Genomic DNA, 94,296 nt, shown 5'->3' on the forward strand with positions numbered 1-94,296 from the left:
GTGGAGAAGGGGGCACCGTCGGTCACCCTCGGCGTCGCGGTCGAGGCAGCCACCGTCCTCGGGATCGATCTGATCGGCGGCCCGGCCGCCACCGCCGCGCGGGCCGCGGACAACCGCCGCACCCTCGCCCTGCTCCCGCAGCGGATCCGGGCCGGAGCCGTCGATGACGACTTCTGACCGCCGCGCCGCCGGCCCGCCGGAGAGCGCGTTCGTCTGGGTGTGGCTGCCCGGCGCCGGCAGCTGACCGGTTCGGTGCAGGGGCGACTGCGGCACCGTCTCTTGTCGTAGCACGGTTGTTCTGGTGACGGCAGCTTCCGCGGCCATGGACTACCTGGTCGCCACCTGACTGTCGGTCTCCCTGCCAGGTGACGCTGCAGTAGCTACCCCGCGCCCCACTCGGGAGGGCACCTTGGCGGCGTGCCCCACCGCGCCCGCAGTCGCGTTCGCAGCCAGAGTTCGCGGTTCGCGGCACCGAAAGCCCAGCCCGCCCCGCCCCGGGTCGCTGGTGTCCGGCCGCTGCTGCACGCAGGCGGGCCCGGTGACGACCAGGTGGTCGGCGACCTCGCGCAGTTCCCGGTTGTGTCGGTGCCGCGAGGACTTCACTGCGGCTACGGCCGAGTACGACTGACCACGCCTCATCGGCAAGGGAACGAGCTCCGCGCAGCCGATCCCCAGGTGGCGCCGCCGCCGAACACGGCCGCAACACGACGTTCCGGTCCGACACAGGCTCGCTTTGAAGCGGGATTGTCCGCCCCTGCCTCTAGCCTGCGCCGAACACGACGGGCCGAGGAGCGCGGATGAACCACCAGGGGGCGATTGCGCGGTGGGGCCCGTCCAGCACCGTGTCGAACAACCACACACCGGTGCCCAGCCCTGCGGCAGCGCACGTCGGTGACCGCGACCGAGGGAGGCAGCCGTGAGCGACATCGCCGGAGAGCTCTCCCGCGTGCGCGGGGCCTTCGACCAGCCCACGCTCACTCTCCTGCACCGCGGGATGGCCCCGGTCGTGATCGCCATCTTCCGCAGCTCCTTCGGTCGCGACATCCGCAGCATCCCGGCGCCGCGGCTGCACGACCAGGTCGACGCCTACCTCGACGAGCTGCGCCTGGCCGGCGTCCCGGCGTCGGACTTGCCGACCGGCGCTGGCCGCGACCTGTGCCTGAAGTGGATGCGCGGCCAGTGGCTGGTCCGCAGCGCCGCCGAGGACGGCACCGAGGTGTACTCCCTGACCTCCCACGCCCAGGACGCGCTCGCGCTGGTCAAGAGCCTCACCCGGGAGCGGGCCAGCCTCTCCGAGCACCGGATCTCCACCATCCTCAGCGCGGTTCGCCGGTTCAACACCGAGGTCAACCCCGACCGCGCGGCCCGTGTGGGGATCCTGGACAGCGAGATCGAGCGCCTGACCGCCGAACGCGACCGGCTGCTCGACGGCGGCGAGCTGCCCCAGGTCTCGTCGGACTACATGCTGGAGGGCTACGGCGAGCTTCTGCAGCTCATCGCGGCGCTGCCCAGCGACTTTGCCCGCGTGGAGGAGGCGTTCACCGGGCTACGCAGCAGCATCCTCGCCTCCTTCCGGGCCGAGGAGCGCCCCGCCGGTGAGGTCATCGACGACTACCTGGCCCGCGCCGACTCGCTGATGACCGCGACCCCTGAAGGGCGCGCGTTCGAAGGCGCCTTCGCGCTGCTGCGCGACGAGGCGCTGCTGCTGCAGCTGCGCGAAGACCTCGGGGCGCTGCTGGGGCACCCGCTGGCTGAGGACATCCTTCTCGACGCCGACCGGCGCGAGCTGCGCGGCACCGTCGGGCTGATCCGCAACGGCATCGTCAGCGTCCTGGCCCGGCGCAGCCGGGTGACCGCGGCGCTGCGGGAGTACATCGTCACCCACGACATCACCCGTGACCGGGAGCTGGACGCGACGCTGCGCCAGGTCGACGCCGAGCTGGCCACCTGGATGAAGACCGCCGGCCCCCGCGCCGCTGTGCCGCTGGAACTCCTCCCGCCGCGCATCGAGGTCAGCCACCTGCGGGAGCGGTTCTACAACGCTGAGACCGAGGTCGGGCCGCCACCGCTGTCCGACGTCAGCGAGCACCGGCCCGACGCGGTGTCGCTGACCGAGCTGCTCGCCCAGGGCGGCCCGTCGCTGGACTCCCTGCGGCGAGAACTGGCCAAGGCGCTGACCGACCCGGAGCCGATGGTCTCCCTCGGCGCGCTGTTCGACGGGCTGGACCCGGCGCTGCGGCGGCCGGTGGAGATCTTCGGGCTGCTGCACCTGGCGACGAACTCGTCCGGTCTGGACCGGCACGCCGACACCGAGACCTACCGGGCGGTGCGGCCCAACGGCAGCGAGCGGGCGTTGGCCGTGCCCCGGGTCGCGCCAGCGCCGGCGGGGGCCCCGGACACGCCTGCCCCTCACACCGACCCCACGGCCATCGCGGCAGCCGCCTCCGAGGAGAACCGATGAGCGAGTTCGACCGAGCCGACCACGACACCCTGACCGGCGACCCCGTCGACGGTGACACCGACCCTGTCGACCTCCGTGACGCCAGCTGGGCCGGGGATGCCATCGACGCCGACGACACCGAACGTGAGCTGACGTCCACCGTCGCGCTGTTCGAGGGCGATGAGGGAGGTCTGGAGATCGATCAGCGCAAGGCGCTGGTGGTGCTGCTCAAGCAGCGGTTCATCAGCGCCCGGACGCATCCGAAGGAGTGGCGTGCGCTGACCCGCAACCCGCGCCCGATCCGCGCCCGGCTCAACGACCTGTTCCTCGAGCTGTATCTGGACGCCGACCGCGAGGTCGCCTACAAGCGGCAGGTCGCTCCCGAAGGCGGCGGCCGACCGTTCCCCACGCTGCTCTACGACGCACCCTGGGGCCGGGAGGACACGATCCTGCTGGTCTACCTGCGCAGCCGGTTCCGCAGCGAGCAGGCCGCCGGCGCCGACCGAGTCTTCGTCGACCGCGACGACATGCTGGAGTTCGTCGACCAGCACCGGCCCGCGCACGCCACCGACCAGTCCGGCGACAGGAAGCGCGCGGAGCGGGCGATCGAGGCGCTGTACAAGGCCGGCCTGCTCATCGGCCCGAGCACCGCCGAGCGCTTCGAGGTCAGCAACGCCATCGAGGTGCTGCTGCCCATGGAGAAGCTGGCCGAGCTGCTGACCTGGCTGCGCGAGCAGAACAGCACTCCCGGCGGCCAGCCCGAGGCCCCCACTGACCCCGATGGCGTCCTGGACGTCGCCGACGACGAGAGCTGAGCGATGACCACCAACGACCACCGCGAGCTGCTCGCCCCTGCCGACGACGAGGAGCCGGCCGGCGACGCCAGGCTGGTGCATGACGCCGGGCTGGTCCATGACGCCGGGCTGCTGTTCCACGTCGACGGCGCCACCGAGGGCACCACACAGTGGAAGGCCGAGACCTTCCAGCTGGTGAACTGGGGCGGGTTCGAAGGCCGTGTCCGGTTCGACTTCCACTCCGGCTCGACGCTGATCTCCGGCGCCTCGGGCACCGGCAAGAGCACCCTGCTCGACGCCTACATCGCACTGATGATGCCGTCGGACACCCCGTTCAACGGCGCGTCCAACGACGCGGTCGGCGGCCGCGCCCGCAGCGCCGAGCAGCGGAACCTGCTCAGCTACCTGCGCGGCCAGACCGACACCACCGCCGGCGCAGACGGGCAGGAGAAGGCCAAGGTGCTGCGCGGTGAGGGCATCGCCGCCTGGGGTGCGGTCGGCATGACGTTCGTCGACGACCACGGCCGACGATTCACCGCCTTCCGCGTGTACTACGTGCCCGCACGTGCCCGTCGCGCCGGTGACATCACCATGCGGATGGCCACCTACGACGGCGTACTCGACCTGGCTGCCCTCGCCGACCACATCGGCGCCGGCGACCAGCACTTCGTTCCCAAGGCGCTCAAGGCCGCCTTCCCGGGCCTGAAGACTCACGACAGCTACGCCTCCTTCGCCAACACCCTGCACACCCGGCTGGGCATCGGGGCCAACGGCGACGGCACCAAGGCCCTGCGGCTGCTGGTGCGCATCCAGTCCGGCCACCAGATCCGCACCGTCGACGAGCTGTACAAGGAGATGGTCCTGGAGCGGCCGGGCACCTACGCCGCCGCCGACCGCGCCATCGAGCACTTCGACGACCTGGAGGCCTCCTACCTGGCGATGCAGACCGAGCAGCAGAAGGCCCAGCTGCTCGACCCCATCACCGAACGGCACACCACCCTGCTCACCGCCCGTGCCGAGGTCGAGACCATCGACACCTTCGGCCTCACCCTGCCCGGCGACACCCCGGTCAGCCTGTGGAGCCTGCGCACCGAGGCGGCCCTGCTCTCCGACGCGGTGGACACCAACCGGACCGCGCGCATCGACAACACCGACCGGCTGCGCCGCGCCCGCGGCGACGAGGATGAGCTCACCCGCGACCTGAAGGCCCGGCAGGAGGAGCACCGCCGCAGCGGAGGTGCCGACCTCGAGCGTCTCGCCGCCGAGATCGACACCGCCCAGCTGCTCCGTGACGACCGGCGGGCCCGCCGCGGCGCGCTGGCGCAGCGGACGACCGTCCTGGCCGCACCGCTGGGCAGCCGGGAGGACTTCGACGCCATCCGCGCAGCCGGCGCGGCGTTTCTGGCCGGCTACGCCGAAGCCGACGAGAAGCTGGGCCGCCGCCACGACGAGGTGCTGCGCCAGCAGTTCCCGCTGTCCGAGCGCAAGCAGAAGCTCACCGAAGAGCGCCGGTCGTTCACCGGCCGCGCCGGGCGGGTGCCGAAGTTCCTCGACGACATGCGCCAGCAGGTCGCCGCCGCGGCCGGGATGTCCCCGGCCGAGCTGCCGTTCCTCGCCGAGCTGATCGACGTCGCGCCCGAGCACGCCCGCTGGCGCATCGCCATCGAGACCGTCCTCGGTGGCAGCGCCCGCCTGCTGCTGGTACCCGCCGAGCGCCTGGAGGAGTTCTCCCGTGCGATCGACCCGCTGCGGTTGCGCGGCCGCATCGACTTCGAGGGCATCCCTGCGGCTGCGCACCGGGACCGGCCGCTGGACCCCTCCCGCGTCGCCGGGAAGCTGCTGTTCAAGGACCACCCGTTCAGCGACTGGGTGACCCGGTACGTCTCCGCTGAGGCCCGCAACGCGCTGTGCGTGGAGACCGCCGCAGAGCTGGCCGGCCCCGGCTACCGGGTCACCTTGGCCGGGCAGACCCGACGTGGTTCTCGCGGCAGTCACGGCCGCAACGACACCGCGAACATCATCGGGTTCAGCAGCGCTGAGGCGATCGCCGACATCGACGCCGAGCTGGCCATCCTCGAGACCCGGCTGCGGGAGCTCGACGATGAGCGGGCGCGGGCGAAGCAGGAGCGGGCGGAGCTGAGCCGGGTCCAGCTGGCCTACGAGGCTGTGCAGGCCGCGTTGTGGGAGGACATCGACGTCGCCGGCGTCGAGGACCGCATCCGCGAGCTGGAGAGCAGCCGCCGGTCCATCCTGGAGGCCGACGACCAGCTCCGGGCCCTCGAGGTGCTCATCGAGGCACTCGGCAGGCGCCTGGACGCCGCCGCCGAGCGCCGGTACGACCTGCAGCGCCGCGGCAAGGACCTCGACGCCGAGCACCTCGCGCTGGCCGAACGGCAGGACGAGGTGAGCATCGAGCTGAACCGGATCGAGGATGAGCAGCGAGTCGTCCTCGACGACGAGCAGATCACCCGGCTGGACAAGGAGTTCGCTGCGGCCGCCTCCCCGGGCGACCCGGCCAACCTGGCCGAGTTCGGCAAGAACCTGGCCCGGCTGCACCGCCGGCTGTCCGACGCCATCGCCGCCGCCCGCTCCGAGGTCGATCGCGCCGAAGCCGACCTCGGGCGGATCTTCGAGGCCTACCAGCTCAAGTGGGAGGACCCCAACCTCGGCGTCACCGCGGCGTCCTACCCGGACTACGCCCGGATCCTGGACAACATCGTGACCACCGGGCTGCACGCCCGCCGCCTCGAATGGCGCAACCGCCTCACCGAGTGGAGCGGGCAGGACCTGGTGCCGCTGGCCGGGGCGATGGAGGCCTCCATCGCCGACATCGAGGACCGGCTGGACCCGATCAACGCCATCCTGGGCACGCTGCCCTTCGGTGCCGGCCGCGACCGCCTGCGGATCAAGCTGCGCCGGCTCACCCCCGACCACGTCACCTCCTTCCGCCGGGAGCTGCGCACGCTGTCGTCGGCGGCGACCAAGGGGCTGCCGGAGAACCAGATGGAACGCCGGTTCGCCGAGCTGCAGCAGTTCATGGCCCAGATTCGGCGCCGCGACGACCCGCGCGCCATCGCCGACCTCTCCGACCGGGACCGGCTGCTCGACGTCCGCCGGCACGTGGAGATCACCGCCGAGCGGTACAGCGCCGACGGGCAGCTGCTGAGCGTGCACTCCACGCTCGGCGGGAAGAGCGGCGGGGAGAGCCAGGAGCTGGTCGCGTTCATCGTGGGTGCCGCGCTGCGCTTCCGGCTCGGCGACGAGCTGCGCACCCGCCCGAGGTTCGCGCCGGTGTTCCTCGACGAGGGCTTCGTCAAGGCCGACGCCGAGTTCGCCGGCCGCGCGGTGCAGGCATGGAAGGGCCTGGGGTTCCAGCTGATCGTCGGCGCGCCGCTGGACAAGGTGACCGCGCTGGAGCCGCACATGAACGAGCTGCTGGCAATCACCAAGAACACCACCACCGGCTTCTCCTTCGTCGCGCGCATCACCGACGCCGTCGCCGCCGGCGGGCCCGCGTGAAGTCCCCCGAGCAGGTCACCGCCGACATCGGCCGACGGGTGAAGGGATCCTGGGCGGCGGACCTGACCGGCACCGCTGAGGCTCCGGTGTGGCCGCACGCCTTCCCGATCGGCGCCCCCACCTCCGCTGCCCTGGCCGCCGACTTCGCCGCCGCCGCGCGGCTGGTCGGGACCTGGCGGACGTGGGCTGCCGCGCGGGACCTGCAGCTGCGGTGGACGAACCGCCGAGTCGCCAGCACCGACCAGGAGCTGCCGACCCACGTCCTCGTGCCCGATCTGAACACCGCCGTCCGAATCGTCGCCGGCGAGTGGACCGCCCGGATCCCCCGCGGTCGACACCGGGCCGCGGTCCTGACCGATCGCTACCCGCACCTGACCCAGCCCGCGCGCACGCTCACCGCCGTCGACAAGCTCTCCGACGTCGACTTCGACCTGCTGTGCCGGGCCGCGGACTGGTTCGCCGCCCACAACGCAACCGGGCTGACCCCACGGCAGGTGCCGATCCCCGGCCTGCACGCCAAGTGGCTCAACACTCGACGGGCGCTGGTCCGCGAGCTCGCCGGCGTCGAGAACCTGGGCCTGCTGCCCGACCACCCGGCCCGCATCCACTTCACCTACCTCGACCCCGATCACCGCGCCAGCGGCGGACGGGCGCACGACTCGGCCACCGTCGACGACCGCGTCGCCCTGCCGTACCGGCCCGAGGTCGTGATCATCTCGGAGAACAAGGACACCGCCATCCACTTCCCGCCAGTCCCCGGCGGGGTGTCCGTCGAAGGCGCCGGCACCGGCGGCAGCACGATCGCCGCGTTCGACTGGATCACCAGCGCTCCACGGGTCATCTACTGGGGCGACATGGACGCCGACGGCCTGGAGATCCTCGACGGCTTCCGCGACGCCGGCGTGCCGGCCGCATCGATCCTGATGGACCCGGCCACCTACGACGCCTGGGAAGGCTTCGGCACCAACGTCGACAAGAACGGCAAGCCGCTCGGCCCCCGCCCGCCGCGACCGGTGCTGCACCTGACCGCCGCCGAGCGCACTCTGTACCACCAGCTCATCGCGCCGGACTGGACCCGGCACCGCCGCGTGGAGCAGGAGCGCATCCCGCTGAGCGTGGCGCTCGGGCAGGTGCACGCAGTCCCCGCCGGCCGCTGACGTCGGTACGCCCGGCGTGCGCGGCCTAACCAGGCCGTGCAGCGGCAGCACGCTGACCGCCGTTCAGGTCCGCGCGTTCGTCCGGTTCCGCAGCCGCAGCTCGAGCGGAAGCGGCACGGCGCTGACCGCTACTACGGCACTGACCGCATCGCAGGCCCACCACCCGAGTCGCAACTCACCCGTTGGGATAGTTGCGACCACCCGGGTGGTCCAGGACGATGGCAGCTAACCGTGCTACATGGAGGATGACGATGAGCGAGACGCTGACCGGGCTGGAGGCGCTGGGCCCGCTGAGCCCGGCGCCGGCCCCAGTCGACACCGACCGGGACGCGGCTGCCGTGGGCGCCCGCGTCCGGCTGGCCCGCACCCGCCGGCAGCTGACCGGCGAGCAGCTGGGGGCGGCGCTCGGGCTGGGCAAGGACCAGATCTCGAAGATCGAGCGCGGCAAGCGCCGCATCAGTGTCCGTGAGCTGCCCAAGCTCGCTCACGCCCTGGGCGTGGCCGCCGGCGAGCTGCTCGGAGAGGCGTCTGGACCGCGGCGGCTGGCGCTGGCCCACCGGCTGACGGCCGGCGCTGGAGACGACGTCGCCGCCACGCACCGGCGCGCGCTGCAACTGCTGGAGGTCGAGGACGTGCTCGCGCTGCGGGCGGCGCCGTCCATCGCCGCTGCAAGCCTCGCCGGGGGACAGCTGATCGACTACGCCCGCCAGTCGTTCACCGAGCGGCCGCGCACCCGCGCGGAGGCGCAACGTCAGGGCCGGCGGCTGGCCGAGCGTGTCCGGGAGGGACTGAGCCTCGGCGCACACGAGATCGGCGACCTGGCCGGCCTCATCGAGCGGAACTTCGGTGTCGATGTCGCGATCTCTCCCCTGGGCGAGGACGCCGACGGGCTGTGCGTGCACGGCGAGCAGGTCGCGATGATCGTGGCCAGCAGCGACTTCCCCGACGGGCACGTGCGGTTCACCCTCGCTCATGAGCTCGGCCATCACCTGCTGGCCGATCCGCGGCGCGACATCATCGACGACACCGCCCACGACCTGTATGACACCGCCGACCTGCTCGAGCGGCGGGTGAACGCCTTCGCCGCGCACCTGCTGATGCCGGCCTCCGGTGTTCGGGAGACGCTGGCATGGAGCAGCGACGGGCAGGTCAGCGACCGGGCGCTGGTGGCGCTGATGCAGCGGTTCGGCGTGTCCCTGCCGGCGCTGGTCCACCAGCTGGTCGAGCTGAGCCTGCTGACCGCCGACATCGGGACCAAGGTGCGGCGCGACTGCGACGAAGACCAACTCGTCGCCCGGCACCGCGACGTCAGCGGCGGCATGACCCCGACCGTCGTGCGACGCACGGTGCGCGCTCCCGAGCGGCTGCTGACCGCCGCCATCCGGGGCGTGCAGGCCGAAGCAATCGGGCTGGCGCCGGTGGCGGTGCTGCTCGAACGGGACGACGACGACGCTCTGTGGCGGGAGTTCATGGAACCCGCTGGCGGGGCGCTCGTCGCCGGCGGCACGCCCGGCCGGTGACCAGCGTTCGCGACCGGCCGCCACGGTCGGGCCCATGAGTCAGCCCGTCCTTTGGATCCCCGACACGTCCTCCCTCATCACCCTCGCCGTCGACGGCGGGCTGGCCGCAGCCGTCCAGGCCGAATGCCGACGAGAGCGTGTCGTTCTGCTCGACATCGTCGTAGACGAGCTGACGCACCTTGCCGACGGCCGCGAACAGGTCAGCGGCTTGGCAGCGGCCGCGCTGACGCAGCTGGCCTGGCTGGGCAGCCCTCTGTACACCAGCGACAAGGTCGACTCGAGGGGAGTCCAGGCGATCCAGGACGTCATCCGCGCAGGCCGGCCGCTGCGGGACCCATGGCAGCACCTGGGTGAGGCGGTGGCGCTCGCGCTCGCCGAGCGCCTGCAGGTCGTCACCCCCAAGCTGCTCACCGAAGACCACGACGCCCGGGTCGAGGCGAAGAACCGGGGCCTCACCGCGCTCAGCGTCCACAAGCTGCTGTCGGCCATGGTCGGGAGCGGGCGGCTGAACGCCGAGACCGCCGAGGGCTTCGCTGACCACATTCATGCCGCCGGACGAGCCGCCAGCCAGTACTCCGCCGATGAGTTCCGCACCGGGGACCTCGGGCGCGTCGGGAAGCCGTAGAAGGGACGGCGTCGGCCGCCCCACTGCGGAACGGGCAGCAAGCGCACCGGGGCAACGCCCGGTCGCGACCGGGCGCCGGCGGTGTCAGTCGTCGCCGGGTGGCGCCAGCAGAGCGCTGCTCAACTCCTGGGCCAGCACCCGGCCGAGACTGTCCCGGTAGACGGCGGGTCGGCCCTCGTCCGTGTCGTCGCTGAGGAAGTCGATCTCCTCGGTCTGCGCGGCCGCGGTGGCGTAGGCGGCCAGCGCCGCGGTCCGGGGATCGGCGATGTCGGTCATCGCGTCGAGGACCGCCGTGGCGTTCGCCCAAGCCGTGCGCAGCGCGGCCGCGGCCGTGTCGCTGGCGCAGTGGTCGGTGATCCACTCCTCCGGCCCGGCGAGCAGGCGGGTGCGGAGCCCGTCGACGTGCAGGTCGGGTTGGGCCGCGAGCCAGCTGAGCGTGGCGCGGAGGGCGGCGGCGTCCTCCTGGGTGGCCGACGACAGGGCCGGGTCGACCGTTGCGTGGTCGGACGTGGACGCGCCGGTGGCCAGCGTCTCGGCGGCCGTCACCGGCAGCGCGGCGGTGACGGTGAACAGCGACGCGGTCATCGGGTCGAGGTTGAGCAGCCCGAAGAAGACGGTGCGGGTCAGCGCTGCCAGCGGCACCCGGGTGTCCTCGCGGAACGGCTTGATCGCCCAGGTGGGGTCGGTGGTGGCCTGCTGAGCCTTCTGCTCGAACAGGTTGACCGCGTGGGTGGTCATCTTGGCCAGGGGCGCGCGGGGGTTGGCTTGCGCGGCCGCGGCGGCCGACCGGGCGGCCTGCCAGGCGAGGCAGTAGGTCTCGGCGAGCGGGCGGACGCGGGCCACCCGGAGCAGCGCCTCGCCCAGCCGGGCCTGGTGGTTCTCCGGCACCTCGGGCAGGTAGTGCTCGGCGAGCTGGAACTCCAGGTACCGGCGGGTCTCCGCGGCGATGAGCTCGGCGGCCAGGTCCCGCAGGTCGTCCTGGCCGACGCGGGTGGTCAGCCAGGCCCGGGTGCGGGCGCTCAGGTGCGCGTCGAGGGCTTCGGCGGCGGTTCCGAGGCTGCCGCCCTGCCATGCGTACCAGGCGACCGACCGCGGGTAGAACCCACTCGTGGCCGGTTCGGGCAGCGCCGCGGGGTCCTCGCCGGCGGCCGCCCAGGCGTCATCGAAGGTGACGTCCCAGGCGAAAGCGTCCAGTGGGCTGGCGGCCGGGTGGACGCGCAGCAGTCCGGAACGGTAGGCGCTGGAGAGTGCCGCGCTGGTCAGGTCGGTGTCCGGGGTGAGGCGGGCCGTCCACTGGGGCAGTGGCGCGATGGGGGTGCTGTCGGGTGCGTACCGCAGCATGGCCAGCACGCCGACGTCGGTGCGCAGGTCGGCGCCGACGCGGTTCCACTCCATCGGCGTCTCGCCGGCCAGCTGCAGCGGGTACTCACGGGCCACCGCCGTGCGGCGGCGTTCGTCGAAGGCCCGCTTCGCCGCGGCGATCCGCTGCCGGGCGCCGGCCTGCGCCTCCTGCTCGGCGCGCCTCGCGGCGGCGGCCTGTCGGGTCTTGTCGCGGCGGGCGCGGGCGGCCGGGTCGGTCAACTTGGCGACCGCTGCGGCGAGGTCGGCGTCGTGGCCGGCGCAGTGCGCGTCCGTGCTCGCGCCGTTGGCGAGTGCGTCCAGGCTGGCCCGTGAGCGCAGGGTGACCGGCGCTTGGCAGGTCGGGCAGGTCAGGGCTGGAAGTGCCGCACGAACACCGGCTGCTGCAGCCAGGTACAGCCGCGAGGGAGGCATCCCAGCGTCGTCGCCGATCGCGGTGGTCGTCTCAGCCCACACCGATCGTCGGGTGCGGGTGGAGACGGCGGAGTCGTCGGCGAAGCCACTCCAGGCCCAGTACCGGTGCCCGACGTTCACCCACTCCGGGTCGGCGTCGGGCAGCGGCGTCAGCTGCGGGACGAACTCCGCCGGCCGGGGCAGCCCGCTGCCTGCCGCGCTGGTGCTGTCCTCCTCGCCGGGGCCATGGCTGTCCATGCCTTCCAGTGTGCCCAGCGCCACCGACACAGGCAGTCGCCGCCACCACGCCAGCCCATCGGGTCCACGCCCAGGGGCCGCCATCGTGATGATCGGCAGCTCCGCAGGACGCGGCATCCAGTCAGCGCGCTGCCCATCGCACTCCCGCGCAAGGGCCGCCGCGTTGGTCGCGTGCTCCCGCCCGATCCCGCAGCCGTTGTGCGGCGGTGTCCAGGTCCTCGGCGGTGATCGGGCCCCACCCCGCCAACGTCAGCGCGCATTGGAGACGCGGGGCTCAGTCCCGGCGCAAGTCGCTGCCGGGCACCAGCCCGGTGTCGGCGAGCTCACCGGCGACGTCGACCAGCTTCCGGTTCAGCTCCTGGGACACCCGGGTGAGCACACCGAAGGCCTGGTCGGCTGTCAGCCGGTGCCGCTCCATGAGGATGCCCTTGGCCTGCCCGATGATGTCCCGGCTGGCCATCCCGGCGCGCAGGTTCTGCTCGTTCTCGGCGCCGGCCAGCGCGAGGGCGGCGTGCGCGGCCAGCAGCTGACCGATCTCCTGGCTCTCGTCGTCGAAGACCCGAGGTGTGTGGGAGTACACGTTGAGTGCCCCCAGCTGGTCGCCGGTGACGAACAGCTGGAAGCACATCATGCTGCCCACGCCCAGCTCCGCCGCCTGCCGCGCGAACTCCGGCCAGCGGCCCTCAGCAGCGACGTCGACGACCCGGACCACTTCGGTCTCCCAGACCGCGTCCAGGCACGGCCCTTGCCCGATGCGCCCCTGCAGGGCGTCGACCTCCCGGGGCAGGTCGCTGGTCGATGCGCGCGGCTCGACTTTCGACCGGCCGGTCACGGTGCTGACGCTGCACTCCTCAGCGGCGGGCACCACCCCGACCGCGGTGGCGACGATGACCTGCAGCGTGGCCTCCACGTCGCCGCGCTCCTGCTGCAGCTGCCGGGACACCCGGCTCATCACGTGCCCCAGGTGCTGCGTGGAGCCGGCCGCGTCCGTCGAGGCGCTCCGCGGAGTGCCCTCGCAACCGGCCATGACCGGAACGTACTCGGAGCGGAGTGCTCCAGGCTGCGCGCACAGCCGCAGACGTCGACGGCAGAGCAGGGGTGCCCCCTGCGTGGTCCCACCACCGACTGCCGAGACCCCGTCGACCGTGCGCACGGGTTCCGGTGCCGGAGGTGCCCCGGGCATCGGGCGGTGGAGCCACCGACCTGAAAGCGCTGGTAAAGGGGCACGGTGAAGCCGCTGCTCGAGTCCGGGGCGGGAGTGGGCAGCTCGGTATCCTCGGCGTGCCCGCTCAACGAGACGGCGGCGGTCAGTCCTCGTTGTGAGGGTTCTGGAGGGATTGCGTGACTGGCTCGTTGCCACCGGACACCGCGCTGCCGGCGCGCTCGGATCCTGCGTTCGAGCGGTTCGCCCGCCTGGTCCGCCGGCAGCTGGACGTCCCGGTCGCGCTGGTCACGCTCGTGTCGGCGGAGCAGCAGGTGTTCCCCGGCGCGGTGGGGCTGCCCGAGCCGTGGCAGTCCACGCGCTGCACGCCGCTGAGCCACTCCTTCTGCCAGCACGTGGTGCGTTCGGCGGACCCGCTGGTCATCGCCGACGCCCGCACCGACCCGCTGGTCGCCGACAACCTCGCGGTCCCGGACCTGCACGTCATCGCCTACGCCGGCGTGCCGATCACGGATGCCGGCGGGCTGGTGGTCGGTTCGCTGTGCGCGATCGACAGCCAGCCGCGCACCTGGTCGGCCGACGAGCTCGCGGTGTTGACCGACCTGGCGGGTGCCTGCAGCTCGGAGTTGCACCTCCGCGCAGCCCAGCAGCGTGCCGCCGAGGCCACAGCGCGCGCTGAGGCGTCCGCGGCGCAGGCGCAGGAGTTGTTGGCGCAGCAGGAGGTCGACCGGTCCCGTTGGTCGCTGGCGCTGGACGCCGGGCAGGTGGGCACCTTCGACCTGGACCTGGCCACCGGCGAGCTGATCGTCGATGACCGGCTGCTGGAGCTGTCGGGGATGGACCGGGCCACCTTCAGCGGCCGTCCCGACGACGTCTACGCCCACATCCACCCCGACGACCTCGCCGACGTCCTGGCCCGCGTCAGGCATGCCGTCGACACCGGCGGGACGTACGACGCGGAGTACCGCATCGTGCTCGCCGACGGCTTCCACCGGTGGATCGCCGCCCGCGGGCAGACGCTGACCGACGGCGAGGGCAGGTCGGTCCGGCTGCTGGGCACGGTGTGGGACGTGTCCGGCCGCCGGCGGGCGCAGGACCGGCTGGCGCAGCTGGTCGAGTCGATGGCGGTCGGGTTCATCGCGATGGACACCGACTGGGTGATGACCCACGTCAACGCCGAGGCCGAGCGGGTCCTCGGCACACCGGCCGGCCAGCTGCTGGGGCGCGCCCTGTGGGAGGCGTTCCCGGCCGCGGTAGGCACGGAGTTCGAGGACCGCTACCGCCGTGCAGCCGACACCGGTCAGCCGGTGACCTTTGAGGCCTACTACCCCGAGCCGCTCGACATCCGGGTCGAGGTCCGCGCAGTGCCCAGCGCCGAGGGGATGGTCCTGTACTTCCTCGACATCACCGCCCGCCACCGCGCCCAAGAGCTGTCGGAGCGGGCCGTGGAGCGCGAGCGGCTGCTGTCCCGGATCACCGAGGAGCTCTCGGCGACGTTGGACGCCGCCGAGGCCGCCCGGCGGCTGACCCGGCTGGTCGTGCCTGACATCGCCGACTGGTGCGTCGTCACCCTCATCGACGACGAAGAGGCCGGTGGTGACCGCCGGGCGCTGCGCAACGTCACCTCCTGGCACCACGACCCGCAGTTGCGGGACACCGTGGACGCCTACGCCCACGCCCGGCTGGGTGCCCTACGTGATGACGCGCTGATCGTCCGGGCGATGCGGACCGGGCAGCTGCAGCTGCTGGCCGAGGGCGCCGCCGCTCGCGGGGCGGCGATGATGCAGCCCGGGCCGGTGCGCGAGCTGGTGTTGCAGCTGGCACCGGAGTCGGTCGCCGTGCTCCCGCTGCCCGGCCGGGACGGGCCGGTCGGGCTGCTCACCCTGTGCACCGGCAGCGACCGGGGCCCCTTCGCCCCGGCTGACCTGGCCACTGCCCGCCACGTCGCCGCCCGCGCCGGTCTGGTGCTGGACAACGCCCGCCTGTTCCGGCAGCAGCGCGACCTCGCCGAGGGCTTCCAACGGTCCCTGCTGACCCCACCGCCGGAGCCTGATCACCTGCAGATCGTGGTCCGCTACGTGCCCGCCGCGCAGGCCGCTGAAGTCGGCGGCGACTGGTACGACGCGTTCATGCAGCCCGGCGGCGCGACACTGCTCGTCGTCGGCGATGTCGTCGGCCACGACGTCGAAGCCGCCGCGGCGATGGGCCAGATCCGCGGCATCGTGCGCACCGTCGGAGCCCTGGACCACGACGGCCCGGCGTCGGTCCTGCGCCAGGTGGAGCAGGTGATGCAGACGCTGCAGTCACCGATCCTGGCGACCACGGTGGTGGCGCGGCTGGAGCAGAACGACAACGACCGCGCGGCGGGGCTGACCCGGCTGTGCTGGTCCAACGCCGGGCACCCACCGCCGATGGTGGTCGCCGCTGACGGCACGGTCACCGCGCTCACCACCGACCGCGCCGACCTGCTGCTCGGGGTGGACGCCGAGGCACCGCGGCGGGAGTCGCAGGTGATGCTGGACCGAGACGTGGTCGTGGTGTTCTACACCGACGGGCTCATCGAGCGCCGCGACTCCGACCTCGACGCCGGCACCGCCCGGCTTCAGACCGCGTTGGCCGACCTCGCCTGCTCCGACCTGGATGAGCTGTGCGACGAGCTGCTGACCCGAATGCTGCCCGATGCACCCAGCGACGACGTCGCCCTGATCGCGGTGCGGCTGCATCCGCAGGACCAGCCACGCCCGGCTGAGGCCGGCCCGCACCGGGTGCCGCCAGGCTTCCCGGTCGACTGACCCCGGGCCCCGGGCCCCGGTGCGCGAGGCCCGGTACTCGGCGCTCAGGTCCAATGGCTGGTGAGCCGGATGCTGGACCCGTGGTCGTCGCGTCGGAGCGCGACGTGGTCGCACAGCTGCCGGGCCAGCCACAGGCCCATGCCGCCGGCGGACAGGTCCTCGCCGTGGGCTGGCCCGTACCCGGCGAACGGGTCGGCCGGTCCGGGACCTGCGTCGGCGATGGTGCACACCAGCGTCCCGGGTGCGCTCCACAGCCGCAGGCTGACCGGCGGGTGGCCGTGCCGGACGGCGTTGGAGGTCATCTCGTCGACGGCCAGCTGGAAGTCCTCGAGCAAGTCGTCCGGTCCAGCGACCGTGCTCAAGTGTCGGCGGATGGTTCGCCGCAGCCCGATGAAGTCGTGCACGTCATCGGCGGCCAGTGCCGGCGGGGTGCGCTCCAGCGGCTCGTCAGGCACCGGCAGCCCGGCCAGGTAGTCCACCGGGTCGACGTAGCCGGGATTGGTCATCCGGCCGGCGCCGGTGACCAGGTGCGGGTGGGTGCGACGGGCAGTGGTCAGCAGCGGCTCGGGCAGCGCAGTGCTCATCACGCACAGCCCCCACAGCGGGGAGGATGCGAACGCGGAGTTGATCACCGCTTCGTACCGCTGCCACTCGTGCCAGTCAGCCGTGGTCGTGCCGAAGTCGACCTCGCCGACGACCCGGACCCGCCGACCGGGGCTGGCCTGCTCGGCCAGCCCGCGGAAGGTGGTGATGGCGGTCGGCGTGCGGGAGCGGTAGAGCGCAGGCCGTTCCAGCACCAGGACCAGCGGGTCGTTCCCGACCGCCTCACAGAGGGCGGCGGTGGCGTGCGGGCCGGCGGCGATCACCGCGCCGTCGCCGTTGGCCAGCCCCTCGAGCAGGAACGGGGCGGCGACGTCGGCCAGGTCCTGCGCCGAGTCGTAGAACAGCGCGTCATGCCGGAACCCCGGCCTCGCGCAGCCGCCCGGCACGGTGCCGGTCGTGCTGCCGCGGCGTTCGGTGCTCCCCGTGGCCTCGAGGCCCAACGCGTCCAACCCCCCGTCGTGCCACTCACGCTCCGTACGGGCGGCCGGCGCCCACGGTAGACGCCGCCGCGTGCCCGACCACTCGATGAGTGTGTCGCGGCGCGCACAGCGGGCACTGGCGTCAGGGCCGGAGCTGCTCCGGGTCGCCGGTGAGCCACTCTAGGACGACGATGCTGGCGTCGTCCTGCAGCTGGTCGCCCTGGTGGGCGAGCACGCTGCGCACCAGCCGCCGCACCGTCTCCGGTGCCGGGTCGCCGGCGGCCAGGGCGGAGCTGATGAAGTCCGCCAGCCGCTGCTCGCCGAAGAACTCCCCGTCCGGGGAGCGGGCCTCGGTGATGCCGTCGGTGTACAGCAGCAACCGGTCCCCGGGCTCCAGGCGGGTGGTGCACACCTCCGGTTTCCTGTCCTGCAGGCCCAGAGGGCGCGAAGGGGGGCAGCGCGGCGGGGACACCAGGGAGGCGCCGCGCAGGATGAGCGGCTCGGGGTGGCCGGCGTTGATCCACCGCAGCATGCCGGTGCTCAGGTCCAGGCGGGCGAGGACGGCGGTCGCGAACTGGCTGGCCGGGAACTGGTCGGCGATCGCGGTGTTGACCTCCGCGGCAAGGTCGGGCAGTTCCAGGGAGTTGCGCCGGCCGTGCCGGTAGGCGCTGATCGCGACGCTGGCCAGCACCGCCGCCGGCAGTCCGTGCCCGACCGCGTCGAGGACGAGCAGGTCGGCGGTGTCCCCGGTGACCTGGTAGTCGAAGCTGTCCCCGCCGACGTCGTAGGCGGGCTCGAGGCCCCCGGTGATGACGACCCGGCGGGTGCCGAACGTCATCGGCGGAAGCAGCTCCCACTGCATCTCCGCCGCCAGCGACAGGGTCTTGCGCCGGCGGAGCTTGGCGAACAGATCACTGTAGGCGTCGTTGGTCACCACCAGCTCGGCGACCAACGCCACGAACGCGCGGACCTCCTCCAGCAGCTCCTCACCCGGCGGGTCGGTGAACACGAACTCGGCTACCCCGAGCCGCTCCAAGCCGTCGAGCACCGGCACCCACAGGTGGGTCCCTCCGGTCGCCGGGCGGGTCAGCAGCTCGACCCGGCGGAACGCCCGCCCGGCCAGCGTGCCCTCCACAGGCAGCGACTGACGCTCGGGCACGCCGTTGCCCGGCAGCGGCAGCAGCGTGACCTGCTCGTAGTCGACGAGGTAGATCACTGTCTCGCGCGCCCCCAGCAGCTGGGCGTGCCGGGCGACGGTGGCCGCCAGCTCGTCGGGTGCCATCAGGTGCGAAGCACGCAGCAGTGAGCTCAGGGCGTCGGGCACTGCGGCTCACCTGTCGCTCGGGGACGGAACCCGAACCCTGTAGCCGCCGCCCCGGGGCCCTAACCGTGACCGCCGGCCAAGGGCACCGTGGCTCGCTGAGCGAGCCTCGCTCAGCGGCCATGCGTGGACCGCCGGGGCTGCAGGCCGCCGGCGGGCAGCAGCCACCCTCGGCGTGACCTGCGCGCCCGGCGCCGAGGCGCATCGGCTACTTGTAGGGCTGGCGACCAGTTCGCTGACTGCGACCTCGGCGACACCGCCCACGCCGTCCTGCGCCCGCTGAAGGTGTCACGGCCCGCCGGGGTGCGCCCAGCGGGAGCGCTGCCAGCGCTGAGCGCCCTACCGGGGGCGATCGGCGCTCCGGGCGCCCAGCGGTTGCACGTGCCAAGAGTTGCTTGTGCCAATCGCTGCTTCTGCCAATCGGCCGGCGATTGGCAACGTGCAACCCGAGATTGGCAAGCGCAACTCTTGGCAGCTCAGGCAACTTCACGCATGCCAATCTCGTGCAACTGCTCAGCGGATCAGCCTGCTGCCCTGGGGGTGAGCCGAGGCGGGGGTCAGGCGATGTCGGCGAGCTTGGTGCGCAGCTGGAGGACCGCCTTGGTGTGCAGCTGGCAGATCCGGCTCTCGGTCACCCCGAGGACCCGGCCGATGTCGGCCAGGGTGAGGCCCTCGAAGTAGTAGAGGCTCACCACGACCTTCTCCCGGTCGGGCAGCTGCTCGACCGCGCGGGCCAGCAGCTGGCGGGCCTCACCGTGCTCGGCCATCGCCTGCGGGTCCAGGGCGCTGGTGTCCTTGAGGGTGTCGACCAGGCGCGGGGCGGAGCCGTCGTCGTCGACGAGCAGCTCGTCGAGGGCGACCACGTTGACCAGGGACAGCTGGCCGAGGAACTTGCGGATGTCCTCGACGTCCATCTCCATCTCCGCGGCGATCTCCTCCTCGGTCGGGCTCCGCTGGAGCCGGCTCTCGAGGTCGGTGATCGTGCGCTCGAACTGACGCGCCTTCATCCGCACCGACCGCGGGATCCAGTCGGTGGAGCGCAGCTCGTCGATGATCGCGCCGCGGATGCGTGCCATCGCGTAGCTCTCGAACTTGATCTCCCGCGAGGGCTCGAAGCGGGTGATCGCGTCGATCAGGCCGAAGGTGCCGTAGGAGACCAGGTCGGCCTGCTCGACGTGCGCGGGCAGACCGCTGCCGACCCGGCCGGCGACGTACTTCACCAGCGGGGCGTAGTGCAGGATCAGCCGGTCGCGGAGACCGGTGTCCCGGTCGCGGACGTAGCGGGCCCAGAGGTCAGCGACCGCCGCGTCCGGGTCGTCGCTCGCCCCGAGCTGGTGGACCGTCGCCTCAGACACCTGCATCCCCCTGATCGCCTGGTGCTGTGCGCACCGTTGCCGTCCCCACTCTCTCAGGCCCGCGGATGGGCCTGCGCGTGGACCGCGCGCAGTCGCTCGACCGTCACGTGCGTGTAGACCTGCGTGGTCGCGAGGCTAGCGTGGCCCAGCAGCTCCTGGACCGAGCGCAGGTCGGCACCGCCCTCCAGGACGTGCGTGGCGGCGGAGTGCCGCAACCCGTGCGGGCCGATGTCCGGGGTGCCCGGGGCGGCCTGGACCGCCGCGTGCACGACCCGCCGGGCCTCCCGTGCGTCCAGCCGGCCGCCGCGGACGCCCAGCAGCAACGCCGGTCCGCTGGCCGGGGTGGCCAGGACCGGGCGCCCCTGGGTCAGCCACGTCTCCAGCGCCTGCGCGGCCGGCGCGCCGAACGGCACGCTCCGCTCCTTGCGTCCCTTGCCCAGCACCCGGAGCAGCCGCCGGGCACGGTCGACGTCGTCGACGTCGAGGCCGACCAGCTCCCCCACCCGGATGCCGCTGGCGTACAGCAGCTCGAGCACCAGCACGTTGCGCAGCCGGAGCGCGGTGGCCGCCGCGTCCTCGCCCTCGTCGGCGGGCTGGGTGGCCTGCTCCAGGACGGCGCGCGCCTGGTCGACGCCGAGCACCCCGGGCAGCGTGCGGTGCGCCCGGGGGCTGGCCAACCGGAGGCCGACGTCCTCGAGCACCTGGCCGCTGCGGCGCAGGTGGGCGGTGAACGAGCGGGCCGAGGCCGCCCGGCGGGCGGTGGTGGACCGGCTGTCGCCGCGGGTGCGGCCGGCGGCGAGCCAGCTGCGCAGCGTGCCGAGGTCGAGGTCGGCCGGGGTGGTCCCCTGCCGGCGGGCCAGGTGGTCCAGCAGCGAGACGACGTCGCCGACGTACCCGCGCACGGTGTGGGTGGAGAGGTCGCGCTGCAGCCGCAGGTGCTCCTCCCAGCCGTCCAGCGACTCGGCGAGGGCAGCCGGCAGCCCCGCCCGCAGCTCGGCCGTCCCCGCCATGGGGGCAGCGTCCGTGCCGGAACGGGACCGGTCAACCGGGCGCGCCGGTCCCGGTCCGCGGTGGCGGGTGCAGCCGCCAGCCGGTGCCGGTCCACTGGACCAGGTCGGCGAGCTCCAGCGAGGGGAGCACCCGCAGCACGTCGAGGACGTCGCAGCCGGCCACCGCGGCGAGCCGTTCGGGGCTGACGCCGGTGCGGACCGGGCAGGCGTCGAGCACCCGGCGGGCCACGTCGGACAGCTCGTCGCGGGCGTCGCCCGGCCGCTCCGGCGGCGCGGCGAGGTCGGCGCCCAGCGACCCGACCCGCTCGATGACCTGCGCCGCGGTGGTGACCAGCCGAGCGTTGCGCAGCTCGTCGCGGAGCAGCTCGTGGCAGCCGACCGACATCGCGGAGGTGACCGGTCCGGGCACGACCATCAGCGCGCGGCCCAGGTCGTCGGCCCGGTGGGCCGTGGCCAGTGCGCCGGACCGCGCGGCCGCCTCGACCACCACCGTGCCCTGGGTCAGCGCGGCGATCAGCCGGTTGCGGACCAGGAACCGGTGCCGCAGCGGCGCACAGCCCGGCGGCCACTCGCTGACCAGCAGGCCGCCGTCCAACAGCCGGGAGAACAGCGCGGAGTGCGCCGCCGGGTAGGCGCGGTCGACGCCGCAGGCGAGCACGGCCACGGTGGGGGCACCGGCGGCCAGCGCCCCGCGGTGGGCGGCGGCGTCGATCCCGTAGGCGCCGCCGGAGACGGTGGTCCAGCCGCGCTCCCCCAGCCCGTGGGCCAGCTCCCCGGCGACGTGCTCGCCGTAGGCGCTCGCCGCACGCGAGCCGACCAGCGCGACCGAGCGGTCGACCACGTCGACCAGCGCCCCGCTGCCACGCACCCAGAGCCCCAGGGGCGGCACGGGCGCGAGTGTCCGGTCCAGCCGGTGGTCCTCCGGCAGCGCGGAACTGGCCAGGGTCAGGCAGTGCAGGGCGAAGGTGGGCCACTCGTCGTCCTCGGGCACCACCAGGCGCGCGTTGCAGCGTTCGGCCCGCCGCAGGTCGGCGAGGCTGGCGTCCTCGGTGACCCGCGCACCGGCGACGGCCTGCACCCGCGGTGGGGCGGTCCCGGCCCGCACGGCGGCCACCGCCTCGACCGGCCCCACCCGTTCGACGAACCGCCAGGCCTCCACCGACCCGGGTTCGAGCGCACGACTGAGCCAGGCCCGCGCCCGGCGGACCGCCGGCCCGGCGACACCCCCGTGCGTCTCCGCCGGTGCGCTGCGCAGGTCGGCGACCAGCGCGTCGTGCCCCGCCCCTCCCCCGGCGGTCATGCCGCGGCCCGCTGCACGCGCATGCCGAGGGCCTCGGCGACCTCGTCGGCACCGGGCGCGGTGTGGCCCGCCAGGTCGGCGAGCGTCCACGCGACCCGCAGCACCCGGTCGAACCCGCGGACCGACAACGACCCCCGCTCCAGGGCCCGCTCGGCCAGCGACAGCGCCCGGCGCGGCACCGGCCACCGCTCGCGCAGCAGCCGGCCGGGCACCGCGCTGTTGAGCGTGAGCCCGGTCCCGGCCAGCCGGGCCGCGGCCGCCGCCCGGGCGGCACCCACCCGCCGGGCCACCACCTGCGTCGACTCCGGCGGCGCGACGCCGTCCAGCCAGGCGGCGCGGCTCACCGCCGGGAGGGTCACGTTGAGGTCGATCCGGTCCAGCAGCGGGCCGGAGAGCCGGGACTGGTAGCGCCGGCGCTCCAGCGGGCTGCACGTGCAGGCGGTGTCACCGGCCGCGCTCGCGCAGGGGCACGGGTTGGCGGCCAGCACCAGCTGCGCCCGGCAGGGGAACGTCGCCGAGCCGTTCGCCCGGTGGATGGTGACCTCGCCGCGCTCCAGCGGCTGCCGCAGCGTGTCGAGCACGGCTCGCGGGAACTCCGGTGCCTCGTCCAGGAACAGCACACCCAGGTGGGCCCGGCACAGCGCGCCCGGGCGGATCTGGCCCGACCCACCGCCGACCAGCGCGGCCATCGTCGCCGAGTGGTGCGGTGACTCGAAGGTGGGCCGCCGGACCAGCGGCGCCCCCGGGGGCAGGGTGCCGGCGACCGAGGCGATCGCGGTGACCTCCATCGCGGCCCGCTCGTCCAGTGGCGGCAGCAGGCCCGGCAGCCGCTCGGCGAGCATGGTCTTGCCCGCGCCGGGCGGGCCGCTGAGGAACAGGTGGTGCCCCCCGGCGGCGGCGACCTCCACCGCCCGGCGCCCGGCGGCCTGCCCGACGACGTCGGCCAGATCCGGGCCCGGGGGCTCGGGAGCCGCGGGCCCCCGGACGTGGGCCGGGACCGCGGCGGCACCGGCCAGGTGGCCGACGACCTGCCGCAGGCTCCCGGCAGCCAGCACCTCGATCCCCTCGACGAGCGCGGCCTCGTCGGCGTTGTCGGCCGGCACCACGACCTGCCGGTGCCCGGCGCGGGCGGCGGCGAGCACGGCGGGGAGCACCCCGCGGACCGTCCGCAGCGAGCCGTCCAGGCCGAGCTCGCCGAGCAGGACCAGCTGGCGCACCCGATCGGCGGGCACCACGCCGGCGCCGGCGAGCACCGCCACGGCGAGGGCGAGGTCGAAGCCGCTGCCCTGCTTCGGCATCGCCGCCGGGGACAGGCCGATGGTCACCCGGCGGAGCGGGAAGTCGTGCCCGCTGTTGACGACCGCCGCGCGCACCCGGTCGACCGACTGGCGCACGACGGCGTCGGGCAGGCCGACGAGCACCACCGTGGGCACCCCGGCGGCGAGGTCGACCTCGACCTCGACCATGGCGCCCCGCACGCCGACCAACCCCACCGACCACGTCCGGGCCAGCGCCATCAGAACGCGTTCCGCAGGTGCGCCACGCGGGCCGGCCCGTCGACCGGGACGTGCACCCCCACGACGTCGAAGCGCAGGTCGGGTGCGTGGTGCTCGTGCGCGGCGAGCCAGGCGCGGGCCAGCTGGCGCAGCCGCCGCCGCTTGCCGGCGGTGACCGCTTCCGCGGGGTGCCCGAAGCCGGTGCCCCGGCGGGTCTTCACCTCGCAGAAGACGATCGCGTCGCCGTCGCGGGCGACGACGTCGAGCTCACCGTGGCGGCAGCGCCAGTTCCGGTCGAGCACCTGCATGCCGGCGTCGGTGAGCAGCCGGACGGCCACCCGCTCGCCGTAGGCGCCGAGAGCGGCTCGTGGGGTGGGGGTCGTGGACACCCCTCGACCCTGATCCCGGCCCGGGGCGGCGGGCCAGTGCCGCACCGGGTCTGTGGACAGCGGGTGCGGCTGTGGACGACGCCCCGCCGGTCAGCGCCGCGCCGGTGCAGCCTGGCCGGGTGCGGAGGACGGGGTCAGGGCAGGCGCGGGTTGTCCGGCAGCTCGAGGTCCGGCTTGTCCAGCTCCTCGACGTTGACGTCCTTGAACGTCACCACCCGCACGTTCTTCACGAACCGCGCCGGGCGGTACATGTCCCAGACCCAGGCGTCGGTGAGGGTGAGCTCGAAGAACACCTCACCGCCGGCGTCACGGACCTGCAGGTCGACGCTGTTGGCCAGGTAGAACCGCCGCTCGGTCTCCACCACGTAGGAGAACTGGCGGACGATGTCCTTGTACTCGCGATAGAGCTGCAGCTCCATCTCGGTCTCGTACTTCTCGAGGTCCTCGGTGCTCATCGCGTGTGCTCCACGAGTGCCGGCGTGGGCAGGCCGGCACGGTGGTCGGCAGCCCGCGGGATGGATCCGGAGACGAGCTCCGGGAGGTCGTTCGACTGGGCGGGCACGGGTCCATCATCGGGCATGGCCCCCCTCTGCGGCAGCGCCGGTGTCCGCGCGGCGTGCGCGTCCCGCGCCCGGGCCACGTTCACGAACCGCATCCGGTGCTCCGGGCAGGGGCCGTGCTCGTCGAGGGCCGCGCTGTGCGTCTCGGTGATGTAGCCCTTGTGCACGTCGAACCCGTAGTCGGGGAACCGCGCGTGCAGGTCGAGCATCATCCGGTCCCGGGTCACCTTCGCCAGCACGGAGGCGGCGGCGACGCAGGCGGCGACCCGGTCGCCCTTCCAGACCGCCAGCGAGGGCTGGGCCAGGCCGCTGACCGGGAACCCGTCGGAGAGCACGTACTCCGGGCCCGGGTCGAGCGTGTGCACGGCCCGCCGCAGGGCCTCGATGTTCGTCACGTGCATGCCCCGGGCATCGAGCTCGGGCACCGGGATGACGACGACCGACCAGGCGACCGCCCGGTCCACGACCTCGGCGTAGACCTGCTCCCGGGTGGCCGGGGTGAGCAGCTTGGAGTCGGCCAGTCCGGGCACGCGGCCGCGCCGGCCGGCCGGCAGCACGCAGGCGGCCGCGACCAGGGGCCCGGCGCAGGCTCCGCGACCGGCCTCGTCGGCGCCGGCGATCGCGCCGAAACCGCGGCGGCGCAGCGAGCGCTCCATCTCCCAGAGGGCGTCCGGCGCCTCCACGGCAGCGCCGCCGCGGGAGCGCGGGACGGCCCCGGAGCCGGGGACGGTGGATCGGGCAGGCATCGACTGCCGACCCTACGACGCCGGGGTCCGTGGTGGCCCCGGGACCGGCCGACGGCGCACGCACCCGGGCGGCGCACGCACCGGGCGGCGAACGCACACGAGCCGGTCCGCGGGGGAACGGGGACCGGCTCGTGGCGGGCGGGCGTGATCGGCAGCTGCCGACCAGCCCGGCCTGCCGGGACGTGGGGGGGACGTCCCGGCCGTGGGGGTCGGGTCGGGAGGCGGCGGGCGCGATGCCCGGTCCGCTCCCGGCCCGCCGGCTCAGACGCCGGTGGCGGTGAAGGAGTGCGCGCCGCAGGTGCAGGTGGGGTTGCGGGCGGAGAGCACCAGCGAGACGGCGTGGGCCCGGTCGCGGGCGCCGAGCTTGCGCAGGATCGCCTTGACGTGGGACTTGACGGTGTCCTCGCTGATGAACAGGTTCCGGCCGATCTGCCGGTTGGACTGCCCCTGGAGGAGCTCGTCGAGGACGTCGGACTCCCGGCGGGTCAGCGGCACCTCGGGGGTGAGCGGCTTGGCGACCGACTCGACCCCGCCCTCGGTGCGGCGGATCTGCGGGTCGACGACGGTGCGCCCGGCACGAGCCGCGAGCACCGCCCAGCCCAGCAGCGTGGGCGAGGTGTTCATCAGCAGGTAGCCGCGGACGCCGGCGGCCAGCGCCTCGTTGACCACGGCCGGGTCCTCGGAGCTGGCGATCGCGACGATCGCGATCTGCGGGTAGCGGCGGCGCAGGTCACGGCAGGCGTTCAGGGTCGCGGCCCGGCCGGCGCCCAGCTCGACCACGACGGCGTCGGGGCGGGCGGAGTCGGCCAGGGTCAGTGCCCGCCGGGGCTCCCCGGGGGTGCCCACCGCCTGCATGCCGGCGGTCTCGTTGATCATGCCGATCAGGCCGCGGCGCAGAACCGGGGCGTCCGCGAGGATCATGACGCGGGTGACGCCGCGCGTGGTGCTCGCCATGGGTGCAGACACTGTCTGACTCTCCGTTCGGGTCTGATGACTCTCTGCGATGTACATCGACCGGGTGAACGGAGTACTTGAACAACTTCCGCGAACTTCTTTGCACGACGCGCGCAGATCATGCCGAAAGACGGGTCCGGGCGGTCGCCGGGTGTGCTCGACCGACGGCGCGCCTGCTCGACAGTGGGCCAGGAGGACCCTTTCGAGCAGGCGGTGGTCAGCCGGCCGAGGAGCCCCGCGCCGGCCGGGTCTGCGCCGGGCGCCGCACGCGCCGCCAACCGGTGCGCGGCGGGCGCCGGGACGGGCCCGACGCACGGGCACGATGCAGCCTGCGCCGCCGCCAGGCGGTCAGCGGCACGGCGCCGGCCAACCCCAGCACGTAGGGGACCGCGACTGCCGCGCCGCCCTGGACCGGCACCCCGACCGGGGCGGCTGCCGCGTCGGCCTGCTGGATCTCCGGGTCGTCGATGAGCCCGAACCGGTCCAACGGCCACACGATGAGCGCCGCCTTGCCGATGACGTCGTCCACCGCGATGGTGCCGGCGTACTTGTCGTTGCTGTGCTCGACGGAGTCCGCCGACGCCGAGCGGTGGTCGCCCATCACCCACAGCCGCCCCTCGGGGACGACGACCGGGGAGAACGTCCGCGACTCGATCGGGTTGTCCTGGTAGATGTACGGCTCGTCCAGCGGCTCGCCGTCGACGGTCACCCGGCCCTCCGGGTCGCAGCAGGCGACCTCCTGCCCGCCCGTGGCGATGACCCGCTTGACGTAGTCGTCCTCGCTGGGCGGGGCCACCCCGATCGTCCGGCCCAGGGTCAGCAGCCCCCCGGTGAACCAGTTGCTCGGCTCCTCGACGGCGATCTCCGGGGACCAGGTGTCCGGCCCGCGGAAGACCACGACGTCACCGGGCTCTGGCTCGCCGAACCAGTAGGGCACCTTGTTGACCAGCACCCGGTCCCCGGTGCAGCCGGGGCAGCCGTGCAGCGTCTGCTCCATCGAGCCCGACGGGATGAAGAACGCCTGCACCAGGAAGGTCTTCACCAGCAGGGCCAGCACGAAGGCGATGACCAGCAGCACCGGCAGCTCACGCACCAGCGAGCCCTTCTTCGCCGGTGCGCGTCTCCCCGTCGACGTGCCGCCCGGGTCGGGCCCACCGGCGCGGCGGTCGCCCGCCTCCGGCGTGGACGGGGAGTCCGGGGTGTCGTCCCGCTCGGGACTGCCGGCGGACGAGTCGGTGGGGCCGTGCGTGCTCATCGCCGATCAGCCTACGGTCCGCGCGCCACCCCGCCCGGCGGACGCGGGGCAGCGTCGCGACCTCACCGGCGCGCGAGCCCCCCGGAGAACGCGAACGGGCCGGCTGCCCGTGGCAGCCGGCCCGTTCGACGCGGAGACGCTGGGATCAGCGCGCGACGACCTCGCGCTTCTCCTTGATCTTGGCGGCCTTGCCGCGCAGCTCGCGGAGGTAGTACAGCTTCGCCCGGCGGACGTCACCGCGGGTGAGCACCTCGATCTTCTCGACGACGGGGGTGTGCACCGGGAAGGTGCGCTCCACGCCGACGCCGAAGCTGACCTTGCGCACGGTGAAGGTCTCGCGGATCCCGCCACCCTGGCGCCGGATGATCACGCCCTGGAAGACCTGGACGCGCGAGCGGGTGCCCTCGATGACCCGCACGTGCACCTTCACGGTGTCCCCGGGGCGGAAGTCGGGGATGTCGTTGCGCAACGACGCGGCGTCGAGGGCGTCCAGGGTGTTCATCGCAGCAGTCCTCAGGATCTAGGGAACTCGTCGTGGAACGGGCAGCGGGGTCCCGGTGAGTCCGTACCGGGGGGCCGCGCTCCACCACCCGCGACATCGTCCATGACGTGGTCAGGGAACGTCGTCGTCAGGCGGGGAGCCACCATCGACAGGAGCCGACGGCGTGCAGCAGCTCTCTACTGTGCCACATCTTCAGCTGACGATGCGCGGGGGCCCCGTCCACGGGCCCGCGAGCAGCTGCGGCAGCACCTCGGCGAGCTGCTGGGGGGCGAACGCCACCCCGCCGGCGGCCACCTCGGCCGCGCTCCACCAGCGGTGCGGCTCGTCGGCGAGCAGCTCGAGTTCGGTGCGCCCGGCGACGTCGACCTCGTGCCGGACGTCGCGCAGCACGAAGAACGTCTCCCGGGAGTCGATCGCCTGCCCGCCCCACCGGCCCAGGTGCCGGCGCAGCCAGACCGGCCCCTCCAGGTCGGCGGGGTCGGCACGCAGGCCGGTCTCCTCGGCGAGCTCCCGGACGGCGGCGGTGCGCAGGTCCTCGCCGTCCTCCACTCCCCCACCGGGCGTGTACCAGAACAGCACGTCGCCGGGGACGGCGTCCGGGCCGGTGAGCCGGGCGCCGAGGAGCAGCACCCGCTGCGCCGGGTCGAGCACCAGGACGCGCGCGGTCGGCCGGACCCAGGGCTGGGTGGTCACGACTGGCTGGTCACGACTGGGTGGTCACGGCTGGGGGTCGGCGTCCAGCGCCGCCCGGTCGGCCGCCGACAGCCCCTCGGCCGGCAGCGCGGCGAGCAGGTCGGGTCGGCGGTCGGCGGTGCGCCGCAAGGACTCCGCGCGGCGCCAGCGGGCGATGGCCGCGTGGTCACCGGACAGCAGCACCGGCGGCACGTCCTGGCCGCGCCAGGTGGCCGGGCGCGTGTAGGAGGGGCCCTCGAGCAGCCCGTCGGCGTGGGAGTCGAACTCCACCGACTCGGCGTTGCCGACGACCCCCGGGATCAGCCGGGTCACCGCCTCGACCATCACCAGCACCGCGGACTCGCCACCGGCGAGGACGTAGTCGCCGATGGAGACCTCCGAGACCGGGCCGGCCGAGGCCGCCCAGTCCGCGACCCGCTGGTCGATCCCCTCGTAGCGGCCGCAGGCGAAGACCAGCCCGGGCTCGGCGGCCCACTCGGCGGCGACCGCCTGGGTGAACGGCCGACCGGCCGGGGTCGGCACCACCAGCCGGGTGCCCGGCGGCCGGACCGCCTCGAGCGCCCGGGCCCAGGGCTCGGGGCGCATGACCATGCCGGGGCCGCCGCCGTAGGGGGCGTCGTCGACCGTGCGGTGGACGTCGTCGGTCCACTGCCGCAGGTCGTGCACCCCGACGGAGACCAGGCCCCGCGCGGCGGCCTTGCCCAGCAGCGACTGGCCGAGCGGGGCGAGGTACTCCGGGAAGATCGTGACCACGTCGATCCGGAAGCCGCTCACAGGTCGAGCAGCCCCTCGGGCGGGTCGACGACGAGCCGCCCACCGGCGACGTCCACGGTCGGCACCATGGCCGTGACGAACGGGACGAGCAGCTCGCGGCCGTCGGTGCGCCGCACGACCAGCAGCTCGGCGCCCTCGTGCCGCACGGCGGTCACCTCGCCCAGCGGCGTCCCGTCGGTCAGCTCGGCGGCCAGACCGACCAGCTGGTGGTCGTAGAACGAGTCCGGGTCGTCGAGCTCGGGGAGCGCGTCGACCGGGACGAGCAGCCGCGTGTTGCGCAGCGCGTCGGCGGCCTCCCGGTCGGTGGCCACGACGCCGTCCGGACCGGCCAGCTGCAGCAGCAGGACACCGCTGTGCCAGCGGGCGGCGTGCACGGTCAGCGGGCCGCGGGAGGCGGGATCGGTGAGCAGCACCGACCCCGGGGCGAACCGCAGGTCGGGGTCGTCGGTGCGGACCTCGACGGTCACCTGACCACGGACACCGTGGGGCCGGCCGATGCGGCCGACCACCACGGTGTCGGGGTGTGCGGGGGTGGCGCCGGTGGCGCCGGGAGTGCTCAGCGCCCGTCGGTGTCGACGACGTCGACCCGAAGGCCGCGGCCGCCGACACCGGTCATGACCTGCCGCAGCGCCTTGGCGGTGCGGCCGCCGCGGCCGATGACCTTGCCGAGGTCGTCGGGGTGGACCCGGACCTCCAGGGTCTTGCCGCGCCGGCCGTTGACCATGTCGACCACGACGTCGTCGGGGTTGTCGACGATGCCCTTGACCAGGTGCTCGAGCGCTTCTTCGAGCACGTCTTACTCGGCAGCAGGCGTCTCGGCGGCGGGAGCCGCCTCGGCAGCCGGGGCGTCAGCAGCCGGAGCGGCGTCGGCCTTGGGAGCGGCCTTCTTCTTGGGGGTGGTCGCCTCGGTCGTCGGCTCGTCCATGGCGGCGCGGGCGGCCTCCTCGTACAGGGCCTTCCGGTCCGGCTTGGGGGCCGCGACCTTCATCGGGGCCGGAGCCGGCTCACCCTTGAACTTCTGCCAGTCACCGGTGACCCGGAGGATGGCGCGGACGGCCTCGGTCGGCTGGGCGCCGACACCGAGCCAGTAGGCGGCACGCTCGCCGTCGACCTCGATGAAGGACGGGTCCTCCTTCGGGTGGTACTTGCCGATCGTCTCGATCGAACGACCGTCCCGCTTGGTGCGGGCGTCGGCGACGACGATGCGGTAGTACGGCGCGCGCATCTTGCCCAGGCGCATGAGCTTGATCTTGGTGGCCACGGTGTGTGGTGTGCTCCTCGAACGTGTGTGGTTGCCCGCCGGACGGACGCGTGGGGGTACGCCGGGGCGAGGCGATGGACACGGGCGTGGATGGTGAGAGGGCCACCCGCCGCCGTGTTCGACAGACCATGATGCCAGACGCCGGGGAAGAGCTCATGACCGCGGCCGGGCGAGGTCAGTCCCCGGTGCCCTCCGGCGGCACGAGAAAGCCACCCCAGCCGTCGTAGCGACCGCCGTGCCGCCCGACGATCGCCACGATCTCCCGGGTGAACGCCGCCGCGGAGTCGTGGTCCACCGCGGTCATCGCGCTGAACTCGACCCAGACGGTGAGCAGCCGCCGGTAGGTGCCGTCGATCCGGTAGCCGGCCTGCACCAGCTCCGCGGACGCGGCTGCCGCCGCCCGGCGGGACCGGAAACCGGCCAGGTGGTCGATCGGCCGCGGGGCGTGCACCTGGTCGCCGTGCCCCAGGTTCGCCTCGACGGTCTCGGCGGTGAGCCGGAGCTGCTCCCGGAGGGCCGGCTCGTCAGCCACGGACGGCGGCGAGGACGGCGCCGGCGGCCTCGGCGACCGGCACCTCGGCCCGCTCCCCGGTGGCCCGGTCGCGCACCTCGACGACGCCCTCGGCCAGGCCCCGCCCGACGGTGACGATCGTCGGCATGCCCAGCAGCTCGGCGTCCTTGAACTTCACCCCGGGCGAGACCTTCGGGCGGTCGTCGTAGAGCACGGTCAACCCGGCGGCGACCAGCTCCTCGGCCAGCGCCTGCGCGGCCTCGAAGACGGCGGCGTCCTTGCCGGTGGCGACCAGGTGGACGTCGGCCGGAGCGACCGACCGCGGCCAGCGCAGGCCCAGCTCGTCGTGCGTGGACTCGGCGATGGCGGCCACGGCCCGGGAGACGCCGACGCCGTAGGAGCCCATGGTGACGGTGACCAGCTTGCCGTTCTCGTCGAGCACCTTCAGGTCCAGCGCCTCGGCGTACTTGCGGCCCAGCTGGAAGATGTGACCCATCTCCACGCCCCGGGCCAGCTCCAGCGGGCCGGAACCGTCCGGGGCGGGGTCGCCGGCCCGCACCTCGGCGGCCTCGATGACGCCGTCCCAGCCGAAGTCGCGGCCGGCGACCAGGTCGAAGACGTGCTTGCCGGGCTCGTTGGCGCCGGTGATCCACCGGCTGCCGGGCACGACCCGCGGGTCGACCAGGTAACGGATGCCGGTCTTGCTCTCGCTGCCCAGCACCTGCGGGCCGATGTAGCCCTTCACCAGGTCGGGGTGGGCGGCGAAGTCGGTGAACGGCTCCACCTCGGCGGGCGAGACCTGCGCCTCCAGCCGCTTGGCGTCGACCTCCCGGTCACCGGGCAGCCCGATGACCAGCGGCTCCCGGGTGCCGTCGGGGTGGACCAGGGTGACGACGACGTTCTTCAGCGTCGACGCGCCGGTGTACCCGGCCTGCGGGAACAGCTCGTTCGCCGCGGCGACCAGCGTCTCGATGGTCGGGGTGTCCGGGGTGTCCTCGACGTGCGCCTCGGGCAGCCCGTCGAACGGGATCGACTCGGGGACGACGGTCGAGACGGCCTCGACGTTGGCCGCGTACCCGCCGGGTGAGCGGACGAAGGTGTCCTCGCCGATCGACGTCGGGTGCAGGAACTCCTCGCTCTTGGACCCGCCCATCGCGCCGGACATCGCCGAGACGATGACGTACTCCAGGCCGAGCCGGTCGAAGATCCGGATGTAGGCCTCGCGGTGCGCGGCGTAGGAGCGGTCCAGTCCGGCGTCGTCGACGTCGAAGGAGTAGCTGTCCTTCATGGTGAACTCACGGCCGCGGAACAGCCCGGCCCGGGGACGCGCCTCGTCCCGGTACTTGGTCTGGATCTGGTACAGCGAGACCGGCAGGTCCTTGTAGGAGCCGTAGAGGTCCTTCACCAGGAGCGTGAACATCTCCTCGTGGGTGGGGCCGAGCAGGAAGTCGTTGCCCCGCCGGTCCTGGAGCCGGAACAGGTTGGGGCCGTACTCGGTCCAGCGGCCGGTCGCCTCGTAGGGCTCGCGCGGCAGCAGCGCGGGGAAGTGCACCTCCTGCGCGCCCATCGCGTCCATCTCCTCGCGGACGATGCGCTCGACGTTGCGGAACACCCGCCAGCCCAGCGGCAGCCAGGTGAAGCCACCCGGCGCAGCCCGCCGGATGTAGCCGCCCCGGGCGAGCAAGCGATGGCTGGGGACCTCCGCGTCGGCCGGGTCGTCGCGCAGGGTGCGCAGGAACAGGGAGGACATCCGAAAGAGCACGGTGCACATTGTCGGCCTACCGGCCGACACCGCGTCCAGCGGGTTCCCGCGCTGCGCTGAGCCGTTCCCGGTTCCTCCTCGTGGAGGGCTCCGCCCTCCCTCGTCACAACCGACCGACTGCGTCGGGAGATCCGTACCCGTAGGTGGTCCGGTTCGCTGATCCCCGCGCCCAGCTGCTCAGGCGACGACGCGGCCGCGGAGGACCAGTCGTTGCGGTCGCTGCAACGTGTCCAGCTCGGTGCGGGGGTCGGCCTCGTACACGACGAGATCGGCCGGCGCCCCCTCGGCGATGCCGGGCAGGCCCAGCCACCCGCGCGCCGCCCAGGACGCCGCGCCGACCGCCGCCTCCGCGGGCAACCCGGCGGCGTGCAGCGCCCGCACCTCGTCGGCGATGACCCCGTGGTCGATGCCGCCGCCGGCGTCGGTGCCGGCGAACACCGGCACACCGGCCTCGTGGGCCGCCCGCACCACGGCGCCGGCCTGCGCGTACAGCCGCCGCATCGTCGAGGCGTAGGCGGGGAACCTCGCCTCCCCCGCCGCCGCGAAGCCGGGGAAGTTCGCCACGTTCACCAGGGTCGGGACGACCGCGGTGCCCCGGGCCGCCATCTCGCCGACCAGCTCCTCGGTCAGCCCGCTGCCGTGCTCGATGCAGTCGATGCCGGCCCCGATGAGGTCGGGCAGCGCATCGGTGCCGAAGGTGTGCGCGGTGACCCGGGCGCCCTCCTCGTGCGCGGCGGCGATCGCCGCGGCGACGACGTCGGCCGGCCACTCCGGCGCCAGGTCGCCCACCCCGCGGTCGATCCAGTCGCCGACGAGCTTCACCCAGCCGTCGCCCCGCCGGGCCTGCACCCGGACCTGCTCGACGAGGTCGGCCGGCTCCAGCTCGATGGCCAGCCCGGGGATGTACCGCCGGGTCGCGGCCAGGTGCCGGCCGGCCCGGATCACCCGCGGCAGGTCCGCGTGGTCGTCGAGCACCCGGGTGTCGACCGGTGAACCGCAGTCGCGCAGCAGCAGCACGCCGGCGTCCCGCTCGGCGAGCGCCTGGGCGCGGAGCCCCTCGAGGTCACCGACGTGCTCACCACCGTGCCCGAGGCCGACGTGGCAGTGCGCGTCGACCAGGCCGGGCAGCACGAACCCGCCCCGGTCGACCGTCTCGGCGCCCGGGACGGGTTCGAAGGTGATCCGCCCGTCCCGCACCCACAGGTCGCGGTGCTCCCCCTCGGGGAGGACGACGCCGGACAGGTGCAGGGCGGGGGTGGTCACCGGTTCAGCGGCCCTGGTCCCGGGACGGGCCGTCCTTGAACTGGCTGAAGTCGAGCTTGGAGAGGTCGGGCAGCGCCTGGCCGGGCGGGAGGCCGGGCAGGCCACCGGGCGGCTGGCCGGGCATGCCGCCGGGGAAGCCACCCATCGCGCCGGGCGCACCGATCGGCCGGCGCGCCGGGCCACCCTTGGCCTTGCCCTTCCCCTTCTTGCCCTTGCCGCGGGCCTGCACCTGGTTCTGCCGGCCGCGCTGCTTCTTCGACATCGGCCCCATGCCGGGCATGCCCATGCTGCCGGCCATCTGGCCCATCATCTTCTGCGCCTGGGCGAACCGCTCCAGCAGCTGGTTGACGTCGGTGACGCTCATGCCGGAGCCGTTGGCGATGCGCACCCGCCGCGAGGCGTTGATGATCTTCGGCTCGACCCGCTCGGCCGGCGTCATCGACCGGATGATCGCCGCCGTGCGGTCCAGGTCACGCTCGTCGACCTGCTTGAGCTGGTCCTTCATCTGGCCCGCACCGGGCAGCATCCCCAGCAGGTTGGCGATCGGCCCCATCTTGCGGATCGCCATCATCTGCTCGAGGAAGTCCTCGAGGGTGAAGCCCTCGCGGGCGGCCAGCTTGCCGGCCATCCGCTCGGCCTGGTCGGCGTCGAAGGCCTGCTCGGCCTGCTCGATGAGGGTGAGCACGTCGCCCATGCCGAGGATGCGCGAGGCCATCCGCTCGGGGTGGAAGACGTCGAAGTCGGCCAGCTTCTCGCCGGTGGAGGCGAACATGATCGGCTGGCCGGTGATGTACCGGACCGACAGCGCCGCACCACCGCGGGCGTCGCCGTCGAGCTTGGTGAGCACCACGCCGGAGAAGCCGACGCCCTCGGCGAAGGCCTGCGCGGTGGTGACCGCGTCCTGCCCGATCATCGCGTCGACGACGAAGAGCGTCTCGTCGGGCTGCACGGCGTCGCGGATGCCGGCGGCCTGGGCCATCAGCTCCGCGTCGATGCCCAGCCGGCCGGCGGTGTCGACGACGACGACGTCGTGCATCGTGCGCCGCGCGTGGTCGATCGACTCGCGGGCCACCGCGATCGGGTCGCCGACGCCGTTGCCGGGGGCGGGGGCGAAGACGTCCACGCCGGCCTGCCCGGCGACCACGGACAGCTGCTGCACCGCGTTGGGGCGCTGGAGGTCACAGGCGACCAGCAGCGGGGTGTGCCCCTGGCTCTTCAGCCAGCGGCCGAGCTTCCCGGCCAGCGTGGTCTTCCCGGCGCCCTGCAGACCGGCCAGCATGATCACCGTCGGGGACTGCTTGGCGTAGCGGATCCGCCGGGTCTCCCCGCCGAGGATGCCGACGAGCTCCTCGTTGACGATCTTGATGATCTGCTGCGCCGGGTTCAGCGCCTGGGAGACCTCGGCGCCGCGCGCCCGCTCCTTGACCGAGGTGATGAAGGAGCGGACGACCGGCAGGGCGACGTCGGCCTCGAGCAGGGCGATCCGGATCTCGCGCGCGGTGGCGTCGATGTCCTCGTCGGAGAGCCGGCCCTTGCCGCGCAGACCGGTGAAGACCTTGTCCAGGCGGTCGGAGAGGGTCTCGAACACAACACGTCCTCAAAGCAGTCGGGCGCGCAGCCGCCGCCGGAGTCCGGACGGTTCGACTCGGGCGCCCGGGGCCACCCCGGGGCCGTCACGCCACCTCTGCCCAGCCTAACGACCTCCGGGCCGACGCGGACCCCGCGGCGGTGCACCTGGTCAGGCGGCGGCCCGCCGGTGCCGCTCCCCCGCCGACACCTCGCGGTTCACGATGGCCGCGCCGCAGTCGACGCAGAGCCACTCCGGGCACTCGCCACCGTCCTCGGTGTGGCCGTCGATGCACGGTGGCTGCTCGAAGCGGGTGTCGTGCCCACAGCTCACGCAGGGCCAGGTCGGCAGCTCGCTCACGGGGTGCCCCTTCCGTTCGTCGTCTCGGCGCCGGTCGTCGTCCGACACCTGCAACGTCCCACGAGGGTCCGACAGAACCGGGGCAGCCGCCGGGCCGGGCGCCGCTCAGCCGTCGCGGCCGGGCAGTCCGGCGGCGTCGCGGACCTCCCCGCGGGCGGCCGCGACCAGCGCCCGCTCGGCGCGTTCGCGCTGGCCGGCGTCGATCGGGGTACCGCTGGGGTCGGCGACGTAGAAGGCGTCGACGGCGTCCGCCCCCAGCGTCTCGATGGTGGCCGAGCTCACGTCCAGCCCCGCGTCGGCCAGCGCCGCGGTGAGCCGGTGCAGCAGGCCCGCGCGGTCGGTGGCGCGCACCTCCACCAGGCCGGTGACCCCGGTGGCCTCGGCGTCGAACCAGGAGACCCGCGGCGCGCGCCCCGGCGCCCGGTCCTGGCTGTAGTCGTGCTCCCGCTGCCGCAGCCGCTCGGCCAGCGGCAGGGTGCCCTCCAGCGCGGCGCGGACGCCGTCGGCGAGGATCTCCGGCACCGGTGCGCGCCCGAACCGGGGCCGGACGGCGAACACCTGCGTGGCGTGCCCGCCCTGCACGCTGACCCGCGCCGCGCGCACGTCGAGCTGGTTGAGCGCCAGCACCCCCGCGCACAGACTGAACAGCCCGGGCCGGTCGGGCGCGCCGATGGTGATCTGCTGACCGTCCAGCACGTCCTCCATGCCGACCGTGACCGGTTCGGTCGGCCCGGGGATCGCCGGCGCCGGTGCGGTGACCTGCGGCTCGGTGGGCTCCAGCACCGGCTCCGGGGTCGCGGTGCTGCCCAGCCGGGCGGCCACCCGGGCCACCAGGGCGGCGACCAGGTGGGCCTTCCACGGCGACCAGGCGGAGGTGCTGGTGGCCGCGCCGTCGGCCTGGGCGAGCGCGTGCAGCAGCTGCAGCAGGGCGGCGTCGGCGTCGATCGCCTCGACCACCCGGTCGACGGTCAGCGGGTCGTCCAGGTCGCGACGGGTGGCCACGTCGGGCAGCAGCAGGTGGTGGCGCACCATCGCGACCAGCGTGGCGACGTCCGGCGGGCTGAACCCCATCCGGGCGGCCACCTCCCCCACGACGACCACCCCGACGTCGGTGTGGTCGCCGGGCCAGCCCTTGCCGATGTCGTGCAGCAGGGCGCCCACCAGCAGCAGGTCCGGCCGGTCGACGTCCCGGGTGAGCTCCGCGGCCGCGGCCGCCGCCTCGACCAGGTGCCGGTCGACGGTGAACCGGTGCCAGGGGTGGCGCTGCGGCAGCGACCGCACCCGGTCCCACTCCGGCAGCATCCGGGACAGCAGCCCCTCCTGGTCCAGCTGCTCCAGCACCGGGACGGCGCTGCGCCCGCTGGCCAGCAGACGCAGGAACGACCAGCGGACCTCCGGCGGCCACGGCTCGGGCAGCGGCGGGGCGTGCACGGCGAGGACCTTGAGCGTGTACGGCGACAGCAGCAGGTCGGCCCGCGCGGCCGCCGCGGCGCCGCGCAGCACCAGGCCGGGGTCGGCGGCCGGCCGGGCGTCGCGGGCCAGCACCACCTCGTCGCCCTGGCGCACCAGCCCCTCGGCCAGCGGCTCCCGGCGCACCCGGCGGTAGCGGGCCCGGGGCCGGCGGACCAGCGAGGCGTCCACCCGGCGCCAGGTCTCGTCGGCGACGAACGCCAGCCGCCGGCCCGCCAGGCTCACCTGGCGCAGCAGCGCGTCGTCGTCGGCCAGCCCGAGCGCCTCGGCGACCGGCCGTTGCTCCTGCCGGACCAGCACGTCGATCGCCCGGCCGCTGCGCGCGCGCAGGGCGTCCCGGGCGTCGAGCAGCAGCGTGTAGGCCTCCCCCACGTCGGCCGGGGGCTCGTCGGCCAGCTGCGCGGCGGCCAGCGCGCGCAACACCTGCCCCTCCCGCAGGCCGCCGTAGGCCTCCTTGAGGTCGGGCTCGAGCAGGAACCCCAGCTCGCCGACCAGGCGGCCGCGGGTGCGCCGCAGCTCTCGCAGCTCGGGCAGCAGCCGCCCGGCGTGCTGGCGCCAGGAGGCCAGGGTGGCGGTGCGCAGTGCGGTGCTTGCCTCCCGGTCACCGGCCACGTGGCGCACGTCGAGCAGACCGAACCCGGCCTTGACGTCGTCGCCCGCGACCGCGACCGCCTCCGCCACGGTGCGCACCGAGTGGTCCAGCCGCAGCCCGGCGTCCCAGATCGGGTACCAGAGCGCATCGGCGAGCGCGGCGATCTCCGGCCGGCCGTCGTGCACGAGCACGAGGTCAAGGTCACCGTGCGGGGGCAGCTCGCGCCGGCCCAGGCTGCCGACGGCGACCAGCGCGACCCCCTGCTCCGCCGGTGTCGCCGGCGGGGCCCCGCGCCGGCCGGTCGGGCGCGGAGTGCCGGCGAGCGCCTCGGCCAGCAGGCCGGCCAGCCAGGTGTCCACCGCCTGGACCCGCTCGGCGCGGGGCAGGCGGGGCAGGGCCTCGAGGTCGAGCACGCAGCACCTCTCGCGGTGGTGGGGACGGAGTCGGCGTCGTGAGACGCGTCGGCCGGGGCGGCGGGTCTCCCCACCACCCCGGCCGACGTACCGAGGTCGTGCCGGCCCCGTCCCGAGGCTCACCCGAGCGTGCGAGGGATGAGGAGGACGGGGTCCTTCGTCAGAGCGCGTCGGCCCCGCGCTCTCCCGTGCGGACCCGGACGACCTCGTCGATCGTGGTGACCCACACCTTGCCGTCACCGATCTGCCCGGTCGACGCGGCCTCGACGATCGCGTCGACCACCCGGGCCGCTTCGACCTCGCCGACCACGACCTCGATGCGGACCTTCGGCACGAAGTCCACCTGGTACTCCGCCCCGCGGTAGACCTCGGTGTGGCCCCGCTGACGACCGAAGCCCTGGACCTCGCTCACGGTCAGACCGGCGATGCCGATCAGCTCGAGTGCGTTCTTGACGTCGTCGAGCTTGAACGGCTTGACGATGGCGGTGACGAGCTTCATGCCCGGCTCCCTTCCGTGTTGCGCGCCTCGGCGCGTGCCTGGCCACCCAGGGGCGCGGTGCTGCCACCGCCACCCAGGGAGGCGAAGTCGTACCCCGACTCAGCGTGCACCACGGTGTCGATGCCGCTCACCTCGTCCTCCTCGGTGAGCCGGAAGCCGATCGTCTTCTGGATGAGGAAGCCGATGACCAGGGTGAGGATGAACGAGTACGCGAGCACCGCCAGTGCGCCGACGACCTGCCGCCACAGCTGGTCGACGCCGCCACCGTAGAAGAGGCCGTCCACACCCGCCGGCGCGGCCGCGGTGCCGACGAAGCCGACCAGGATGGTGCCGACCAGGCCACCGACCAGGTGGACGCCGACGACGTCGAGCGAGTCGTCGTAGCCGAGCTTGAACTTCAGGCCCACGGCCAGGGCGCACAGCGCACCGGCGACCGCGCCGACGATGATCGCGCCGATCGGCGAGACCGCGGAGCAGGCCGGGGTGATCGCGACCAGCCCGGCCACCACGCCGGAGGCGCCGCCCAGCGAGGTCGAGTGACCGTCGCGGATCTTCTCCACCAGCAGCCAGGCCAGCGTCGCGGCACCGGTGGCGACCAGGGTGTTCACCCAGGCGACGGCGGCGGTGTTGTCCGCGGCGAGCGCGGAGCCGGCGTTGAAGCCGAACCAGCCGAACCACAGCAGCCCGGCGCCGATCATCACCAGCGGCAGGTTGTGCGGCCGCATCGCGTCCCGGCCGAAGCCGCGGCGCTTGCCCAGCACCAGGGCCAGGGCCAGCCCCGCCGCACCGGCGTTGATGTGCACCGCGGTGCCGCCGGCGAAGTCGATCGCCGCCAGGTCGTTGGCGATCCAGCCACCCACCACGTCGTCGCCGTCGAAGGCGAAGACCCAGTGCGCGACCGGGAAGTACACGACCGTCGCCCAGATGCCGGCGAAGACCATCCAGGAGCCGAACTTGGCCCGGTCGGCGATGGCGCCGGAGATCAGCGCCACGGTGATGATGGCGAAGACGGACTGGAAGCCGACGAAGGCCATGGTCGGGAGCGCGGCGTCGGTGTCCTCCATCAGGCCGTTGAGCCCGAAGAACTCGAAGGGGCTGCCGAGCAGGCCCAGCCCGATGTCGTCGCCGAACGCGATGGAGTACCCCCAGAGCACCCACAGCACGCTGATCAGCGCGAGCGCACCGAAGCTCATCATCATCATGTTGAGCACGCTCTTGGCGCGGACCATGCCGCCGTAGAAGAGTGCGAGGCCTGGGGTCATCAGCAGCACGAGAGCGGCGCTGGTGAGGATCCAGGCGGTATTGCCGGTGTCGAGCACGGCAACCTCCTGAGGGTGTCGTCGGCCTTCGGCCGCAAGCGGGGGCCCGGGGGCCTCGGGGTCGACCGCCGCCCTGGGAGGGCGGCGGGTTGAGCCGGCGCCTCCACCGGGGGGCGACGCGGTGAGAACGGTGCCGACCTCGTGTTTCCAGCGGCGGCGCGGACGTGTTTCGCGGCCGTGAACTCCGCAGCGCGTGTCGACCGGTTCTGTTCCAGCTGTGTTGCGCACGTCCCGCCGGCCCCCCTCGGTGACCCTCGAGGTGCGGTGCGTCACCTGCCCGCCGGCTCCCGGCCGCCTTGTTGCAAGCGGGATGCAACTGCGATCGATGTGCAATAAGGTCGGTCAGTCGCAGCGCCGCGGCCGGCCGTGCCCAGGCCGCCCGGCCGGCGCACCACCCGACGTCCCGGAGGTCCGCGTGCACGTCCCCGATGGCTATCTCGACGCGGCCACCACCGCCGGCACCGCGGCGGTCGCCGCCGCCGGCGTCGCCCTGGCCCTGCGCGGTTCCCGCCGGGAGCTCGACGAGCGGACCGCACCGATGGCCGGCCTCACCGCCGCCTTCGTCTTCGCGGTCCAGATGATGAACTTCCCGATCGCCTACGGCACCAGCGGCCACCTGGTCGGCGGCGCGCTCACCGCCGTCCTGGTCGGCCCCTGGACGGCGGTGCTGTGCATGACCGTCGTCCTGCTGGTCCAGGCCCTGGTCTTCGCCGACGGCGGGCTCACCGCCCTGGGCACCAACGTCACGCTGATGGCGCTGGTCGCCGTGGCGGTCGGCTACGGCGTCTTCGCCGGGCTGCGCCGGGTGCTGCCGGCCGGCCGCACCGGGGTGCTCGCCGCGGCCGGGGTGGGCGCGTTCCTCTCGGTGCCGGTGGCGGCGCTGGTCTTCGCCGGCCTCTTCGGGCTCGGTGGGGTCGCCGACGTGTCGCTCGTGGCGGTCGCCGGCGCGATGGGCGGCGTGCACCTGCTGATCGGGCTGGGCGAGGCGGCCATCACCGTCGCGGTGCTCGGTGCGGTCCTCGCGGTCCGGCCGGACCTGGTCCGCGGTGCCCGGCACCTGGCCCGCCCGGCGACGACGCTGGCCCCGCGCCCGGAGACCGCCGGGCGGCCCCGCACCCCGAACACCACCGCACCCCAGCCCGCGGCGGACGCCGACCAGCGGCCGGTGCTGACCCCCACGGACGCCCGGTGAGCGCCCCGGAGCGCGGTCGCACCCGGGCCTTCCTGCTGGCCGGCGTCGTCGTCGCCCTGCTGATCGCCGGGGTCGGCAGCTTCTACGCGAGCGCCTCCCCCGACGGCCTGGAGGCCACCGCCGCCGAGCAGGGCTTCGACCACACCGCGCAGGACAGCGCGGTCGCCGGCTCCCCGCTGGCCGACTACGGCACCGCGGGGATCGACGACGCCCGGCTCTCCGGTGGCCTGGCCGGCGTGGTCGGCGTGCTGCTGGTCCTGGTGCTCGCCGGCGGGCTGACGCTGGTGCTGCGCCGCCGGGGCCAGAGCCGGGACGACGAGCCCACCGACGACGCCGTCCCCGCCTCCCGCGACTGAGGTGGGCGCCGGACACACGCACGGCGGCCTGGGGGCGACCTACGTCCCCGGCGACAGCCCGGTGCACCGCCTGGAGCCGCACACCAAGCTGGTCGCCGTCCTGACCTTCGCCCTGGTCGTGGTGCTCACCCCGGTGCACGCCGGCTGGGCGCCGCTGGCCTACGCCGCCTTCCTCGTGCTGCTGCTCGTCGTCGCGGCCGTCGCCGGGGTGCGCCCCGGGCGGTTGCTCCGCGGCCTGGTGGTCGAGGTGCCCTTCGTCCTGTTCGCGGTGCTCCTGCCGTTCGTCTCCCGCGGGCCCCGCACCGAGGTGCTCGGCCTCTCGCTGTCCGAGAGCGGGCTGGCGGCCGGCGGGAGCATCCTGGCCAAGGCGACGCTGTCGGTGCTGGCCGCCACCCTGCTGGCCGCGACCACCGAGCCGCGGGCCCTGCTACGCGGCCTCGAGCGGCTGCGGATGCCCTCGGTGCTCGTGCAGATCCTCGGCTTCATGATCCGCTACGCCGACGTGGTCGGCGGCGAGCTGCGCCGGATGCGGGTCGCCCGGGAGTCCCGGGGCTTCCGCGCCCGGCACCTGGGCGCGCTGAAGGTGCTGGGCCCGGCCGCCGGGTCGCTGTTCATCCGCTCCTACGAGCGCGGTGAGCGGGTGCACCTGGCGATGCTGTCCCGCGGGTACACCGGCCGGATCCCCACCGGGCCGGTCGCCGTGGTGGGCCCCCGTTCCTGGGCCCTCGCACTCACCCTGCCCCTGGCCGCGGCGGCCGTGCTGACGGCGGGTTCACTGCTCGGGTGAGCACTCCCCCGCCGTCCCTGGTCGTGGACGACCTGGCGTTCGCCTACCCCGACGGGCACCAGGCGCTGTTCGGGGTCGACCTGCGGATCGAGCCGGGCGAGCGGGTGGCGCTGCTGGGCCCCAACGGGGCGGGCAAGACCACTCTGGTGCTGCACCTGAACGGCATCCTGCGCGGGGGTCGGGGTCGGGTGGAGGTCGGGGGCCTGCCGGTCACCGAGCGCTCGCTGCAGGAGGTGCGCCGCCGGGTCGGGATCGTCTTCCAGGACCCCGACGACCAGCTCTTCATGCCCACGGTCGGTGAGGACGTCGCCTTCGGCCCCCGCAACCTGGGTCTCCCCGAGCCCGAGGTCGCGCGCCGGGTGGCCGACGCCCTGGGCGCCGTCCGGATGGCCGACGCCGTCGACCGGCCCCCGCACCACCTCTCCTTCGGGCAGCGACGCCGGGTCGCCGTCGCCACCGTGCTGTCGATGCAGCCCGAGGTGCTCGTCCTCGACGAGCCCAGCAGCAACCTCGACCCCGCCGGCCGCCGGGAGCTCGCCGAGGTGCTCCAGGCGCTGCCGGTGACCATGCTGATGGTCACCCACGACCTGCCCTACGCCCTGCAGCTGTGCTCGCGGTCGGTGGTGCTGGACGGCGGGGTGATCGTGGCCGACGGCCCGACCCGGGAGCTGCTCGCCGACACGGCCCTGCTGGCCGCCCACCGGCTCGAGCTGCCCTTCGGCTTCGACCCCCGCGCCGTCGGCTGAGGCCGTTGCCCGGTGGTCCACGGTTGCAGCCGGGGTGACCGGGGGTAGCCCGCACCATCGGGCCGATGGCAGGAGCCGGGCAGGAGGCACCAGCGACGTGGCAGAGGGACGTCCGCCGCACCGGGTGGAGCCGGACACGCTCCCGATGCCCGACTACGCCCGCGTCTTCGAGGTGGCGCCCGCGCCGCTGCTGCTGATGACCCCCGACCTGGTGATCGTGCGCGCCAACCAGGCCCGCCGGGAGGTGACGGCGACGACGGTGGCGGACAACGTCGGACGGCACGTGTTCGACCTGTTCCCAGCCAACCCGGACGACCCGGCCGCCGACGGCATCGCCAACTTCGCCGCCTCCTTGGCCGAGGCCCGGAGCACCCGCCGCCCGGTCACCATGGCGATCCAGAAGTACGACATCCGGATGCCCGACGGCACCTACCAGGAGCGCTTCTGGAGCCCGCGCAACGTGCCGGTGCTGGACGACGACGGCGAGGTCGCCTTCCTGCTGCACCGCTCGGACGACATCACCGACTACGTCCGGGACCGCGACGAGGCCCGCCGGGAGGCCGCCCGCGGGCAGCACCGGGTGGCCCAGGTGGAGTCCGACCTGTTCAGCCGCGCCCGCGAGCTGGAGCAGCTGAACACCCGGCTGCGGGAGGTCGGCGAGCGTGAACGGCACACCGCCCGGACGCTCACCGAGCTCGCGACCACCGTCTCCGCCCTCGCCCAGGCCGAGACCACGCAGGAGCTGTTGGAACTGCTGTTCGACCGCGGCCGTGCGGCGCTCGCCGTCGACACGGCGGCGGTGGCCCTGGCCCGGCCCGGCAGGCGCACGCTGGTCCTGACCGAGTTCCGCGACGGTCGGCTCTCCACCGCCGAGCTGGCCCCCGACTCACCCCTGCCGATGGCCGCGGCCGCAGCCGGGTCACCCCGGATCGTGCGCGACGCGACGCTGAGCGGCTGGTCCGACGTGGAGACCACCCGGGTGGCCGAGGGCTGGGGGGTGCGGTCCTGGGCCGCGCTCCCGCTGCGCGCCGGCGGCCGGCTGCTCGGCTCGTGGACGGTCGGCTGGGCCGGACCGCGCACGTTCGGGGACGAGGAGCTCCGGGTCCTGGAGGCCTACGCGGCGCAGTGCGCGCAGGCGGTCGAGCGGGTCGCCCGGCTGGAGGAGGAGCGGCGGCAGGCCCGCGCCACCCGCAGCCTGGCGGAGGCGCTGCAGCGCTCGCTGCTCACCGCACCGCCCCAGCCGGACGGCCTGCGGATCGGGGTGCGCTACCGGCCGGCCGCCCGTGAGGCCCAGGTGGGCGGCGACTGGTACGACGCCTTCCCCTCCGCCGACGGCGCGACCACCCTGGTCATCGGCGACGTCACCGGGCACGACCGGGACGCCGCGGCCGCCATGGGCCAGCTGCGGAACCTGCTGCGCGGCATCGCGCACGCCCTGGACGCCGCGCCCGCTCCGGTGCTGACCGCGCTGGACCACGCCGTCCACGACCTGGGGGTGACCACGCTGGTGACCACCGTGCTGGCCCGGGTCGAGCAAACCCCGGAGCAGGCCGCCGCCGGCATGCGCACGCTGCGCTGGGCCAACGCCGGCCACCTGCCGCCGGTGCTGGTCCGGGCCGACGGCGCCGCGCAGCTGCTGGAGCGTCCCCGGAACCTGCTGCTGGGCGTGGACCCGGGCACGCCCCGGTCCGACCACGCGGTGGACCTGTGCCCCGGGGACACCGTCATCCTCTACACCGACGGCCTCGTCGAGCGCCGGGACGCGACGCTCGACGAGGGCCTGGACCGGCTGGTCACGGCAGCCGCCCAGCTCGTCGGCACCCCCGTGGACGAACTCTGCGACGCCCTGCTGGCGCGGATGGCGCCGGACTTCGCCGACGACGTGGCCCTGCTCGCGCTGCGCATCGGCCCGGACTGACCGGGCGGCGTCAGCCGACGATCGCCTCGGCGAAGGCCTCCGGCTCGAAGGGCGCCAGGTCGTCCGGCCCCTCCCCCAGCCCGATCAGCTTCACCGGGATGCCCAGCTCCCGCTGCACCGAGACGACGATGCCGCCCTTCGCGGTGCCGTCGAGCTTGGTCAGCACGACCCCGGTCACGTGCACCGCCTCGGTGAAGACCCGGGCCTGGACCACGCCGTTCTGGCCGGTGGTGGCGTCCAGCACCAGCAGCACCTCGTCGACCGGGCCGTGCTTCTCCACGACCCGCTTCACCTTGCCCAGCTCGTCCATCAGTCCGGACTTGGTGTGCAGCCGGCCCGCGGTGTCGACCAGCACGGTGTCGACCTCGCCCTCGATGCCGGTGCGCACCGCCTCGAACGCCACCGCCGCCGGGTCGCCGCCCTCCTTGCCGCGCACGGTGAGCACGCCCACCCGCTCGCCCCAGGTCTCCAGCTGGTCGGCGGCGGCGGCGCGGAAGGTGTCGGCCGCGCCCAGCAGCACGCTCTTGCCGTCGCCCACCAGCGCCCGGGCGATCTTGCCGACCGTCGTCGTCTTCCCGGCGCCGTTCACCCCGACGACGAGGACGACGGCGGGGCGGCCGTCGTGCCGGTCGGTGTGCAGGGTGCGGTCCAGGTCGGGGCCGAGGACGGCGGTCAGCTCACGGACCAGCAGCTGCCGCAGCTCCTCCCCGGACGCGGTGGCCAGCACCAGGCTCTGGGTGCGCAGCCGGGACACGATCTGGGTGGTCGCGGCCACGCCGACGTCGGCGGCCAGCAGGGTCTCCTCGATCTCCTCCCAGTCGTCCTCGGTCAGCTTCTCCCGGCCCAGCACGGTGAGCAGCCCGCGGCCCAGCGAGGACTGCGACCGGGCCAGCCGGGACCGCATCCGGACCAGCCGGCCGGCCGAGGGCGGCGGGGTCTCGAAGACCAGGCCCGGCTCCGGCTCGGCCGGGGGCAGCTCGACCGGCGGGGCGACCGGGAGGTCGGCCGGGTCGACGGCGGTCGACCCGGAGCGCTCCGGCGGGACGGTGGGCGGGGCGGTGGGCTGGGGTGGGCGGGGCCGGGTCAGCGTGGTGCCGGACGCGGCGTCGTCGTCCAGCCGGGTGGTGCGCTTTCCCCGGCCGACGAGCAGACCGACGGCGGTCACCAGCCCGACGACGAGGATCGCGACCGCGATCAGCACGAACTCCACGAACTCCATGCAGGCAGTCTCCCAGCCTGCTCCGCGCCGCGGCACAGCCTCATGGGGCAGGCTGTCTCCCATGCCCGACACGCCCGGCCCCCGACCTCTGCTGCTGCTCGGGCCGCTGCTCCGGCACGTCGACCCGGTCTCGGCGACCGTGTGGGTGGAGACCGACCGGGCCTGCGAGGTGTCCGTGCTCGGCCGCACGGCCCGCACCTTCTGCGTGAACGGGCACCACTACGCCCTGGTCGTCGTCGAGGACCTGGAGCCGGGCTCGAGCACCCCCTACGAGGTGCACCTGGACGACGTCCGGGTGTGGCCGCCGGCGCAGTCGGCGTTCCCGGCCAGCCGGATCCGCACCGCCGGCCGCCCCGGCCCGTTCCGCCTGGCCTTCGGCTCCTGCCGGTACGCGACCCCGACGTCGGTCGACGTCCGGGAGAACATCCCGCCGGACGCCCTGGACGCCTACGCCCGCCGGCTGCTGGCCATGCCCGACGAGGAGTGGCCCGACGCGCTGGTCCTGCTCGGCGACCAGGTCTACGCCGACGAGGTGACCCCGGCGACCCGCAGCTGGATGGCGGCGCGGCGCGACCTGTCCCAGCCGCCGGGCGCGCAGGCGGCGGACTTCGAGGAGTACGGCCGGCTCTACGCGGAGTCCTGGAGCGACGCGCAGGTGCGCTGGCTGCTGTCGACGATCCCCTCGTCGATGGTCTTCGACGACCACGAGATGATCGACGACTGGAACACCTCCGCCGCCTGGCGGGCCGAGGTGACGCCCAGCGACTGGTGGCAGCGCCGGATCTGCGGTGGGCTGGTCAGCTACTGGGTCTACCAGCACCTGGGCAACCTCTCCCCGCGCGAGCTCACCGGGAACGAGACCTGGCAGGCGATCCTGGCGTCCCCGGGCGAGGACGCCGGGCCGATGCTCGACGAGATGGCCCGCGCCGCCGACCAGGAGCCGCTGACCGTGCGGTGGAGCTACGTCCGGCACTGGGGGCCGGCCCGGCTGGTCATGGTCGACACCCGGGCCGGCCGCGCGCTGGAGGAGGCGGACCGGAAGATCGTCGACGACGAGGAGTTCGCCTGGGTCGACGCCGCGGTGTCCCAGGCGGTGGCCGACGGCGTCGACCACCTGCTCATCGGCACCTCGCTGCCCTGGCTGCTGCCGCACGCGGTGCACGACATCGAGCGGTGGAACGAGACGCTGTCGGTGCGGCACGCCGGCCGTCCGTTGGGCCGGCTGATGGAGAAGCTGCGCCAGGCCGCGGACCTGGAGCACTGGGCGGCGTTCGAGCAGTCCTTCGAGCGGCTGGGCCGCACGCTGCTCGAGGTCGGGCGGGGCGAGCGCGGCCGGCCGCCGGCGACCGCGCTGGTGCTCTCCGGCGACGTCCACCACGCGTACGCCGCCGAGCTGGTGTGCCCCGGGGGGACGGAGAGCCGGATCCACCAGCTGACCGTCTCCCCGCTGCACAACGCCGCCCCGCACGTCATCGAGATCGGCTTCCGGCTCGGCTGGAGCCGCTGGGCCCGGGCGTTCACCGGTGCGCTGACCCGGCTGGCCCGGGTCGCCCCCAGCTCCCTGCGGTGGCGCAAGCAGGCCGGCCCGTTCTTCGGCAACGAGCTCGGCGAGCTGGTGCTCGACGGCCGGGACGCCCGGTTCATGCTGTGGGCCACCTCCCGCGACGCCGACGGCACCGAGCACTTCACCCAGGTGCTGGACACGCGGCTGTCCGGGAGATCGGCCACCCTGGGGGCATGACCGAACGCGCGCCCGGCCCGGCGGGGCCGTCGATCCCGGTCCGGCTGGTCACCTTCAACGTGCACCACGGCGTCGGGGACGACGGCCGGCACGACCTCCCCCGGCTGGCCCGGCTGCTGGCCGACGCCGAGGCCGACCTCATCTGCCTGCAGGAGGTCGACCGGCACTTCGGGCCGCGCAGCGAGGGGGTCGACCAGGCCGAGCTGCTGTCCCGGGCGCTGGACATGGCGCTGGCCTGGGGTCCGGCGATCGACGAGCCGGGTGGTGGGGGCAGCGACGGGGACGGCGAGCGGCGGCAGTACGGCAACGCGCTGCTGTCGCGGCTGCCGCTTCTGACCACCGACGTCCACCCGCTGCCCGGTGGCGGCGAGCCGCGCAGCGCGCTGCGGAGCCGGGTCGGGCTGCCGGGCGGGGCGCTGTGGGTGACCACCACGCACCTGTCCAGCCGGTCGCCGGCCGATCGCGCCGCCCAGGCCGCCGCGGTGGCGGAGCTGCACGCGGGGGCGGCGGAGCCCGGGGTGCTGGTCGGTGACCTCAACGCCGACGCCGGCGCCCCGGAGCTGGCGTCGCTGCGCGCGCGGCTCTCCGACGCCTGGGAGCAGGCGGCCGCGCGCAGCGACCAGACCTCCCGGTTCTCCCGGGGGCGCGACGCGGGCCTCACGCACCCGGCCCGCCGTCCGCGGGTGCGGATCGACCAGGTGTGGGTGACCCCCGGGGTGGCGGTCGCCGACGCCCGGGTGCTCGACGGGGCGGGCACCTCCGACCACCACCCGCTGCTGGTCGACCTCGCGGTGGCTCCGGCTACGACGCCTGGAGCTCCCGGAGACGCTGGCTGATCACCCCGGTGATCCCGTCGCCGCGCATGCTGACCCCGTAGAGGGCGTCGGCGATCTCCATCGTGCGCTTCTGGTGGGTGATCACGATCAGCTGCGAGGTGCCCCGCAGCTGCTCGATGAGCGTGATCAGCCGGCCCAGGTTGACGTCGTCCAGGGCCGCCTCGACCTCGTCGAGCACGTAGAAGGGCGACGGCCGGGCGCGGAAGATCGCCACCAGCAGGGCCACCGCGGTCAGCGACCGCTCCCCACCGGACAGCAGAGACAGCCGCTTCACCTTCTTGCCCGGCGGGCGGGCCTCGACCTCGACGCCGGTGGTGAGCAGGTCGTCGGGGTCGGTGAGGAAGATCCGCCCCTCCCCGCCCGGGAACAGCGTGCCGAAGACCTGCTCGAACTCGCGCTGGGTGTCGGCGAACGCCTGGGCGAACACCTCGTGGATGCGCGCGTCGACCTCGCGGACGACGGTGAGCAGGTCCCGGCGGGTGCTCTTGAGGTCCTCCAGCTGGGTGGCGAGGAAGGTGTGCCGCTCCTCCAGCGCCGCGAACTCCTCCAGCGCCAGCGGGTTGACCTTGCCCAGCGCTGCCAGGTCGCGCTCGGCCCGGGCGGCCCGGCGCTCCTGGGTGGCCCGGTCGTAGGGCACCGGCTCCGGTTCGGGCTCACCGGCCGTCTCGGCCGCGGCCACCTCCGCCTGGGTCGGCGGGACGGCGGCGGCCGGGCCGTACTCGGCGACCAGGGTGGGCAGGTCGACGCCGTACTCCTCGGCCGCCCGGGCCTCCAGCGCCTCGATCCGCAGCCGCTGCTCGGCGCGGGCCACCTCGTCGCGGTGCACCTCGTCGGTGAGCCGGTCCTGCTCGGCGGTGTGCTCCCGCACCCGCGCCCGGACGGCCAGCAGCTCGGCCTCCCGGCCGGTGCGGGCCTCGGCGAGGGCGTCGCGCTCGGTGGCGGCCCGGGCCAGCGACGTCGTCAGGGCGGCCAGCGTCTCCTCCGCGCCGGCGCGCACCCCCGCGGCCACGCGGGCACCGCGTTCCCGGGCCGCGCGGGCGGCGGCGGCGCGTTCCCGGGCGGCGCGCTCGGCCCGGGCCTGCCGGCGCAGCGACTCGGCCCGACCGGCCAGCGAGCGCACCCGCTCCTCGGCGGTGCGGACCGCCAGCCGGGCCTCGGTCTCGGCCTGGCGGGCCGCGGTGGCCTCGCCGCGCAGCCGGTCCCGCTCCTCGGTGGAGGGCTCCTCCGCCACCGGCGCGGCCTCCGCGTCGGCCAGCCGGTCCTCCAGCTCGACCAGTCCGGCGACCGCCTGCTCGTGGGCCTGCTCGGCCCGCACCCGAGCGGCGTCGAGGCGGTCGGCCTCGGCGACGGCGGAGCGGGCGGCGGCGCCGAGCTCGGCGAGCTCCGCCGCGGCGGCCGAGCGCGCCCGGTCGCCGGCCTGGCGGGCGGTCAGGGTGGTGTCGACGTCGGCGGAGCGCTCGGTGGCGACCTGCCGGGCCACGGCGAGCTGCTCGGCGAGGTCGGCGGCGTGCGCGGTCGCCTGCTCCAGCGCGGCGGCGGCCTCCTCGACCCGGGCGCGCACCTCCAGGCCGGAGGGGGCGTTGGCCTGGCCACCGGTGGCCCAGTCGGCGCCGAGCAGGTCACCGGCCCCGGTGACCGCCCGGAGCCGGGGGTGGGTGCGCACCAGCGTCACGGCGGCCGGGAGGTCGGCGACGACGGCCACCCGCTCCAGCGCCCGGGCCAGGGCGGGCGCCAGCTCGGCGGGGGCCTGCACCAGGTCCAGGGCCCAGCGGGCGCCGTCGGGCAGCTCGGGCCAGCCGTCGCGGGCCACCGGCGGGAGACCCCCGGTGACCAGCAGGCCGACCCGGCCACCGACACCGCCGGACAGGTGGGTGAGCACGTCGGCGGCCTCGGCGACCCCGGCGACGACGACGGCGTCGGCCAGGCCACCGAGCGCGGCGGCGAGCGCGACCTCGGCGCCGGGGGTGACGGTGAGCCGGTCGGCGACCGGGCCCAGCACGCCGGGGAGCCCGGCGGCGAGCACGGCGGCCGCCCCGTCGGCGGGGGCCAGCCCGAGGGCCAGCGCGTCGCGGCGGGCCTGGGCGCCGGCCCGGTCGCGCTCGGCGGCGCGCTCGGCGGCGGTGAGCTCGGTGACGGTGCGCACGGCGTCGGCGTGCGCGGTGACCGCCGCCGCGTGCGCCGCGGCGAGGTCGGTGTCGTCGCCGGCGTCCTCGGTGAGCTCGTCGCGGCGCTGGGCCAGCCGTTCGGCGGCGGCCTCGGCCCGCTCGGTCGCCTCCGCCGCGGCGGCGGCGAGGCGCTCGATCTCCGCCTCCCCGGCGGCGGCCCGGGACCGGCCGGCGGCCACCTGCCCGGAGAGCCGGGCCAGCTGCTCGCGCCGGTCGGCCAGTGCACGGGCGGCGGCGACCAGCGCCCGCTCGGCCTCGGCGAGGGCGGCCTCCCCGTCGGTGTGCAGCGCGACCGCCGTGGCGAGCCGGGCCCGTTCGGCGTCCAGCGAGGCGGCGAGCTCGCGCTCGGTGGTCTCCACCCGGTCGGCCTCGGCGTCGAGCTGATCGGGGTCGCGGCCGGCCGGGCCGGCCGGGGGCGCCGCGGAGAGGTGCCGGTGCCGCTCGGCCGCCAGCTGCGCGACGCCGCGGAAGCGCTCCCCCAGGGTGGAGAGCCGGTACCAGGCCTCCTGCGCGGCGGCCAGCTGCGGGGCGTCGGCGGCCAGCTGCCGCTCCAGGGCAGCCTCGGCGCGGGATGCCTCGGCGAGGGCCTGCTCGACGACCGCCCGCCGCGCGCGGGCGGCGGTCTCGTCGGCGACGTCCTTGTCCAGCGCGTCACGCAGGCCGACCAGGTCGTCGGCGAGCAGCCGCAGCCGGGCGTCGCGCAGGTCGGCCTGCACGCCGGCGGCGCGGCGCGCCATCTCGGCCTGCCGACCCAGCGGCTTGAGCTGACGGCGCAGCTCGGCGGTGAGGTCGGCCAGCCGGTCGAGGTTGGCCTGCATCGCGTCGAGCTTGCGGAGCGCCTTCTCCTTGCGCTTGCGGTGCTTGAGGACGCCGGCGGCCTCCTCGATGAACGCGCGGCGGTCCTCCGGCCGGCCGGACAGCACGGCATCGAGCTGCCCCTGACCGACGATGACGTGCATCTCCCGGCCGATCCCGGAGTCGCTGAGCAGCTCCTGGACGTCGAGCAGGCGGACCTTGTCGCCGTTGATCTCGTACTCGCTCTCCCCGGAGCGGTACATGCGGCGGGTGATCGACACCTCCGTGTAGTCGATCGGGAGGGCGCCGTCGGCGTTGTCGATGGTGAGGGTGACCTCGGCGCGGCCCAGGGCCGGGCGGCCGGCGGTGCCGGCGAAGATGACGTCCTCCATCTTGCCGCCGCGCAGGCTCTTGGCCCCCTGCTCGCCGAGCACCCAGGCGATCGCGTCGACGACGTTGGACTTGCCCGAGCCGTTCGGGCCGACGACGGCGGTGATGCCCGGCTCCAGACGGAGCGTCGTCGGCGACGCGAAGGACTTGAAGCCCTTGAGCGTCAGGCTGGACAGGTGCACGGTGAGCAGACTCCGGTGGCCGGCGGGACGGGTGCCGACCCGACGTTAACCGAGCACACCGACAGGACCCCGGCTCGCGGGGCGCCCGGGGCTGGTGGTGCCGAGGCGGCCGATCAGGCCAGCGCGGGGGCGGTCTGCTCGTCGGCCAGGGAGAGCAGCTCGCGGGCGATCACGTTGTCGCGCTCCTCGCGGAGGACGGTGAGCTCCTCCTCCAGGCGGCGTACCCGCGCCCGCAGCGCGGCGTTCTCCTGGGCCATCCGGAGCTCGTGCGGAGCGACGACGGAACCGAACAGGGCCTTGGCCATGACTGAGCGGCCTCTCGCAGACATGAGGTGGTTCCCGCGCACCGCCGAAGGCGGTCTGCACGGGCTGGTCGTCTCAGGGTGACACCCACCTCGACCTGGGTCAACGCCTCGACCACCGCGTCCCCGTGTCGGGTGGATGTCGTCTTGGTCACCCCGTGGTGAAGCCGTGGACCCCCTGCACCACGTCGTCCCGGGCCTCTACGCCGCGCACCGTGCCGGGGGCGTCGGGTCCGTCGAGCGCGGCGAGCACCGCGGCGACGTCGTCGGCCGGGCCCTCCAGCACGACCTCCACCCGGCCGTCGGGCAGGTTCGTCGCCGACCCGGCCAGGCCGCGCGCGGTGGCCGCCCGGCGCACGAAGAACCGGTAGCCGACGCCCTGGACCAGCCCGTCGACGAGCGTGACCACCCGTCGCCGCCCGTCGGTCGCCCCCGCGGTCACGACCGCCGCCGGGGACGGGGCTGACACTGCGGGCAGCTGTAGCTCGACCGGTTCATGAACTGCTCCCGGACGACGGCGGTGCCGCACCGCGGGCAGGGCCGCTCTTCCTGCCCGTAGACGGCCAGGTGCCGGGAGAAGTAGCCACTCTGCCCGTTGACGTCGACGTACAGGGAGTCGAACGACGTCCCGCCCTGGGCCAGCGACTCACCGAGGACGTCGCGGACGCCCTCCAGCAGCGCGGTGACCTGCGGCCGGGTCAGCTTGTCGGTGGGCCGGGTGCCGTGCAGCCGGGCGCGCCACAGCGACTCGTCGGCGTAGATGTTGCCCACTCCGCCGATCAGCGTCTGGTCCAGCAGCGCCCGCTTGACCTCGGTGCGGCGCCGGCGCAGGGCGGCGGTGAACGCGCCCTCGTCGAAGCCGGGGTCCAGCGGGTCGATGGCGATGTGCGCGAGCCGGGGCGGCAGCGCCTCGCCGGTGGTCTCCTCGACGGCCAGGCCGCCGAAGGTGCGCTGGTCGACGAAGCGCAGCTCGCGGCCGCCGTCGGTGAAGCGGAAGCGCGCCCGCAGGTGCACCTCGTCGGGCTCGCTGCGCTTCTCCACCAGCAGCTGGCCGCTCATCCCCAGGTGGGCGACGAGCGCGCGGTCCGCGGGGGCACCGTCGGCCCCGGCCAGCGGCAGCCACAGGTACTTGCCGCGCCGGTGGGCGGCGCTGAACGTGGCGCCGGTCAGCGCCGCGACGAAGTGGTCGGCGCCCTCGAGGTGCCGCCGGACGGCGCGCGGGTGGCGCACCTCGACCGCGGCGACGGTGCGGCCGGCGACCCAGCGCTCCAGCCCGCGCCGGACGACCTCGACCTCGGGGAGCTCGGGCACTCAGGCCGCCGGGTCCGAGCCGGACTCGGCCGCCAGGGCCCGCCAGGCCGCCTCCGCGGCCTCCTGCTCGGCGGCCTTCTTGGTCCGGCCCGAGCCGCGGCCGCGGGCCGTGCCAGCCAGCAGCACCGAGGCGGTGAAGGTCTTGGCGTGGTCGGGGCCCTCGTCCTCCACCTCGTAGACCGGCGCGCCCAGGCCCTGGGCGGCGCCCAGCTCCTGGAGGCTGGTCTTCCAGTCCAGGCCGGCGCCGCGGGTGGCCGACTCGGCCAGCAGCGGGTCGAAGAGCCGGTGCACCAGGGAGCTGGCGACGTCCAGGCCGCGGCCCAGGTGGATCGCGCCGATCAGCGCCTCGAGGGCGTCGGCGAGGATCGAGTCCTTCTCCCGGCCGCCGGTGGTCTGCTCACCGCGGCCCAGCAGCAGGTGCGGGCCGATGCCGCCGTCGCCGAGGGACCGGGCGACCCTGGCCAGGGAGGTCATGTTCACCACGGAGGCCCGCAGCTTGGCGAGCTGCCCCTCGGGCAGGTCGGGGTGGCTGCGGTAGAGCTCGTCGGTGACGACCAGCCCGAGCACCGAGTCGCCGAGGAACTCCAGGCGCTCGTTGGTGGGCAGGCCACCGTGCTCGTAGGCGTAGGACCGGTGGGTGAGCGCCAGGGTGAGCAGGTCACCGGGGAGGGAGACGTCCAGGGCGTCGGCCAGCCAGCGGGCGGCCTGGACGGCGTGCGCACCGTCGGCCGGTGTCGCGGTCGAGCTACCCACGCCGGGAACGGGGGCGGAGCGGGTCAGACCGCGAGGGTCTGACGGCCGTCGTACTGACCGCAGGTGGGGCAGGCCTGGTGCGGCGGCTTGAGCTCGCGGCAGGCGGGGTTCTGGCAGGCGGCCAGGGTGGGGGCGGTCGTCTTCCACTGCGAACGGCGGGACCGGGTGTTCGCGCGCGACATCTTCCGCTTCGGGACGGCCACGTCAGTTCTCCTCTGGGTCGGTGCGGGCGGACCCGGACTGGGACCCCTCCGCGGTGTCGGTCAGGTGCGCGAAGCGGCCGGCCAGCCCGGCGAACCGGGGGTCGATCACCTCGTGCGAGTGGTCGGCGGGCAGGTCGTCGAGCCGCTCACCGCAGTCGACGCACAGGCCGGAGCAGTCCGGCGTGCAGGTGGGCGACAGCGGCAGGGTGAGCACGACGGTGTCGCGGACGAGCGGTGCCAGGTCGACCGTCTCGTGCTCGATCCGGCGGATCTCGTCCTCACCGCTGGTGGCCTCGGTGGTGCTGCCCTCGTAGGCGTACAGCTCCTGGACGTCCAGGGTGAGGGTGTCGGTGAACGGTTCGAGGCAGCGGGCGCACTGGCCGGCCACGGGGACGTCGACCTCGCCGGAGACGAGGACGCCCTCCATGACCGACTCCAGGCGCAGCCGCAGGTGGACCGGCTCGCCCGCGGGCACGCCGATCATCTCCACGCCCCAGCCCTCCGGGGCGGGCAGCGTCTTGTCCCACTCGCGCATGGAGCCGGCCCGACGGCCCAGCTCGCGCAGTTCGACCTTCCAGACCCGGGCGGCGGCCCGCTCCGCGGCGGTCGCGGCGGGGTCGCCGGCGGGACGCCGGGCGTCGGTGGACGCGGCGTCGGAGTGGCGGGCAGAGGCAGCAGGCATGTCAGTACTCGTCGTCGTCGATGTGGGGTGCCGGCGCGGCCCCGCGCGGACGGCGCGGGACGGCACGGAGCCGGACAGACGTCCAGCCTACCCGACCCCGGCGGGCACCCGCCGGGCGCCGGGGCCGCGCAGGGGTCAGGGAGCCCTGAGGTTGCTGCGTGCCTGCTCGACCGAACGCGCCATGTGGGCGAGGGTGTTCCCGAAGTCGGCCAGCCGGGTGTCGACGTACTTGTCGACCTCCGCGCGCATCCGGGCCACCTCGGCCACGGTCTGGGCGCCGAGCTCGTCGGCCCGGGCCACGGCGGTGCGGTACACCTCGGTCTCGGTGAGCAGCCGCTCGTTCTCGGCCGCCCCCTCGGCGACCAGCTGCTCGGCCTGCGCCCGCCCCTCGGCGACCAGCTGGTCGCGCAGCCGCTCGGCCTCGGCGACGATCGCCTCCGCCTCCGCCTCGGCCCGGGCCAGCAGGTCGTCGGCCTGTTCCTGCGCCTGGGTGAGCAGCTCGTCGCGCTGCCGCCGGGCGGTGCCGACCATCTCCTCGCGCTGCCGGCGGGCGGCGGCGACGACCTGGTCGCTCTCGCTGCGGGTGCGCCCGGTGAGCCGCTCGGCCTCGGCCTGCGCCTGCTGGAGGATCTCGGTGCGCTGCTCGACGATCGCGCCGGCGGCGTGCACCTCCTCCGGCAACGTCTCGCGCAGCTCGTCGAGCAGGTCGAGCAGGTGGTCGCGCGGGACCATGCAGGAACCGGACATCGGCACGCTGCGGGCGTTCTCGATCACCGTGGTCAGCTCGTCCACGGTCTCGTAGAGCCGGTACACGACCTCGGTCATGCGGATGCCTCCCGGGCCCGGGCCACCAACCGGTCGTTGACGGCCGCGGGCACCAGTGACGAGACGTCGCCGCCGAACCGGGCGATCTGCTTCACCAGGCTGGAGGAGAGGTGGCCGACCTGGGGTGCGGTGGGCACGAACAGCGTCTCGACGCCGGCCAGCTCGCGGTTCAGCTGCGCCATCTGCAGCTCGTACTCGAAGTCGCCGACGGCGCGCAGCCCCTTGACCACCACCGGCGCGTCGCGCGCCTTGCAGTAGTCGACGAGCAGGCCGGAGAAGCTGTCGACGACCACGTTCGGCAGGTCGACGGTGGCCTCGCGCAGCAGCGCCATCCGCTCCTCGACGTCGAACAGGCCCGCCTTGCCGGGGTTCACCAGCACCGCGACGACCAGCTCGTCGTACAGCGCGGCGGCGCGGCGGATCACGTCGACGTGGCCGTTGGTGACCGGGTCGAACGAGCCAGGGCAGACCGCGCGCCTCACAACGAGCGACCGTACCGGAGCACGGCCTCCCCGTAGCGCCGATCGCGCAGCCCGGTCAGCGGTGTCGGCCATGCGAAGGGCTGGTCCCGGCTGGACCGCTCCACCACCACCACCGCCTCCGGGGCCAGCCAGCCGCCCGCGGTGAGCGAGCCCAGCACCCCGAGCACCTCCTCGTCACCGACGGCGTACGGCGGGTCGGCCAGCACCAGGTCGAACGCCGCCGGCGCCGGCCCGGCGACCACGGTGGTCACGTGGCCCTGCACGACGCGTGCCCCGGGCAGGCCCACGGCCTGGATGTTCGCGCGGAGCACCGGCAGCACGCCGGCCCCGGACTCCACGAACACCGCCTCCGCCGCCCCGCGGCTCAACGCCTCCAACCCCAGGGCCCCGGAGCCGGCGTAGAGGTCGAGCACCCGGGCACCGTCCAGGTCGAGCAGGGAGTTCAGGGAGTTGAACAACCCCTCGCGGGCGCGGTCGCCGGTGGGCCGCACCCCGGCCCGCGGCACCTTCAGCCGCCGCCCGCCGGCAGTTCCGGCGATGATCCGGGTCACGTTCTCGGCCCCCTGCAGGGTCCCACCGCGAGTGGAAGGACCCCGTCCTCCTCACCCCTCGCAGGCTCGGGGCGAGCCTCGGGACGGGGCCAGGGGGGCAGGGGCTCCTTCCGGGGGTCCTTCAAGCCTTCTCCAGGTAGTCGGCGCGGTCGTCCAGCGCCAGGGCGGCGACGGCGGCGGCGAGCTCCGGGTGGTCGGCCAGCCCGCGGCCGTCCTCGACCAGCCGGGTGGCCTCCACCCGGGCCTCGGCGATCAGCTGCTCGTCGTCGAGCAGCGACAGCAGCCGCACCCCCGACCGCCGCCCGGACTGCGCGGCACCGAGCACGTCGCCCTCGCGGCGGGTCTCCAGGTCCAGCCGGGCCAGCTCGAAGCCGTCGGTGGTGGCCGCGACGGCGGCCAGCCGCTGGCCGGTGGCCGAGGTGGCCGGCGCCTCGCTGACCAGCAGGCACAGGCCCGGGTGCTTGCCGCGGGCCACCCGGCCGCGCAGCTGGTGCAGCTGGCTGACGCCGAAGCGGTCGGCGTCCATCACCACCATCACCGTGGCGTTGGGCACGTCGACACCGACCTCGACGACGGTGGTGGCCACCAGCACGTCGACCTCGGCGGCCGCGAAGGCCCGCATCCGGGCCTCCTTGTCCTCCGGGGTCATCCGCCCGTGCAGCACCTCGACCCGCAGCGCCGACAGCGGGCCGGCGCGCAGCTCCTCGGCGACGTCGAGCACCGCCAGCGGGGGCCGCCGGTCGCCGCCGCCCTTGTCCTCCTCGGGCGGGGCGCCGTCGGCGTCGTCCGGGCCGTCGTCGTCGCGCGCGGCGCCCTTCTCGTCCGGGAGGTCGCCGATGCGCGGGCAGACGACGTAGGCCTGCCGCCCGGCGGCGACCTCCTCCCGCACCCGGGCCCAGGCGCGGTCGAGCCAGGACGGCTTCTCCCGGACCGGCACCACCGAGCTGGACACCCCGCCGCGGCCGGCGGGCAGCTGGCGCAGCGTGGAGGTCTCCAGGTCGCCGTAGACCGTCATCGCGACGGTGCGCGGGATCGGGGTGGCGGTCATCACCAGCACGTGCGGCGGGCGGTTGCCCTTGGCCCGGAGCGCGTCGCGCTGCTCGACCCCGAACCGGTGCTGCTCGTCGACGACGACCAGCCCGAGGTCGGCGAACTCGACCCCCTCCTGCAGCAGGGCGTGGGTGCCGACGACGATCCCGGCGCTGCCGTCGGCGACCGCGGCGCGGGCCTCCCGGCGGACGGCGGCCTTCTGCGAGCCGGTGAGCAGCACCACCCGGGTGCCGGCCGGGTCGCCGTCGAGCTCCCCGGCCCGGCCGAGCGGCCCGAGGACCGCGGCGAGGCTGCGGGCGTGCTGGGCGGCGAGCACCTCGGTGGGCGCCAGCAGCGCGGCCTGCCCCCCGGCGTCGACGACCTGGGCCATCGCGCGCAGCGCGACGACGGTCTTGCCCGAGCCGACCTCGCCCTGCAGCAGCCGGTTCATCGGCTGCTCGCGGGCCAGCTCCGCGGCGAGCTCCTCCCCCACCTCGCGCTGCCCGTCGGTGAGCGCGAACGGCAGGGCGGCGTCGACGGCGTCCAGCAGCCCGCCGGTGGTCCGCGGGCGGGCGATGCCGGGCTCCAGCGCGGCGGCGCGGCGCCGGCCGGCGAGCGTGGCCTGCAGGACCAGCGCCTCGTCCCACTTGAGCCGCTCGTCGGCCGCGTCGACCTCCTCCTGGGACTCCGGCCGGTGCTTGCAGCGCAGCGCGGTGGCCAGCGGGACCAGCCCGTGCCGTTCGCGCACCGGCGCGGGCAGCGGGTCGTCGAGCGCCGCCTCCAGCGAGCGCACGTCGTCCAGCAGCATCTTCACCGACTTCTGGATCACCCAGCTGGAGACGTCCTTGCTCGCCGGGTAGATCGGCACCAGCGCGCGGGCCCAGTCGTCGTCGTCCCCGGTGATGACGTGGCAGTCCGGGTGGGTGAACTGCAGGTCGCCCTGCCACTTCCCGACGGAGCCGGCGAACAGCCCCCACGCGCCGACCTCGAGGTGGGCGTGCCGGTGGTTGAAGAAGACCAGCCGCATGCTGCCCGCGCCGTCGCCCACGGTGACCTCGGTGATGAAGCCGCGGCGCTGGCGCATCGGCCGCGTGCTGACCTTCTTCACCTGGGCCAGCACGGTGACCCGGTCACCGACCTGGAGGTCCTCCAGCCGGCTCATCTCACCGCGGCGGGCGTACCGGCGCGGGTAGTGCCGCAGCAGGTCGCGGACGGTGTGCAGCGACAGCTGCTCGGCCATCGCCTTCGCCGTCTTGGGGCCCACCACCTTGCCCAGCGGGGTGTCCATCGCCAGCGGCATCTCACTCCACCCCGACCAGCAGCGGGAGCGCGCCCTCGCCGCCGGGGTAGCGCACCACCTCGACCGTGGGGTGCACCGCGGCCAGGTGCGCGCAGACGGTGTCCCCCAGCGCCTCCTCGCCGACCACCACGGTGGCCAGCTCGCCACCGGCCGACAGCAGCCGGTCCAGCAGGTCGGCGGCGACCGCGGCGGGCTCGGCGCCGATGACGACGACGTCGCCGTCCGCGCTGCCCAGCACATCGCCGGCGCGGCAGCGGCCGGCCGAGGTGAGCGCCTCGTGCTCGGCGACGGTGACCTCGGCCCAGCGGGTCGCGGCCGCGGCCTCGGCCATCGCGATCACGTCGTCACCGAACCGGCGCGCCGGGTCGGCGACGGCCAGCGCGGCGACGCCCTGCACCGCCGAGCGGGTGGGCACGACGGCGACGTCGCGGCCCTCCTCGCGGGCCCGCTCGGCCGCCCGCGCCGCCACCACCGTGACCTCGGGGTGGTTGGGCAGCACCACGACCTGCTCGGCGCCGGTGCCCAGCACCGCGGCCAGGACGGCGTCCTCGGCGACGGCGTCGACCGGGGCGGTGAGCACGGTGACCCCCTCGCCGGCGAAGAGGTCGGCCAGGCCCGGCGAGCAGGCCAGCGCCACGACCGCGCGGACGCCGGGCGCGGCCGCCGGCGGTCGCACCGGCGCCAGCGGGGTGACGGTGATGCGGTGCGGCCGGCCGGCCTCGATGCCCGCCTCGATGGCGGCGCCGACGTCGGCGACGTGCACGTGCACGTTCCACTCCCGCCCGCCGGGGGTGTCGACCCCGACGACGACCAGCGAGTCGCCGAGCCCGGCCAGCCGCTGCCGGAGCAGGGTGACCGCGGCCTCGTCGGAGTCGGCGAGCAGGTACTGCACCTCGCTGCCCGCGCCGGGCGCCGGCGGGCCGACCAGCGGCGCGGTGGCCGACCGGTGCCGGTCGGGCCGGCCGGCCAGTGGCGGGCGCACCGGGGTGTCACCGGTGACCGTGCCGACCAGCGCGTCCAGCACCAGGCACCAGCCGGCCCCGCCGGCGTCGACCACCCCGGCGTCGCGGAGCACGGCGAGCTGGCCGGGGGTGGCCAGCAGCGCGGTGCGCGCGCCCTCGGCGGCGGCCCGGACGACGTCGGGGAGCCCGCCCCGGCCCGCCTCGACCGCGGCCACGGCGGCGTCGGCCCCGGCGCGGGCCACGGTGAGGAAGGTGCCCTCCGCGGGGTCGGCCACGGCCGCGTAGGCGGTGCGGGCCGCGGTGGCCAGCGCGCCGGCGAACACCGGGCCGTCGACCCGCTCGGCACCGGCCAGCCCGTCGGCCAGGCCGCGCAGCAGCTGGGCGAGGATCGCGCCGGAGTTGCCCCGGGCGCCGAGCACCGCACTGCGGGCGAGCACCGTCCAGGCCGATTCGCCGCCGGCGGACTCCGCCGCGGCCGACTGCAGCGCGGTGGCCGCCGCCTCGGCGGTGAGCAGGAGGTTGGTGCCGGTGTCGCCGTCGGGCACCGGGAAGACGTTGAGCTCGTCCAGCTGGCCGCGGGACCGCGACAGCGTGTCGACCACGGCGCGGCTCCACCGGCCGACCGCTGCCTCGTCGAGGGCCTGGAGCACGGACGGGAGGCTACCTGCGCCCACCGACGGGCCCTGCTCCCGGCGCGGATGCACCGGCCGGACCCGGCCGGTCCGACAGCCGCCGCGGGGACCGGCTACAGTGGTCTCCAGTCTGCGTGTGGGCACTCGTGTGCCCGTGTCCGAACGACCACGCTGCAACAACGACTTCATTGAACGACTTCTGGGAGTGATCCACCGTGGCTGCCGTGTGCGATGTGTGTGGCAAGGGGCCCGGTTTCGGTATGTCGGTGTCTCACTCGCACCGCCGCACGCCGCGCCGTTGGAACCCGAACATCCAGTCCGTGCGGGCTGCGCTCACCGGCGGTGGCCGGCAGCGCATGAACGTCTGCACCTCCTGCATCCGCGCGGGCAAGGTCGTCCGGGGCTGACGCCCCGGCACTGATCGTCCCCGGCTCCAGCCGGGACACCAGACCCCGGAGGTCCTCGTGACCTCCGGGGTCTTTCGTGTGCCCGCAGTCCTCCGTGTGCCCGCGGTCCTCGCCTGCGGGTCAGCCGCCGATGCCGCGCGCCCGCGCGGCGGTGACCACCAGGTCGACGACGGCGTCGTGCGGGAGCTCGGTGCTGTCCACCACCAGGTGGTAGTGCCGGGCCTCGGCCGGGTCGCAGCGGTAGAAGTGCCGGACGTAGGCGCTCCGGGCGGCGTCGGCGGCGTCCCGCTCCCGGCGCACCTCCTCCTCGGGCAGGCCCAGGTGCGCCACCGCCGCGGCCAGCCGGCGGTCCGGGTGCCCGTCCAGCCGCACGTGCAGCACGTCGGGGCGGTCGCGCAGCACCATCGCCGCCGCGCGGCCCAGCACCACGCCCCCGGCCCCGTCGGCGATCTCGCCGAGCACCCGCTCGGTCTGCGCCCGGTAGGCCCGCTCGTCGGGCAGCGTGGAGGTGGGCAGCACCCCGCCGACCGGGTCGGGCATGGTGCCCAGCGAGGTGACCAGCCGCCACAGGCCCCGGGTGACCGTCTCGTCGTTGGCCTCCGCCTCGGCGACCGGCACGCCCAGCCGGCCGGCGACCTGGGCCGGGATCATCCGGTCGTGGAAGGCCATCCCGAGCCGCGCGGCGACGGCCGGGGCGATCTCCGCCCCGCCCGCGCCGAACGACGCCGACACCGTCACGACGCCCATGCGTCCTCCCCACCGTCCCCCGCCGGCCGGGCCCCGTCCGCCAGCGACTTGCCGAGGAACACCGCCTCCGGCGAGTCCGCGTACCTGCCGTAGCCGGCGGCCGGGGTGTAGCCGTGCCGCGCGTACAGCGCGAGCGCCTCGGGCTGCCGGTCGCCGGAGTTCAGCACCAGGTGCCGGTGCCCGGCGTCGGCCGCGCTGCGCTCCAGCGCGGCGAGCACCAGGGCCGCGAGCCCCCGCCGCCGGAACGCCGGCGCCACGTACATCCGCTTGAGCTCGACGGTGCCCGACGCCGGGTCGTGCACCCGCCAGCCGCCGCACGCCGCGGGCACCCCGTCGACCTCGGCGACCAGGAACAGCCCCCGCGGCGGGGTGAACTCCGCCGGGTCGACCACGGCCTCGTCGCGGCCGCCGTAGCGCACCACGTACTCCTGCTGCACCTGCTCGATCAGCTGCTGGGCCACCGGGTCGGCGTACCCGACCGGCCGCAGCCGTGCCTGCCCCCGCACCGGCTGCTCAGCCGAAGTGGACATGCCCGGTCCCCTCCCCCAGGTCGGCGGCCACCTGCGCGGCCGGCAGGCCGTCCACCTCGACGCCGGAGGCGTCGTCGTGCACCCGGCCGACGACGACCCAGCCCGCCGGCAGCACCGCGCTGGGCGGGAAGGTGGCCACCAACGCATGGTCCTCACCGCCGGTGAGCACCCAGCCCAGCGGGTCGCCGCCCAGCGCCGCCGCCACCTGCGGCAGCGGCCCGGTGACGAAGGCGGTCAGCGCCTCACGGTCCAGGTCGATGCCCACACCGCTGTCGGCGGCCAGGTGGCCGGCGTCGGCGAGCAGCCCGTCGCTGGTGTCGCACATCGACGTGGCACCGGCGTCGGCGGCGGCCGGGCCCGCGGCGTAGGGCGGGGTGGGGCGGCGGTGCGCGGCGATGGCCGCGGCCGGGGCGCGGAAGCCGCGGCGCAACACCGCCAGCCCGCACGCCGACCAGCCCAGCCGGCCGGCGACGGCGACCACGTCACCGGGGCGGGCGCCGTCGCGGCGGACCGGTGCCCGCCCGCCCAGGTCACCCAGCGCGGTGACCGAGAGGACGACGGAGACGGAGTCCGGGGCGCAGGCGGTGGTGTCCCCGCCGACGACGGCGGCGCCGAAGGGCGCGCACTCCGCCGCCATCCCGTCGGCCACGCCCTCCAGCCAGACCGCCGGGGTGTCCGCCGGGCAGGCCAGCCCGACGAGCAGTGCCGTGGGCACCGCGCCCATCGCCGCGACGTCGGCCAGGTTGACCGCCGCGGCCTTGTGCCCGACGTCCTCGGCCGAGGACCAGTCGCGGCGGAAGTGCCGGCCCTCCACCAGCACGTCGGTGCAGGCCACGACCCGCCCGTCGGGGACGCGCAGCACCGCGGCGTCGTCGCCGGGGCCGACCTCGGCCACCCGCGCCGAGCCGGACCGGGCGAGCACCCGGGCGATCACGCCGAACTCCCCGACCACCCCGACGTTGTCGGCCGGATCGGGGCGGGGCAGCAGCGGACGGGGCCGAGTCACCGGGCACCTCCCGCCGCTGGGGTACGTTGCCGATCGGCCTGCTGATCGGCAGGCCGGAATCGCCCCCAGCCGTTGCCGACGTGGTGACGCCCGAGGAAGGTCAACCCGTGGTCCACGCCTACATCCTGATCCAGACCGAAGTCGGCAAGGCAGCCGCGGTCGCCGCGAGCATCAGCGAGATCGCCGGCGTGACCAAGGCGGAGGACGTCACGGGCCCCTACGACGTGATCGTGCGGGCCGAGGCGAACTCCGTCGACGAGCTCGGCCGGCTGGTCGTGGCCCGGGTCCAGTCGGTCGACGGCATCACCCGCACGCTGACCTGCCCCGTCGTCAACATCTGAGCCGCTTGAGCACCGCCCCGCACTCCCCCGACGCCCCCGCGCCGTCCCCGGCGCCGGGGCCCGACCCGCTGCGCCGGGCCGCGCTCATCGCGCTGGCCGTCGCCGTGCCGCTGCTGGTCGTGCTGCTCGTGCTGGTCAACGTGCTCGGCGACGACGACCCGGACGACGGCGCGGTGGCCGAGGTCACCGGCACGACGTCGGCGCCGCGCGGTGACCTGCCGCCGGTGGAGGTGGTCACCCCGGAGGTGACGCCGGAGGCCGAGCTCGCCTGCCCGGTGCTGATGGACCAGCTGCCGCTGGAGCTGGCCGGGGAGACCGCGCGGATGGTCGACTCCGACTCGCTGTTCGCCGCCGCCTGGGGCGACCCCGCGCAGGTGCTGGTCTGCGGCGTCGACCCGGTCGCCCCCGGGCAGGAGGACACGACGGCGTTCCAGCTCAGCGGCGTCCAGTGGCTGGTCGACACCGCCGACCCCGAGGCCAACGTGTGGACGACGGTCGATCGCCTGGTGCCGGTGCAGGTGCGGGTGCCGGCGAGCGCCGACAGCTCGCTGCCGCAGGCGCTGAGCCCGATCATCGCCACCACGCTGCCCTACACCGACCCGGTCCCCGCCGACTGACCGACGGGGTCAGTTCTCCGGGAGCTGGGCGAGCTGGTCGGCGACGACGGCGGACAGCTCGGCGCGCGCCTCCTCCGGCGTGGTCTGCACCGAGGCCACCGCCACGGTGAAGGCCCCGCGGGTGCACCAGGCGAACGCCGGCGGACCCTCCATCCCGTGCTCGGGCAGCGCCTCGGGCACCGCCATCAGCACGCAGTCCTCCGGCAGGCCCGCCGGCGAGCGGTCCAGGGTGCCGCCGTAGTACTCGGCGTCGTTGCGGGCCAGGTCCTCGGCGTAGGCCGCGGCGCCGTCCGGACCGTCGAACTGGTCGAGGAAGACGCTGGTGATCCGCGGCCCGTCGCGCCAGAACCGCTCCCAGCCGCGCAGGTACCCGTACTCGCTGAGCACCTGCTGCTGCCGCTCGGCGTCCTCGCCGTAGCCGGCGACGTCGTCGACGGTCTTCTCCCCCGCCGGCGGGTCGAGGTCGTCGTCGGGCACCCGGGGCAGCCCGGAGGGCACCTCGTCGACCAGCAGCCGCTCCAGGCCGCGCGCGTCGGTGGGCAGCGCCTCGGCCGTGCTCACGGCCGGGCCGGTCGACGCCTCCGGAGGGGCGGCGGTGTCGGCGCAGCCGGCGCACGCCGGGGCGACCGCCAGCAGGACCGCCGCCAGCGCGGAGCGTGGCAGCAGCCGGGAGGTCATCCGGCGTCCAGGGCGCTGCGCACCAGCCGGTCGACCAGCTCCGGGTAGCTGACGCCGCTGGCCGCCCACATCCGGGGGAACATCGAGATCGGCGTGAACCCGGGCATGGTGTTGACCTCGTTGACCACCAGCCGGTCGTCGCCGGTGTCCGGGTCGGTGGCGAGGAAGAAGTCGACCCGGGCCAGCCCGCGGCAATCCATCGCCAGGTAGGCCCGCCGGGACACCTCCTGCACGGCCGCGGTCTGCGCCGGGGTGAGGTCGGCCGGGACGTCGAACTCCACGGCGTCGGCGAGGTACTTGGCGTCGAAGTCGTACCAGTCGGTGCCCGGCCGCAACCGGATCTCCGCCGGCAGGCTGGTGTCGGGCACCGGGGAGCCCGGCCGGGCGAGCACGCCGCACTCGACCTCCCGGCCGGGGACGGCGGCCTCCACGACCACCTTCGGGTCGACCGCGGCCGCCGTCGCCACCGCCTCGGGGAACTGCGCCCAGTCGGTGACCTTGGTGATGCCGATGCTGGAGCCGGCCCGCGAGGGTTTGACGAAGACCGGCAGCCCCAGCCGCTCCCGCGCCGCGGCGTCGAGCAGCTCCGGGTCGGCGCGCAGCGCACCGGCGGCGTCGCGCAGCACCACGTGGTCGCCCTGCGGGATGCCGGCGGCCGCGAGGAGCTTCTTGGTGAACTCCTTGTCCATCGACGCCGCGCTGGCGAACACGCCGGAGCCCACGTAGGGCAGCCCGGACATCTCCAGCAGGCCCTGGATGGTGCCGTCCTCGCCGTAGGCGCCGTGCAGCACCGGGAAGACGACGTCGACCTCGGTCAGCCGGCCGATGGCCTGACCGGCGTCCAGCACCGCCAGGCCCCGCCCGGCCGGGTCGCCCACGAGCGACACCGGGGTGCCCTCGGCGACCTCGGGGAGCCGGCCGTCCTCGATGGCCAGCGCCTTGCCGTCGTGCAGCACCCAGCCGCCGTCCCGGGTGATGCCCACCGGCACCACGTCGTACCGCTCCGGGTCGAGCGCGGCCAGCACGCTGCCGGCCGAGACGCAGGAGATCGCGTGCTCCGCGCTCCGCCCGCCGAACACGACCGCGACCCTCGTCTTGCCCGGCTTCCCCGTCATCGCCGCCGACCCTAGCCGAGCGCTCAGCCGGCCACGGCGGGCAGCGCGGCGAGGCCGGCCTCGAGGTCGGCGACCAGGTCGGCGGTGTCCTCGATGCCGCAGGAGAACCGCACGAAGCCCGCCGGCACGGCGTCCCCGCCCCACTGGGCCCGCCGGTCGACGGTGGTGTGGATGCCGCCGAAGCTGGTGGCGGCCGCGATCAGCCGGCTGCTGCGGACGAGGTGCGCCACCGCGGCCTCGTCGGCGAGCTCGGCGGAGACCACGCCGTTGGGGCGGAGCATCTGCCGGGTCGCCAGCGCGTACGACGGGTCCTGCGGTCGCCAGGGCCACCGGACGCCACGGACCGCCGGGTGCCCGGCCAGCAGCTCCGACAGCGCGGCGGCGTTGGCCGCCTGCCGGGCCAGCCGCAGGTCCAGGGTGCCCATCGACCGGTGCGCCAGCCAGGCCTCGAACGCCCCGGGGGTGTTGCCGGTGGTCTTGCGCCAGGCGGCGATCCGGGTGTGCAGCTCCCGGCCCCGCTCGGTGCGGGCCGTGCTCACGTGGCCGAGCAGCACGTCGCTGTGCCCGGTCAGCGCCTTGGTGTCCGAGCCCACGGTGACGTCGGCGCCCAGCGCCAGGGGGCGCTGCCCGATCGGCGAGGCCGTGGTGTTGTCGACCACCAGCACCGCGCCCGACGCCTGGGTGGCCCGGGCGACGGCGGCGATGTCGCAGACGTCCAGCTGCGGGTTGCTGGGGGTCTCCAGCAGCACCAGCCGGGCGCCGTCGAGGTCCCCGCGGGCGGCGACGTCGGCGATCTCCAGGGTGGGCACGAGCTCCACCCGCACGCCGAACCGGGCCAGCTCGTCCCGGGCGAGCACCCGGGTGGCGTAGTAGCCGTCCGAGGGCAGCACGACCCGGTCACCGGGGCCGACCAGCGCCAGGACGGCGGAGCTGATCGCCGCCATCCCCGTGGCGAAGGACAGGCAGTCGCCGCCGTCCAGCTCGCCGACCGCGCGCTCGAACACCCGCAGCGTCGGGTTGTCCGGGCGGGCGTAGCCGTCGGCGCCCTGCCAGCCGGGGGCCTCGTCACCGAGGTGGTACGGCGCGGCGAACACCGGGGACGGGCGGAGCGGGGTGCCCGGCACCGCCGGGTCGTCGCCGGCGTGCACCAGCCGGGTGCCGTCACCGAGCCCGGCGGGCAGGTCAGGGGTGGTCACGGGGAGTCCTCCACGGGTGTGCGGCAGCGACCCGGAGGTCTACTCGGGCAGCGTCATTCGGGCAGCGTCATTCGGGTTTGGCCTCGCGGGACATCATCTCCCGCACCATCCGGCCCGCCGCCTCGCCCTCGTGGCACACCCGGACGACGGCCTCGGTGATCGGCACGTCGACCCCGTGCGCCCGCGCCAGGTCCAGCACCGACCGGCAGCTCTTGACCCCCTCGGCGGTCTGCCGGGTGATCTGCTCGACCTCGCTGACCGACATGCCCTGGCCCAGGTGCTCGCCGAAGGTGCGGTTGCGCGACAGCGGGGAGGAGCAGGTGGCGACCAGGTCACCGAGCCCGGCCAGCCCGGCGAAGGTGGCGGCGTCGGCGCCGAGCGCCAGCCCGAGACGGGTGGTCTCGGCCAGGCCCCGGGTGATCAGCGAGGCCCGGGTGTTGTCCCCGTAGCCCAGCCCCTCGGCGATGCCGCAGGCCAGCGCGATGACGTTCTTCACCGCGCCCCCGAGCTCGCAGCCGACCAGGTCGGGGTTGGTGTAGGGCCGGAAGTAGCGGGTGTGGCAGGCCACCTGCAGCGCCTCGGCCCGCCCGGTGTCGGTGCAGCCGATGACGGTGGCGGCCGGCTGCTCCTCGGCGATCTCCCGGGCCAGGTTGGGCCCGGACAGCGCGGCGACCCGGTCGGCGCCGGCGCCGGTCACCTCGCAGATCACCTCGCTCATCCGCTTGGTGGTGCCGAGCTCCACGCCCTTCATCAGCGACAGCAGCGTGGCGTCCGGCGGGAGCAGGGGCACCCAGCCGGTCAGGTTCCGCCGCAGCGTCTGGCTGGGCACGGCCAGCACGACGACGTCGGCGTCGGCCAGCGCCTCGGCGGCGTCACTGGTGGCCCGCACGGCGTCGGGCAGACGCACCCCCGGCAGGTACTCGGCGTTCTCCCGGGTGCCGTCGATCGCCGCGGCCAGCTCGGGACGGCGGGCGTGCAGCGTCACCGCGCTGCCGGCGTCGGCCAGCACCTTGGCGAAGGTGGTGCCCCACGAGCCGGCGCCGAGCACCGCGGCCCGGGTCACGCCGCGTTCCCGGGCAGCGCACGGCGGGCCGGGCGGGGGTGGAAGGCGGTCGGCGGGGTCTGCCCGCGCACCTCGCCGAGCTGGTCGCGGACCCGGGTCATCACCAGGTCGGTCACCTCGCGCAGCAGCTCGGGGCTCAGCGCCCGCCCGGCCTGCACGTCGGCCCGCTGCGCGGAGAGGTCGACCGGCGCCCCCACCTGGTAGTCGACCGGGGTGCGCAGCCGCAGGTGCAGCTTCCGGGCGTGGTAGTCGTGCACCCGCTGCGGCCCCCACTGGGCCACCGGCAGGACGACCGCGTCGGTGGTCAGCGCCAGCCGGGCGACCCCCGTCCGCGCCTGCATCGGCCACCAGTCGGGGTCGCGGGTGACCGAGCCCTCCGGGTAGATCACCACCACGGCACCGGCGTCCAGGGCCTCCTTCGCCGCCTGCACCGAAGAGCCGGCGGCGCTGGACCCGCGGGAGACCGGGATCTGCCCGGCGGCGCGCAGGATGGCGCCGGCCAGCCCGCGGAACAGCGCGTCCTTGGCCAGGAAGTGCGGCGTCCGCCCGGCGTCCCAGACCAGCCGGGCACAGCCCAGCGGGTCGAGCACCGAGACGTGGTTGGCCACCACCAGCACCCCGCCGGTCAGCGGGATCCGGTCGCCGTGCCGGTACCGCAGCCGGAACGCCAGCGAGGCCGCCGGGTACACGACGAGCACGCACAGCCACAGCGCGAACGGCACCGGCCGGCGGGTCACCCGCCGGGGTGGGCGGGCACGGGCCGGCCCGCGGTCCGGGGACCCCTCGTCCTGCGACACGTGCACCCTCCTGTCCCGGGGCCGGCGCGTGCCGCGCTGGTGACCCAGCTCATGATCGTGCCTCCCGGCCCCCGGCGGTGCGCACGCGGCCCTGGGCCAGCGCGCCGTCGCGGTGGGTGAACCGGCCCCCGACCAGGGTGGCGAGCACCTCGGTCCGGCGCAGCCCGGACGCGCCGTCGCGGGCCAGCACCGCGGCCGGGGGCTCGGCGACCACCACCAGGTCGGCGACGTCGCCCACCCGCACCGCGGTCCGGCCGCCGCTGGCGGCGCGCAGCGCGACCGCCAGGTCGAGGTGCTGCTCGGGGTGCCAGGCGGCCCGCTCGTCCAGCGAGCGGTGCACGGCGGCGGCGATCCCGTCCCAGGGGTCCAGCGGGGCGACCGGTGCGTCGGAGCCCAGCACCAGCTCCGCGCCGGCGGTGACCAGCGCGGCGTAGGGGAAGGCCGAGCCGGTGGTGCCGGCCCAGTGCAGGTCGGCGGCGTCCCGGTCGTCCACCGCGTGCCGCGGCTGCACGCTGGCCACCACCTCGAGCTCGGCGAAGCGTGGCAGGTCGGCCTCGACCACCTGCTGGGCGTGCTCGATCCGGCCGCGGACGCCCGCGGCGGCGAACCCGTCCAGCGCCACGGCGGTGGCGCGGTCGCCGATGGCGTGCACCGCCAGGTCCAGCCCTGCCGAGCTCGCCCGGCGCAGCAGCCGCTCCAGGTCGGCCAGCGGCGTGCGCAGCACGCCGTGCGCCTCGGGCCCGGTCATCCCCGGGTAGGCGTGCGAGCAGTACGCGGTCCGGGTGCCCAGCGACCCGTCGACGAAGACCTTGAGCGGGCCCAGCCGCAGCCGGTCGGCGGCGACCGGGTCGGCCACCCCCGGCAGCGGGTCACCGCTGCGCAGCCCCGCGGCCAGCACCCCGGCCAGCCGGCCGACGTAGACGCCGGCGGCCACCCGGACCGCGGGACCACCCGGGCGCAGGGCCGCCCGCCGCGCCCAGGCGGTGACCAGGTCGTCGAACTCCAGGTCGACCACCGCGGTCACCCCGCGGGCGGCCGCGGCGTCGGTGGCCGCCAGCACCCACTCGTCCCGCTCGGCGGGGGCGGCGGACTCCGCGGCGGCGACGACCTCCATCGCCTCGTGCTCCCGGACCACCCCGTCGGCGGTACGTACCCCCAGCCGCTGCGCGGCCACGGTGCTGCACCACGCCGTGTGCATGTCCCCGCTGGCCACCACCACCGGCAGCCCGGGCAGGACGGCGTCCAGCGTCGCGGCGTCCGGCGGCGTGCTCCACAGCGCGTCGCGGAAGCCCTGGGCGACCACGACCGCGCCCTCGGCCGGCGGGGCGGCGGCCAGCACCGCGGCGATCTGGGCGGCCACCTGCTCCGGGGAGCCGGCGGTGGAGACGTCGATCCGCCGGCGGGCCGCGGCCCACTGCCCGAGGTGCACGTGCGCGTCCTGCAGCCCGGGCAGCAGCACGGCGCCGTCGAGGTCGACGACCTCCGGCGGGGCGCCGTCGCCGGGCCACCCGTCCAGTCCCGGGGTGGCGGCGTGCAGCTCGTCGGCGATCGCCACCACCCGGCCGTCGTGGACGAGCACGTCCCGGACGGCCGGGGAACGGCGACCGCCCAGCCGGGCGCGGCGCAGCAGCAGCCCGCTCACGCCGGCTCCCCGGCCACCTGCGCGGCGCGCCGGGCGCGGAACTCCGCCACCGGCCAGGAGGTGATGCCGCCGATCCGGACCGCGGCGGCGGCGCCGTCGTCCGCCCACTCGTACTCGACGGGCTCCCCCGCCGACCCGAAGCCGGCCACCGGCTCCTGGCGCAGGGTGGCGCCGTCGACGGCGGTGAGCTCCAGGTGCTCCTCGGCGGGGGTGGGCGAGCCGGGGTGCAGCAGCACCAGGCGGCCGCCGAGCAGGGCCACGTCGGTGACCCCCCACAGGTTGGCGAAGCGGCCGGCGAACCGGCTGAGGTCGGTGGGGGCGCCGGCGGAGCCCGCACCGGCGGCGTCCACCGGCGCGGCCAGGGCCAGGTCGATCAGCCCGAACAGGCCCCGGGCGAGCACGTCGGCCGGGCCCTCGAGGCAGTTGGTGAGCACGCTGACCACCACCTGGGCCTCCGGGTCGACCCAGGTGCGGGTGATGTGTCCCGGGTAGCCGCCGCTGTGGCCGACCAGCCGGCGCTCGCCCACGGTGGCCAGGTCCATCCCCAGCCCGTACCAGCGGGCCTCCTGCCCGTGGGCGCGGATCTCCGACTCCGGCCGGCGCATCAGCCGCTTGGCCGCCTCGGGCAGCAGCCGCTCGTCGCCGGTCGCGTGGGTGGCGAAGAACGCCGACAGGTCGCGGGCGGTGGACCAGAACCCGGTGGCGGCGGCCATCGCCCGGGTGTCCACGTGCGGGATGCGCAGCCGGGTCAGCTCCCCCTCCAGCAGTGCGGTGTGCCCGGCCGCGTACTCCGCCGCGCGGACCGGGTCCCACTCCGGACCGGTGTCGGCCAGCCCGAGCGGATCGACCACCGCGCGCTGCACGTGCTCGGCGTAGCCGGTGCCGGTGACCGCCTCGATGACCTGGCCGAGCAGGGAGTAGCCGACGTTGGAGTACTTGAAGTGCTCGTTGCGCCCGAAGACGACGGCGTCGGCGCCCTCGACCAGCTCGCGCAGCCGCGGCGCGTCGGGGAAGGCGTGCAGCAGCTGCCAGAAGTCGTTGTCCCGGCCGTCGCGCAGCAGGCCGGACTGGTGCCCCAGCAGCTCCCGGACGGTGACCGCGCCGACGGCCGCGGGCAGGTCGGGCACCCACCGGCCGACCGGGTCGTCCAGCCGCAGCCGCCCGGCCTCGACCAGCTGCAGCACCGCGGTGGCGGTGAAGGTCTTGGAGTGGGAGGCGATCCGGAACAGGTGCCGGGGCGTGAGCGGCGCCCCGGTGGTCTCGTCGGCGACCCCGAGCGCGACGTCGAGCACCAGCCGGCCACCCACCCGGACGGCGGCCTGCACGCCCGGCACCCGCCCGCGCCGGCGCTGGTGTTCCAGCCACGACTCCAGGTAGGGCGCCGCCGCCGTGGCGACGTCGGCGGTCCGGTCGGGGGTGGTGCTCATCCTCGGGCGCTCCTCGGGACGGGGACGGTCCGCAGCAGCCCACCACACGAGCCCTCAGCGGTCTTCTCGAACCGCGATCCGGACGCCGAGCCACCCGGTCAGCGTCCGCGCGGCGCCGAGCGCCGACCACACGTCCCGCGCCGGCGGCGACGGGTCCACGGGTGTGCACGGTAGGTGGTGTGCTCACATGGCCGGGTGCAGCAGTGGTCCGTGGTCGTGCCGGCCAAGCGGCTGGCGTCGGCCAAGACCCGGCTGACCCCGCTGACCACCGGCCTGGGCGCGGATGCGACCGCCCGGCACGCGGAGCTGGTGCTGGCCCTGCTCGCGGACACCGTCGCCGCCGCGCTGGCCGCGCCCGACGTGACCGGGGTGCTGGTGGTCACCGACGAGCCGCGGGCCGCCGCCGTCGTCACCGCGCTGGGGGCGGCCACCGTCGGCGACGAGCCCGACCGCGGGCTCAACGCCGCCCTGGTGCACGGGGCGGCGCACGCCCGGCGGACCGGCACGGCCGCCGTCGCGGCGCTCTCCTCCGACCTGCCGGCGCTGCGCCCGGCGGAGCTGACCGCCGCCCTGCAGGAGGCGGCGGCGCACCCCCGGGCGTTCGTCGCCGACGCCGCGGGCACCGGGACCACGTTGCTGTGCGCGGCCCCCGGCGCCGCACTGGACCCGCGCTTCGGTCGGGGCTCGGCCACCGCGCACGCGGACAGCGGTGCCGTCCCGCTGGGCGGGAGCTGGCCGGGGCTGCGCCGCGACGTCGACACGCCTGCCGACCTGCGGGCCGCCGGACGGCTCGGGCTGGGGCCGCACAGCACCGAACTCCTCTCGGCCACCTCCTGGTCACCTCCGTGAGGCAGGATCGACCCGTGCCTGCCGCCGCCCCGACGCTGCCCGCCGACCGGTTCCTCAACCGCGAGCTCTCCTGGCTGGACTTCAACGCCCGGGTGCTCGAACTGGCCGAGGACGACAGCCTGCCGCTGCTGGAGCGGGTGAAGTTCCTCTCCATCTTCGCCAGCAACCTCGACGAGTTCTTCATGGTCCGGATCGCCGGCCTCAAGCGCCGGCAGAGCACCGGGCTCACCGTCCGCTCCCCCGACGGGCTGACCATCCGCGAGCAGCTGGCCCGGGTCACCGAGCGCACCCAGGACCTGATGCACCGGCACGGCGGCGTCTTCACCAAGGACGTCACCCCGCTGCTGGAGGAGCACGGCATCCGGATCCTGCACTGGGCCGACCTCGCCGACACCGACGCGATGCGGCTGCGCGAGTACTTCCGCGACCAGGTGTTCCCGGTGCTCACCCCGCTGGCGGTCGACCCCGCGCACCCCTTCCCCTACATCAGTGGGCTGTCGCTGAACCTGGCGGTCTCCGTCCGCGACCCCGACACCGGCGCGCCCCGCTTCGCCCGGGTGAAGGTGCCCAACAACGTGCCCCGGTTCATCCCGGTGGGGCCCAGCGGGGGGCACCGCGACGACGCCACGTCGGTGTTCCTCCCGCTGGAGGACCTCATCGCCGCCCACCTGGGCCAGCTGTTCCCCGGGCTGGACGTGCTGGACCACCACCTGTTCCGGGTCACCCGCAACGCCGACCTGGAGGTCGAGGAGGACCGGGACGAGGACCTGCTGCAGGCGCTGGAGCGAGAGCTCGCCCGGCGCCGGTTCGGGCCGGCGGTACGCCTGGAGGTCACCGCGACGATGGACCCGCAGATCCTCGACGTGCTGGTCACCGAGTTGGAGATCAGCCCGGCCGACGTCGTGTCGGTGCCCGGGCTGCTCGACCTGGCCTCGCTGATGGAGCTCTACGACCTCGACCGGCCCGAGCTCAAGGACGAGCCGTTCGTACCGGCCACCCACCCGCGGCTGAGCGAGGGCGAGACGCCCAAGAGCGTGTTCGCCACGCTGCGCGAGGGCGACGTGCTGGTGCACCACCCCTACGACTCCTTCGCCACCAGCGTGCAGCGGTTCATCGAGCAGGCCGCCGCCGACCCGCACGTGCTCGCGATCAAGCAGACCCTCTACCGCACGTCCGGCGACTCCCCGATCGTCTCGGCGCTGATCGAGGCGGCCCAGGCCGGCAAGCAGGTGGTCGTGCTGGTCGAGATCAAGGCGCGGTTCGACGAGGAGGCCAACATCAGCTGGGCCCGCTCGCTGGAGCGGGCCGGCTGCCACGTCGTCTACGGGCTGGTGGGCCTGAAGACCCACTGCAAGACGGCGCTGGTGGTCCGGATGGAGAACGGGGTGATCCGCCGGTACTGCCACATCGGCACCGGCAACTACAACCCCAAGACCGCCCGGATCTACGAGGACCTGGGCATCCTCACCGCCGACCCGCGGGTGGGCGCCGACCTCACCGACCTGTTCAACACCCTCACCGGCTACTCCCGGCAGACCACCTACCGGTCGCTGCTGGTGGCGCCCCGGGGCATCCGGACCGGGCTGGTGGAGCGGATCCGCCGCGAGGCCCGGCACGCCGCCGAGGGGCGCCCCTCGGGCATCCGGGTCAAGGTGAACTCGCTGGTCGACGAGCAGATCATCGACGCGCTCTACGAGGCGTCGCTGGCCGGGGTGCCGATCGACCTGCTGATCCGCGGCATCTGCGCGCTGCGGCCGGGCGTGCCGGGGCTGAGCGAGAACATCCGGGTGCGCTCGATCGTGGGCCGCTTCCTGGAGCACTCGCGGGCCATCAGCTTCGTCAACGACGAGTCGCCGGAGTGGTGGATCGGCAGCGCCGACCTGATGCACCGCAACCTCGACCGCCGGGTGGAGGTGCTGCTGCGGGTCAACGACCCCGCCGCGCAGCGCCAGCTGCAGCAGGTGTTCGACCGGGCGCTGGCCCCCGACGTGCGCTGCTGGGAGCTGTCCGCCGACGGCACCTGGACCCCCACCGGGGAGCGCGACCACCAGCTGGAACTGCTCACCGGGCGGGGTGAGCACGCTGCCTGAGGCCGCCCCGCTGATCCCGGCCGCCGGCGGCGCCCTGTGGCGCCACGGCCCCGACGGGGCCCTGCAGACCGCCCTGGTGCACCGGCCGAAGTACGACGACTGGTCGCTGCCCAAGGGCAAGCTGGACCCCGGGGAGCACCCGCTGCTGGCCGCGGTGCGGGAGGTCGACGAGGAGACGGGCCTGCGCACCGTCGTCGGCCGGCGCAGCGTGCAGACCCGCTACGAGCACCGCAGCGGCCCCAAGCGGGTCGACTACTGGGTGATGCGGGCCACCGGCGGGGACTTCGTGCCCAACGACGAGGTCGACGAGCTGCGCTGGCTGTCGCTGCCCGACGCCGGCCGGCTGGTCACCCACGACCACGACCGCGCGGTGCTCGAGGACCTGGCGCGCACCGACGTCCCGCGGATGCCGCAGCTGCTGCTCATCCGGCACGCGTCGGCCGGCGAGCGCGGCGACTGGGACGGCCCGGACGACGAGCGGCCGCTGGACCGCCGGGGTCGGGGGCAGGCGGACGCCCTGGCCGCGGTGCTGCCGGCGTTCGGTCCGGCCCGCGTGCTCACCGCGCCGCCGCTGCGCTGCCGGGAGACCGTGACGCCGCTGGCCGAGGAGCTGGGGCTGCCGGTGGGCGAGGTGCCCGAGCTCGGCGAGGAGGGGTTCGACGCCGACCCGCAGGCGGGGCTGGCCGTCGTCGAACGGCTGCTGACCACCGACGCGCCCGCCGACGGGGTGACCGTCGTCTGCAGCCAGGGCGGGGCCATCCCCTCGGTGCTGCTGTCGTTGGGGGTGCGCTGGCACGGCACGGCGGGCGCGCTGTGGCCCCCGGCGGCCAAGGGCAGCGTGTGGGCGCTCGCCGGCCGGCCGGGCCGGCTGGCCGCCGACTACTACCGGGACTTCAGCGCCGACCCGGCGGCCCCCACGGGCCGGGCGACCGGCGCCGCCGGCCGGGTCGCCGCCGCCAGCAGCTGACGAAGGACCCCGCTGCCCCCCTGGAAGGACCCCCTTCCCCCCGCCCCCCGCACGCTCGGGGCGGTGCCCTGACGGGGGCCTGTGACGCTCGCGGCGGGCCCCTGCAGCGGGGCCGTCAGCGTGCGGGAGCGGGGGGAGAGCGGGTCCTTCCTCAGGCGGGCAGGGCGGGGAGCGACTTGGGCTTCCACGCCGGGCGCTGGGCCTCGAACGCGGTGATGTCGTCCAGGTGGCGCTCGGTGAGCCCGACGTCGTCGAGCCCCTCCAGCAGGCGCCAGCGGGTGTAGTCGTCGATCTCGAACGGCACGGTGACGTCGGCGTAGGTGACCTGCTTGGCGCGCAGGTCCACGGTCACCGCCGTCGCCGGGTCGGCCTCGATCGCGGCCCACAGCCCCTCGACGTCCGGCTGCGCCATCAGCACGGTGAGCAGCCCGGACTTGGTCGAGTTGTTCTTGAAGATGTCGGCGAACCGGGAGCTGATGACCACCCGGAACCCGCCGTCGAGCAGCGCCCAGACCGCGTGCTCGCGGGAGGAGCCGGTGCCGAAGTCGGGGCCGGCGACCAGCACCGAGGCGTCGGCGTACTGCGGCTGGTTGAGCACGAAGTCCGGCTCGTTGGTGCGCCAGGCGACGAACAACCCGTCCTCGAATCCGGTGCGGGTGATCCGCTTGAGGTACTCGGCCGGGATGATCTGGTCGGTGTCGACGTTGCTGCGCCGCAGCGGGGCGGCGGTGCCGGTGTGCGTGGTGAAGGCGTCCATGTCGGTCAGACTCCAGCGGGGATCGGGGCGTCGGACAGGTCGGCCGGGGCGGTGAGCCGGCCGGTCAGCGCGGTGGCCGCGGCGACCGCCGGGGAGACCAGGTGGGTGCGCCCGCCCTTGCCCTGCCGGCCCTGGAAGTTGCGGTTGCTGGTCGACGCCGCGCGCTCGCCGGGCTTGAGCTGGTCGGGGTTCATGCCCAGGCACATCGAGCAGCCCGCGCCGCGCCACTCGGCGCCGGCGTCGAGGAAGACCTGGTCCAGCCCCTCGGCCTCGGCCTGCAGCTTCACCTGCACCGAGCCGGGGACGACGAGCATCCGGGTGTTCCCCTCGACCCGCTTGCCCTTCAGCAGCGCCGCGGCGACCCGGAGGTCCTCGATCCGGCCGTTGGTGCACGAGCCCAGGAAGACGGTGTCCACCTCGATGTCGCGCAGCGGGGTGCCGGCGGTCAGGCCCATGTAGGCCAGCGCGGACTCGGCGGCCCGGCGCTCGCTCTCGTCGGCGATCTGCGCCGGATCGGGCACGCTGGCGTCGATCGGCAGCCCCTGGCCCGGGTTGGTGCCCCAGGTGACGTAGGGGGTCAGCGACGCGGCGTCGATGTGCACCTCGTGGTCGAAGACGGCGTCGTCGTCGGTGCGCAGCGTCCGCCACTCCTCGACCGCGGCGTCCCAGTCGGCGCTCTGCGGCGCGTGCGGGCGCCCCTGCAGGAAGTTGAACGTCGTCTGGTCCGGGGCGATGAGCCCGGCGCGGGCGCCGGCCTCGATCGACATGTTGCAGATCGTCATCCGGGCCTCCATGGACAGCGCCTCGATCGCGCTGCCCCGGTACTCGATGACGTGGCCCTGTCCGCCGCCGGTGCCGATCTGGGCGATGACGGCGAGGATGACGTCCTTGGCCGAGACGCCGGGCGGCAGCTCGCCGTCGACGGTGACCGCCATCTGCTTGGCCGGCAGCTGCGGCAGTGTCTGGGTGGCGAGCACGTGCTCGACCTCGCTGGTGCCGATGCCGAAGGCCAGCGCCCCGAACGCCCCGTGCGTGGAGGTGTGGCTGTCGCCGCAGACGATGGTCATCCCCGGCTGGGTGAGCCCCAGCTGCGGACCGATCACGTGCACGATGCCCTGGTCACGGTCGCCCATCGGGGCCAACCGGATGCCGAACTCGGCGGCGTTGCGCCGCAGCGCGTCCACCTGCGCACGGGAGATCGGGTCGGCGATCGGCGACAGGATGTCCAGGGTCGGGACGTTGTGGTCCTCGGTGGCCATGGTCAGGTCCGGCCGCCGCACGGTGCGCCCGGCGGCCCGCAGCCCGTCGAAGGCCTGCGGACTGGTCACCTCGTGCACGAGGTGCAGGTCGATGTAGAGGAGGTCGGGCTCCCCCGCCGTCCGCCGCACGACGTGCTGCTCGTACACCTTCTGCGCCAGGGTCCTGCCCACGGTGCGTCCTCCTCGATCGGGCGACGGTGCTTGACCGTCTCACCCACTGGGATGCGAGTATTGCTGCGTGGGACAGCCTAACCCCGTTGCCGTGCTGGACAAAGCAGTGGCGATCCTCCGTGCGGTGACCGACGACCCGGCGACGCTCGCCGAGCTCGTCACCCGCACCGGTCTGCCCCGGGCGACCGCCCACCGGCTGGCCACCGCCCTCGAGGGGCACCGCCTGCTGCGGCGCACCGCCGGCGGCGCGTGGGCGCCCGGCCCGGCGCTCGCCGAGCTGGGTCGCGGAGGGGCGGACCTGGCCGACCTGGCCGGCCGCCACCTGCCCGGACTGCGCGACGCGACCGGGGAGAGCGCGCAGTTCTACGTGCGCGACGGGAGCAGCCGGGTCTGCATCGCCGCGGCCGAACGGCTGAGCGGGCTGCGCGACACCGTCCCGGTGGGCGCCCGGCTCCCGCTGACCGCCGGCTCGGCCGCGCACGCCCTGCTGGCGTTCGCCCCCGCCGACGAGGTCACCGCGCTGCTGCCCTCGGCGAGCTTCACCGCCCGCACCCTGCTCGACGTCCGCCGCCGCGGCTGGGCGCACAGCATCGCCGAACGGGAGCCCGGCGTGGCGTCACTGTCCGCACCGGTGCGCGACGGCACCGGCGGCGTGCTGGGTGCCGTGTCGATCTCCGGCCCGATCGAGCGACTGGGCCGCCGGCCCAGCCCGGAGGTGGTGGCCGCGGTGCTGGACGCGGCGCTGACCATCTCCCGCGCCGCCCGCTGAGACGCTGGATCGTTACTACGTAGTTCCGTACCATCGGTCAGGTGGACGACGACCGGCTGACCCGGATCGAGCAGCGACTGGCGGCGCTGGAGGCGGAACGGGGCACCGCCCCGGCCGACGCCCCGGCCGGACTGCCGACGCCGGAGCGCTTCTGGCTGCTGCGGGCGCTGGCCACCGAGGCGGCCGAGCTGCCCGGTGGCGCGGTGGCCTACGGCGGGCAGGTGCGCCTGCCCGGCGGCGAGGAGTACGCCTGGCAGCGGACCCACGGCGCCGACGAGCTGCGCACCGCGGACCCGGCGGACGACGACGCGCTGGCCGCCACCCTGTCGGCGCTGGCCCACCCGGTGCGGCTGCGGTTGCTGCGCGAGGTGCTCAACGGGCACACCTCGACGGCCGCACTGGCGGCCCTCCCCGGCCTGGGCACGACCGGCCAGCTGCACCACCACCTGCGCCAGCTCACCGCCGCCGGTTGGCTGCGCACGACGGGCCGGGGCGCGTACGGCGTGCCGCCCGAGCGGGTCGTGCCGCTGCACGTGGTGCTCGCGGCGGTGTCGTCGTGAGCGGCGCGACCCTGCGCCGGCTGGTGGCGCGGATCCGGCCGCCGCTGCCCGCGGTCGGCGTGCTGCTGATCCTGGCCGACACGGCCGACCTGCTGACCTGGGGGGCGCTGGCCGGGGTCGTCGTCCTGGTCGGCTTCGGCCTGCTCGACCGGGTGCGGCCGCCCGCGGCCCCGGTGCGACTGGTCGACTCACCGGTGCGCGGCCCCTGGCGGGCGCTGAACTCCCCCGCGTCGAACGTCCCCTCGCACGGGGTGAACAGCCTGGGGCAGACCTACGCCATCGACCTGGTGCTCGACCCGCCCGACGGCAGCCGCCCGGAGTTCGGCTCCGGAGGCCAGTGGCGCCGGCCCGAGGAGTACCCGGCGTTCGGCCGGCCGCTGCTCAGCCCGGTCGACGGCGTGGTGGTGCGCGTGCACCAGCGGCGGCGCGACCACCGGGCCCGCAGCGGCTGGGTGTCGATCCTGTACCTGCTGGTGGTCGAGGGGTTCGTCCGGCAGTTCGGCGGCGCCCGCTGGCTCGCCGGCAACCACGTCGTCGTCCGGGCCGACGACGGGGTGTTCGCCGCGCTCGGTCACCTCCGGCAGGGCTCGGTCCGGGTGCGGCGGGGCGAGCGGGTGGTCGCCGGTCAGCAGCTGGCCGAGTGCGGGAACTCCGGGAACAGCAGCGAGCCGCACCTGCACGTCCAGCTGTGCGACTCCCCGGGGCTGGGCGGGGCCGCCGGGCTCCCGATGGTCTTCCGGGCCGGCAGCCCCGACGGCACCGACGGGCTGCCCGCCGACGGCGAGCTGCTCGGGGCGGCCCGGGACTGACCCGTGAACCCACGACGGCCCGCCGCGGAGATCCGCCGCGGGCCGTCGCCGTGCCGGGACGGGGACTACCGGCCGGCGATGTCCGATCCCCCGGTCGGGTCCTCGACCGCGTCGTCGTCCTCGACGACGACCGGCCGCAGCCGCGTCCAGACGATGAAGGCGAGGGCGAAGACCAGCATGCCGATGCCGGCCCAGAGGTTGGCGTTGACGTCGCCGGTCTTGGCGGCCTCGGCCTCGCCGTAGTCGACGATGCCCAGGATGGTCAGGACGACGCCGTACAGACCGATCAGACCGGCGATCACGATCCGGACGTCGTAGGCGCCGGCGGTGTGCTTGCCACCGGACGACCGGGCGGCCTGCCCGTTCGATGCAGTGCTCACGGGGTGCTCCTCTCGAGGGGTGCTGGCCGCGGTCAGCGGAAGATCAGGTTGAGGGCGATGACGAGGACCAGGGCGATGCCGGCCAGCTTGGTCGGCGACTGGTACCAGGGCAGCCGGTGCGCCTCGGGGTCGGTGCGCGCCTCCTTGGGCGTCTCGGAGTAGACCAGCCCGGCCAGCTCGGACACCGGCTTCGGCCGGGTCACCATGCTGACCCCCACGCTGACGGCGATGTCGACGACGAACGCCGCGCCGGCGGCGACGAAGCTCGCACCCTGCCCCTCCAGCCCGATCACGCCGGTCTCGCTCAGCGACCAGACCAGCACCGCGGCGAGCGTGCCGGACACCAGGCCGGTCCAGCCGGCCGTGGGCGTCATCCGCTTCCAGAACATGCCCAGGATGAAGGTGGCGAACAGCGGGGCGTTGAAGAACCCGAACAGCGTCTGCAGGTAGTCCATCAGGTTGTCGAAGTTCGCCGCGATCAGCGCGGTGAAGATCGCGACCACCGTGGCGCCGACCGTGGCCAGCCGCCCGACCCGCAGGTAGTACTCGTCGGGGCGGTCCTTCTTCACGTACTGCTGCCACAGGTCGTAGCTGAAGACGGTGTTGAAGGCGGAGATGTTGGCCGCCATGCCGGCCATGAAGGAGGCCAGCAGGCCGGCGATCGCCACACCGAGCAGACCGTTGGGCAGCACGTCGCGGATCAGCAGCAGGATCGAGTCGTTGTAGGTGACCCCCGGGTCCCCACCGGCCTTCAGCTGCTGGGTCTCGTTGACCAGGACCGCGGCGATCATGCCGGGGACGATCACGATGAACGGGATGAACATCTTCGGGAACGACCCGATGATCGGGGTGCTCCGCGCCGCCGACATCGACTTGGTCGCCATCGCCCGCTGGACCTCGACGAAGTTCGTCGTCCAGTAGCCGAAGGAGAGCACGAAGCCCAGGCCGAAGACGATCCCGATGACCGACAGCACCGGGTTCTCGATGCTGGTCAGGTCGCTGGCCGGCCACGAGCTGAGGTCGTTCTCGTTGCCGCCGCCGCGGATCGCGTCGATCAGCCCACCGACACCGCCCACCCGGTTCAGACCGATGAGCGTCAGCGGCAGCAGCGCGGCCACGATCACGAAGAACTGCAGCACCTCGTTGTAGATGGCCGCCGAGAGGCCACCGAGGGTGATGTAGCTGAGCACGATGACCGCGGCGACGATCAGCGAGATCCACTGCGGCCAGCCCAGCAGCGCGTTCACGATGGTGGCCAGCAGGTACAGGTTGATGCCGGCGATGAGCACCTGGGCCAGCGCGAAGCTCAGCGCGTTCACCAGGTGGGCCCCGGTGCCGAACCGCCGGCGCATGAACTCCGGCACGGAGCGGACCTTCGAGCCGTAGTAGAAGGGCATCATCACCACGCCCAGGAACAGCATCGCCGGGACGGCGCCGATCCAGAAGTAGTGGAACGTGGCCATGCCGAACTGGGCGCCGTTGGCCGACATGCCGATGATCTCGACCGCCCCGAGGTTGGCCGAGATGAAGGCCAGCCCGGTCACCCAGGCCGGCAGCGACCGGCCGGAGAGGAAGAAGTCGAGGCTGTCGGACACCCGGCGCCGGGCGGCGAAGCCGATGAGCAGCACGACCGCGAAGTAGGCGACGACGAGCACGTAGTCGACGACGTTCGCGTCGAGCCGCAGCGTCTCGTCAGCGGCGAGCACCACCAGGGGTTCCTCCTGATCGGGATGACGGCCACCGGCACGGGTGCTGCCGGTGGCTCCTGCCTGCCGTCAGGGCGGGGCACGGTGGTGCGGCGCGGTGAACAGCAGCGGGGACGCTAACGCCGTTGCGCGATGCGACCATTCCGGTGGTCACCGGGTCGGGTGAGGCACGGTGACGGAGAACACGAGAGCCCCCGACCCGGGTGGGTCGGGGGCTCTCCGCTGTAGCCCCGAAGGGATTCGAACCCTCGCTACCGCCGTGAGAGGGCGGCGTCCTGGGCCGCTAGACGACGGGGCCGTGCGCCCGGAGATCTTGCCACACCGGATCCAGCAGGGCGGAACGGGGGTGGGGTGGACCGGAGACGACGAGAGCCCCCGACCCGGGTGGGTCGGGGGCTCTCCGCTGTAGCCCCGAAGGGATTCGAACCCTCGCTACCGCCGTGAGAGGGCGGCGTCCTGGGCCGCTAGACGACGGGGCCGGACGTACTGCTCGTGGTGCTGGAGGAGATGGTGCTTCCTCGCTGGGGTACCAGGACTCGAACCTAGACTAACGGAACCAGAAACCGTCGGGCTGCCAATTACCCCATACCCCATTGGCCGTTCACCGCCTTGCGGCGACGGGAAGAAACGATACCCGATGCTCGGCGAGCGTGTGGAGGCACCCCCCCCCTGCCCGGCGCGTCAGCCCCCCGGCGGCCGGGCCCAGCGGTCGTCCGGCAGGGGTGGCTCAGCAGGCGCCGACGGTGGCCCGTACCCCGGCGGCCCGTAGGCCGGTGGCCCGTAGGCCGGTGGCCCGTACCCCGGTGGTGGCCCGTACCCCGGTGGTGGCCCGTAGCCCGACGGTCCGTACCCCGGTGGTGGTCCGTAGGCCGGTGGCCCGTAGCCCGGCGGTGGCCCGTGGGGCGGCGCTGGAGGCGCCGCGTACGGCGCCGGGCCGGCGGGCGGCCAGCCGGGTGCGCCCGCGACCGGAGGGGCGCTCCGCAGGTCCAGCGCCGGGCTGAGCAGCTCCGGGCGGATCCGGCGGCTCAGGGCGCGCACCCACAGCACGAAGGCGACCATGCCGGCGGTCCCGATCAGCGCCGCCCACCAGCCGAGCAGGTCGTCGGAGGCGTCGGCCGAGACCGCGCCGCCCAGCGCACCCCCGAGCAGGAAGATCACCATGTTGTTCACCGCGTGGGCGACGATCGCCGCCTCCAGGCCGCCGGTCCACCACACGACGGCGGAGAAGGACAGGCCCATGGCGAACCGGTAGAGGAAGGACTCGACGTCCGGCGGGAGGTGGGCGGCCGAGAACAGCGTCGCGGTCACCAGGGCGGCGACCAGCGCACCGGCCCGGGGCCGCCCGATCCAGCCGGCGATCGCCTGGCTGAGGTAGCCGCGGAAGGCGTACTCCTCGGCGGCGGCCTGCAGCGGCGTGGTGAACAGGACGACCAGGACCAGCCAGCCGTAGGAGGCCGACGGTCCGGTGACCCCGCCCGGCCCGGTCACGGTGTCGATCACCACCAGCACGGCCACCGCGACGCCGAGGCTGGCCAGCCCCCGCCAGACCAGCGGCGGGAACAGCCCCCAGCGCAACCGGCCCAGCACCGAGGAGGACCAGCCGATCCGCATGCCGTGCGCGACCGCCCAGCACAGCCAGATGATCGGGATCGCGACGATCAGGGCGATGTTGGTCAGCAGCAGCACACCGGCGTCGGTGAGGTCCATGTACAGGTCGACGGTGAGCCCGGTGAAGAGCGCGACGCCGCCGATCACCACGCCCGCCACCAGGTACAGCACGCAGAGCAGCAGCAGCCCCAGCACCGGCCGCCACCAGGCCCAGTCGCGGGAACGCATGAGCAGCGCATAGGGCTGCGGGGTGTCGTGCGGAGGGGCGCCGGGCGGGGTGACCGGCCGGCTGCGCCGACGGGCCGGCGGCGGCACGGCGGGGGCGGGAGCCGGGTACCAGGCGACCACCCGGGGCACCACCGGCGGAGCACCGGCGGGGCCCGTGGGCGGCGGGCCGGCGTAGGGCTGCCCCGGCTGGCCGCCGGGGCCGCCACCCCAGCCGGTCATCCCGTCGCGAGCCCGCGGGCGGCGGCCAGGCGGGCCAGGGTGCGCTCGCGGCCCAGCAGCTCGATCGACTCGTACAGCGGCGGGGAGACCGTTCGGCCGCTGACGGCCACCCGCACCGGGCCGAACGCCTGGCGCGGCTTGCGGCCCAGCCCGTCGACGAGGGCCTCCTTCAGCGCCGCCTCGATCGCCGGGGTGCTCCAGTCGGCGAGATCGCGCAGCGCGGCGGTGGCGGCGTCGAGCACCTCGCCCGCGCCGGCGCCCAGCTGCTTGTCGGCGGCGGCCTGGTCGATCTCGACGTCGTCGGTGAAGAGGAAACCCAGCAGCCCCACGGCGTCGGAGAGCACGATCATGCGCTCCTGGGCCAGCGGCGCGATCGCCGTCAGCACGCGCTGCTGCTCGGCGGTGGGCGGGTCGGCGACGAGCCCGGCCGCGGCCAGGAAGGGCGTGACCCGGGTCAGGAACTCCCCGGCCGGCAGCGCCCGCAGGTGGGCGGCGTTGATCGCCTCGGCCTTCTTCAGGTCGAAGCGCGCGGGGTTGGCGCTGACCCGGGTGACGTCGAAGGCCTCGACCATCTCCTGCACGGAGAAGACGTCGCGGTCCTCGGCGATCGACCAGCCCAGCAGCGCCAGGTAGTTGAACAACCCCTCGGGCAGGAAGCCGCGCTCCCGGTAGACGTCGAAGTTCGACTGCGGGTCGCGCTTGGAGAGCTTCTTGTTGCCCTCGCCGTTGACCAGCGGCAGGTGCCCGAAGCGGGGGGTGCCGGCGGCGACGCCGATGTCGGTGAGCGCCCGGTAGAGCGCGAGCTGCCGCGGGGTGGAGGGCAGCAGGTCCTCGCCGCGGAGCACGTCGGTGACGCCCATCAGGGCGTCGTCCACGGGGTTGACGAAGGGGTAGAGCGGGGCGCCGTTGCCGCGGACCAGCACGAAGTCCGGCACCGAGCCGGCGGCGAAGCGCACCTCGCCGCGCACCAGGTCGGTCCAGCTGATGTCCTCGTCGGGCATCCGCAGCCGCAGCACCGGCTGACGACCCTCGGCGCGGAAGGCCGCCTTCTGCTCCTCGGTGAGGTGGCGGTCGGCGTTGTCGTAGCCGAGCTTGGGGTCCTGCCCGGCGGCCCGCCGGCGGGCGTCGACCTCCTCGTTGGTGGAGAACGACTCGTAGGCGTGCCCGGCGGCCAGCAGCTTCGCCGCGACCTCCCGGTAGACCTCCGCGCGCTCCGACTGGCGGTACGGGCCGTTCGGGCCGCCGACCTCGGGGCCCTCGTCCCAGTCCAGACCGAGCCAGCGCAGGCAGTCCAGCAGGTGCCGGTAGGACTCCTCGGAGTCCCGGGCGGCGTCGGTGTCCTCGATCCGGAACAGGAAGCGGCCGCCGGTGTGCCGGGCGTGCGCCCAGTTGAACAGCGCCGCCCGCATCACCCCGACGTGCACCAGCCCGGTCGGGGACGGGCAGAACCGCGTCTTCACGCTCATCGGGCGCCCCCCGCGGTGGAGGTGGGGTCGGCGCCGGCGACGGTGTTGGTCAGCGCGCCCAGGCCCTCGATGGTGCACTCGACGCGCTGGCCGGGGGCGATCGGCCCGACGCCCGCGGGGGTGCCGGTCAGCACGACGTCGCCCGGCAGCAGCGTCATCACCTGGGAGATGTGCGAGATCAGCCGCGGGATGTCGAACAGCAGCTGGCTGGTGCGGCCGGACTGGCGGCGCTCGCCGTCGACGTCGCAGGTGAGCTCCAGGTCGGCCGGGTCCTTGCCCAGGCCGGCGAGGTCGGTCTCGATCCACGGGCCCAGCGGGCAGAAGGAGTCGAAGCCCTTGGCCCGGGTCCACTGCCCGTCGCCGCGCTGCATGTCCCGCTCGGTGACGTCGTTGCCGATCGTGTAGCCGAAGATGCTGGCCGGCGCCTGCTCCGGGGTCACCTGGCGGGCGCCGCGGGCGCCGATGACCACGGCGAGCTCGACCTCGTGGTGCACGTTGGTGCTGCCCGGCGGGATGCGGATCGCGTCGCCGGGGCCGATCACCGTGGTGGAGGGCTTGAGGAAGATCAGCGGCTCGGCCGGGGCGTCGCCGGTGTTCATCTCCTTGACGTGCTCGGCGTAGTTCTTGCCGACGCCGACCACCTTGCTGGGGAGGATCGGCGAGAGCAGCCGGACGTCGGCCGCGGCGAGGCGCTGACCGGTGAAGGAGATCTGGCCGAACGGGTGGCCCTCGATCTGGGCGACCTGGCCGTCCCCGTCGAGGACCCCGAAGGACATGCCGGCTGGGTGGGCGTAACGGACGATGCGCACGCCACGAGGCTAGCCGGGGTGGCGCACCGGCTCCCGGTCAGGCAGCTGCCCCGCCCGGCCACGACCAGCCGGTCGCCGCCGCGGCACCGGCCTTGACGGTGCGCCGCTGGGGTCGACAAGGTTGCAGAACGCATCACCGCATCGCTCGGCGTGCTGCGGGCGCGGTCGAGAGGGAGGGTGGCGTGGTGGACGGGACAGGTGTCGTGGCACCCGGACGGGTGGCCGTCGTGACCGGCGCGGCGAGCGGGATCGGGCTGGGGCTCAGCCGGCGCTTCGCCGCCGAGGGCATGCACGTGGTCATGGCCGACGTCGAGGAGCCGGCGCTGAACTCGGCCGCCGCCGAACTGGCGGGGTCCGGGGCCAGCGTGCTCCCCGTGGTCACCGACGTGGCCGACCTGTCCGCCGTGGAGGCCCTCCGCGACGCCGCGGTGGCCGCGTTCGGAGCGGTCCACCTGCTGTGCAACAACGCCGGCGTCGGTGGCTCGCAGGAGCCGCTGTGGGAGGTGCCGCAGGGCGATCTCGAGTGGGTGTTCGGCGTCAACCTCTGGGGCGTCGTCAACGGCATCCGGGCGTTCGTGCCGCTGCTCCAGCAGCAGGACGCCGCGCACATCGTCACCACCAGTTCGGTGTTCGGCCTGTTCGCCGGTTCCCTGGGGGCCTACGGCGCCTCCAAGCACGCCGCCGTCGCCCTCTCGGAGTCGCTGCACTTCCAGCTGCGGGAGGCCGGCTCGCACATCGGCGTGACCGTGCTCTGCCCGAGCGCGGTCCGCACCAACTTCGACACCTCGGCGCGCAACCGGCCGGGACCCGCGGGCCCGGTCACGGACGCCGGCGCTGCCACCCGGGCCGCCCGGGACGACCTGCACGCCAGGTCCGCGCCCCCGCGGGAGCCGGACGAGGTGGCCGAGCTGGTCGTGGAGGCGATCCGGACGTCCCGGTTCTACGTGCTCACCAACGCCGCCCGGGACACCGCGATCCGGATGCGCGCCGAGGAGGTCCTGTCCGGGACCCCGCCCACTCCCCCGCTGACCTGGTGACCCCGCCCGGCGGCCGGGATCGACGCACACGAACACACGAGGAGAGCGCATGACGCACGGCATCGGGCAGGAGCGGGCGACCGCGGCGGTGGTCGCGGCGCTGGCGCACGCGGAGGAGATCGGCGTGCAGGTGAGCGTCGCGCTCGTCGACGTCGCCGGTTTCGACCTCGTCGTCATCCGGGCGCCCGGTGCCCCCGGCTTCACCGCCGGCCTCGCCCGGCGCAAGGCGGCCACCGCCGCCGCGTTCCGCCGGCCCACCGCGGAGCTCCGCGAGATCCACGAGCGCCGCCCGGAGGTCATCGAGCTCGCGGGCGAGCAGCTGGGCTTCCGGCCGACCACGCTCGGCGGCGGCCTGCCCTGGCGGGTGGACGGCGAGGTGGTCGGCGGCATCGGGGTCAGCGGCGCCACCCCCGAGCAGGACACCGAGTGCGCCGCGGCGGCCCTGGCCGCACTCGGCGACGGCTGACCGGTCAGGCAGCCGGTCCGCCCGGCCGGGGCGGCTCCCAGCGCAGCACCGCGGTGCCGGCCGCCACGGCCGGCCCCGGGGGAACCGCCCGCAGCGCCGCGTTGCGCAGCGTCTGGGGCAGTCCGCCCGGCACGTGCGCACCGAACCGCGCGGTGTGCGCCGAGCGGCGGGCGATCTGCCGGCAGCGCGGCCGGCGGGCCCGGTCGAAGGCGGCCAGCGCCGGGCGCAGCGGGGTGCCGCCGGCCACCGGCTCGCCGATGAGCCGCCCCACGCAGACGCCGTCCTCCAGGGAGGTGTTCGCGCCCTGCCCCATGGTCGGCAGCATCGCGTGCGCAGCGTCGCCGATGAGGACCGTGCGTCCGCGCACGTAGGCCGGCAGTCCCCGCGGCAGGTGGTGCACGTCGTGCCGCAGCAGCTGTCCGGGGGTGGTGCGGCCGATGGTGGCCCGGACGTCGGCGGACCAGCCGGAGAACCGGTCGGCCGCCGCAGCCAGCTCGTCGGCGAACGGCGTCCGCTCGGGATGGCGCACGTAGCCGTACCAGTACAGCTGGGTCGGGCCGATCCGCACCACGCCGAACTCGGCGTCGGGGCCCCAGCGCGCGGTGAATCCGTCGTCCGGGGTGCTGTCGTCGTCCACCACCGCCCGCCAGCTGGTCCGACCGCTGTACCGCAGCGCCGCCCCGCGTCCCGGGAACAGCTGGCCGCGCACCACGCTGCGGATGCCGTCGGCCGCCACGACCAGGTCGGCGGCGGTGGTCTGCTCCCCCGCGCCGTCGCGCCAGGTGACGACCGCGGGCTCGCCGTCGGGGTCACCCGACTGCACACCGACGACGCGGGCGCCGGGGACGAGGTCGGCGGACGCCGCGGCGTCGAGCAGCGCCGCGTGCAGCCGCTGCCGGTGCACCCCCCAGGCGACGTTCGCGGCCCCGGGGTCGTCGGGCGCGGCCGGGACCCGCAGCAGCCACCGGCCGTGCTGGTCCCGGGTCCCGGCCGCCGCGGTCCGGTGCCCGGCAGCGCGGACCCGCCCGCCCACCCCGAGGGCGTCGAGCGCGGCCATCCCGTTCCGGGTGACCGCGAGACCGGCGCCGACCTCACCCACGGTGGTGGCGCGCTCCAGCACCCGTACCTGCCAGCCGGTCCGGAGCAGGGCGGCCGCCGCGGCCAGCCCCGCGACCCCGCCGCCGACCACGACCGCCGAGCCCGGTCCGGTCATCCGCGACCCGGCTCCGGGCGCACCGCCGCGGATGATCCCGGCCGGTGCCGCACGGCGTAGGTGAGGGCGTCGACCAGCGCGTGCCAGGAGGCCTCGACGATGTTGTCGTGCACGCCGACCGTGGTCCACTCGCCCGCGCCGTCGGTGCTGTCGATGAGCACCCGGGTGGTGGCGCTGGTGCCGCCGTTCCAGCCGAGGATGCGCACCTTGTAGTCGGCCAGCGACACCCCGGCGAGCGCCGGGAACCGGCCGACGAGGGCCTGGCGCAGCGCGTTGTCCAGGGCGTTGACCGGCCCGTTGCCCTCCGCGGTGCTGATGATCCGCTCCCGCTCCCCCTCGGCGGTGCGCACGTGCACCTTCACGGTGGCCTCGCTGACCACCACGCCGTTGCCCCAGTGCTCGACCGAGGTGCGGTAGCTCTCCAGCTCGAACAGCGGCTCGGGGGCGCCGGGCAGCTGGGCGCGCAGCAGCAGCTCGAAGGAGGCGTCGGCGGCCTCGAACGACCAGCCGTCGGCCTCGAGCACCTTCACCTGGTCCACGACCCGGCCGATGGCGTCGCCCTGGCCGGCGAGGTCCACGCCCAGCTCGCGGCCCTTGAGCTCCACCGACGCCCGCCCGGCCATCTCGGTGACCAGGATGCGCATGTCGTTGCCGACGACCGTGGGGTCGAGGTGGTTGTACAGCTGCGGGTCGACCTTGATCGCGCTGGCGTGCAGGCCCGCCTTGTGCGCGAACGCCGAGGCGCCGACGTAGGGCTGGTGGTCGTCGGGGGCGATGTTGGCCAGCTCGGCGATCGCGGCGCTGACCCGGGTGAGCTCGGGCAGGCACTCCGCGGGGACGACCGGCAGCCCCATCTTGGTGACCAGGTTGCCGATCAGCGCGAACGTGTCGGCGTTGCCCGCGCGCTCGCCGTAGCCGTTGGCGGTGCCCTGCACGTGCGTGACACCGGCCTCGACCGCGGCCAGCGAGTTGGCGACGGCGCAGCCGGTGTCGTCCTGGCAGTGGATGCCCAGTCGGCCGACCACCCGCGCGCGCACGTCGGCCACCACCCGGGCGACCCCCGTCGGCAGCATGCCGCCGTTGGTGTCGCACAGCACGCCGACCTCGGCGCCGGCGGCGAACGCGGCGGCCAGCACCCGCACGCCGTAGTCGGGGTCGACGGCGTACCCGTCGAAGAAGTGCTCGCAGTCGAGGAACACCCGCCGTCCGGCGGCGACCAGGTGGCTGACGGTGTCGGCCACCATCGCCAGGTTCTCCTCCAGCGTGGTGCGCAGCGCCTCGCGCACGTGCCGGACGTCGGACTTGGCCACCACGCAGACGACCGGCGCCCCGGAGTCCAGCAACGCCTGCACCTGCGGGTCGTCCTCGACCCGGACGCCGGCCTTGCGGGTGGCGCCGAACGCGACCAGCTGCGCGTGCCGCAGCTGTAGCTCGGTGCCCGCGCGGTCGAAGAACTCGGTGTCCTTTGGCAGCGCTCCCGGCCAGCCGCCCTCGATGAAGTCGACGCCGATCTCGTCCAGCAGCCGGGCCACCGCGAGCTTGTCGGCGACGGAGTAGCTGACGCCCTCCCGCTGGGCGCCGTCGCGCAGCGTGGTGTCGAAGACGTGGAAGTCGAGATCGGTCGGCACGAGGTCTCCCGGGTGAGGTGGGTCGTCCCCAGACATGAAAAAACCTCCCGGGGTACGGGAGGTTGCGCGCAGTCGGGGAGGTGACTGCGCGCTAGGCGATGATGATCGGGGTGCTGGCGTCCATCGGGTGGAGTCAAGCACGTCGGATCCCGGAGTGGAACGCCGCGTCCACTACCTGGGACGAAAAGGAGGTGCGTGCCGGGCTCCGCCGCGGCACCGTGCACGGCGACCGCGAGGAGGACGCCGTGACCACCTGGGAGCTCGTGCACCGCCCCACCGACGGCGAGGCCGTGGGCTGGCTCGAGCCGGGCCCGGACGGCACCGTCGTGCCGCGCACCCTCCCGGGCACCGTCGCCGGCCCGGCCCAGCCGCCCCCGGACGCGCGCGAGCTGCTGGCCGGCCGGGGGCTGGCGATGCTGTCGGGCCGCTGGTGGTGCCGGCTGCCCAGCCCCCTGCCCCGGGGCCGGCTGGACGCCGCCCGGCCCGAGCCGGACTGGACGTGGCAGCCGGTGGTGCTGGTCGAGGTCTCCCCCGCCGGCTGCCTGGTCGGCCTGGAGTGGCCGGCCCCCGGCGAGGCGGCCGCGCGGGCCCGGCTGCCGGTGCCGGTCGGCGACCTGCTCCTCCCCGAGCCACCGCCGTGACGCGCGTGAACGGCCCGTTCGCAGGCCCCCGCCGAGCGCAGCGAGGCGTGGGGGCGGACGGGCCGTTCCTCAGCCGCCGGCGAGCGCGGCCAGCCGGTCCCCGACCTCGGCGGTGCGGATCTGCGCCTTCGGGTCGCGGGTGGACAGGTCGAACGCGACCGCCGCGTTGATCTTCTTCGCCAGCTCCGGGCGGCCCAGGTGCTCCAGCATCAGGGCCACGGACAGCACGGTGGCGGTCGGGTCGGCGACGCCGGTGCCGGCGATGTCCGGCGCGGAGCCGTGCACCGGCTCGAACATGCTCGGGTTGGTGCCCGAGACGTCGAGGTTGCCGCTGGCGGCCAGCCCGATGCCGCCGGTGACCGCGGCCGCGACGTCGGTGACGATGTCGCCGAAGAGGTTGTCGGTGACGATCACGTCGTACCGGCCCGGGTCGGTGATGAAGAACATCGCCGCGGCGTCGACGTGCTGGTAGGCCACCGAGACCTCCGGGAACTCCGCGGCCACCTCCTCCACGGTGCGCGACCACAGCGACCCGGCGTGGGTGAGCACGTTGGTCTTGTGGATCAGCGTCAGGTGCTTGCGCGGGCGCGCGGTGGCCCGCTCGAAGGCATACCGGACCACCCGCTCGACGCCGAAGGCGGTGTTCAGGCTGACCTCGGTGGCCACTTCGTGCGGGGTGTCCCGGCGCAGCACGCCGCCGTTGCCCACGTAGGGGCCCTCGGTGCCCTCGCGGATGCAGAGCATGTCGATCTCGCCGGGCTCGGCCAGCGGGCTGGTCACGCCGTCGAAGAGCCGGGCGGGGCGCAGGTTCACGTGGTGGTCGAGTTCGAAGCGCAGCTTGAGCAGCAGGCCCCGCTCCAGGATGCCGGCCGGGACACTGGGGTCACCGACGGCACCGAGCAGGATCGCGTCGTGCTGGCGGAGCTCCTCGAGCACCGCGTCGGGCAGCAGCTCGCCGGTGCGCTGCCAGCGCGCCGCGCCCAGGTCGTACCGGGTCGTCTCGACGTCCGGCGCCACCGCGCCCAGGACCTTGAGGCCCTCCGCCACCACCTCGGTACCGATGCCGTCTCCAGGGACCACTGCCAGCCGCATGAGGCCAGAGGTTAGTGGTCGCGGTTTCCCCCACCACCACCCGCACACGCCGGACGCCCCCGGCGAGGGAGTTCCGCGCCGGGGGTGCCGGCCGTGGTGCGGTCGTCCGGGACCGGGGGGGGGGGGGGGGGGGGGGGGGGGGGGGGGGGGGGGGGGGGGGGGGGGGGGGGGGGGGGGGGGGGGGGGCGCCGGGGGCCCCCATGTGTGGGTCGGCGCCGCCGTGCGTCGGGTTTG

Annotated in this window: 87 protein-coding genes and 3 tRNA genes (1 of these 90 only partly in view); 27 read left to right on the forward strand and 63 right to left on the reverse strand. The window is 74.9% G+C overall.

What is annotated here, in order from left to right; translation table 11 throughout:
* The 7 genes from ACI79U_RS07760 to ACI79U_RS07790 all read left to right on the forward strand — a co-directional run.
* On the forward strand, positions 1-177 hold the 3' portion of the coding sequence (locus ACI79U_RS07760; RefSeq protein WP_457066374.1) for a helix-turn-helix transcriptional regulator. It extends 150 nt beyond the left edge of the window; the window shows 177 of its 327 coding nt (coding positions 151-327); its start codon lies off the left edge, out of view; its stop codon occupies positions 175-177.
* 739 nt (positions 178-916) lie between these two features.
* On the forward strand, positions 917-2,461 hold the full coding sequence (locus tag ACI79U_RS07765; protein ID WP_457066376.1) for a DUF3375 domain-containing protein: 1,545 nt from the start codon (positions 917-919) through the stop codon (positions 2,459-2,461).
* Positions 2,458-3,255: a DUF4194 domain-containing protein gene (locus ACI79U_RS07770; RefSeq protein WP_457066378.1), complete on the forward strand. Its 798-nt coding sequence runs from the start codon at positions 2,458-2,460 to the stop codon at positions 3,253-3,255. The genes ACI79U_RS07765 and ACI79U_RS07770 overlap by 4 nt, the downstream gene beginning before the upstream one ends.
* A gap of 3 nt (positions 3,256-3,258) precedes the next feature.
* Complete coding sequence (locus tag ACI79U_RS07775) at positions 3,259-6,753, forward strand: ATP-binding protein (protein ID WP_457066380.1); 3,495 nt, start codon at positions 3,259-3,261, stop codon at positions 6,751-6,753.
* The gene (locus tag ACI79U_RS07780; protein WP_457066382.1) at positions 6,750-7,910 is read left to right on the forward strand and encodes a Wadjet anti-phage system protein JetD domain-containing protein; all 1,161 of its coding nucleotides are present in this window, start codon (positions 6,750-6,752) and stop codon (positions 7,908-7,910) included. The genes ACI79U_RS07775 and ACI79U_RS07780 overlap by 4 nt, the downstream gene beginning before the upstream one ends.
* Before the next feature lie 251 nt (positions 7,911-8,161).
* Positions 8,162-9,430 (forward strand): helix-turn-helix domain-containing protein, encoded by a 1,269-nt coding sequence (locus ACI79U_RS07785; protein WP_457066384.1) that lies wholly within the window; start codon positions 8,162-8,164, stop codon positions 9,428-9,430.
* 34 nt (positions 9,431-9,464) lie between these two features.
* A complete protein-coding gene (locus ACI79U_RS07790; protein ID WP_457066386.1) occupies positions 9,465-10,055 on the forward strand; it encodes a hypothetical protein in 591 nt (196 codons plus the stop codon).
* Between the two features lie 84 nt (positions 10,056-10,139).
* Here the strand turns inward: ACI79U_RS07790 and ACI79U_RS07795 are convergent, their stop codons facing one another.
* On the reverse strand, positions 10,140-12,065 hold the full coding sequence (locus ACI79U_RS07795) for a hypothetical protein (RefSeq protein WP_457066388.1): 1,926 nt from the start codon (positions 12,063-12,065) through the stop codon (positions 10,140-10,142).
* 274 nt (positions 12,066-12,339) lie between these two features.
* Positions 12,340-13,092 carry a GAF and ANTAR domain-containing protein gene (locus ACI79U_RS07800; protein ID WP_457066390.1) on the reverse strand — a complete coding sequence of 251 codons (753 nt, stop codon included), beginning with the start codon at positions 13,090-13,092 and terminating at the stop codon, positions 12,340-12,342.
* Between the two features lie 314 nt (positions 13,093-13,406).
* Here ACI79U_RS07800 and ACI79U_RS07805 point away from each other — a divergent pair, with 314 nt between their 5' ends.
* Positions 13,407-16,019: a SpoIIE family protein phosphatase gene (locus ACI79U_RS07805; protein WP_457066392.1), complete on the forward strand. Its 2,613-nt coding sequence runs from the start codon at positions 13,407-13,409 to the stop codon at positions 16,017-16,019.
* A 44-nt stretch (positions 16,020-16,063) separates the two neighbouring features.
* Here the strand turns inward: ACI79U_RS07805 and ACI79U_RS07810 are convergent, their stop codons facing one another.
* The 25 genes from ACI79U_RS07810 to ACI79U_RS07930 form a co-directional block, all read right to left on the reverse strand.
* Complete coding sequence (locus tag ACI79U_RS07810) at positions 16,064-17,071, reverse strand: anti-sigma factor RsbA family regulatory protein (RefSeq protein ID WP_457066394.1); 1,008 nt, start codon at positions 17,069-17,071, stop codon at positions 16,064-16,066.
* Positions 17,072-17,183: 112 nt separating this feature from the next.
* Positions 17,184-18,365, reverse strand: a complete 1,182-nt coding sequence (locus tag ACI79U_RS07815) for a PP2C family protein-serine/threonine phosphatase (protein WP_457066396.1) — start codon at positions 18,363-18,365, stop codon at positions 17,184-17,186.
* 554 nt (positions 18,366-18,919) lie between these two features.
* Positions 18,920-19,723, reverse strand: coding sequence for an RNA polymerase sigma factor WhiG (gene whiG / locus ACI79U_RS07820; protein ID WP_457066398.1), 804 nt, complete (start codon positions 19,721-19,723; stop codon positions 18,920-18,922).
* A gap of 47 nt (positions 19,724-19,770) precedes the next feature.
* Positions 19,771-20,727, reverse strand: a complete 957-nt coding sequence (locus ACI79U_RS07825; RefSeq protein ID WP_457066400.1) for a tyrosine recombinase XerC — start codon at positions 20,725-20,727, stop codon at positions 19,771-19,773.
* 31 nt (positions 20,728-20,758) lie between these two features.
* Complete coding sequence (dprA, locus tag ACI79U_RS07830) at positions 20,759-22,027, reverse strand: DNA-processing protein DprA (protein ID WP_457066402.1); 1,269 nt, start codon at positions 22,025-22,027, stop codon at positions 20,759-20,761.
* Positions 22,024-23,544 (reverse strand): YifB family Mg chelatase-like AAA ATPase, encoded by a 1,521-nt coding sequence (locus tag ACI79U_RS07835; protein ID WP_457066404.1) that lies wholly within the window; start codon positions 23,542-23,544, stop codon positions 22,024-22,026. Before ACI79U_RS07835 ends, dprA begins: the two co-directional genes overlap by 4 nt.
* Positions 23,544-23,912, reverse strand: a complete 369-nt coding sequence (locus ACI79U_RS07840; RefSeq protein ID WP_457066406.1) for a YraN family protein — start codon at positions 23,910-23,912, stop codon at positions 23,544-23,546. Before ACI79U_RS07840 ends, ACI79U_RS07835 begins: the two co-directional genes overlap by 1 nt.
* Positions 23,913-24,046: 134 nt before the next feature.
* The gene (locus tag ACI79U_RS07845; RefSeq protein WP_457066408.1) at positions 24,047-24,367 is read right to left on the reverse strand and encodes a DUF2469 domain-containing protein; all 321 of its coding nucleotides are present in this window, start codon (positions 24,365-24,367) and stop codon (positions 24,047-24,049) included.
* Positions 24,364-25,218, reverse strand: a complete 855-nt coding sequence (locus tag ACI79U_RS07850; protein WP_457066410.1) for a ribonuclease HII — start codon at positions 25,216-25,218, stop codon at positions 24,364-24,366. Before ACI79U_RS07850 ends, ACI79U_RS07845 begins: the two co-directional genes overlap by 4 nt.
* Positions 25,219-25,479: 261 nt before the next feature.
* Entirely contained in the window at positions 25,480-26,172 is a 693-nt protein-coding gene (locus ACI79U_RS07855) for a LuxR C-terminal-related transcriptional regulator (RefSeq protein WP_457066412.1), read from the reverse strand.
* A 217-nt stretch (positions 26,173-26,389) separates the two neighbouring features.
* On the reverse strand, positions 26,390-27,427 hold the full coding sequence (gene lepB / locus ACI79U_RS07860) for a signal peptidase I (protein ID WP_457066414.1): 1,038 nt from the start codon (positions 27,425-27,427) through the stop codon (positions 26,390-26,392).
* A 145-nt stretch (positions 27,428-27,572) separates the two neighbouring features.
* A complete protein-coding gene (gene rplS / locus ACI79U_RS07865) occupies positions 27,573-27,929 on the reverse strand; it encodes a 50S ribosomal protein L19 (RefSeq protein WP_457066416.1) in 357 nt (118 codons plus the stop codon).
* Between the two features lie 192 nt (positions 27,930-28,121).
* Positions 28,122-28,622, reverse strand: a complete 501-nt coding sequence (locus ACI79U_RS07870; RefSeq protein ID WP_457066418.1) for an NUDIX hydrolase — start codon at positions 28,620-28,622, stop codon at positions 28,122-28,124.
* A 24-nt stretch (positions 28,623-28,646) separates the two neighbouring features.
* Positions 28,647-29,396, reverse strand: a complete 750-nt coding sequence (gene trmD, locus ACI79U_RS07875; protein WP_457066420.1) for a tRNA (guanosine(37)-N1)-methyltransferase TrmD — start codon at positions 29,394-29,396, stop codon at positions 28,647-28,649.
* Complete coding sequence (gene rimM, locus ACI79U_RS07880) at positions 29,393-29,908, reverse strand: ribosome maturation factor RimM (RefSeq protein ID WP_457066423.1); 516 nt, start codon at positions 29,906-29,908, stop codon at positions 29,393-29,395. Before rimM ends, trmD begins: the two co-directional genes overlap by 4 nt.
* Before the next feature lie 44 nt (positions 29,909-29,952).
* The gene (locus ACI79U_RS07885) at positions 29,953-30,189 is read right to left on the reverse strand and encodes an RNA-binding protein (RefSeq protein ID WP_299958160.1); all 237 of its coding nucleotides are present in this window, start codon (positions 30,187-30,189) and stop codon (positions 29,953-29,955) included.
* A 3-nt stretch (positions 30,190-30,192) separates the two neighbouring features.
* The gene (gene rpsP, locus ACI79U_RS07890) at positions 30,193-30,657 is read right to left on the reverse strand and encodes a 30S ribosomal protein S16 (RefSeq protein ID WP_457066425.1); all 465 of its coding nucleotides are present in this window, start codon (positions 30,655-30,657) and stop codon (positions 30,193-30,195) included.
* A gap of 175 nt (positions 30,658-30,832) precedes the next feature.
* Positions 30,833-31,189 (reverse strand): ribonuclease E inhibitor RraB, encoded by a 357-nt coding sequence (locus ACI79U_RS07895; RefSeq protein WP_457066427.1) that lies wholly within the window; start codon positions 31,187-31,189, stop codon positions 30,833-30,835.
* Positions 31,182-32,918 (reverse strand): proline--tRNA ligase, encoded by a 1,737-nt coding sequence (locus ACI79U_RS07900; RefSeq protein ID WP_457066429.1) that lies wholly within the window; start codon positions 32,916-32,918, stop codon positions 31,182-31,184. Before ACI79U_RS07900 ends, ACI79U_RS07895 begins: the two co-directional genes overlap by 8 nt.
* A 189-nt stretch (positions 32,919-33,107) precedes the next feature.
* Positions 33,108-34,193 carry an amidohydrolase family protein gene (locus tag ACI79U_RS07905; protein ID WP_457066431.1) on the reverse strand — a complete coding sequence of 362 codons (1,086 nt, stop codon included), beginning with the start codon at positions 34,191-34,193 and terminating at the stop codon, positions 33,108-33,110.
* Between the two features lie 4 nt (positions 34,194-34,197).
* Positions 34,198-35,781: a signal recognition particle protein gene (gene ffh, locus ACI79U_RS07910; RefSeq protein ID WP_457066433.1), complete on the reverse strand. Its 1,584-nt coding sequence runs from the start codon at positions 35,779-35,781 to the stop codon at positions 34,198-34,200.
* 150 nt (positions 35,782-35,931) lie between these two features.
* Complete coding sequence (locus ACI79U_RS07915) at positions 35,932-36,120, reverse strand: hypothetical protein (protein WP_457066435.1); 189 nt, start codon at positions 36,118-36,120, stop codon at positions 35,932-35,934.
* A gap of 105 nt (positions 36,121-36,225) precedes the next feature.
* On the reverse strand, positions 36,226-38,595 hold the full coding sequence (locus tag ACI79U_RS07920; protein ID WP_457066437.1) for a [protein-PII] uridylyltransferase: 2,370 nt from the start codon (positions 38,593-38,595) through the stop codon (positions 36,226-36,228).
* A gap of 160 nt (positions 38,596-38,755) precedes the next feature.
* Entirely contained in the window at positions 38,756-39,094 is a 339-nt protein-coding gene (locus tag ACI79U_RS07925) for a P-II family nitrogen regulator (RefSeq protein ID WP_166525939.1), read from the reverse strand.
* On the reverse strand, positions 39,091-40,413 hold the full coding sequence (locus ACI79U_RS07930; RefSeq protein WP_457066440.1) for an ammonium transporter: 1,323 nt from the start codon (positions 40,411-40,413) through the stop codon (positions 39,091-39,093). The genes ACI79U_RS07925 and ACI79U_RS07930 overlap by 4 nt, the downstream gene beginning before the upstream one ends.
* Positions 40,414-40,828: 415 nt before the next feature.
* On the opposite strand from ACI79U_RS07930, the gene ACI79U_RS07935 reads away from it, so the two are divergent.
* The 5 genes from ACI79U_RS07935 to ACI79U_RS07955 all read left to right on the forward strand — a co-directional run bounded on the left by ACI79U_RS07935 (position 40,829) and on the right by ACI79U_RS07955 (position 45,412).
* Entirely contained in the window at positions 40,829-41,605 is a 777-nt protein-coding gene (locus tag ACI79U_RS07935) for an energy-coupling factor ABC transporter permease (protein WP_457066442.1), read from the forward strand.
* A complete protein-coding gene (locus tag ACI79U_RS07940) occupies positions 41,602-41,961 on the forward strand; it encodes a PDGLE domain-containing protein (protein ID WP_457066444.1) in 360 nt (119 codons plus the stop codon). Before ACI79U_RS07935 ends, ACI79U_RS07940 begins: the two co-directional genes overlap by 4 nt.
* Position 41,962: 1 nt before the next feature.
* A complete protein-coding gene (cbiQ, locus tag ACI79U_RS07945; protein ID WP_457066446.1) occupies positions 41,963-42,748 on the forward strand; it encodes a cobalt ECF transporter T component CbiQ in 786 nt (261 codons plus the stop codon).
* Entirely contained in the window at positions 42,745-43,494 is a 750-nt protein-coding gene (locus ACI79U_RS07950; protein WP_457066448.1) for an energy-coupling factor ABC transporter ATP-binding protein, read from the forward strand. The genes cbiQ and ACI79U_RS07950 overlap by 4 nt, the downstream gene beginning before the upstream one ends.
* 97 nt (positions 43,495-43,591) lie before the next feature.
* A complete protein-coding gene (locus ACI79U_RS07955) occupies positions 43,592-45,412 on the forward strand; it encodes a SpoIIE family protein phosphatase (protein ID WP_457066450.1) in 1,821 nt (606 codons plus the stop codon).
* 10 nt (positions 45,413-45,422) lie between these two features.
* On the opposite strand, the gene ftsY is transcribed toward ACI79U_RS07955, so the two are convergent.
* A complete protein-coding gene (ftsY, locus tag ACI79U_RS07960) occupies positions 45,423-46,631 on the reverse strand; it encodes a signal recognition particle-docking protein FtsY (protein WP_457066452.1) in 1,209 nt (402 codons plus the stop codon).
* Between the two features lie 61 nt (positions 46,632-46,692).
* Here ftsY and ACI79U_RS07965 point away from each other — a divergent pair, with 61 nt between their 5' ends.
* Positions 46,693-48,372: an alkaline phosphatase D family protein gene (locus tag ACI79U_RS07965; protein WP_457066454.1), complete on the forward strand. Its 1,680-nt coding sequence runs from the start codon at positions 46,693-46,695 to the stop codon at positions 48,370-48,372.
* Positions 48,369-49,208: an endonuclease/exonuclease/phosphatase family protein gene (locus ACI79U_RS07970; protein ID WP_457066456.1), complete on the forward strand. Its 840-nt coding sequence runs from the start codon at positions 48,369-48,371 to the stop codon at positions 49,206-49,208. Before ACI79U_RS07965 ends, ACI79U_RS07970 begins: the two co-directional genes overlap by 4 nt.
* On the opposite strand, the gene smc is transcribed toward ACI79U_RS07970, so the two are convergent.
* The 12 genes from smc to ACI79U_RS08030 form a co-directional block, all read right to left on the reverse strand.
* Positions 49,174-52,740, reverse strand: coding sequence for a chromosome segregation protein SMC (gene smc / locus ACI79U_RS07975; RefSeq protein ID WP_457066458.1), 3,567 nt, complete (start codon positions 52,738-52,740; stop codon positions 49,174-49,176). The genes ACI79U_RS07970 and smc overlap by 35 nt on opposite strands.
* Positions 52,741-52,853: 113 nt before the next feature.
* Positions 52,854-53,045, reverse strand: a complete 192-nt coding sequence (locus ACI79U_RS07980; RefSeq protein ID WP_457066460.1) for a hypothetical protein — start codon at positions 53,043-53,045, stop codon at positions 52,854-52,856.
* A 148-nt stretch (positions 53,046-53,193) separates the two neighbouring features.
* Positions 53,194-53,511: an acylphosphatase gene (locus ACI79U_RS07985; protein ID WP_457066462.1), complete on the reverse strand. Its 318-nt coding sequence runs from the start codon at positions 53,509-53,511 to the stop codon at positions 53,194-53,196.
* On the reverse strand, positions 53,481-54,353 hold the full coding sequence (gene mutM, locus ACI79U_RS07990; RefSeq protein WP_457066464.1) for a bifunctional DNA-formamidopyrimidine glycosylase/DNA-(apurinic or apyrimidinic site) lyase: 873 nt from the start codon (positions 54,351-54,353) through the stop codon (positions 53,481-53,483). Before mutM ends, ACI79U_RS07985 begins: the two co-directional genes overlap by 31 nt.
* Positions 54,354-55,106, reverse strand: a complete 753-nt coding sequence (rnc, locus tag ACI79U_RS07995) for a ribonuclease III (protein ID WP_457072785.1) — start codon at positions 55,104-55,106, stop codon at positions 54,354-54,356.
* Between the two features lie 23 nt (positions 55,107-55,129).
* Complete coding sequence (rpmF, locus tag ACI79U_RS08000) at positions 55,130-55,309, reverse strand: 50S ribosomal protein L32 (RefSeq protein ID WP_153362036.1); 180 nt, start codon at positions 55,307-55,309, stop codon at positions 55,130-55,132.
* 1 nt (position 55,310) lies between these two features.
* Entirely contained in the window at positions 55,311-55,991 is a 681-nt protein-coding gene (locus ACI79U_RS08005) for a YceD family protein (protein ID WP_457066468.1), read from the reverse strand.
* Positions 55,992-56,126: 135 nt separating this feature from the next.
* On the reverse strand, positions 56,127-56,816 hold the full coding sequence (locus ACI79U_RS08010; RefSeq protein WP_457066470.1) for a hypothetical protein: 690 nt from the start codon (positions 56,814-56,816) through the stop codon (positions 56,127-56,129).
* Positions 56,813-57,298 (reverse strand): pantetheine-phosphate adenylyltransferase, encoded by a 486-nt coding sequence (gene coaD, locus ACI79U_RS08015; protein WP_457066472.1) that lies wholly within the window; start codon positions 57,296-57,298, stop codon positions 56,813-56,815. Before coaD ends, ACI79U_RS08010 begins: the two co-directional genes overlap by 4 nt.
* Positions 57,295-57,849, reverse strand: a complete 555-nt coding sequence (rsmD, locus tag ACI79U_RS08020; protein ID WP_457066474.1) for a 16S rRNA (guanine(966)-N(2))-methyltransferase RsmD — start codon at positions 57,847-57,849, stop codon at positions 57,295-57,297. Before rsmD ends, coaD begins: the two co-directional genes overlap by 4 nt.
* A 121-nt stretch (positions 57,850-57,970) precedes the next feature.
* A complete protein-coding gene (gene recG, locus ACI79U_RS08025; protein ID WP_457066476.1) occupies positions 57,971-60,178 on the reverse strand; it encodes an ATP-dependent DNA helicase RecG in 2,208 nt (735 codons plus the stop codon).
* A gap of 1 nt (position 60,179) precedes the next feature.
* Positions 60,180-61,790, reverse strand: coding sequence for a DAK2 domain-containing protein (locus ACI79U_RS08030; protein WP_457066478.1), 1,611 nt, complete (start codon positions 61,788-61,790; stop codon positions 60,180-60,182).
* Between the two features lie 206 nt (positions 61,791-61,996).
* Here ACI79U_RS08030 and rpmB point away from each other — a divergent pair, with 206 nt between their 5' ends.
* Positions 61,997-62,179: a 50S ribosomal protein L28 gene (gene rpmB / locus ACI79U_RS08035; protein WP_438941656.1), complete on the forward strand. Its 183-nt coding sequence runs from the start codon at positions 61,997-61,999 to the stop codon at positions 62,177-62,179.
* A gap of 120 nt (positions 62,180-62,299) precedes the next feature.
* Here the strand turns inward: rpmB and ACI79U_RS08040 are convergent, their stop codons facing one another.
* From ACI79U_RS08040 to ACI79U_RS08050, 3 genes are read right to left on the reverse strand one after another with little or no spacing between them, the layout of a single operon-like run.
* Positions 62,300-62,926, reverse strand: a complete 627-nt coding sequence (locus ACI79U_RS08040; protein WP_457066480.1) for a cytidylate kinase-like family protein — start codon at positions 62,924-62,926, stop codon at positions 62,300-62,302.
* On the reverse strand, positions 62,914-63,456 hold the full coding sequence (locus tag ACI79U_RS08045; protein WP_457066482.1) for a GNAT family N-acetyltransferase: 543 nt from the start codon (positions 63,454-63,456) through the stop codon (positions 62,914-62,916). Before ACI79U_RS08045 ends, ACI79U_RS08040 begins: the two co-directional genes overlap by 13 nt.
* Positions 63,440-64,462: a thiamine-phosphate kinase gene (locus tag ACI79U_RS08050; protein ID WP_457066484.1), complete on the reverse strand. Its 1,023-nt coding sequence runs from the start codon at positions 64,460-64,462 to the stop codon at positions 63,440-63,442. The genes ACI79U_RS08045 and ACI79U_RS08050 overlap by 17 nt, the downstream gene beginning before the upstream one ends.
* Before the next feature lie 107 nt (positions 64,463-64,569).
* Here ACI79U_RS08050 and ACI79U_RS08055 point away from each other — a divergent pair, with 107 nt between their 5' ends.
* Together ACI79U_RS08055 and ACI79U_RS08060 are read left to right on the forward strand one after the other, a co-directional pair.
* Complete coding sequence (locus ACI79U_RS08055) at positions 64,570-64,803, forward strand: Lrp/AsnC ligand binding domain-containing protein (protein WP_411583667.1); 234 nt, start codon at positions 64,570-64,572, stop codon at positions 64,801-64,803.
* Positions 64,804-64,808: 5 nt separating this feature from the next.
* Positions 64,809-65,420 carry a DUF3515 family protein gene (locus tag ACI79U_RS08060; RefSeq protein ID WP_457066486.1) on the forward strand — a complete coding sequence of 204 codons (612 nt, stop codon included), beginning with the start codon at positions 64,809-64,811 and terminating at the stop codon, positions 65,418-65,420.
* 9 nt (positions 65,421-65,429) lie between these two features.
* On the opposite strand, the gene ACI79U_RS08065 is transcribed toward ACI79U_RS08060, so the two are convergent.
* The 7 genes from ACI79U_RS08065 to ACI79U_RS08095 form a co-directional block, all read right to left on the reverse strand.
* On the reverse strand, positions 65,430-66,098 hold the full coding sequence (locus ACI79U_RS08065) for a hypothetical protein (protein WP_457066488.1): 669 nt from the start codon (positions 66,096-66,098) through the stop codon (positions 65,430-65,432).
* Positions 66,095-67,213 (reverse strand): D-alanine--D-alanine ligase family protein, encoded by a 1,119-nt coding sequence (locus tag ACI79U_RS08070; RefSeq protein ID WP_457066490.1) that lies wholly within the window; start codon positions 67,211-67,213, stop codon positions 66,095-66,097. The genes ACI79U_RS08065 and ACI79U_RS08070 overlap by 4 nt, the downstream gene beginning before the upstream one ends.
* Before the next feature lie 23 nt (positions 67,214-67,236).
* Positions 67,237-68,409 (reverse strand): cystathionine gamma-lyase, encoded by a 1,173-nt coding sequence (locus ACI79U_RS08075; RefSeq protein WP_457066492.1) that lies wholly within the window; start codon positions 68,407-68,409, stop codon positions 67,237-67,239.
* A 67-nt stretch (positions 68,410-68,476) separates the two neighbouring features.
* Complete coding sequence (locus ACI79U_RS08080; protein WP_457066494.1) at positions 68,477-69,472, reverse strand: NAD(P)H-dependent glycerol-3-phosphate dehydrogenase; 996 nt, start codon at positions 69,470-69,472, stop codon at positions 68,477-68,479.
* Positions 69,469-70,269, reverse strand: a complete 801-nt coding sequence (locus ACI79U_RS08085) for a lysophospholipid acyltransferase family protein (protein WP_457066496.1) — start codon at positions 70,267-70,269, stop codon at positions 69,469-69,471. Before ACI79U_RS08085 ends, ACI79U_RS08080 begins: the two co-directional genes overlap by 4 nt.
* 49 nt (positions 70,270-70,318) lie before the next feature.
* Positions 70,319-71,911 (reverse strand): amidohydrolase, encoded by a 1,593-nt coding sequence (locus ACI79U_RS08090; RefSeq protein ID WP_457066498.1) that lies wholly within the window; start codon positions 71,909-71,911, stop codon positions 70,319-70,321.
* On the reverse strand, positions 71,908-73,338 hold the full coding sequence (locus ACI79U_RS08095) for a serine hydrolase domain-containing protein (RefSeq protein ID WP_457066500.1): 1,431 nt from the start codon (positions 73,336-73,338) through the stop codon (positions 71,908-71,910). Before ACI79U_RS08095 ends, ACI79U_RS08090 begins: the two co-directional genes overlap by 4 nt.
* Before the next feature lie 195 nt (positions 73,339-73,533).
* Between ACI79U_RS08095 and cofC the strand changes: the two genes are divergently transcribed.
* From cofC to ACI79U_RS08110, 3 genes are read left to right on the forward strand one after another with little or no spacing between them, the layout of a single operon-like run.
* The gene (gene cofC / locus ACI79U_RS08100; RefSeq protein WP_457066502.1) at positions 73,534-74,187 is read left to right on the forward strand and encodes a 2-phospho-L-lactate guanylyltransferase; all 654 of its coding nucleotides are present in this window, start codon (positions 73,534-73,536) and stop codon (positions 74,185-74,187) included.
* A 14-nt stretch (positions 74,188-74,201) separates the two neighbouring features.
* Positions 74,202-76,277 (forward strand): RNA degradosome polyphosphate kinase, encoded by a 2,076-nt coding sequence (locus tag ACI79U_RS08105; protein ID WP_457066504.1) that lies wholly within the window; start codon positions 74,202-74,204, stop codon positions 76,275-76,277.
* A complete protein-coding gene (locus ACI79U_RS08110) occupies positions 76,261-77,244 on the forward strand; it encodes an NUDIX hydrolase (protein WP_457066506.1) in 984 nt (327 codons plus the stop codon). Before ACI79U_RS08105 ends, ACI79U_RS08110 begins: the two co-directional genes overlap by 17 nt.
* 151 nt (positions 77,245-77,395) lie before the next feature.
* Here ACI79U_RS08110 and leuD read toward each other — a convergent pair whose 3' ends face one another.
* A complete protein-coding gene (gene leuD, locus ACI79U_RS08115) occupies positions 77,396-78,001 on the reverse strand; it encodes a 3-isopropylmalate dehydratase small subunit (RefSeq protein WP_457066508.1) in 606 nt (201 codons plus the stop codon).
* 5 nt (positions 78,002-78,006) lie between these two features.
* The gene (leuC, locus tag ACI79U_RS08120) at positions 78,007-79,431 is read right to left on the reverse strand and encodes a 3-isopropylmalate dehydratase large subunit (protein WP_457066510.1); all 1,425 of its coding nucleotides are present in this window, start codon (positions 79,429-79,431) and stop codon (positions 78,007-78,009) included.
* Between the two features lie 91 nt (positions 79,432-79,522).
* Here leuC and ACI79U_RS08125 point away from each other — a divergent pair, with 91 nt between their 5' ends.
* The 3 genes from ACI79U_RS08125 to ACI79U_RS08135 are packed head-to-tail and all read left to right on the forward strand — an operon-like array spanning position 79,523 to position 81,569.
* On the forward strand, positions 79,523-80,200 hold the full coding sequence (locus ACI79U_RS08125; protein WP_457066512.1) for an IclR family transcriptional regulator: 678 nt from the start codon (positions 79,523-79,525) through the stop codon (positions 80,198-80,200).
* Between the two features lie 41 nt (positions 80,201-80,241).
* Positions 80,242-80,760: a hypothetical protein gene (locus ACI79U_RS08130; RefSeq protein ID WP_457066514.1), complete on the forward strand. Its 519-nt coding sequence runs from the start codon at positions 80,242-80,244 to the stop codon at positions 80,758-80,760.
* A complete protein-coding gene (locus tag ACI79U_RS08135; RefSeq protein ID WP_457066516.1) occupies positions 80,757-81,569 on the forward strand; it encodes a M23 family metallopeptidase in 813 nt (270 codons plus the stop codon). Before ACI79U_RS08130 ends, ACI79U_RS08135 begins: the two co-directional genes overlap by 4 nt.
* A gap of 65 nt (positions 81,570-81,634) precedes the next feature.
* Here ACI79U_RS08135 and ACI79U_RS08140 read toward each other — a convergent pair whose 3' ends face one another.
* From ACI79U_RS08140 to ACI79U_RS08175, 8 genes are all read right to left on the reverse strand, one after another.
* Entirely contained in the window at positions 81,635-81,949 is a 315-nt protein-coding gene (locus ACI79U_RS08140; protein ID WP_457066518.1) for a hypothetical protein, read from the reverse strand.
* A 32-nt stretch (positions 81,950-81,981) separates the two neighbouring features.
* Entirely contained in the window at positions 81,982-83,658 is a 1,677-nt protein-coding gene (locus ACI79U_RS08145) for a sodium:solute symporter family protein (protein ID WP_457066519.1), read from the reverse strand.
* Positions 83,659-83,880: 222 nt separating this feature from the next.
* Positions 83,881-83,953 (reverse strand) — tRNA-Glu (locus ACI79U_RS08150).
* Positions 83,954-84,061: 108 nt separating this feature from the next.
* Positions 84,062-84,134 (reverse strand) — tRNA-Glu (locus tag ACI79U_RS08155).
* 42 nt (positions 84,135-84,176) lie between these two features.
* A tRNA-Gln gene (locus tag ACI79U_RS08160) sits at positions 84,177-84,248 on the reverse strand.
* Between the two features lie 88 nt (positions 84,249-84,336).
* The gene (locus ACI79U_RS08165; RefSeq protein ID WP_457066520.1) at positions 84,337-85,710 is read right to left on the reverse strand and encodes a CPBP family intramembrane glutamic endopeptidase; all 1,374 of its coding nucleotides are present in this window, start codon (positions 85,708-85,710) and stop codon (positions 84,337-84,339) included.
* The gene (gene gltX, locus ACI79U_RS08170) at positions 85,707-87,176 is read right to left on the reverse strand and encodes a glutamate--tRNA ligase (RefSeq protein ID WP_457066522.1); all 1,470 of its coding nucleotides are present in this window, start codon (positions 87,174-87,176) and stop codon (positions 85,707-85,709) included. Before gltX ends, ACI79U_RS08165 begins: the two co-directional genes overlap by 4 nt.
* Positions 87,173-87,985, reverse strand: coding sequence for a fumarylacetoacetate hydrolase family protein (locus tag ACI79U_RS08175; RefSeq protein WP_457066524.1), 813 nt, complete (start codon positions 87,983-87,985; stop codon positions 87,173-87,175). Before ACI79U_RS08175 ends, gltX begins: the two co-directional genes overlap by 4 nt.
* A gap of 203 nt (positions 87,986-88,188) precedes the next feature.
* Between ACI79U_RS08175 and ACI79U_RS08180 the strand changes: the two genes are divergently transcribed.
* Complete coding sequence (locus ACI79U_RS08180) at positions 88,189-89,022, forward strand: SDR family NAD(P)-dependent oxidoreductase (protein WP_457066526.1); 834 nt, start codon at positions 88,189-88,191, stop codon at positions 89,020-89,022.
* Positions 89,023-89,071: 49 nt separating this feature from the next.
* The gene (locus ACI79U_RS08185) at positions 89,072-89,488 is read left to right on the forward strand and encodes a GlcG/HbpS family heme-binding protein (protein WP_457066528.1); all 417 of its coding nucleotides are present in this window, start codon (positions 89,072-89,074) and stop codon (positions 89,486-89,488) included.
* Between the two features lie 4 nt (positions 89,489-89,492).
* Here ACI79U_RS08185 and ACI79U_RS08190 read toward each other — a convergent pair whose 3' ends face one another.
* Both ACI79U_RS08190 and cimA read right to left on the reverse strand, forming a co-directional pair.
* Positions 89,493-90,701: an FAD-dependent monooxygenase gene (locus ACI79U_RS08190; protein WP_457066530.1), complete on the reverse strand. Its 1,209-nt coding sequence runs from the start codon at positions 90,699-90,701 to the stop codon at positions 89,493-89,495.
* Entirely contained in the window at positions 90,698-92,329 is a 1,632-nt protein-coding gene (gene cimA, locus ACI79U_RS08195) for a citramalate synthase (RefSeq protein ID WP_457066532.1), read from the reverse strand. Before cimA ends, ACI79U_RS08190 begins: the two co-directional genes overlap by 4 nt.
* Positions 92,330-92,520: 191 nt before the next feature.
* Between cimA and ACI79U_RS08200 the strand changes: the two genes are divergently transcribed.
* Positions 92,521-92,970, forward strand: a complete 450-nt coding sequence (locus ACI79U_RS08200; RefSeq protein WP_457066534.1) for a hypothetical protein — start codon at positions 92,521-92,523, stop codon at positions 92,968-92,970.
* Between the two features lie 69 nt (positions 92,971-93,039).
* On the opposite strand, the gene ACI79U_RS08205 is transcribed toward ACI79U_RS08200, so the two are convergent.
* Positions 93,040-94,062 (reverse strand): 3-isopropylmalate dehydrogenase, encoded by a 1,023-nt coding sequence (locus ACI79U_RS08205; RefSeq protein WP_457066536.1) that lies wholly within the window; start codon positions 94,060-94,062, stop codon positions 93,040-93,042.
* Positions 94,063-94,296 lie beyond the last annotated feature (234 nt).

This window comes from Modestobacter sp. SYSU DS0904 (genome assembly GCF_054051115.1).

Excerpts from the sequence above, each read along its gene's own strand:
- ACI79U_RS07770 (WP_457066378.1), top strand. The coding sequence starts at position 2,458 with ATGAGCGAGTTCGACCGAGCCGACCACGACACCCTGACCGGCGACCCC.
- ACI79U_RS07775 (WP_457066380.1), top strand. The coding sequence starts at position 3,259 with ATGACCACCAACGACCACCGCGAGCTGCTCGCCCCTGCCGACGACGAG.
- ACI79U_RS07785 (WP_457066384.1), top strand. The coding sequence starts at position 8,162 with ATGAGCGAGACGCTGACCGGGCTGGAGGCGCTGGGCCCGCTGAGCCCG.
- ACI79U_RS07790 (WP_457066386.1), top strand. The coding sequence starts at position 9,465 with ATGAGTCAGCCCGTCCTTTGGATCCCCGACACGTCCTCCCTCATCACC.
- ACI79U_RS07795 (WP_457066388.1), bottom strand. The coding sequence starts at position 12,065 with ATGGACAGCCATGGCCCCGGCGAGGAGGACAGCACCAGCGCGGCAGGC.
- ACI79U_RS07800 (WP_457066390.1), bottom strand. The coding sequence starts at position 13,092 with ATGGCCGGTTGCGAGGGCACTCCGCGGAGCGCCTCGACGGACGCGGCC.
- whiG (WP_457066398.1), bottom strand. The coding sequence starts at position 19,723 with ATGCAGGTGTCTGAGGCGACGGTCCACCAGCTCGGGGCGAGCGACGAC.
- ACI79U_RS07825 (WP_457066400.1), bottom strand. The coding sequence starts at position 20,727 with ATGGCGGGGACGGCCGAGCTGCGGGCGGGGCTGCCGGCTGCCCTCGCC.
- dprA (WP_457066402.1), bottom strand. The coding sequence starts at position 22,027 with ATGACCGCCGGGGGAGGGGCGGGGCACGACGCGCTGGTCGCCGACCTG.
- ACI79U_RS07835 (WP_457066404.1), bottom strand. The coding sequence starts at position 23,544 with ATGGCGCTGGCCCGGACGTGGTCGGTGGGGTTGGTCGGCGTGCGGGGC.
- ACI79U_RS07845 (WP_457066408.1), bottom strand. The coding sequence starts at position 24,367 with ATGAGCACCGAGGACCTCGAGAAGTACGAGACCGAGATGGAGCTGCAG.
- ACI79U_RS07850 (WP_457066410.1), bottom strand. The coding sequence starts at position 25,218 with ATGCCTGCCCGATCCACCGTCCCCGGCTCCGGGGCCGTCCCGCGCTCC.
- ACI79U_RS07855 (WP_457066412.1), bottom strand. The coding sequence starts at position 26,172 with ATGGCGAGCACCACGCGCGGCGTCACCCGCGTCATGATCCTCGCGGAC.
- lepB (WP_457066414.1), bottom strand. The coding sequence starts at position 27,427 with ATGAGCACGCACGGCCCCACCGACTCGTCCGCCGGCAGTCCCGAGCGG.
- rplS (WP_457066416.1), bottom strand. The coding sequence starts at position 27,929 with ATGAACACCCTGGACGCCCTCGACGCCGCGTCGTTGCGCAACGACATC.
- ACI79U_RS07900 (WP_457066429.1), bottom strand. The coding sequence starts at position 32,918 with ATGTCCTCCCTGTTCCTGCGCACCCTGCGCGACGACCCGGCCGACGCG.
- ACI79U_RS07925 (WP_166525939.1), bottom strand. The coding sequence starts at position 39,094 with ATGAAGCTCGTCACCGCCATCGTCAAGCCGTTCAAGCTCGACGACGTC.
- ftsY (WP_457066452.1), bottom strand. The coding sequence starts at position 46,631 with ATGGAGTTCGTGGAGTTCGTGCTGATCGCGGTCGCGATCCTCGTCGTC.
- ACI79U_RS07965 (WP_457066454.1), top strand. The coding sequence starts at position 46,693 with ATGCCCGACACGCCCGGCCCCCGACCTCTGCTGCTGCTCGGGCCGCTG.
- ACI79U_RS07970 (WP_457066456.1), top strand. The coding sequence starts at position 48,369 with ATGACCGAACGCGCGCCCGGCCCGGCGGGGCCGTCGATCCCGGTCCGG.
- ACI79U_RS07980 (WP_457066460.1), bottom strand. The coding sequence starts at position 53,045 with ATGGCCAAGGCCCTGTTCGGTTCCGTCGTCGCTCCGCACGAGCTCCGG.
- ACI79U_RS08005 (WP_457066468.1), bottom strand. The coding sequence starts at position 55,991 with ATGCCTGCTGCCTCTGCCCGCCACTCCGACGCCGCGTCCACCGACGCC.
- ACI79U_RS08010 (WP_457066470.1), bottom strand. The coding sequence starts at position 56,816 with ATGACCGAGGTCGTGTACCGGCTCTACGAGACCGTGGACGAGCTGACC.
- recG (WP_457066476.1), bottom strand. The coding sequence starts at position 60,178 with ATGCCGCTGGCGATGGACACCCCGCTGGGCAAGGTGGTGGGCCCCAAG.
- ACI79U_RS08040 (WP_457066480.1), bottom strand. The coding sequence starts at position 62,926 with ATGGGCGTCGTGACGGTGTCGGCGTCGTTCGGCGCGGGCGGGGCGGAG.
- ACI79U_RS08045 (WP_457066482.1), bottom strand. The coding sequence starts at position 63,456 with ATGTCCACTTCGGCTGAGCAGCCGGTGCGGGGGCAGGCACGGCTGCGG.
- ACI79U_RS08065 (WP_457066488.1), bottom strand. The coding sequence starts at position 66,098 with ATGACCTCCCGGCTGCTGCCACGCTCCGCGCTGGCGGCGGTCCTGCTG.
- ACI79U_RS08070 (WP_457066490.1), bottom strand. The coding sequence starts at position 67,213 with ATGACGGGGAAGCCGGGCAAGACGAGGGTCGCGGTCGTGTTCGGCGGG.
- ACI79U_RS08095 (WP_457066500.1), bottom strand. The coding sequence starts at position 73,338 with ATGAGCACCACCCCCGACCGGACCGCCGACGTCGCCACGGCGGCGGCG.
- leuD (WP_457066508.1), bottom strand. The coding sequence starts at position 78,001 with ATGGACGCCTTCACCACGCACACCGGCACCGCCGCCCCGCTGCGGCGC.
- ACI79U_RS08165 (WP_457066520.1), bottom strand. The coding sequence starts at position 85,710 with ATGACCGGCTGGGGTGGCGGCCCCGGCGGCCAGCCGGGGCAGCCCTAC.
- gltX (WP_457066522.1), bottom strand. The coding sequence starts at position 87,176 with ATGAGCGTGAAGACGCGGTTCTGCCCGTCCCCGACCGGGCTGGTGCAC.
- ACI79U_RS08185 (WP_457066528.1), top strand. The coding sequence starts at position 89,072 with ATGACGCACGGCATCGGGCAGGAGCGGGCGACCGCGGCGGTGGTCGCG.
- ACI79U_RS08190 (WP_457066530.1), bottom strand. The coding sequence starts at position 90,701 with ATGACCGGACCGGGCTCGGCGGTCGTGGTCGGCGGCGGGGTCGCGGGG.
- ACI79U_RS08205 (WP_457066536.1), bottom strand. The coding sequence starts at position 94,062 with ATGCGGCTGGCAGTGGTCCCTGGAGACGGCATCGGTACCGAGGTGGTG.